This is a genomic window from Antrihabitans stalagmiti, from assembly GCF_016482825.1.
In the GTDB taxonomy this organism is placed as follows: Bacteria; Actinomycetota; Actinomycetes; order Mycobacteriales; family Mycobacteriaceae; genus Antrihabitans; species Antrihabitans stalagmiti.
Map to the genome: position 1 here is coordinate 1 of NZ_JAEMNV010000004.1, position 115,343 is coordinate 115,343.

Annotated in this window: 111 protein-coding genes and 1 pseudogene; 54 read left to right on the forward strand and 58 right to left on the reverse strand. The window is 64.2% G+C overall.

All coding sequences use genetic code 11. From position 1 onward, the window contains the following. Positions 1-164 precede the first annotated feature (164 nt). A complete protein-coding gene (lysX, locus tag JGU71_RS13055; protein ID WP_199705257.1) occupies positions 165-3,461 on the reverse strand; it encodes a bifunctional lysylphosphatidylglycerol synthetase/lysine--tRNA ligase LysX in 3,297 nt (1,098 codons plus the stop codon). A gap of 95 nt (positions 3,462-3,556) precedes the next feature. On the opposite strand from lysX, the gene JGU71_RS13060 reads away from it, so the two are divergent. Further along, positions 3,557-3,799 carry an RNA-binding S4 domain-containing protein gene (locus JGU71_RS13060; protein ID WP_199704608.1) on the forward strand — a complete coding sequence of 81 codons (243 nt, stop codon included), beginning with the start codon at positions 3,557-3,559 and terminating at the stop codon, positions 3,797-3,799. 51 nt (positions 3,800-3,850) lie between these two features. Here JGU71_RS13060 and rraA read toward each other — a convergent pair whose 3' ends face one another. Next, a complete protein-coding gene (gene rraA / locus JGU71_RS13065) occupies positions 3,851-4,324 on the reverse strand; it encodes a ribonuclease E activity regulator RraA (protein ID WP_199704609.1) in 474 nt (157 codons plus the stop codon). 28 nt (positions 4,325-4,352) lie between these two features. Further along, positions 4,353-4,961, reverse strand: a complete 609-nt coding sequence (locus JGU71_RS13070) for a LysE family translocator (protein ID WP_199704610.1) — start codon at positions 4,959-4,961, stop codon at positions 4,353-4,355. Between the two features lie 28 nt (positions 4,962-4,989). On the opposite strand from JGU71_RS13070, the gene pdxR reads away from it, so the two are divergent. The 3 genes from pdxR to JGU71_RS13085 all read left to right on the forward strand — a co-directional run bounded on the left by pdxR (position 4,990) and on the right by JGU71_RS13085 (position 9,123). Beyond that, positions 4,990-6,468: a MocR-like pyridoxine biosynthesis transcription factor PdxR gene (pdxR, locus tag JGU71_RS13075; RefSeq protein WP_199704611.1), complete on the forward strand. Its 1,479-nt coding sequence runs from the start codon at positions 4,990-4,992 to the stop codon at positions 6,466-6,468. A gap of 42 nt (positions 6,469-6,510) precedes the next feature. Next, positions 6,511-8,067 carry a succinic semialdehyde dehydrogenase gene (locus tag JGU71_RS13080; RefSeq protein WP_199704612.1) on the forward strand — a complete coding sequence of 519 codons (1,557 nt, stop codon included), beginning with the start codon at positions 6,511-6,513 and terminating at the stop codon, positions 8,065-8,067. Between the two features lie 360 nt (positions 8,068-8,427). Then, the gene (locus JGU71_RS13085) at positions 8,428-9,123 is read left to right on the forward strand and encodes a DUF8020 domain-containing protein (RefSeq protein ID WP_199704613.1); all 696 of its coding nucleotides are present in this window, start codon (positions 8,428-8,430) and stop codon (positions 9,121-9,123) included. Positions 9,124-9,311: 188 nt separating this feature from the next. Here the strand turns inward: JGU71_RS13085 and JGU71_RS13090 are convergent, their stop codons facing one another. From JGU71_RS13090 to JGU71_RS13110, 5 genes are read right to left on the reverse strand one after another with little or no spacing between them, the layout of a single operon-like run. After that, positions 9,312-10,265, reverse strand: a complete 954-nt coding sequence (locus JGU71_RS13090; RefSeq protein WP_199704614.1) for a CopD family protein — start codon at positions 10,263-10,265, stop codon at positions 9,312-9,314. 2 nt (positions 10,266-10,267) lie between these two features. Beyond that, complete coding sequence (locus JGU71_RS13095; protein WP_199704615.1) at positions 10,268-10,789, reverse strand: copper resistance CopC family protein; 522 nt, start codon at positions 10,787-10,789, stop codon at positions 10,268-10,270. Then, the gene (locus JGU71_RS13100) at positions 10,789-11,439 is read right to left on the reverse strand and encodes a YcnI family copper-binding membrane protein (RefSeq protein WP_199704616.1); all 651 of its coding nucleotides are present in this window, start codon (positions 11,437-11,439) and stop codon (positions 10,789-10,791) included. Before JGU71_RS13100 ends, JGU71_RS13095 begins: the two co-directional genes overlap by 1 nt. 46 nt (positions 11,440-11,485) lie before the next feature. Beyond that, complete coding sequence (locus tag JGU71_RS13105) at positions 11,486-12,010, reverse strand: hypothetical protein (protein ID WP_199704617.1); 525 nt, start codon at positions 12,008-12,010, stop codon at positions 11,486-11,488. A 6-nt stretch (positions 12,011-12,016) separates the two neighbouring features. Continuing rightward, on the reverse strand, positions 12,017-12,658 hold the full coding sequence (locus JGU71_RS13110) for a DUF6474 family protein (protein WP_199704618.1): 642 nt from the start codon (positions 12,656-12,658) through the stop codon (positions 12,017-12,019). Between the two features lie 145 nt (positions 12,659-12,803). Here JGU71_RS13110 and JGU71_RS13115 point away from each other — a divergent pair, with 145 nt between their 5' ends. The 5 genes from JGU71_RS13115 (at position 12,804) to htpG (ending at position 18,005) form a co-directional block, all read left to right on the forward strand. Continuing rightward, positions 12,804-14,438: a TM0106 family RecB-like putative nuclease gene (locus tag JGU71_RS13115; protein ID WP_307829635.1), complete on the forward strand. Its 1,635-nt coding sequence runs from the start codon at positions 12,804-12,806 to the stop codon at positions 14,436-14,438. Positions 14,439-14,490: 52 nt separating this feature from the next. Further along, positions 14,491-14,859, forward strand: a complete 369-nt coding sequence (locus JGU71_RS13120; protein WP_199704619.1) for a hypothetical protein — start codon at positions 14,491-14,493, stop codon at positions 14,857-14,859. Continuing rightward, positions 14,852-15,322: a hypothetical protein gene (locus tag JGU71_RS13125; protein ID WP_199704620.1), complete on the forward strand. Its 471-nt coding sequence runs from the start codon at positions 14,852-14,854 to the stop codon at positions 15,320-15,322. Before JGU71_RS13120 ends, JGU71_RS13125 begins: the two co-directional genes overlap by 8 nt. Further along, complete coding sequence (locus JGU71_RS13130) at positions 15,319-16,002, forward strand: YoaK family protein (RefSeq protein ID WP_199704621.1); 684 nt, start codon at positions 15,319-15,321, stop codon at positions 16,000-16,002. Before JGU71_RS13125 ends, JGU71_RS13130 begins: the two co-directional genes overlap by 4 nt. A gap of 80 nt (positions 16,003-16,082) precedes the next feature. After that, positions 16,083-18,005 (forward strand): molecular chaperone HtpG, encoded by a 1,923-nt coding sequence (htpG, locus tag JGU71_RS13135; protein WP_199704622.1) that lies wholly within the window; start codon positions 16,083-16,085, stop codon positions 18,003-18,005. Positions 18,006-18,056: 51 nt separating this feature from the next. Here the strand turns inward: htpG and JGU71_RS13140 are convergent, their stop codons facing one another. The 7 genes from JGU71_RS13140 to JGU71_RS13170 all read right to left on the reverse strand — a co-directional run bounded on the left by JGU71_RS13140 (position 18,057) and on the right by JGU71_RS13170 (position 26,536). After that, positions 18,057-18,677, reverse strand: coding sequence for a class I SAM-dependent methyltransferase (locus tag JGU71_RS13140; protein ID WP_199704623.1), 621 nt, complete (start codon positions 18,675-18,677; stop codon positions 18,057-18,059). A gap of 82 nt (positions 18,678-18,759) precedes the next feature. Further along, a complete protein-coding gene (locus tag JGU71_RS13145; RefSeq protein WP_307829636.1) occupies positions 18,760-20,376 on the reverse strand; it encodes a GMC oxidoreductase in 1,617 nt (538 codons plus the stop codon). A 68-nt stretch (positions 20,377-20,444) separates the two neighbouring features. Continuing rightward, positions 20,445-21,653, reverse strand: a complete 1,209-nt coding sequence (locus JGU71_RS13150; protein ID WP_199704624.1) for an alkane 1-monooxygenase — start codon at positions 21,651-21,653, stop codon at positions 20,445-20,447. A gap of 245 nt (positions 21,654-21,898) precedes the next feature. Next, positions 21,899-22,666: an SDR family NAD(P)-dependent oxidoreductase gene (locus JGU71_RS13155; RefSeq protein WP_199704625.1), complete on the reverse strand. Its 768-nt coding sequence runs from the start codon at positions 22,664-22,666 to the stop codon at positions 21,899-21,901. 105 nt (positions 22,667-22,771) lie between these two features. After that, positions 22,772-23,143, reverse strand: a complete 372-nt coding sequence (locus tag JGU71_RS13160) for a VOC family protein (protein WP_199704626.1) — start codon at positions 23,141-23,143, stop codon at positions 22,772-22,774. 9 nt (positions 23,144-23,152) lie between these two features. Continuing rightward, positions 23,153-24,661, reverse strand: a complete 1,509-nt coding sequence (locus JGU71_RS13165; protein ID WP_199704627.1) for an adenylate/guanylate cyclase domain-containing protein — start codon at positions 24,659-24,661, stop codon at positions 23,153-23,155. Positions 24,662-24,808: 147 nt separating this feature from the next. Beyond that, complete coding sequence (locus JGU71_RS13170) at positions 24,809-26,536, reverse strand: DUF7800 domain-containing protein (protein WP_199704628.1); 1,728 nt, start codon at positions 26,534-26,536, stop codon at positions 24,809-24,811. Between the two features lie 75 nt (positions 26,537-26,611). On the opposite strand from JGU71_RS13170, the pseudogene JGU71_RS29845 reads away from it, so the two are divergent. Both JGU71_RS29845 and JGU71_RS29850 read left to right on the forward strand, forming a co-directional pair. Beyond that, a pseudogene (locus JGU71_RS29845) lies at positions 26,612-27,214 on the forward strand (sporulation protein); the annotation flags it as partial. Between the two features lie 516 nt (positions 27,215-27,730). Next, positions 27,731-28,291, forward strand: a complete 561-nt coding sequence (locus JGU71_RS29850) for a TerD family protein (RefSeq protein WP_307829677.1) — start codon at positions 27,731-27,733, stop codon at positions 28,289-28,291. 16 nt (positions 28,292-28,307) lie between these two features. Here JGU71_RS29850 and JGU71_RS13180 read toward each other — a convergent pair whose 3' ends face one another. Then, positions 28,308-28,625, reverse strand: a complete 318-nt coding sequence (locus JGU71_RS13180; RefSeq protein ID WP_307829637.1) for a TFIIB-type zinc ribbon-containing protein — start codon at positions 28,623-28,625, stop codon at positions 28,308-28,310. Positions 28,626-28,660: 35 nt separating this feature from the next. Next, entirely contained in the window at positions 28,661-29,617 is a 957-nt protein-coding gene (locus JGU71_RS13185; RefSeq protein ID WP_199704631.1) for a phosphotransferase enzyme family protein, read from the reverse strand. A gap of 88 nt (positions 29,618-29,705) precedes the next feature. Between JGU71_RS13185 and JGU71_RS13190 the strand changes: the two genes are divergently transcribed. After that, positions 29,706-31,388: a patatin-like phospholipase family protein gene (locus tag JGU71_RS13190; RefSeq protein WP_199705262.1), complete on the forward strand. Its 1,683-nt coding sequence runs from the start codon at positions 29,706-29,708 to the stop codon at positions 31,386-31,388. Here JGU71_RS13190 and JGU71_RS13195 read toward each other — a convergent pair. The 3 genes from JGU71_RS13195 to JGU71_RS13205 all read right to left on the reverse strand — a co-directional run bounded on the left by JGU71_RS13195 (position 31,309) and on the right by JGU71_RS13205 (position 33,617). Next, positions 31,309-32,043, reverse strand: coding sequence for a TMEM165/GDT1 family protein (locus JGU71_RS13195; RefSeq protein ID WP_199704632.1), 735 nt, complete (start codon positions 32,041-32,043; stop codon positions 31,309-31,311). The genes JGU71_RS13190 and JGU71_RS13195 overlap by 80 nt on opposite strands. Positions 32,044-32,277: 234 nt before the next feature. Beyond that, positions 32,278-32,805: a peptidase gene (locus JGU71_RS13200; protein WP_199704633.1), complete on the reverse strand. Its 528-nt coding sequence runs from the start codon at positions 32,803-32,805 to the stop codon at positions 32,278-32,280. 188 nt (positions 32,806-32,993) lie between these two features. Beyond that, positions 32,994-33,617 (reverse strand): superoxide dismutase, encoded by a 624-nt coding sequence (locus JGU71_RS13205; protein WP_199704634.1) that lies wholly within the window; start codon positions 33,615-33,617, stop codon positions 32,994-32,996. 189 nt (positions 33,618-33,806) lie between these two features. On the opposite strand from JGU71_RS13205, the gene JGU71_RS13210 reads away from it, so the two are divergent. Then, positions 33,807-35,045: an acyltransferase family protein gene (locus JGU71_RS13210; protein WP_199704635.1), complete on the forward strand. Its 1,239-nt coding sequence runs from the start codon at positions 33,807-33,809 to the stop codon at positions 35,043-35,045. Beyond that, complete coding sequence (msrA, locus tag JGU71_RS13215) at positions 34,942-35,610, forward strand: peptide-methionine (S)-S-oxide reductase MsrA (RefSeq protein WP_199704636.1); 669 nt, start codon at positions 34,942-34,944, stop codon at positions 35,608-35,610. The genes JGU71_RS13210 and msrA overlap by 104 nt, the downstream gene beginning before the upstream one ends. 159 nt (positions 35,611-35,769) lie before the next feature. On the opposite strand, the gene JGU71_RS13220 is transcribed toward msrA, so the two are convergent. Beyond that, positions 35,770-36,372: a hypothetical protein gene (locus JGU71_RS13220; RefSeq protein ID WP_307829639.1), complete on the reverse strand. Its 603-nt coding sequence runs from the start codon at positions 36,370-36,372 to the stop codon at positions 35,770-35,772. A gap of 479 nt (positions 36,373-36,851) precedes the next feature. Between JGU71_RS13220 and JGU71_RS13225 the strand changes: the two genes are divergently transcribed. Genes JGU71_RS13225 through JGU71_RS13235 form a run of 3 tightly spaced genes read left to right on the forward strand, consistent with a single transcriptional unit; the run spans position 36,852 to position 39,026 of the window. Beyond that, entirely contained in the window at positions 36,852-37,196 is a 345-nt protein-coding gene (locus tag JGU71_RS13225) for a rhodanese-like domain-containing protein (RefSeq protein WP_199704637.1), read from the forward strand. A gap of 34 nt (positions 37,197-37,230) precedes the next feature. Continuing rightward, entirely contained in the window at positions 37,231-38,259 is a 1,029-nt protein-coding gene (locus tag JGU71_RS13230; RefSeq protein WP_199704638.1) for a DUF4328 domain-containing protein, read from the forward strand. After that, positions 38,256-39,026, forward strand: a complete 771-nt coding sequence (locus tag JGU71_RS13235) for a glycerophosphodiester phosphodiesterase (protein ID WP_199704639.1) — start codon at positions 38,256-38,258, stop codon at positions 39,024-39,026. The genes JGU71_RS13230 and JGU71_RS13235 overlap by 4 nt, the downstream gene beginning before the upstream one ends. A gap of 12 nt (positions 39,027-39,038) precedes the next feature. Here the strand turns inward: JGU71_RS13235 and JGU71_RS13240 are convergent, their stop codons facing one another. Both JGU71_RS13240 and JGU71_RS13245 read right to left on the reverse strand, forming a co-directional pair. Next, on the reverse strand, positions 39,039-40,130 hold the full coding sequence (locus JGU71_RS13240; protein ID WP_267908406.1) for a DUF5685 family protein: 1,092 nt from the start codon (positions 40,128-40,130) through the stop codon (positions 39,039-39,041). Between the two features lie 111 nt (positions 40,131-40,241). Then, positions 40,242-41,702: a protein kinase domain-containing protein gene (locus JGU71_RS13245; protein ID WP_307829640.1), complete on the reverse strand. Its 1,461-nt coding sequence runs from the start codon at positions 41,700-41,702 to the stop codon at positions 40,242-40,244. Positions 41,703-41,834: 132 nt separating this feature from the next. On the opposite strand from JGU71_RS13245, the gene JGU71_RS13250 reads away from it, so the two are divergent. Beyond that, positions 41,835-44,315, forward strand: a complete 2,481-nt coding sequence (locus JGU71_RS13250; protein ID WP_199704641.1) for an FtsX-like permease family protein — start codon at positions 41,835-41,837, stop codon at positions 44,313-44,315. Positions 44,316-44,318: 3 nt separating this feature from the next. Here the strand turns inward: JGU71_RS13250 and JGU71_RS13255 are convergent, their stop codons facing one another. Then, the gene (locus JGU71_RS13255; RefSeq protein ID WP_199704642.1) at positions 44,319-45,464 is read right to left on the reverse strand and encodes a DUF5685 family protein; all 1,146 of its coding nucleotides are present in this window, start codon (positions 45,462-45,464) and stop codon (positions 44,319-44,321) included. 120 nt (positions 45,465-45,584) lie between these two features. On the opposite strand from JGU71_RS13255, the gene JGU71_RS13260 reads away from it, so the two are divergent. Then, the gene (locus tag JGU71_RS13260; protein WP_199704643.1) at positions 45,585-46,487 is read left to right on the forward strand and encodes a DUF5926 family protein; all 903 of its coding nucleotides are present in this window, start codon (positions 45,585-45,587) and stop codon (positions 46,485-46,487) included. Between the two features lie 10 nt (positions 46,488-46,497). Here JGU71_RS13260 and JGU71_RS13265 read toward each other — a convergent pair whose 3' ends face one another. From JGU71_RS13265 to JGU71_RS13285, 5 genes are all read right to left on the reverse strand, one after another. After that, positions 46,498-47,043, reverse strand: coding sequence for a ferritin (locus JGU71_RS13265; RefSeq protein WP_199704644.1), 546 nt, complete (start codon positions 47,041-47,043; stop codon positions 46,498-46,500). Between the two features lie 97 nt (positions 47,044-47,140). Further along, on the reverse strand, positions 47,141-47,692 hold the full coding sequence (locus tag JGU71_RS13270; RefSeq protein ID WP_199704645.1) for a ferritin: 552 nt from the start codon (positions 47,690-47,692) through the stop codon (positions 47,141-47,143). Between the two features lie 40 nt (positions 47,693-47,732). After that, the gene (locus JGU71_RS13275; protein WP_199704646.1) at positions 47,733-49,130 is read right to left on the reverse strand and encodes an LCP family protein; all 1,398 of its coding nucleotides are present in this window, start codon (positions 49,128-49,130) and stop codon (positions 47,733-47,735) included. Positions 49,131-49,148: 18 nt separating this feature from the next. After that, complete coding sequence (locus JGU71_RS13280) at positions 49,149-49,955, reverse strand: CPBP family intramembrane glutamic endopeptidase (protein ID WP_372433168.1); 807 nt, start codon at positions 49,953-49,955, stop codon at positions 49,149-49,151. Between the two features lie 88 nt (positions 49,956-50,043). Beyond that, positions 50,044-50,811 (reverse strand): DUF2470 domain-containing protein, encoded by a 768-nt coding sequence (locus JGU71_RS13285; RefSeq protein WP_199704647.1) that lies wholly within the window; start codon positions 50,809-50,811, stop codon positions 50,044-50,046. A 77-nt stretch (positions 50,812-50,888) separates the two neighbouring features. On the opposite strand from JGU71_RS13285, the gene JGU71_RS13290 reads away from it, so the two are divergent. Together JGU71_RS13290 and JGU71_RS13295 are read left to right on the forward strand one after the other, a co-directional pair. Beyond that, positions 50,889-51,635, forward strand: coding sequence for a hypothetical protein (locus JGU71_RS13290; RefSeq protein ID WP_199704648.1), 747 nt, complete (start codon positions 50,889-50,891; stop codon positions 51,633-51,635). 95 nt (positions 51,636-51,730) lie between these two features. Beyond that, positions 51,731-52,393: an Rv1157c family protein gene (locus JGU71_RS13295; RefSeq protein WP_199704649.1), complete on the forward strand. Its 663-nt coding sequence runs from the start codon at positions 51,731-51,733 to the stop codon at positions 52,391-52,393. An 83-nt stretch (positions 52,394-52,476) separates the two neighbouring features. Here the strand turns inward: JGU71_RS13295 and JGU71_RS13300 are convergent, their stop codons facing one another. Next, complete coding sequence (locus JGU71_RS13300) at positions 52,477-53,070, reverse strand: TetR/AcrR family transcriptional regulator (RefSeq protein WP_199704650.1); 594 nt, start codon at positions 53,068-53,070, stop codon at positions 52,477-52,479. Positions 53,071-53,173: 103 nt separating this feature from the next. On the opposite strand from JGU71_RS13300, the gene JGU71_RS13305 reads away from it, so the two are divergent. Further along, the gene (locus tag JGU71_RS13305; RefSeq protein WP_199704651.1) at positions 53,174-54,682 is read left to right on the forward strand and encodes a flavin-containing monooxygenase; all 1,509 of its coding nucleotides are present in this window, start codon (positions 53,174-53,176) and stop codon (positions 54,680-54,682) included. Between the two features lie 9 nt (positions 54,683-54,691). Here the strand turns inward: JGU71_RS13305 and JGU71_RS30400 are convergent, their stop codons facing one another. Further along, the gene (locus JGU71_RS30400) at positions 54,692-55,768 is read right to left on the reverse strand and encodes a phosphatidate phosphatase App1 family protein (protein ID WP_199704652.1); all 1,077 of its coding nucleotides are present in this window, start codon (positions 55,766-55,768) and stop codon (positions 54,692-54,694) included. Between the two features lie 133 nt (positions 55,769-55,901). On the opposite strand from JGU71_RS30400, the gene pheA reads away from it, so the two are divergent. Together pheA and JGU71_RS13320 are read left to right on the forward strand one after the other, a co-directional pair. Further along, a complete protein-coding gene (gene pheA, locus JGU71_RS13315; RefSeq protein WP_199704653.1) occupies positions 55,902-56,816 on the forward strand; it encodes a prephenate dehydratase in 915 nt (304 codons plus the stop codon). Then, on the forward strand, positions 56,813-57,493 hold the full coding sequence (locus JGU71_RS13320) for a histidine phosphatase family protein (RefSeq protein WP_199704654.1): 681 nt from the start codon (positions 56,813-56,815) through the stop codon (positions 57,491-57,493). Before pheA ends, JGU71_RS13320 begins: the two co-directional genes overlap by 4 nt. A gap of 7 nt (positions 57,494-57,500) precedes the next feature. Here JGU71_RS13320 and JGU71_RS13325 read toward each other — a convergent pair whose 3' ends face one another. The 7 genes from JGU71_RS13325 to JGU71_RS13355 all read right to left on the reverse strand — a co-directional run bounded on the left by JGU71_RS13325 (position 57,501) and on the right by JGU71_RS13355 (position 62,274). Then, positions 57,501-58,340, reverse strand: coding sequence for an ESX secretion-associated protein EspG (locus JGU71_RS13325; protein WP_199704655.1), 840 nt, complete (start codon positions 58,338-58,340; stop codon positions 57,501-57,503). After that, positions 58,337-59,515: a PPE domain-containing protein gene (locus JGU71_RS13330; protein ID WP_199704656.1), complete on the reverse strand. Its 1,179-nt coding sequence runs from the start codon at positions 59,513-59,515 to the stop codon at positions 58,337-58,339. Before JGU71_RS13330 ends, JGU71_RS13325 begins: the two co-directional genes overlap by 4 nt. A 34-nt stretch (positions 59,516-59,549) precedes the next feature. Continuing rightward, positions 59,550-59,864, reverse strand: a complete 315-nt coding sequence (locus JGU71_RS13335) for a PE family protein (RefSeq protein ID WP_199704657.1) — start codon at positions 59,862-59,864, stop codon at positions 59,550-59,552. A 135-nt stretch (positions 59,865-59,999) separates the two neighbouring features. Beyond that, positions 60,000-60,371, reverse strand: a complete 372-nt coding sequence (locus JGU71_RS13340; protein WP_199704658.1) for a DUF4186 domain-containing protein — start codon at positions 60,369-60,371, stop codon at positions 60,000-60,002. 62 nt (positions 60,372-60,433) lie between these two features. Beyond that, positions 60,434-60,817, reverse strand: a complete 384-nt coding sequence (locus tag JGU71_RS13345) for a VOC family protein (protein WP_199704659.1) — start codon at positions 60,815-60,817, stop codon at positions 60,434-60,436. Positions 60,818-60,889: 72 nt separating this feature from the next. Continuing rightward, on the reverse strand, positions 60,890-61,240 hold the full coding sequence (locus tag JGU71_RS13350; protein WP_199704660.1) for a metallopeptidase family protein: 351 nt from the start codon (positions 61,238-61,240) through the stop codon (positions 60,890-60,892). Between the two features lie 2 nt (positions 61,241-61,242). Next, the gene (locus JGU71_RS13355; RefSeq protein WP_199705270.1) at positions 61,243-62,274 is read right to left on the reverse strand and encodes a septum formation family protein; all 1,032 of its coding nucleotides are present in this window, start codon (positions 62,272-62,274) and stop codon (positions 61,243-61,245) included. A 306-nt stretch (positions 62,275-62,580) separates the two neighbouring features. On the opposite strand from JGU71_RS13355, the gene JGU71_RS13360 reads away from it, so the two are divergent. Together JGU71_RS13360 and serS are read left to right on the forward strand one after the other, a co-directional pair. After that, positions 62,581-62,967 carry an ankyrin repeat domain-containing protein gene (locus JGU71_RS13360; protein WP_199704661.1) on the forward strand — a complete coding sequence of 129 codons (387 nt, stop codon included), beginning with the start codon at positions 62,581-62,583 and terminating at the stop codon, positions 62,965-62,967. Positions 62,968-63,001: 34 nt separating this feature from the next. After that, a complete protein-coding gene (gene serS, locus JGU71_RS13365; protein WP_199704662.1) occupies positions 63,002-64,261 on the forward strand; it encodes a serine--tRNA ligase in 1,260 nt (419 codons plus the stop codon). Positions 64,262-64,283: 22 nt separating this feature from the next. Here the strand turns inward: serS and JGU71_RS13370 are convergent, their stop codons facing one another. After that, on the reverse strand, positions 64,284-65,225 hold the full coding sequence (locus JGU71_RS13370) for an enoyl-CoA hydratase/isomerase family protein (RefSeq protein ID WP_199704663.1): 942 nt from the start codon (positions 65,223-65,225) through the stop codon (positions 64,284-64,286). A 132-nt stretch (positions 65,226-65,357) separates the two neighbouring features. On the opposite strand from JGU71_RS13370, the gene JGU71_RS13375 reads away from it, so the two are divergent. The 6 genes from JGU71_RS13375 (at position 65,358) to JGU71_RS13400 (ending at position 69,983) form a co-directional block, all read left to right on the forward strand. Next, the gene (locus tag JGU71_RS13375) at positions 65,358-65,786 is read left to right on the forward strand and encodes a hypothetical protein (RefSeq protein WP_199704664.1); all 429 of its coding nucleotides are present in this window, start codon (positions 65,358-65,360) and stop codon (positions 65,784-65,786) included. 133 nt (positions 65,787-65,919) lie between these two features. After that, positions 65,920-67,107 carry an MFS transporter gene (locus tag JGU71_RS13380; RefSeq protein WP_233529202.1) on the forward strand — a complete coding sequence of 396 codons (1,188 nt, stop codon included), beginning with the start codon at positions 65,920-65,922 and terminating at the stop codon, positions 67,105-67,107. Then, on the forward strand, positions 67,104-68,009 hold the full coding sequence (locus JGU71_RS13385; protein WP_199704665.1) for a neutral zinc metallopeptidase: 906 nt from the start codon (positions 67,104-67,106) through the stop codon (positions 68,007-68,009). The genes JGU71_RS13380 and JGU71_RS13385 overlap by 4 nt, the downstream gene beginning before the upstream one ends. 93 nt (positions 68,010-68,102) lie before the next feature. After that, positions 68,103-68,510 carry a hypothetical protein gene (locus tag JGU71_RS13390; RefSeq protein ID WP_199704666.1) on the forward strand — a complete coding sequence of 136 codons (408 nt, stop codon included), beginning with the start codon at positions 68,103-68,105 and terminating at the stop codon, positions 68,508-68,510. 52 nt (positions 68,511-68,562) lie between these two features. After that, complete coding sequence (locus JGU71_RS13395) at positions 68,563-69,486, forward strand: DMT family transporter (RefSeq protein ID WP_199704667.1); 924 nt, start codon at positions 68,563-68,565, stop codon at positions 69,484-69,486. A gap of 47 nt (positions 69,487-69,533) precedes the next feature. Then, positions 69,534-69,983, forward strand: a complete 450-nt coding sequence (locus tag JGU71_RS13400) for a YdeI/OmpD-associated family protein (protein ID WP_199704668.1) — start codon at positions 69,534-69,536, stop codon at positions 69,981-69,983. Positions 69,984-69,996: 13 nt separating this feature from the next. Here JGU71_RS13400 and JGU71_RS13405 read toward each other — a convergent pair whose 3' ends face one another. Both JGU71_RS13405 and JGU71_RS13410 read right to left on the reverse strand, forming a co-directional pair. After that, complete coding sequence (locus tag JGU71_RS13405) at positions 69,997-71,532, reverse strand: MBL fold metallo-hydrolase (protein ID WP_199704669.1); 1,536 nt, start codon at positions 71,530-71,532, stop codon at positions 69,997-69,999. A gap of 44 nt (positions 71,533-71,576) precedes the next feature. Beyond that, on the reverse strand, positions 71,577-72,428 hold the full coding sequence (locus JGU71_RS13410; RefSeq protein WP_307829641.1) for a hypothetical protein: 852 nt from the start codon (positions 72,426-72,428) through the stop codon (positions 71,577-71,579). An 87-nt stretch (positions 72,429-72,515) separates the two neighbouring features. On the opposite strand from JGU71_RS13410, the gene JGU71_RS13415 reads away from it, so the two are divergent. Both JGU71_RS13415 and JGU71_RS13420 read left to right on the forward strand, forming a co-directional pair. After that, complete coding sequence (locus JGU71_RS13415) at positions 72,516-73,268, forward strand: lysophospholipid acyltransferase family protein (protein ID WP_199704670.1); 753 nt, start codon at positions 72,516-72,518, stop codon at positions 73,266-73,268. Positions 73,269-73,281: 13 nt separating this feature from the next. Further along, positions 73,282-74,037, forward strand: coding sequence for a lysophospholipid acyltransferase family protein (locus tag JGU71_RS13420; protein ID WP_199704671.1), 756 nt, complete (start codon positions 73,282-73,284; stop codon positions 74,035-74,037). 89 nt (positions 74,038-74,126) lie between these two features. Here the strand turns inward: JGU71_RS13420 and JGU71_RS13425 are convergent, their stop codons facing one another. Together JGU71_RS13425 and JGU71_RS13430 are read right to left on the reverse strand one after the other, a co-directional pair. Then, complete coding sequence (locus JGU71_RS13425) at positions 74,127-74,792, reverse strand: sterol desaturase family protein (protein ID WP_199704672.1); 666 nt, start codon at positions 74,790-74,792, stop codon at positions 74,127-74,129. Continuing rightward, the gene (locus tag JGU71_RS13430; protein ID WP_199704673.1) at positions 74,789-75,511 is read right to left on the reverse strand and encodes a FadR/GntR family transcriptional regulator; all 723 of its coding nucleotides are present in this window, start codon (positions 75,509-75,511) and stop codon (positions 74,789-74,791) included. The genes JGU71_RS13425 and JGU71_RS13430 overlap by 4 nt, the downstream gene beginning before the upstream one ends. A 70-nt stretch (positions 75,512-75,581) precedes the next feature. Between JGU71_RS13430 and JGU71_RS13435 the strand changes: the two genes are divergently transcribed. Then, complete coding sequence (locus JGU71_RS13435; protein WP_199704674.1) at positions 75,582-76,142, forward strand: sugar O-acetyltransferase; 561 nt, start codon at positions 75,582-75,584, stop codon at positions 76,140-76,142. An 8-nt stretch (positions 76,143-76,150) separates the two neighbouring features. Here the strand turns inward: JGU71_RS13435 and JGU71_RS13440 are convergent, their stop codons facing one another. The 8 genes from JGU71_RS13440 to JGU71_RS13475 all read right to left on the reverse strand — a co-directional run bounded on the left by JGU71_RS13440 (position 76,151) and on the right by JGU71_RS13475 (position 85,542). Continuing rightward, a complete protein-coding gene (locus JGU71_RS13440) occupies positions 76,151-76,861 on the reverse strand; it encodes a type 1 glutamine amidotransferase domain-containing protein (protein ID WP_199704675.1) in 711 nt (236 codons plus the stop codon). 92 nt (positions 76,862-76,953) lie between these two features. Further along, positions 76,954-78,624, reverse strand: a complete 1,671-nt coding sequence (locus JGU71_RS13445; protein ID WP_199704676.1) for a DUF885 domain-containing protein — start codon at positions 78,622-78,624, stop codon at positions 76,954-76,956. Between the two features lie 81 nt (positions 78,625-78,705). Further along, positions 78,706-79,359 carry a hypothetical protein gene (locus JGU71_RS13450; protein ID WP_307829642.1) on the reverse strand — a complete coding sequence of 218 codons (654 nt, stop codon included), beginning with the start codon at positions 79,357-79,359 and terminating at the stop codon, positions 78,706-78,708. A gap of 8 nt (positions 79,360-79,367) precedes the next feature. Beyond that, entirely contained in the window at positions 79,368-81,029 is a 1,662-nt protein-coding gene (locus JGU71_RS13455) for an ABC transporter family substrate-binding protein (RefSeq protein ID WP_199704677.1), read from the reverse strand. Positions 81,030-81,110: 81 nt separating this feature from the next. Then, positions 81,111-81,593 carry a DUF4190 domain-containing protein gene (locus JGU71_RS13460; protein ID WP_199704678.1) on the reverse strand — a complete coding sequence of 161 codons (483 nt, stop codon included), beginning with the start codon at positions 81,591-81,593 and terminating at the stop codon, positions 81,111-81,113. 156 nt (positions 81,594-81,749) lie between these two features. Continuing rightward, positions 81,750-83,651 (reverse strand): ABC transporter ATP-binding protein, encoded by a 1,902-nt coding sequence (locus JGU71_RS13465; protein WP_199704679.1) that lies wholly within the window; start codon positions 83,649-83,651, stop codon positions 81,750-81,752. Further along, a complete protein-coding gene (locus JGU71_RS13470; protein WP_199704680.1) occupies positions 83,648-84,568 on the reverse strand; it encodes an ABC transporter permease in 921 nt (306 codons plus the stop codon). The genes JGU71_RS13465 and JGU71_RS13470 overlap by 4 nt, the downstream gene beginning before the upstream one ends. Next, on the reverse strand, positions 84,565-85,542 hold the full coding sequence (locus JGU71_RS13475) for an ABC transporter permease (protein WP_199704681.1): 978 nt from the start codon (positions 85,540-85,542) through the stop codon (positions 84,565-84,567). The genes JGU71_RS13470 and JGU71_RS13475 overlap by 4 nt, the downstream gene beginning before the upstream one ends. A gap of 101 nt (positions 85,543-85,643) precedes the next feature. On the opposite strand from JGU71_RS13475, the gene JGU71_RS13480 reads away from it, so the two are divergent. Continuing rightward, the gene (locus JGU71_RS13480; RefSeq protein WP_199704682.1) at positions 85,644-86,468 is read left to right on the forward strand and encodes an HAD family hydrolase; all 825 of its coding nucleotides are present in this window, start codon (positions 85,644-85,646) and stop codon (positions 86,466-86,468) included. 72 nt (positions 86,469-86,540) lie between these two features. Here JGU71_RS13480 and JGU71_RS13485 read toward each other — a convergent pair whose 3' ends face one another. Then, the gene (locus JGU71_RS13485; protein ID WP_199704683.1) at positions 86,541-88,757 is read right to left on the reverse strand and encodes a fatty acid desaturase; all 2,217 of its coding nucleotides are present in this window, start codon (positions 88,755-88,757) and stop codon (positions 86,541-86,543) included. 72 nt (positions 88,758-88,829) lie between these two features. On the opposite strand from JGU71_RS13485, the gene JGU71_RS13490 reads away from it, so the two are divergent. Beyond that, a complete protein-coding gene (locus JGU71_RS13490; RefSeq protein ID WP_199704684.1) occupies positions 88,830-89,879 on the forward strand; it encodes a helix-turn-helix transcriptional regulator in 1,050 nt (349 codons plus the stop codon). A 62-nt stretch (positions 89,880-89,941) separates the two neighbouring features. Here the strand turns inward: JGU71_RS13490 and idi are convergent, their stop codons facing one another. From idi to JGU71_RS13505, 3 genes are all read right to left on the reverse strand, one after another. Then, positions 89,942-90,514, reverse strand: a complete 573-nt coding sequence (gene idi, locus JGU71_RS13495) for an isopentenyl-diphosphate Delta-isomerase (RefSeq protein WP_199704685.1) — start codon at positions 90,512-90,514, stop codon at positions 89,942-89,944. Positions 90,515-90,543: 29 nt separating this feature from the next. Beyond that, complete coding sequence (locus tag JGU71_RS13500; protein ID WP_199705344.1) at positions 90,544-91,875, reverse strand: protein kinase family protein; 1,332 nt, start codon at positions 91,873-91,875, stop codon at positions 90,544-90,546. Positions 91,876-91,945: 70 nt separating this feature from the next. Beyond that, positions 91,946-94,069, reverse strand: a complete 2,124-nt coding sequence (locus tag JGU71_RS13505; protein WP_199704686.1) for an N-acetylmuramoyl-L-alanine amidase — start codon at positions 94,067-94,069, stop codon at positions 91,946-91,948. A gap of 279 nt (positions 94,070-94,348) precedes the next feature. Between JGU71_RS13505 and JGU71_RS13510 the strand changes: the two genes are divergently transcribed. Continuing rightward, a complete protein-coding gene (locus JGU71_RS13510) occupies positions 94,349-95,680 on the forward strand; it encodes a SpoIID/LytB domain-containing protein (RefSeq protein ID WP_199704687.1) in 1,332 nt (443 codons plus the stop codon). Here JGU71_RS13510 and JGU71_RS29860 read toward each other — a convergent pair. Beyond that, positions 95,669-96,151, reverse strand: coding sequence for a MarR family winged helix-turn-helix transcriptional regulator (locus JGU71_RS29860; protein ID WP_199704688.1), 483 nt, complete (start codon positions 96,149-96,151; stop codon positions 95,669-95,671). The genes JGU71_RS13510 and JGU71_RS29860 overlap by 12 nt on opposite strands. Positions 96,152-96,187: 36 nt before the next feature. Continuing rightward, the gene (locus JGU71_RS13520) at positions 96,188-96,415 is read right to left on the reverse strand and encodes a DUF6480 family protein (protein ID WP_199704689.1); all 228 of its coding nucleotides are present in this window, start codon (positions 96,413-96,415) and stop codon (positions 96,188-96,190) included. A 133-nt stretch (positions 96,416-96,548) separates the two neighbouring features. On the opposite strand from JGU71_RS13520, the gene JGU71_RS13525 reads away from it, so the two are divergent. The 7 genes from JGU71_RS13525 to JGU71_RS13555 all read left to right on the forward strand — a co-directional run bounded on the left by JGU71_RS13525 (position 96,549) and on the right by JGU71_RS13555 (position 102,281). Beyond that, positions 96,549-97,853, forward strand: coding sequence for a glycosyltransferase (locus tag JGU71_RS13525; protein ID WP_199704690.1), 1,305 nt, complete (start codon positions 96,549-96,551; stop codon positions 97,851-97,853). A 97-nt stretch (positions 97,854-97,950) separates the two neighbouring features. After that, positions 97,951-99,162, forward strand: a complete 1,212-nt coding sequence (locus JGU71_RS13530; protein WP_199704691.1) for an FAD-dependent oxidoreductase — start codon at positions 97,951-97,953, stop codon at positions 99,160-99,162. A 70-nt stretch (positions 99,163-99,232) separates the two neighbouring features. Next, positions 99,233-99,778 (forward strand): EXLDI protein, encoded by a 546-nt coding sequence (locus JGU71_RS13535; RefSeq protein WP_199704692.1) that lies wholly within the window; start codon positions 99,233-99,235, stop codon positions 99,776-99,778. A gap of 218 nt (positions 99,779-99,996) precedes the next feature. After that, positions 99,997-100,326 (forward strand): PadR family transcriptional regulator, encoded by a 330-nt coding sequence (locus tag JGU71_RS13540; RefSeq protein WP_307829643.1) that lies wholly within the window; start codon positions 99,997-99,999, stop codon positions 100,324-100,326. Beyond that, a complete protein-coding gene (locus JGU71_RS13545) occupies positions 100,323-100,706 on the forward strand; it encodes a DUF1048 domain-containing protein (protein WP_233529203.1) in 384 nt (127 codons plus the stop codon). The genes JGU71_RS13540 and JGU71_RS13545 overlap by 4 nt, the downstream gene beginning before the upstream one ends. Positions 100,707-100,716: 10 nt before the next feature. After that, entirely contained in the window at positions 100,717-101,523 is an 807-nt protein-coding gene (locus tag JGU71_RS13550) for an ABC transporter ATP-binding protein (RefSeq protein WP_199704693.1), read from the forward strand. Next, positions 101,520-102,281: an ABC transporter permease gene (locus JGU71_RS13555; RefSeq protein WP_199704694.1), complete on the forward strand. Its 762-nt coding sequence runs from the start codon at positions 101,520-101,522 to the stop codon at positions 102,279-102,281. The genes JGU71_RS13550 and JGU71_RS13555 overlap by 4 nt, the downstream gene beginning before the upstream one ends. Positions 102,282-102,337: 56 nt before the next feature. Here JGU71_RS13555 and JGU71_RS13560 read toward each other — a convergent pair whose 3' ends face one another. After that, entirely contained in the window at positions 102,338-104,401 is a 2,064-nt protein-coding gene (locus tag JGU71_RS13560; RefSeq protein WP_199704695.1) for an AMP-binding protein, read from the reverse strand. A 238-nt stretch (positions 104,402-104,639) separates the two neighbouring features. On the opposite strand from JGU71_RS13560, the gene JGU71_RS13565 reads away from it, so the two are divergent. From JGU71_RS13565 to JGU71_RS13605, 9 genes are all read left to right on the forward strand, one after another. Further along, on the forward strand, positions 104,640-105,863 hold the full coding sequence (locus tag JGU71_RS13565; protein WP_199704696.1) for a cytochrome P450: 1,224 nt from the start codon (positions 104,640-104,642) through the stop codon (positions 105,861-105,863). Continuing rightward, complete coding sequence (locus JGU71_RS13570) at positions 105,860-106,423, forward strand: TetR/AcrR family transcriptional regulator (RefSeq protein WP_199704697.1); 564 nt, start codon at positions 105,860-105,862, stop codon at positions 106,421-106,423. The genes JGU71_RS13565 and JGU71_RS13570 overlap by 4 nt, the downstream gene beginning before the upstream one ends. 99 nt (positions 106,424-106,522) lie before the next feature. After that, entirely contained in the window at positions 106,523-107,299 is a 777-nt protein-coding gene (locus tag JGU71_RS13575; RefSeq protein ID WP_199704698.1) for a MerR family transcriptional regulator, read from the forward strand. Positions 107,300-107,394: 95 nt separating this feature from the next. After that, the gene (gene glf / locus JGU71_RS13580) at positions 107,395-108,615 is read left to right on the forward strand and encodes a UDP-galactopyranose mutase (RefSeq protein ID WP_199704699.1); all 1,221 of its coding nucleotides are present in this window, start codon (positions 107,395-107,397) and stop codon (positions 108,613-108,615) included. Then, positions 108,612-110,531 carry a glycosyltransferase gene (locus JGU71_RS13585; protein WP_199704700.1) on the forward strand — a complete coding sequence of 640 codons (1,920 nt, stop codon included), beginning with the start codon at positions 108,612-108,614 and terminating at the stop codon, positions 110,529-110,531. The genes glf and JGU71_RS13585 overlap by 4 nt, the downstream gene beginning before the upstream one ends. Beyond that, positions 110,515-111,057, forward strand: a complete 543-nt coding sequence (locus JGU71_RS13590) for a phosphatase PAP2 family protein (protein WP_199704701.1) — start codon at positions 110,515-110,517, stop codon at positions 111,055-111,057. Before JGU71_RS13585 ends, JGU71_RS13590 begins: the two co-directional genes overlap by 17 nt. After that, positions 111,054-111,980 (forward strand): decaprenyl-phosphate phosphoribosyltransferase, encoded by a 927-nt coding sequence (locus JGU71_RS13595; protein WP_199704702.1) that lies wholly within the window; start codon positions 111,054-111,056, stop codon positions 111,978-111,980. The genes JGU71_RS13590 and JGU71_RS13595 overlap by 4 nt, the downstream gene beginning before the upstream one ends. Then, on the forward strand, positions 111,958-113,964 hold the full coding sequence (locus JGU71_RS13600; protein WP_372433169.1) for an arabinofuranosyltransferase AftB family protein: 2,007 nt from the start codon (positions 111,958-111,960) through the stop codon (positions 113,962-113,964). Before JGU71_RS13595 ends, JGU71_RS13600 begins: the two co-directional genes overlap by 23 nt. Positions 113,965-114,197: 233 nt before the next feature. Continuing rightward, positions 114,198-115,271, forward strand: coding sequence for an alpha/beta hydrolase (locus JGU71_RS13605; protein ID WP_199704703.1), 1,074 nt, complete (start codon positions 114,198-114,200; stop codon positions 115,269-115,271). The last annotated feature ends 72 nt before the right edge of the window (positions 115,272-115,343 follow it).

Consider the following 115,343-nt stretch of genomic DNA (forward strand, 5'->3'; position numbering starts at 1 on the left):
CGGCATCCGATCTGGGCATGGATCGATCCAAGCCCGGTCTCAGGTGCCATCACCTATCTATCCAACAACCTGTCCCACATGTATGTAGACATCAGGTGTCTCATATGTATGTGGACTCAACAGAGGGCCGCACCTCCAAAAAGACTCACGAGCGGCGAAGCCGCCTATCGCGGTTTTGCGAGCGGGAAGGCCAGGGTTTCCCTGATGCTGCCGCCGGTGATCAGCATGACCACACGATCGACGCCCATGCCCAACCCACCGGTAGGTGGCATCGCATGTTCGAGCGCCTGCAGGAAGTCCTCGTCGAGTTCCATCGCTTCTTCGTCACCACCGGCAGCGAGCATCGACTGCTCGGTGAGCCGTTGGCGCTGATCGACCGGATCGGTCAATTCGCTGTAGGCCGTGCCGAGTTCGATGCCCCACGCCACCAGGTCCCACTTGGCCGCGACATTGGGAATCGTCGGATGTGGCCTGGTCAGCGGCGACATCGAGGTGGGGAAGTTGGTGTAGAAGGTCGGGAACTCGGTGTGGTCCTCGACCAGATGCTCGTACATCTCCTGCGCGACGGCACCTGCGTCCCACCCCGTCTGGTACGGAATTTCGTTCTCGTCGCAGAGCCTACGAAGCTCGTCGAGCGGCGTTTCGGGTGTGACCTCGACGCCGAGCTTTTCGGCGACAGCGCCGTGCATCGTCTTGACCGGCCACTCACCCGAGATGTCGACTTCGACGACCCCTCCGTCCGGAGCCGGCCGCAAGATGATCTGTCGACCGTGCGCTGCGACTGCCGCAGCCTGGATCAGCTCGCGGCACAGCACCATCATCCGTTCGTAATCGCTGTGCGCCTCGTAGGCCTCGAGGATCGTGAACTCCGGATTGTGTTTGAAGTCGACGCCTTCGTTGCGGAACACGCGCCCGATCTCGAACACCTTCTCCATCCCCGCGACGCACAGGCGCTTGAGGTACAGCTCCGGCGCGATTCGCAGGTACAGGTCGAGGTTGTAGGCGTTGATGTGCGTTTGGAACGGCGCGGCATTCGCACCACCGTGGACCTGCTGCAGGATGGGCGTCTCGACCTCCATGTAGCCGAGAGCGGCGAACGAATCGCGCAACGACTTGACGACGGCACTACGAGCCACGATCAGTTTGCGGGCATCACGATTGATCGCCATGTCCACATACCGCTGGCGGACCCGAGCTTCGGGGTCGGACAAGCCCTTCCATTTGTCGGGCAGCGGATGCAGGCACTTGCCGGTCATCCGCCACTCGGTTGCAAGCAGCGACAGCTCACCCTTGCGGCTCGTCCCGATCGTTCCGCTCACTTCGATCAGGTCACCGAGGTCGAAGAACGACGCGAACTCCTCGAGCTTCTCGGCGCCGACGGTGTTTCGATCGATGAGCAGCTGTATGTCGTCGGTCCAGTCGCGCAGCACCGCGAAGGTAACGCCGCCGTAGTCGCGGATCCGCAGCAACCGCCCGGCGAGGCGGACCTTCGTCCCTGGCGGTGACGTGCGTGCTTTGGCGACCGTATGGGTCGGCGGGTAAGCGACGGGATAGGCATCGACGCCCGCATCGCTGAGCTTGGCGAGTTTGGCCATCCGGACGCGGACCTGATCGGGTCGGCGGGGTCCGGTCTCGGCGGCAAGCTCGGGGATGTCGGGTGCACTGCCGTCGGAGTGCAGCAGTCCGCTGGTCGCGAGCGCCTGCGGAACCGCTTCGTGAGTTCCGGTGTGTTTCGTTGCCGAGTCCCGACCGAACCGCGGGATGAAGCCTTCGGCGATGGCCGACGCGATGCCGACGCGGGGGAGTTCTCTGTTGTCTTCGAAGCAGAGATAGCGGGGTTCCCACTCGGGCTGGTATTTCACGTTCGAGCGGTACAGGGCTTCCAGCTGCCACCAGCGTGAGAAGAACAGCAGGATGCCGCGCCACAGCCGCAGAATCGGCCCGGCACCGATGCGCCCGCCCTCCTCGAACACCGACCTGAACACGGCGAAGTTCAGCGACACCCTGGTGATGCCGATCTTGTCGGAGTTCAGTGCAAGCTCGGCGACCAGCAACTCCATGACGCCGTTGGGCCCCTGCGGGTCTCGGCGCATCAGGTCGAGCGACACTCCGGACCGACCCCACGGCACCAGCGAAAGCATCGCCCACACGCGGTCGTCGGGGTCGACGCATTCGACGAGCAGGCAGTCACCGTCGAGGCTGTCACCGAGGCGGTCGAGGGCCATCGAGAAGCCGCGCTCGGTTTCGGTGCCGCGCCACGAATCGGCACGCCGAATCACCTCGGCCATCTCGGCCTGCGGAATGTCGCGATGACGTCGCATCCGGACCGACAGGTTCTGCTTCCGCAGTCGGTTGACGGCTTGGCGGACCGGCTTCATCTCGCTGCCGTTGAGGTTGAACTGCCGGGTGTAGAGGATGGCCTCGTCGCCGAGTTGCAGTACCGACAGACCCGCGCGTTTGTAGGCCGTCGCTCCGAGTTCGCTCGCGCCCATCACGGCAGGTGCCCAGCCGTAGTGTTCGGCGAGTTCGAGCCAGGCGTCGATCGCGTGCGGCCAGGCTTCCTTCGGTCCGATCGGGTCGCCGCTGGCGAGGCAGACACCGAGTTCGACGCGGTAGGTGACCGCTGCCTTGCCGCTCGGGGCAAAAATGACCGCCTTGTCGCGGCGGGTGGCGAAGTAGCCGAGTGAATCCTCCACGTCGGACCGGTCCAGCAGGCCGCGGATCGCGGATTCGTCGTTGCCGGTGAGCGCGTTGGTGGAGCGTTGTGAACGGAACAGCGTGATGACCGCAGCAAGCAGCGCAAGGGCGCCGAGAAATCCGAGCAGGACGTTGACGAGGCCGTGTGTGTGTCCGTCGAACTGCTCGTTGTCGACGACGACGAGTGCGGTGACGCGATTCAGCGCCCAGAGCGGCTTCTCCGAGCCCTCGAGTGTTCCGGGGAACAGTTCGACCAGACCCCACCCGAGCAGAGTGCCAACCGTCAGCCCCGCGACGAGAACGCCGAGCGCCTTCCAGGCGGCACCGCGTCGCACCCGGGTGTAGAACTCGGACCTGCCTGCTATCAACAGACCGATCACCGCGACGTGAACGACGATCGCGACCATCGCGTTGACGTCGCGGTCCTGCACGATCTCGTACACGTTGCCGATGGTGAACAACGTGAGGTATCCGACCAGCAGCCACCACGCGATCCGCTTGCGACTGGCGAGCGCACCGGCTAGCAACGCGACGACGAACGCCCACGCGAGGCTGGTGTCGGGTGCGTCGAAGTAATAGGAGTCCACGTATTCGCGTGGTGTCTGCGTCACATGACGTAGGACCGGCGAGATGCTCCAGAAGAAGCACAGCACGGCGAAGATTCCGACGATCAACCCGGCGATGTGCGGAAGTTCGGATAGCTTGCCGTGCTTGCGGATCCGATGAGGAACCGCGGGTGTCGATGCGGGTTGCTCGGCCCCGATCGCGGGATCTTCCACCTTGCTCGTCACTTGCTTCGACCCTTCACGTGTCAATGTTGATCACACGTTAGTCCCGTTGAGCGTTCAAGATAGGTGTCATGCCGAGCCGAGATTTTCAGATAGACGACGTCCCCATCCGCGACGAGGTGATCAGGCTCGGCCAGTTCCTGAAACTGGCCAATCTGATCGACAGCGGTGCCGAGGCGAAGGGTGTGATCGCCGACGGTCTGGTCAGTGTGAACGGCGAGATCGAGGTCCGCCGCGGACGGCAGTTGCACACGGGCGACGTGGTCTCGATCGGTGCTGCGTCGGCGCGAGTCATGGGCCCCCGGCCCTCGTGAGCACTTTCGGAGGGCGGAACCTCCGAAAGGACTCACGAGCGGCGTAGCCGCCTACGCCCGGACAACGACTCCGTCGTCGTCGCTGTAGACGGTCTCGCCAGGGACGAAGGTGACTCCGCCGAACTCGAGCGCTACATCCTTGTGGCCTGCGCCGGTCTGCGTGCTCTTACGCGGATTGGTCCCGAGGGCCTTGATTCCGATGTCGAGGGTGCGAAGGATCGCCGAGTCGCGGACAGCACCGTTGACGATCACTCCGGCCCACCCGTTGTCGACCCCGCGGCCGGCGATGATGTCGCCGACCAGCGCCGTGTGGACGCTCGCGTCGCCGTCGACGACGAGCACTCCGCCGTTGCCCGGTTCGCTGAGGGTCTGCTTGACGAGCAGGTTGTCCTGGAAGCATTTGATCGTGGTGATCGGACCGGAAAACACTGCGCGGGCGCCGAATTGGATGAACTGCGTGTCGCAACTGCGAATGTCGGGACCGATTTCGTCGGCTAGGTCAGCTGTGGCTACTGGCTCGCTCATGGAACCAACCCTAGAACAGCGGTAGCGCTCACACCGTGGTGAAGGCCAATCGAGCCGCGAGGCCGAGGAAGGACACCGCGAAAAGACGCTGTAACGACAGCAGGACATGCGGACGGGACGTGACGTGTTGCCGCAGCGCTGCTGCCGTCAACCCGTAGCCGACGAATATCGCGAGAGTGACAACCATGAATACCGCACCGAACGTAAGCGTTTCGACGAATGCTCCCGAACTCCCCTCGTCGAGGAACTGCGGAAGGAGCGCAAGAAAGAACAACGTGAGTTTCGGGTTGAGAAGGTTGATCAGGATGGCGGTACCGATCGTTCGCAGCGCGGACGTGGGCGGAGCGTCGCCCGCGGCCAATGCGCCGGAGTTTCGCAGCATGGACACGGCCATATAGAGCAGATAGCCGACGCCGGCCCATCGGAGCACCTCGAACGCGACGGCACTCGTCGACACCACCAGCGCTGCTCCGGAAGCGGCAAGCACAAGGTGCGGGACGATGCCGAGGGTGCATCCCACGGCTGCCACGACACTGGCTCGCGCACCACGAGCAACGCCCGCAGCGACGGTGAACAGCGATCCTGTGCCTGGCGTCGCCGTCACCACAATGGCGGTAATCCAGAATTCCATGGTCATGTTTCGAGTTTCGTAGAACCATGGACCAGTGGACAGGGCCAAAGATGCGCGCAACGACAGGTCCATAAAGGGTGGGAGCAGCTTCCTGTCGCTCGATGCAGCCACCCTCGCTGAGCAAGCCGGAGACAAGGCGGGCTGGCTCGCCGAGCGGATCCGCGAAGCGGTGAACACCGGACACCTCGTCGCCGGGGAGCGACTGCCACCGAGTCGGGTACTTGCCACCGAGCTCGGGGTATCCCGCGGGGTCGTCACCGAGTCCTACACCCGCCTTGCCGACGCGGGTCTTGTTGCCGCGCTGGGGCGTGGCGGGACAGTCGTGTGTGGCGGGCCGAGTGCAGCGCGGCCGAATCCGAACAACGCTGCTCGGATTCCGACAGCGACCGTCGATCCCTTCGGATCGACAGCCGACTTCGAAACGCTCAGGGCCGCATCATGTCGCATCGATCTGAGCCCCGGCGTACCGGATGTACGCAGCTTTCCCCGCGCGGCATGGCTGCGTGCCGAACGCACAGTGTTGTCGACGGCGCAGTTGACCGATCTCGCCTACGGGCAGGCGCAGGGAGCGCTACCGCTCCGCACCGCGATCAGTCGCTGGGTGGCACGGACCCGAGGAATCACGTGTCTGCCCGACGACGTGATCGTCGTTGCCGGCGTGGCGCAAGCGTTGAGCCTGCTTGCGCATCAGCGCAAGGCCAACGGTGCCGCCACGGTAGCCGTGGAAGATCCAGGATCGCTCGGCGCGCGCCAACAACTCAACGCGTGGGGAATCCGCACCCCGGCGATCCCCGTCGACGACGACGGACTCGATGTCGATGCACTGCGACAGCACACCGCGAGCACGGTAATGGTCACTCCCGCACACCAATTCCCGACCGGAGTGGTGCTGACCGGACAGCGGCGCGTCGAACTGCTCGAATGGGCCCGCAACGGCAACCTCGTGATCGAAGACGACTACGACGCCGAACATCGCTACGACCGCCGCCCGGTACCCGCCCTCGCTGCCGACGAACCGGAGTCGGTCTACTACATGGGCAGCGTGTCCAAAATCCTCGCTCCCGCGTTGCGAATCGGGTGGGTCATCGCGCCGAGATCGATGACAGCAGCGATTGTCGACCTGAAAAGGGACACCGATCTCGGAAATGCAACCGTGCCGCAACTGAGCCTGGCCCACCTGATGAACTCGGGTGATCTCGAACGGCACCTGAGAACGATGCGGTCGCGACACCGTCGTCGGCGCGACGTCATGATCGGCGCCTTGCGCACGCGAATCCCGCACGCCGTCATCGTCGGTGCGGCGGCTGGGCTGCATCTGACGATCCTGCTACCCGACGACCTCGACGACACCGCGGTGGCGGCACGGTGCCTGCAGGCCGGTGTCAAGATGCACCCACTGTCCTGGCACAGGCAGAGCCCCGGTCCTCCTGGATTGGTACTCGGATATGCAGCATCGACCGAGGCCGACATCGCCGAGGGGATCGACGCTGTCGCGCAATCGATTGCGGAGTAGCTTTGGTGTGAATCGCACAACCACTCACTTTCGAGGTGCCCCATGCCTGCTCCGTCATCGGCGACGTTCGAGCGTCTTCGCAAACTTGCTGCCATCGACGACATGGAGTCGCGGGAAGTCCTTGCGGTCGAAGAAGTGTTCACGGGTAAACCGATCGCGACGATTCCGGTCGGTACCGCGGCCGACGTGACCGCCGCCTTCGCGAAAGCTCGCGCCGCACAGGTCGAATGGGCTCAGGTGCCCGTGAAGGAACGCGCCGCGATCATCGAACGCTTCCGCGACCTCGTGAAGGCCCATCGCGACGAGCTGATGGACATCGCGCAGGCCGAGACCGGCAAGGCGCGGTCGGCCGCGCAAGAAGAAATCGTCGACATGATGCTCAATGCGCGCTACTACGCGCGCAACGCGGCAAAACTGCTGGCGCCCAAGCGGGTTCAGGGGCTGCTGCCCGGTCTCACCAAGACGGTCGTGCACCACCAGCCGAAAGGCGTCGTCGGAGTCATCTCGCCATGGAACTATCCGATGGCGCTGTCGATCTCGGACTCGATTCCTGCTCTGCTCGCAGGCAATGCCGTCGTGGTCAAGCCCGACAGCCAGACGCCGTACTGCACCCTCGTCAACGCCGAACTGCTGTACGAGGCGGGTGTGCCACGTGACGTGTTCGCCGTGGTGCCGGGTCCGGGGTCGGTCGTCGGGACTGCAATCGTCGAGAACTGCGACTACCTGATGTTCACGGGTTCGACCGCGACGGGCAGATTGCTTGCCGAACAGGCAGGCCGTCGGCTGATCGGGTTCTCCGCCGAACTCGGCGGCAAGAATCCGATGATCGTGACCAAGGACGCCAAGCTCGACGAGGTCGCCAAGGCGGCGACGCGCGCGTGCTTCTCCAACGCGGGCCAACTCTGTATCTCCGTCGAGCGGATCTACGTCGATCAGTCGGTCGCCGCCGAGTTCACCACCAAGTTCGGCGCGCAGGTTTCGGCGATGAAGCTTGCAACCGACTACGACTTCTCCGCAGACATGGGCAGTCTGATCTCCGAAGGTCAGGTCAAGGCCGTCTCCGGTCACGTCGACGATGCCCTCGTGAAGGGAGCGAAGGTCGTCGCGGGTGGCAACAAGCGTCCCGACATCGGACCGTTGTTCTACGAGCCGACGGTCCTCGCCGATGTCACGGACGAAATGCTGTGCGCGCGCACGGAGACCTTCGGCCCGTTGGTGTCGATCTACCCTGTCGCAGACGTCGAGGAAGCTATCGCGAAGGCCAACGACACCGAGTACGGATTGAACGCGAGCGTCTGGGCAGGTACCAAAGCCGAAGGCGAAGCGATCGCGGCGCGTCTGCGCAGCGGCACCGTGAACGTCGACGAGGGGTATGCGCCCGCATTCGGGAGCACGGCAGCGCCGATGGGCGGTATGCGTGCCTCCGGCGTCGGTCGGCGCCACGGACCCGAAGGAATTCTCAAGTACTGCGAATCGCAGACGATTGCTACTACGCGTGTGCTCAACCTCGGCACACCGCGTGGCTTCTCGAACAGCTTCTGGCAGAAGGCGTTGACTCCGCTTATCTCGCTCGTACAGCAATTGCCGGGGCGTCGCTGACCAACCGCTTCCCCGGTAAGGCTGCGCTTACCTGAATTGGGTCGGCAACTGCCACGAATTACCTGATCCCGGCCATGAGATCTGCGACACAGCAGACGGCTGGGTTAACACTCCATGTCCGAACATAACTGCAGGTCTGGGGCTTTGTTGCAGTTACATATCGGACATATCTCACTGCGGTCACGCTGCGGCTGTCAGGAAACGTACACATTGCGGCTACCGAATCGTCGCCGAACCGTCGTCAATCGTCCGTTAGATGCATCTGTCGAAGGCCTCAAAACTGATCTGCAGCAATGCCTTTCGTCTTCGGGCGGTCATGCCCGGGGTGCAGGTCACAAAACGATAAGGAACCGCGAGAAGATGAAGATCAGGAAACTTGCCGCTGTGTCGGCTCTGACGATTGCCGCACTCGGCGTCGCCGGCGGTACCTCGTACGCCGCACCTGCCCCGGCCGCACCTGCACCGGCCATCAACTACACCGCGCACGCCGACGGACAGTCGTCGTTCATCACCACCGACGCTGGTTCGCTGGTCACCGAAGACGGCGCGTTCAAGATCAAGGCCGCCGACGGCACCACCGTCGCCGCCATGCCGCTTTCGTTCAGCATCGACGACGTTGCATTCCCGATCGACGCGAGCATCGAGGGCAACACCGCGAAGCTGACGCCGGCGCTCGACATCAACCGCGCCTGGTACCACCCGGTCGCCGGTCTGAACGACGCACCGTGGAAGACCCCGTACGAGCGTGAGCAGGCAGCGTTCAACCGGATGAAGGACCAGATCTCCATCGGTGCCACCATCGGCTCCGCAGGCGGTCTCCTCACCGGCGCGGCAATCGGTTGCGTCCTCGGTGCCGGTGTTGCCGGTGTCGCAACGGCACCGCTTCTCGCACTCCTCGGCGCAGGCCCGCTCGCGGGCTGTGTCGCAGGTGCGGCCCTGCTCGGTGTCGTCGGCGGCGTCGTCGGCGCACTCTTCATCACCCTGCCGGTTGCGATCGCTTCGGCGATCGAGTACTTCACCATCGTGAACTCCCCGTTCACGCCGCCGGCGAAGTAAAACCCGCGCTACCAGCGGAATCAGGGCTCCCCTGACCACGCTCACCGGCGTGAGGGGCACCCTCGCTCCACGCGGTCGCTGACCGAAACGGCCCGTCTCCCTCGCGGAGGCGGGCCGTTTCGGCGCCGCGGTCGTGAGTCTTTTCGGAGGGTGGGCGCGCCGAAAAGACTCACGAGGCGCGGAGCGCCCTACGCCGTTGTCGCGAGCGCTGCAGCGAGTCCGAAGACCACCGCCATCGCGACCACCTCGATGATCGCCCGACGCAGCGACTCGTCCGCCTCCATACGGTGCGCCGCCGCCTGTCGGACCCAGGTTCGACGCCACCACCAACCGAGGCCGACGAGCAGTACGAGCACAACAGTCTTCGCCAGCACCACACGGCCGTACGCGGTATCGAACAGCGGACCGAAGGCCCCGATCCGCACCGCCGCATTGACGACTCCGCTCACGGTGAGCACCACCACGAACCGCCACGCCCACTCCGAATACCGCGGCAGCAATTCCGCCCAGCCACCCCGGGTTCGGACCAGCAACGCCAGCGCCGCGAGCAGTCCGAACCACAGCCCAGCAGCCAGCGCGTGGGTCGCTCCGAGCAAGGCACCGAACGGTTGCAACGACATGTGGCCCGTGATCGGCCGGATCACCAGCGCGAGGGCGCTCAGCACCAACGCCGGATCGGCCGACCAGTTCGCGTTCTGCCGAAATGCGACCGCTGCGTACGCGACCAACCCTGCGGTACACGCGACCGCAGCAATGCCGACCTGACCCGAACTGATGTGCGTCAGGAACGAAAGAAATTGGCTCGCGCCGAGATCGGAGACCCTACTGGATTCGACGTCGGACGCTTCGAAGGCAAGCAGCACGATCTCCGCGACGGTCCATACCCCGGCCGCGATCGCCATCGGCCGCCAAAGATCTTGCTGGGAAACAACTTTGCGCCGACCGCTCGTCTGCAATCGGCCGATCGCGGCCAAACCAAGCACGAGTGCGCCCATACAGTCGGCGATCACCCGAACCATGCTGGACGGCTGTGGCTGGGCAGGCGCGGCCAATTGCCACGCCAGGCTGACCCCGAGCGCGGCGGTGGGTACGGCAAGCAGCAGAGCCCATCTGCTCACACTGCCGGCCGTACCCGCTGCCATCGTCAGCTCTTCGAGCGGGGATTGCGCAGCGCGAATCCCAAACCGAGACCGAACAATACGACGGCAGCACCGAGTAGCAGCCAGAACCAGTTGAAGGTGCCCTCGGTGTCCGGGCTTGCATCCGCCTTCACCCCCGGCGAACCGGTGCCCTCCTTCGTGAGGGTGAAGGTCCGCGTTCCGCTCACCGCGTGGCCGTCGGCGGACGTCACGCGATAGGCGATCGTGTACTCACCGACAGGACCGAGTTCGCCGACGGGAACGCTGACGGTGGGTCCTTCGACGGTCGGTGTGCCCTTCGACCAGAGGTTGCCGTCGGGGCCGACGACCGTCAAAGCGGCGAAGGTGTCCTGCAGCGCTTCGTTGAACGTCACGCTCACCCGTTCGGGTCCGGCGTCGATGGCGGATCTGTCGTCCGGATTGCTTGCCGTGACCACCGAATGTGCGCTTGCAACACCGCTGCCGAGCACCGTCGCACCGAGCAACACGACGATTGCCGTACCGATGAGCGCGAGGAGACGCGTCATCACGACTGCTTGCTCCTGATGACCGCTCCGAGTCCGAGTGCTAGACCGAGAATGCCGACGAGCAGTCCGGCCCCGCCGAGCCAGCGAGCGGTCGTGTCGGATGCCTTATCCGAGGTTGCCGAGGTCTCGGTCGTCGCCGAGCCGTGTTCGTCGGAGCCTTCAGCGGCCAGCATGATCGACGGGGCCGGGTACTCGGGCTCGGTGCCGTCCGCGGGCGTCGGCTGGTTCCAGTTCACGACCTTGCCGTCGCTGTAGGTCTGGACCGCGTCGAAGGACACTTGCTCTTCCTTCGGCAGCGGGCCGACCGACAGGACGAACCGCTGGAACTGGCCGGGTGCGACGCCGACGCCGGGATCGGCGGTCCAGGTGACCGACGTGGCCTGCAGTTCGCTGTCCTTGTCGATGGTCGACGTCCATCCTGGCAGCGGTTCGGTCCGCGCGGACTTGAAGCCGGGGAGGGTGACGCTGACCTTCGTCGTGCTTGCGGTATCGGATTCGGTCGGCACCTTGAACGTGAGGACGGTATAACCGCCCGCAGCGGCACCAGGGGCGTCGACGGTGACGTGCGCGGACGCGATGCCCGCCGTGAGCAGGACTGCGCTACCGGTCGCGGCGAGGGTGACGCAGGCGCGCGTGATCAAGCTTTTCATGGATGAGTACTTTCGCGAGATGTAGAAGAACGGGTCGTCGGGGTGGCTAGAAACTGCACACCGCTGGTGGACCGCGCCGCGAAATCGAATCTCGTAAAAGGTCGTTGAACTGGGGGTATGCCCGCTCTAACCGAATCGGCAGCGGGCCTTGCGTGATGGGCGGCCTGCTCGGTTCGCGCCGCAGCGCAGCGCGCAGCGCATTGGTGACAACGGCAAGCAGACGTTCGGCGACGACGATCAGGAACGCGGACGCGACCGTCGCGACGCAGTGCGCGAGCGCCATCGCGCCGAGCCCGAAGCCGCCGGCATGCGAGTGGTCCGCGGTGACGGAGAGCGCGTAGTGGCCGAGGAGTTGACCACCGGCTAGCAACGCGGCGATCCCCAGCGGTCCTGGTCGGGTGATGGTTGCAGCCGTTGCGCCGAGCGCTCCGCAGGCAATGACGAGCAGAGTCAGCGCGGTGCCGGACGGATATTCGCCACCGGCGCTACCGTGTGCGGCTACCGCAAGGGCGCCGACGAAAGCCCCGACCACACAGCCGCGGACGCGGGCGATGGTGGGGCTGGCAGGCACGAACGATCAGCGTACTCCGAGGCGTGCAAGCAGGTCGGCCTCGATGCCGGACAGCTCGTTCGAGATCGCGAGGTGAGCGGCGCGCCGGCGCGGCGCCGGCATCAGCTCCGCGGCGTGGATCGCCGGTGCGAGGTCGGTCAGGCGCTCGCGTGTTGCCTCGATGAACTTGCCGGTCTCGGCATCTTTTGCGTGCAGCGCGGAAATTTCGGTGAGCGAGGTCTCGGCACTTGCGATGCGGGCGCTCAACTTGGCGCCGTGACCGGTGAACTGGCCGAGTTGCTCGACGCCGACACCGAGTTGCTGTGCACGACGCGCTTCGAGTTGGCCGCGAGCAAACGTCGCCCCGCGGTAGGCAAGCGGTGCGAGGACGGGGGCGAGCACCCGCGCGACACCGAGATACTTCTTGACCGACGCGACGCTGAACGGATCCTTCTCCAGCTTCGCTGCCTGCTTCTCGGCGACCTTCTCCTGCGCCTTGAACGCCGAGACCTGCGCCTTCTCTATCTTCTTCTGCGAACGTTTGTCGGCGCGCAGCCGCTTACGGTCGGTCCTGGCGCCGAGCTTCGCCTCGATCTTGGCTTTGTGCTTGAGCGCTTTGGCTTCTGCCTTTCGGGTGGAACGTCGCTTTCGCTTGGTGAACAACCCCATCGAAAAGGCCTCTCCCTAAGTGGTCGAGCAGTGTGCGACTCACCCTATCGGGTGGGTGTCGGAGCCCGCGAGCACATGGTGCGGTTCCGGCCTGTCGTGCGCCACGTCGACGAAACGAGTCGGTGGGCGCAATTAGGCTGCACATGTGAACAACGGCCGAGACGATCGCACGCGTCCCGTGCTGATCGATGCCCGGACGCTGACCTCATGTCGCCACCACCTGCATTTGGACACCTCACTGCCATTACTGGTCGAGGGGGTACCCGAAGATTCAGCTATCAAGCAGCGACGTGAGGCAGCCGCGCAGCATCGCGAAAACGTCCGCGACACGCTGACGGCGCTCGGCTCGCAATGGTCGGTGATCGGTCCGGATGCGCCGACCGCCGAGCGCGCAAAAGCGACGATGGCAGCGTGCGAGGCGGGTGTCGAGCGGATCTGGGGCGCTGTATTGCCGTCGGAGTTCGACACCGGTCGACGCGGCAAGTCCGAAATTCTGCTTCGCGACGCCGATCGTGGTGGCTATATCCCGGTGATCGTCGTGAACCACAAAGTCACCGACCCCCGCAACGGTGACAGCGAGGGCGGTGCGACGACGACGCCGTTCGACGTCTGGGCTCCACGCGAGGACCCGACCCGAAAGGTCCGTCCGCAACCTCGCGATCTGATGCGACTGGCGCATCTGTATCGGATGCTGCAGCGGCAGGGGCAGGCGAGTCCGGCTGTCGTCGGCGGTGCGATCGGGTTCGGGTTCGACACGATCGTCGTGCACGATCTTGCGCCCGTCCTCGGTGAATACGACCTTCGCTTCGCCGACCGGATCGCCGTTGCCCGCGGCGAATTGCCAACCGTCCCATCGCAGGTACCTGAATGTCGCTCCTGCCCGTGGTGGCAGTCCTGCCACAAATGGCTGACCGAGGCGCGCGATGTCAGCTTGGTGGCGTCGGGCTCGCGAGCCGAGGTGCTGCGCGCAGAAGGTGTACACACGATCGATCAACTAGCGCAGTGGGACGGTCCGCAACCCCAGGATTGGCAGCACGGCACCTTCGCCGACGCCGTCGTCACCGCGCAGGCCTGGCTGGCCGATGTGCCGCTGGTGCGACGCTTCGACGAGGTCGAGGTGCAACGCGCCGACGTCGAGGTCGACATCGACATGGAGAGCTACCAGGAGCATGGCGCCTATCTGTGGGGGACGTTGCTCGACGGCACGTACCGGTCGTTCGTGACGTGGGACCCGCTGCCGACCTCCGACGAAGGGCGCTCGTTCGGCGAGTTCTGGGTCTGGCTCATGGGAGTTCGCGAACAAGCGGCTGCCGACGGCAAAACTTTTGCGGCGTACTGCTACTCGCGCCAAGCGGAGGACAAGTGGCTGCTGGAGTCCGCACGCAGATTCCTCGGCCAGCCCGGGGTTCCGAGTGTGGACGAGGTCCGCGCGTTTATCGACGGTCCACAGTGGGTGGACATCTACCAGGTTGTCAGCGAGCAGTTCATCTGCCCGAACGGCAAGGGGCTCAAGAAGATTGCGCCGGTCGCAGGCTTCAACTGGCGTGATGCCGAAGCAGGTGGTGAGGCCTCGATGGCGTGGTACCGCGAAGCTGTCGGCTACGACGCCGAACCAGATCTGACGCAGCGGCAGCGGCTGCTCGAATACAACGAGGACGATGTCATCGCGACCAAAGTGCTGCGGGAATGGATGTCGGACCGCGCCGTGACCGAGGTCCCGCAGGTTGCGCAGTTGCGGACTCACCTCCAGCCTGAGCGCGAAGTGCTGCCTACTCCGTAAACGGTTCTCGAACCCCCGCCATCACAGCGGGTCTGCGGCTTATCGTTGTGCCGTGCGAATCGCGATTGTGCTCTTCCTCGTCGTCGACCTTGCTGTGCTCGTCGTCGTCGCGATGCAGATCAAACGGCTGCGGCAACACAACGCCGACCTTGCGGCGGCCGTGGCTGCCACGACTGCAAAAGCGGCGCGACCGCTGGCGACCGAGCCTGTGTTTGCGGAGATGAAAGAGCGGCGGATCACCATCGAGATCCTCAATCCGATCGAACTCGCAGCGACGCAAAGTCGCTTCTCCGGCATTGCCGGGGCCGTCGCGCCCGACCTCCTGCGCAAGGTGGTCTACGACCGCGCGGCCGCGATCATGCGAGAGCAATTCGTCGAGCAGGGAGTGAAAGCGGACGTGAAGGTCCAGGTCGGTGCTTGACGTCGCGTTCGTGTTGGCCACCTGCGCCGTGATCGCAGGGACGGCAGCTGTAGTCGTGCAGTGGCAGCGCGCAGAACGCGACGTCGTGACTGTGGCTGCCGCTAATCTCCGTCTCGACGGCGTCGTCGAGGAGAACAAGCGGATGGCCGAGGCAGCTGCAGACGTAGCCGATGCAGTGGAAACAACAACCGCCGCAGTACAACTCGGCACAGGGATAGTGCAGGCGAGTCATCAGGCGATTGCGTCCATACCGTTCGAAATTTTGAATGCAATTCCCGCCACTCGTGACACGAGCAGAATCGTCAGAAGCATTCACGACGAAACCGCAGGCGGGATCTACAAGGCGATCTTCGGAGCCAACCGGGCACTCGGCAATGCTTTCCGCGATTCGGTAACCCCGAAACAGACTCCCGAACACCCGCCGAAACAACTTCCCGGACCAGACGAAGAAACCACACGATGAGCGAACCGACTGAGCGGCCACCGAAGACCTCGACCTCACTGCGCTTCGCGTTGCTTCTGACCGCAGCGAGCGGGTTTCTCGATGCCTATACCTACATCTCCCGTGGCGGTGTGTTCGCGAATGCTCAAACCGGCAACGTCATTCTGCTCGGTGTCGATCTGTCCGAACAGCGATGGCACAGCGCGCTAGCCCATCTGTGGCCGATCCTCGCGTTCATCGTCGGCGTCGCGATCGCAAACTGGCTCAAGAGCGAACGTGCCCTCGACCGCATCGATCATCCGATTCGCTGGGCGATGCTCGGTCAGGTAATCGTGCTGGCAGCGGTCGGTTTCGTGCCCAGCCATGTGCCGAACGCCGTCGTGACCATTCCGATCGCCTTCGTCGCAGCCATCCAGATCGGGCTGTTCCGCATCGTCGGCGATCTAGCGTTCATCGCGATCGCGACGACGGGCAATCTGATGCGTTTCACGGAGTCGGGGTACGCCGTCTTCGTCGAGAAGAAGCGTGAATCACGACGTGCGATGGGCATTTACGCGGCAATCATCACCGCGTTCGCCGGCGGCGCAGCGGTGGGAGCTGTCGCGACGGAACAGCTCGGCGTCACCGCCGCATGGATACCGGCCGCGCTGCTCGCAGCGACACTGGCATTGTTCTATGTGGACGACCGACAGGCCCGCTGAGCGCTGACCTATCATGTCGTCGGAAATTTGGACCCGGTCCGCTACGGCCCGGATCGGTATGAGCTTCGAAGGGAATTCAAGTGACATCGCAAGTCGAGCAATTGGAGTTCCAGGCGGAAACGCGTCAGCTGTTGGATCTGATGATCCATTCCGTCTACTCGGAGAAGGACATCTTCCTGCGGGAACTTGTCTCCAACGCGTCCGATGCCTTGGACAAGTTGCGGCTGGAAGCGTTCCAGAACAAAGAGCTCGATGTCGATACGTCCGACCTGCACATCGACATCGACATCGACAAAGAGGCCCGCACGCTGACAGTGCGCGACAACGGCATCGGGATGTCGCGTGACGAGGTCGTCGATCTGATCGGCACGCTCGCGAAGTCCGGCACCGCGGACCTGCGCCGCAAGCTCGCCGAGGCGAAGGACTCGGCTGCGCCCGAAGAACTTATCGGGCAGTTCGGCATCGGCTTCTACTCGAGCTTCATCGCCGCCGACAAGGTCACGCTGGTGACCCGACGCGCAGGCGAGACCGAGGCGACCCGGTGGGAGTCGGAAGGTGAAGGCACCTACACGATCGAAACTCTGGCCGAGGCTCCGCAGGGAACGTCGGTCACGCTGCATCTGAAGCCGGCCGACACCGAAGATCACCTGTACGACTACACGGCGCCGACCAAGATCAAGCAGATCATCAAGCGCTACTCCGACTTCATCGCGTTCCCGATTCGCATGGAGGTCGAGACGACGGCGCCGGCCGACGACGAATCCGAAGAGGTAACTCGGCAGATCGAGACCGAGACGATCAACTCGATGAAGGCGCTATGGACGCGATCCAAGAGCGACGTGAGCGACGAGGAATACAAGGAGTTCTACAAGCACGTCAGCCATGCCTGGGACGAGCCGCTCGAGATCATCCCGCTCAAGGCCGAGGGCACGTTCGAGTACCAGGCGCTGCTGTTCATCCCGTCGCAGGCGCCGTACGACATGTTCATGCGCGAGGCGAAGCGTGGCGTGCAGCTCTACGTCAAGCGCGTCTTCATCATGGACGACTGCGAAGAACTGATGCCCGAGTACTTGCGCTTCGTGAAGGGTGTCGTCGACGCGCAGGACCTGTCGCTCAACGTTTCTCGCGAAATCCTGCAGCAGGACCGCCAGCTGAAGCTGATCCAGCGACGCCTCGTGAAGAAGATCCTGTCGACGGTCAAGGACATGCAGGCCAACAACGCCGAGAAGTACACGACGTTCTGGTCGCAGTTCGGTCGTGTGCTCAAGGAAGGTCTGCTCTCGGACTTCGACAACCGCGACGCCATCCTCGGCGTCTCGTCGTTCGCGTCGACGAACTCGACCGAGGACCAGACGTCACTCGCCGAATATGTTGCCCGGATGCCCGAAACGCAGGAGCAGATCTACTACGTCACCGGTGAGTCCCGGCAGCTGATCGAAAGCTCGCCGCACATGGAAGCGTTCCGTGCCCGCGGACTCGAGGTGCTGCTGCTGACCGATCCGGTCGACGAGATGTGGGTCGGGTCGGTGCCGGAATTCGACGGCAAGCCGTTCCAGTCGATCGCGAAGGGTGAGGTCGACCTCGACAGCGAGGAAGAGAAGAAGGCCGCCGAGGCCGAGCGGGAAGAGCAGAGCAAGGAGTTCGCCGAGCTCCTGACCTGGATGACCGCGACGCTGTCGGAGACGGTCAAGGAGGTCCGGCTTTCGTCGCGACTCGTCGATTCGCCTGCCTGCATCGTGAGCGACGAGTTCGGGTTCTCGCCGACGCTGGAGAAGATGTATCGCGCGTCGGGTCAGTTCGTGCCGCCGACCAAGCGGATCCTGGAACTCAACCCGACGCACGGCCTGGTCGAGGGTCTGCGGAAGGCGCACGCAGAGCGTCCCGACGACGAGGCACTCGCCGACACCGCCGAGATCGTCTACGGCATGGCGTTGCTCGCCGAGGGTGGCGAACTGACCGATCCGGCGCACTTCACCAAGCTGCTGGCGAAGCGCCTGATTTAGGGCGCTGCGCGCCTCGTGAGTCTTTTTGGAGGGTGGGAGCGCCGAAAAGACTCACGAGCCGGTGCGGCCCACGCCGACCGTCGCGGCGCCGTATGGCTTCGGCGTTCCGTGTTGGTAGAACGAGTCGACCTCGATCAGTTCGAATCCGGCGTCGGTGACCAGTTGTGCGGTATCGCGGGTCAGATGGCAACCCCCGGCCACCCGCTTCTGGATCGGCTCGAGTCGCCGTTGCCAGCGCTGGACCGACGGGTCGGGGGCGATGCCGTGTTCGACGAAATGCAGGGTCCCCCCGGGTTTGAGCACCCGGCGGACCTCGCTCAACGCGGCCATGACGTCGGGGATCGTGCACAGGGTGAACGTCGACAACGCGCTGTCGAACGTGTCGTCGTCGAACGGCAGGGACTGACCGTCCAGCCCGGACCGTTCGATCGGCACCGCTGACGCGGCGACGCGTTTGCCCGCCAACCGCCAACCGATGTCCGCGGGTTCGACGGCGCTGATCTTCTCGACCGCAGCCGGATAAAACGGAACGTTGAGCCCGGACCCGAATCCGATCTCGACGACGTCGCCACGCAAACCGGCGGTGACTCGTTTACGGAGCGGATCGAGCAGGCTCGCCCCGCAGGTCACGTCGATCAATCGAGGCAGGATGCGGTCGTCGTAAATGCCCATGGAAAGAGGATAGGCGGCACGCCGCTCGTGCGTCTTTTGCGACGTCAGGACCACCGAAAAGACTCACGAGCCGCGTAGCGGCCTACCCTCCCGAACGAAGAATCGCCTCGATGTTGCGTTCGGCGAGAGCGGCGATCGTGAGCGACGGATTGGCTGTGGCTGTACTGCCTGGGATCGCGGCACCGTCGAGGACGTAAAGACCCGGCTGACCGTGCACCCGACCCACGTTGTCGGTCGCCTTGCCGAGCACCGCTCCGCCGAGGGGGTGCGCTGTGAAGTTCGCGTTCGCTGCGTAGCCGATCGCGTCGTATTCGACGAGGGACCCACCACGTTCGGCGATCCGATGATTGACCGCCTCCGCCGACGCCCGTGCTGCGTCGTTGCCGTTGGTCGGCCAGTCGACGGTGACCGATCCGTCGGTCGCGTTGTAGCCGAACCTGCCGCGCGTCGGGTCGAGCACGATACCGAGCGAGGCCAGTGCGCCGACATCGATGGGAATGCCTGGTATAAACCAGTTTTCGAGCGTTGTGGGCAGTTGGGAATCGTCGTAGACGCGGCTCGCGCAGGGCGCGCCCTGGCCGTTGCCCGCGATCGAACTCGCACCGCGGGCCAGGACGACGTCACCGTTGGTGCCCCACCCCTCACCGATATGTTCGTTGAGGTTCGGCAGGGTTCCGGTCGCGCGTGCCCGCACAAGCAGTTCGGTGGTGCCGATCGAACCCGCACCGAGGTAGACGCGGTCGGCGGTCAACGTTCGCCGACCGAGTACATCTCCGGTCGGTGCCAGCTTGGTGATCTCGATCGTGAATCGATCGCCGTCCCTGCCGATCGAGTCGACCCGATGGCCCGGGAAAACCGCGGCCTTGCCGGTGTCGCGCGCCTGCTGCAGGTAGTTGCGGTCGAGGTCGAACTTGGCGCCGTTGGAATTGCCGAGGTTGCTGCGGGCCGCGGTTGCCGAGGGTCGGCTCCTGCCCGCGAGTTCGCCGCGGACGATGTCCCAGTCGAAGATCGAATCGACGGGCACCGGTGTGTAGCCGGCCTTCCTCGCTTGCTCGTCCCAAGCCCGCGAATGTGCGAACGGTGCCGACCCGTACAGGTCGGCGGGGATCGGGGAGAGGCGAAGCATGTCGCGGACCCGCGGGAAGTAGCGGCTGGTCAGCTCGTTGTAGTCGACCGAGCCACCGAAAACGGAGTCGAACAAGGCTTTGGGAGGAGCGACCATCGCGCCGGTGAAGATCACCGAACCGCCGCCCACGGCTGCGGCTCGCCAGACGTCGATGCCTGGGTAGGAGGTGCAGTCGAGGACGCCGCCGAAACTGTCGAAGAATACTGGGACCTTGGTGACGCCGGTGAAGCTGGTGCGATGCCAGAATCCGCGGCCATCCGGCAGATCGTCACCGGTGAAGATCTCGCGCCACGGATCATTTGGCCAGCGTGAACCGCGTTCGAGGACGGTCGTCTGCGTGCCTGCCTGAGCGAGTCGCAGTGCGCCGACCGCACCGCCGAACCCGGACCCGATGACGAGGGCCTCACTGTGCTCGGGAGGGTCGGGTAGCGGTGCGAATATCTCCGGGACCCACGACCGAAAAAGTGGGGTCCACGGACCTTCTGCCTGCGCGTGCGCTGCGAACGCAACCCCCGAGCCGACCGCCGCGGTCGACGCGGCTGCGGCCATCAGAAATTGGCGTCTGTTCAGCAAGCTGGTGCCTCCGCGTCCGATCCGTCAACCGGATTCCCACGGGCGGCAATCAGGTTCCACCAGGGAGGTTATACGGGCACGGCCGCGCGAGGGTGCTCGACCGCCGCGTCGACACGATCGTCGTCGCTGTAACCGTGTGCGGTCAGGATGCGCTTGCGCGCCGACGGCAGGATGTTGGTCCGTCGAACGTCGCCGTCGTAGTGCGCGAGAACCAGCGGGTCCATAACCCGTCGCCAGAGCGGAGGAAACAGTGCGAGTACGACCATGGTTGCGTAGCCGGCGGGCAACTGAGGTGCTTCGTCGCTGGTCCGCAGGGTTTGGTAGCGCCGCGTCGGATTGGCGTGATGGTCGCTGTGGCGCTGCAGGTGGAAGAGCAGCACGTTGGTGACGATGCGGTCGCTGTTCCAGCTGTGCTTGGGTGCGCAGTGCTCGTAGCGTCCGTTGCTCTTGCGTTCGCGTAGCAGACCGTAGTGCTCGACGTAGTTGACGGCCTCGAGGAGGCCGAACGCGATCACGGCGTTGATCAGTAGGTACGGCGCAATCTGCCAACCGAAGGCGACGAGGAGCAACGTGAACAGCGCTGCGGTCATCGCCCACGCTTGGATGATGTTGTTTCCAGTGCTGAACCATCGGCGACCCTGGCGACGCAGCCGCTGACCTTCGAGACGGACGGCCGAGCGCATGCCACCGGCGATGGTCCGCGGTAGGAAGTGCCAGAGCGATTCGCCGAAGCGCGAGCTTGCCGGGTCGTGGGGAGTGGCGACGCGGACGTGATGGCCGCGGTTGTGCTCGACGAAGAAGTGTCCGTACGCACTCGGCGCGAGGGCGATCTTGGCAAGCCAACGTTCGTGCTTCTCGACGCGGTGGCCGAGTTCGTGGGCGGCATTGATGCCGATGCCGCTGCCGAGGCCGATGGTGACTGCGAGACCGATCTTGTCGACGACGCCGAGAGCGCTGTCGGACCAGAGGTACCCGGCGATTGCCAGGCTGATGAACTGCACGGGCAGGAAGAGGTAGGTGCACCAGCGATAGAAGCGGTCGCCGGAGAGTTCTTCGAAGGCTTCTTCGGGCGGGTTGACGCCGTCGTCGCCTGCGAAGAAATCGAGGATCGGGATGGCGACGAAGAAAACGATGGGTCCGATCCACCAGAAGATGGGCAGACCGGTGTGCAGGACAAGCTGCGACGGCAGCAGACTGCACGCAGGCGCCAGCGGACCCATGACCCACAGATAGCGCTTGCGGTCACGCCACTGCCGGGCGACCTTGGCCTTGCCCATCGAATTTCCTTCCAAAAACAAACCGAAAGATTGCTTTCAAATATGAAACCAATAGTTAGTTCGTTTTGGGGCGAAAACTGTTAACTGGACAGGTGATCTGTGCTAGATCCCACCTCGGCGTCTGACGGTGGCCAATATCACACCACGATGTTTTCTCCACCGCAGGTCACAGCGCTGGCCGGAGTCGTGAAACACAAAAGGTGCGGGCGACGAATCGCCCGCACCTGTTGTCTGTCGCTGAATCGTTACCTCGGCGCCATCCGAAGAGCGCCGTCCATACGGATCGTCTCGCCGTTGAGGTAGTCGTGCTCGACGATCATCTGCGCAAGCTGCGCGTACTCCGTCGGCTGTGCGAGACGCGACGGGAACGGCACGCCGGCCTCGAGCCCCTTGCGGTATTCGGGAGTGACGCCCGCGAGCATCGGGGTGTCGACGATGCCGGGAGCGATCGTGTTGACGCGGATGCCGAACTGCGCGAGATCGCGCGCGGCAGGGATGGTCATGCCGTGCACGCCACCCTTGGATGCGGAGTACGCGATCTGACCGACCTGGCCCTCGAATGCTGCAACCGATGCGGTGTTGATGACGACACCACGCTGACCCGACTCGTCGACCACGTCGGTCTTCGAGATGGCGTCGGCCGCGAGTCGCATGACGTTGAAGGTTCCGAGCAGGTTGATCGTGATGACCTTGCGGAACAGTTCGAGATCGTGCGGGCCGTGCTTGGAAAGGATGCGACCGGCCCAACCGACACCTGCGCAGTTGACGACGATGCGCAGCGGCACACCGGAGGCAACGATCTGGTCGACAGCGGCCTTGACCTCGTCGCCGTTGCTCACGTCGGCTGCGATGAGGGTGACACCCGCAGGAACGCTGTCGCCTGCACGCTCGATCGAATCCGCAAGGTCGAGGCCGAACACTGTCGCACCGGCGTCGGCAAGGCGCTTGGCAGTTGCCGCGCCGAGACCCGAGGCACCGCCGGTTACCAGCGCTGCGCTTCCCGAAATTTCCACTAGTTCAACCTCTCTTCCGGCGACCGTCCTTGGCCACCACGATTGACAGCACCATAACCTGCACGAGCAGATGCCGATTTGGCGCGGGGCGTTACCGACCGGTAGCTATTCGGGGCGGTGACATACCGCTTCGACGTTGTTGCCGTCGGGATCGCGGACGAAGGCACCGTAGTAGTTCGAGTGGTATTCCGGCCAGACCCGAGGCTCGTGCAGCACTTCGGCGCCCGCCTCGACCGCAGCATCGAAAAATGCAACGACCGTGTCGCGATCCTGCGCCTGGAAAGCGATGTGGGCTTCGCGGAAACCCTCACCGCTGGTCTGCGGACCCAGCCAGAAGTCTGGCATCGGTGGGACGCCGTAGCCGATCACCTCGCCGAAATCCATCAGTCTCACACCGCCGAGCGGGGCGAGCACGCTGTCGTAGAACTCGGCACTCGCGGCGACGTCGCCACATTGAATCGCCAGGTGATCCAGCATGTGCAAACTCTAATCCGGCTCGGCGCTCGGTTCGGCGTAAACGGTTCGCGACGTGCGGCCCCGCAATTTCGTAGACCCTCGGGACGCCCAGTGCGCAGCTTCCTCGGGCGCCGCGGACCAGACGGCCTGACGCGCAGCAAGGATCCGGCTCTTGCGGTCCTTCGCAAGTTCGGTGAGGCGCGCCGCCTCGTTCACCGGGTCGCCGATCACCGTGTACTCGTAGCGGTGCTCCGCACCGATGTTGCCTGCGAACACCGAGCCGTGCGAGACGCCGATCCCGAAGTCGACTGCCGTCAACGCTCGCAGCGCGGTCCGCAGCGCACGTGCCGTCGCGAGTGCGGCACCTGCGGGATCGTCGATCTCCTGGGGTGCGCCGAAGATCGCAAGCGCGGCGTCACCGGTGAACTTGTTGATCAGGCCTTCGTGCTCGTCGACAGCCGTGACGACGATGTGGAAGAAGTCGTTGAGCACGTCCGCGACCTCGGTCGGCGGATGCGTCGCAGCCAACGTCGTCGATCCCGCAAGGTCGATGAACAGGACGGCAACGACCCGAACGTCACCACCGAGCGTCGGTTCCTCTTCCATCGCGCGGCTCGCAACGTGTTGCCCGACGTGTTTGCCGAACAGGTCCTGCAGGCGCTCCCGTTCCGCGACGCTCGCGACCATCTGGTTGAAGCCCATCTGCAGCCGACCGATCTCGGAGGAGTCGTAGACGCTGACGGTGACGTCGGTGTTGCCCTGCTCGACCTCACGCATGGCACGGCCGACCTCGCGGACCGGATCGGAGACGGTCTGTGCCACGAGCTGCAATCCTCGAAGGCCTGCTCCCAGCGACGTCGCGGCGAGTATGAGGATCGGTGCTTCTATCGGCGTATCCGGCGCAATGACCCACTGCGTGTACCTGTCGACGATGATCGCGCAGATCGCGGTCGTCGGAATCGCGGTACACAGCGCCCAGGTTGCGATCAGTCGTTGCATAACCCCCGGGGAGGGTCGCTGCGGCGGCGTCGCCGACATGGCGACAGCGATGATCGGACGCAGGGTCTGCTGGGTGACCAGATAACCGAGGCAGGCGATCGCGGCACCACCGAACACGACGCCGAGTGCGATCAGAGCAAGCGTGCGGAGTCCGGAGTGCAGGTTCAGGAAGAAGATTGCGGCGCCGCCGATGAACCACATGCCGACGTGGACGAGGGTCTGGCGCAGCGGTATGTCGAGTGCGGCATACGCCTGACCCTCGGTCGGCGTCTCGCCCTTCGAATACCAGACGAGGGCAGGAACGACGAAGGTCGTCGTACATACCGCGGCGACGATCAGGCTGCCGGTCAGTACCAACGTTCCGGTGGCGATGTTGCGAACCGTGAACAGGTCCTGCGTGACGGACTCCTTGCCCCGTGACAGCAGCGCGATGATCGCGAGGACTTCGATCGCACCGATGACGTAGGCGCTGAGAATGCCGACCGAATACCGCACACGCAGCAGGAATGCTCTGCGTTTCCAGTCGGCGGGCGGATTCATGTCCTCTGTCTATCACCGACCGACGTCACAACACTGCCCGTCCGAAGAACCGCTCGAAACGGATCTCGGACGCCCACGCTGGGCAAATCCGGGTCAGAGCGAATCAGGCGGGGTGTGCGACGTGTCCGACGTCACGGAAGTAGACCCCTACCTGCGTCGCAGTTTGCGCAAACGGTCGAGTCGGCGTGGTGCGGGAGGTTGTGGAGGACCCGTCAGCGGCAGCGTTGCGGTGCGGCGCAGCAGCTGTTGCCCGTTGTCGACGTAGGCGTGGTCGACCTCGAGCGTGGCCTCCCGGCCGGAGATGACGACGGTCATCACGCCGTTCTCGAACCACGGTCCGTTGTCGATCTCCCAGTCGATGTCGACGTCGGCTACGCCCGCGGATTTGGCCATACGATGGGTCAGCCACCGGACTGCCCTCGTCTTCATTGCGCGGTTGGCGACGCGAATGGACTTCTCCAGCGGATTCCGGAACGGCGACATCGTGAGCTGATGGATGGCAGGTTCCTGCGGATCGACGCCCGGCAGCGTTGCACGCGCTGTGTAGGAGCAGTGAACGTCGCCCGCCAACATGAGGATCGTCGCCGGGGTGTGCTCGGAACGGGAGATCTTGGCCAGCATGTCGACGACGATTCCGAACGATGACCGGAATGCCGCCCAGTGCTCCAGGTCGACGTCACGTCTGATCTTCTCGCCGACTCGTTGGAATCGGCGTCCCCATGCCCCGCCCGCAACAGCTTCGTTCCACCCTTCCAGATGATGAATGCCCTGGGCCATGAGGAAGGGCAGTGTCGTCGCAACAAGTAGATGGTCGAAATTTTGGCCGGGTGCTGGTGTGCTCGCCTTCTCCTCCAGCCAGGCGCGTTCGGCATGGTCGACGATGCCGCGATCCTGCGGATCGAGTCGACGCGAACAGCGCGCATCGACGGCAAGCATCCGAATCCCCAGATGCTCGTTGCCGAAGTCGCGATGAAAACTCCAGCGCGCGCTGTCCGGTTCGGAATCCGATCGCCACGCGAACGCGTCGAGTTCGGCGGATCGCTCGGCGTCGGAGATATCGGATCGGACCATCGCCCACGTGCTGTCGTTTTCGAGTTCGGCGGGCGACAGATTGCCGAGGTGCTGATAGATCCAGTACGACCCGAAAGCGCCCCGCACGCGGTCGGGCCACCACGGCTCGTTGGTGATCCAATCTCGCCACTGCTGCGAGGTGTTCCAGTCGTCACGCAGATCGTGATCGTCGAGCAGCATGCAGGTCGGGACCGTCGAGAACAGCCACCGGATCGGTTCGGGGGTCCAGCTGTCGGCGTAGAGCCAGGTGTATTCCTCGAAGTTGCCGATCTCTTTGCGTACCTCGTCCCAACTCGCCGGCAGATTCTCGTGCGCGACCGTCAGCCTGGCGGCGAGCGCGTCCGACGGCGTGTCCGCGTAGACCTGGTCCCCGCCGAGGAACATTGCGTCCGGCCACTCCTCGTAGGGCGCCGTTGCCATTCGCTCGGCCAACGCCGCCAGAGCGTCGGCGCCGAAGCGCTTCAGGCCATCGTCGTCGAAAGGTGCGCTGCGGCGGCACGATCCGAACGCGAGGCGAAACGTCTCGTCATCACGGAAGGTCCGCATGACGCTCGGCGGAAAGCGTGAATCGGGTTCGGGCCACACCTGATCGGCGTCCAGCCGAACGGTGTAGGGCGTCTGCGAACCGGGTTGCAACCCCTCGATGATCACGAGTGCGAAGTGGTGGCCGTGCACGGTCCACGTGCGGGCTGTGCAACCGAGTACTTCGACCTCGCAGGGTTGGTCGGTTTCGACCCAGACCGTCGCACGAGTGGTGTCCACATAACGAAGGAGTGGCCCGACGACCAGTGCAGCGTTCGACATAGCCAGAGGCTAGTCGAATTGTCCCTTCCGGGTAGGCCGGCCTGGGTAGGGTGGCCTATGGCATTCAGAGGGCTGATGGGTGGCGGCGCCAGCGTCGACACAGTGCTGCACGATCCGCGGGTGTACCCGGGTGGCGTCCTGCAGGGGACGGTGAACGTCGTTGGCGGACATACCGATCGCGACGTCAACTTCATCGAACTCGCATTGACGGCAAGGGTCGAAGTCGAGACCGACGACTCGGAGTACAACGCCAACGTCGAGTTCAACAAACGTCGAATCAGCGGGCCGTTCAGATTGGCGGCAGGCGCACGATTCCCGGTGCCGTTCACACTCGATATTCCGTGGGAAGCGCCGTTCAACGTCGTAGCGGGCACGACGTTCCACGGGGTCCGCGTCGGGGTGCGAACCGAACTCGATATTGCGCGGTCCGTCGACAAGGGCGACGTCGATCAGATTCAAATCCTCGCGTTGCCCGCGCAGGAACGGATCGTGACTGCGTTCGCCGAGATCGGCTTCCGACTCAAAGGATCCGACCTCGAGCGTGGCCGACTGAGTGGCTCGCCGCTGCCGTTCTATCAGGAAGTCGAATTCCACCCGGCGCCGCAGTTTCGAGGTCAGGTCAACGAGCTCGAGGTGAAGTTCGTGACGCGATCCAACAGCATGGACGTCGTCCTCGAAATCGATCGGCGCAGCCTCTTCGGCAGTAGCGACAAGACCAACCGTTTCACTGTCGATTTCGCGACGGTCGATCATCAGGACTGGCCGTCGGTACTCAACGATCACCTCGCTCGGATCATGGGCGGCGGCTCGTTCGGTGGCAGCGTTTCCCGGCACGCGGCTCCGGTCATGAACACCCCGCCTCCCCAGTTCGGCGGTCCGCCGCCTGCGCCTGCCTACGGTGCTCCGCCTGCTCCGCCTTACGGGGCGCCTCCTGCTTATGGCGCACCTCCCGCTCCGGCTTATGGCGCGCCGCCGCCTGCCCCGGCTTACGGTGCTCCGCCCGCCTACGGCACACCGCCACCTGCGCCTGCCTACGGCACCCCGCCACCTGCGCCTGCCTACGGCACCCCGCCACCTGCGCCTGCCTACGGCACCCCGCCGCCTGCCCCGGCGTACAACGCGCCGCCACCACCTGCGCCCGAGTACAACCCGGCCCCGCCCGCTGCACCTGCACGGTCCGGGCAGGGTGGCGGCATCAACCTCAGCAAAGGCGGCAACGTCAACCTCAGCCAGCAGGCCAATGGGTTGACTGCGGTGGCGATCGGCCTGGGCTGGGATGTGAGCTCGTTCGGCGGCGGCATCGACATCGACGCGTCGGCGATCGTGGCAGGCCCCGACGGCAGGGCACTGTCTGACCAGCACTTCGTGTTCTTCAACAACCTGAACAGCCCCGACGGCGCCGTCGTCCATGCAGGAGACAACAGCACCGGAGCCGGGTCGGGCGACGACGAGCAGATTCTCGTCGATCTGGTCAGGTTGGCGGCCAACGCGGACAAGATAGCCTTCGCTGTCTCGATTCACGACGGCCAGGAGAAGGGCCAGAACTTCGGGCAGGTGCGTAACGCGTACATCCGCGTCGTGAATCGGGCAGACAATCGGGAGATCGCACGCTACGACCTGTCAGCGCAGGCCTACAGCGAGACAGCGATGATTTTCGGCGAGCTGTACCGGCACGGTGCGGATTGGAAGTTCCGCGCGGTCGGCCAAGGCTTCGCGGACGGTCTTGCGGGGATCATCCGGAGCTTCGGTCTCTGAGCTGGAGCGTGTCAGGTCAGGATGAAAAGAGCATCTTCCCGAAGCTCTTGTGTTTGTGGTGGCCGTGACTGCTGTAGTGGCCACCGTGTGAGGCGCCCCAGGCCGGTGCCGCGTAAACCGGTTGCGGCGCACCGTATGCGGGCTGCTGTGGGTAGGCGGGCGGTGGCGGTGGTGCCGGGGTGTTCCACTGTTGCTCGGCCCGGTTGAGGCTTTCGAGTTCGCCGTAGTCGAGAAAGACTCCGCGGCACTGGTCGCACTGTTCGATCTGGAGTCCGCTTCGCGTGTAGGTCCGCATGAAGCCGGGACACTTCGGACACTTGAACTGCTGGCTCACGTGTGCCTCCACCATTTATCCGCCCCAGCGGGTGCTCAGGGCACTTCGGAAATCGTACCCATCCGCACGATTCCGCGACATGATTCGATCAGCAGTTCCTCGACCTCGTCGAGCTCCCGATCCTGCGCAGCAGCAGCGAGTACACCGCGCGCTGCTGCCTGCACCGTGATCGCGCGGGCGGGCAGGTCCAGTACCGACCACGGGTCGACGCCGGCGGGAATTGCGGGACCGCCCGCGTGCCGATATGCGTCGAGAAACTCCTGCCAGGTCTCGGGCGCCAGCATCCCGACCGCCGTCCACGCTGCTGGATGCGCGAGATCCCATGCGGCGGGCCCGATTCCAAGGTCATCGACGTCGATCAGCCGCCACGTCTCGTCGACTCGGACGAGTTGGCCGAGGTGCCAATCCCCGTGCACGAGGCAATGCTGCAGTTGGGCGGGCGCGGGTCCGCCGCGTGCGGTCCAGGCGGGGAGGGTCTCGTAGGCGTCGAGAACTGCTCGTGCCTGCGACATCGACACAGCTCGAGAACCGCGCAACCGAGTGACGGCGTCGGCAACGCGGGCGGGTCCGCCCATCGGGGGTACAGGACCGGTCGGCAGCGGCGCGAGGTGCAGGCGGGCGAGGAGTTCGGCACCGTGTTGCCAGGGTGCGCTGTCGGGGTCGTCGGGATCGACGGGTGTGCCGAGCGGCCAGACGGTGACCGGACGGTCGGCGATCGTTGTTGTGAAACCATTGGTACGCAATGGAATCGGTGCCAGTAGGACATCGGCTAGCGCGGGATCGGCTGCAATCGCAAGCTGTACGGTCAGGTCGGCCAGGGAGGTAGTGGCCGAGTGCAGCTTCACCGCACAGCCGCCGACCCCGCCGACCCCGACGACCGTGACGTCTCGGCGGTCCGCAAGGACGACCTGCGGACCCGGCGCAGCCGCCACCGATCGCCCGACCTCGACCAAGGCCGCGACGATGCGTTGGTGGGAAAAGCCTGCGCTCACGTGCCGAGTGTTGCAGAGCGCGGCGCCGACGCGGATTCGGAAATCCGCTTTCGGCCCGCGGCGGGGCCGTGTGGTCGAAACTGAACGTATGGCGCAGGACGGCAGAGCAGCCGGAGTCGACGGCGATGCAGTGACCGGTTCGGGACCCCTACCCGACATCGCGGAGGCACCCGAGGACGTCGGTTTACCGAAGCGGGATCCGGTGCTGGCGTTGCAGCACATGGAGGCTGCGCTCACGCGGGCCGATCTTGTCCATCCGGATGTGTTGACACGCACTGAATTTCGGAGATTGAGGTATCTGATCAGCTTTGCGCGGCTGACGGTGTTCGAGCCGGGCGCAGCCGGTCCCGGTGGCACGCGCGGTCGCGGTGACGTGTCCGTCGCCGACGAGTTGGCCGACTTCCGGACCCGAGTCGTCGACGCACTGCACGACCCACTGCGGACCGAACAGAACCTCGAGGCGCGCCTCGTCGCGGCCAAAGCAGCACTAGTCGATTTTGTGGAGCCGTTGGAGGAACAGCGCAGGCTGCTCGCCGAACGGCATGCGAACGACTTCTCGCTCGACGAACTCGATGCCGAGGTCGGCTACAAGGCGCTGGTGTGCGTACTCGGCGGCGGCGGCGGTGCCGGGTATGTCTATGTGGGCGGGCTGCAGCGGCTCGTCGAGGAGAACGTCGTCCCGAGCTACTTCCTGACTTCCTCGATCGGGTCGGTGGTCGGCAGCGTCGTTGCTCGAACCAACCCGATTCCGATCGACGACTACATCGAATGGGTGAAGACGGTGACGTTGCGCGGCATTCTCGGCCGCGAGATGTTGCAACGACGGCATGGTCTCACCGGTGTCTTCTCGCTGCGCTTCGACGCTTTCGCCGCGGACATGTTCCGCCGCGAGGACGGCGAGCAGATGCGGCTGTCGGACCTCGCGATTCCGTACGAGACGGTTGTCGCGGGCGTGCGCAAACAATCCTTCGACCAGCTGCCGTCGCGGTTCCGGCGCTCGGAGCTCACGGCCATCGGCATGCGGGTGCTGCCCAACATCAAACTCGGCACGGGTACCGCGCTGATCTCACGGCTCTGGCAGGTCAGTGCGTTCATCGACACCCGCGTGGTGAAACCGATCGTGTTCGGCGCCGACGAATTGACCGTCGACGCCAACGTCGTCGACGCAGCGAGTTTCTCGTCGGCGATACCGGGAGTGCTGCACCACGAGAGCGCAGATCCGCGAATGCATCCACTGCTCGACGAACTGATGGACCAGAAGGGGGTCGCTGCGCTGGTCGACGGGGGAGCGGTCAGCAATGTGCCTGCGGAGTTGGCGTGGCTGCGGGTGAAGGACGGCAAGCTCGGCACCAGAAACGCCTGCTACTACGCGTGGGACTGCTTCCATCCGCAGTGGAATCCGAAGCACCTCTGGCTGCAGCCGATCACGCAGGCAGTTCAGGTACAGATGGTCGGCAATGCGCCGTTCGCCGACCGGATCGTCAGGTTCAGTCCGACACTGGCCGCGACGAACCTCGCGCCGGCGGGTCCGGCGATCGATCGTGCGGTCCAGTGGGGTCGGGCAGCGGTGGAGGAATCGCTGCCGATGATCAAGCATCTGCTCGAGCCCGTGTGGTGGGAGGGGGACGGTCCGCCGCGGGTTGGCGTTGCGTCGCCGATCGCGAAGCTGGTGCCGGAGTCGATGAGCTCGATCATCGAGGCTGCGCGCCACGCTGCGGAGTACGTTCCGGCGTGGAAGCAGGTGACTCGGCGAGTGTCGAGTCGTCGCTAGAACTGCCCGACCAGCGGGAACGGTTTGCGAACACGACGACCGCAGCCATACCCGCCAGTGCGCCGGCAGCGGTGAGCGCGGTGTTCGCGCCGAGTACGTCCAGCAGCATCCAGACGCCGAAGAGGACGAACAGCCCGGCTGCTGTGATCCGAATGAAGTTGTCCGGCAGGTGTTTGCCTGCGACCGCACCTACGACGATGGCGAGGGCGTCGGCGGCGACCATGCCGATCGTCGATCCGATCCAGACACCGACCCAGTCGTTGTCCGCGGCGAGTGTCACGGTCGCGAGCATGGTCTTGTCACCGAGTTCGGCGAGCAGAAAGGCCGACATGACGGCGAAGAATGCGGGTGCGGTCGTCGTCTTTGCACGGTCGGCCTCGTCGTCGGTGAGTGAGTCACCGCGCAGCGTCCATGCTCCGAAACCGATGAAGGCGACGCCTGCGATGGCGGCCATCAGGTGAGCCGGAAGTGCTGCGCCGAGGTAATGGCCGACGCCGACCGAAATCAGGTGGACCGCGGTGGTCGCGGCGGTGATGCCGGCAAGGACGACCCACCACTTGTGCCGCAGCGCGAACGTCATCGCCATCAGCTGAGATTTGTCGCCCAACTCGGCAACGAAGATCACGCCGAAGCTCAGGACTATCGCGGAAAACATGGACATACCTCCGGTCACGGTTGCTGACCGAAGGTCTCGCCCACCGGGTGAACCGGTTCACGGAGCCGGGCGCCTCGTCTCGAGTTCGCCAGTATGTCGACTTCGCAATTGGGGGCTACTCCCCTTCGCTGCAGCCAACGATACCCGTACGGGCGTTATCCGGCAACTCGTGTCTCTCGAAAACCCAATGCGCACAATAAGTTTGGGGATCCGACCACGATATTTCGGGTGCCCTTATGCGGCGAGGAGCATGGCCAAAACCGCGGTATCGGGATCGCTGATCGGATCGAGGCCGACCCGGCTGATCATCGAGGTCACGGTGCCGTCGCGCTCGGTCTCCACCCAGGCTGCGCGATGCTCCAACCCGAGGTGCGGCAGACCTGGCAGCAGCAGGCAACCCGAGGCTGCTCCGACGCATTCGGGCAGCGTAGGCCGTGTTTCCGACGGGGGATGCAGCATCAACAACGCGGGCGGTTGGTGCTGAGCGAAGCGGCCGGGGGCAACGGCGAATTCGCCGATCACCGGACCTTCTGCAAGTACGAGGCCGACCGTTCCCGGTTCGGGATCGTCGGGCAGTTCTTCACGTGCGCCGAAGACGGTCGATGTGGAAAGTAGGCCGGGAAGGGTCGCGACACGAACCGCGAGGACCAGAATTTGGGCCCATTCCTTGGTCGTATTGGGCCAGCGGCCCGAGATCACGAAGCCGCGCAGCGTGCCGTCGGCGTGGAAGGGCGCTATCCCGATGTAGTCGTTCCCGTTCATTTCTACCTCCGCGGTGGATCCCGACCTGGGGTCGAACGTTCCGGGGCCACCTTGCCCAGCTACTACGGAGGATGCGGCATAAGCCCGCTGGCACACAAGATAGGCAGAGTGCCAATAGGCGGCTACGCCGCTCGTGAGTCCTTTCGGAGGGCGGACCCTCCGAAAGGACTCACGAGGCGCGAAGCGCCCTACGGGAAAATCAAGCCACCGGTCTGGCTCGTTGCCGCGGCGAAGCGGGCCTGCACATCGGCCCAGTTCACGACGTTCCAGAAAGCCTTGACGTAATCGGCCTTGACGTTCTTGTACTGCAGGTAGAAAGCGTGCTCCCACATGTCGACCTGCAGCAGCGGGATGATGCCGAGCGGGACGTTGGCCTGCTGGTCGTACAGCTGGAAGGTCAGCAACTTCTTGCCGAGCGAGTCGTAGCCGAGCACTGCCCAGCCCGAGCCCTGCAGACCGTTTGCCGCAGCGGTGAACTGTGCGCGGAACTTGTCGAACGAACCGAACTGGTCGTCGATGGCCGCTGCCAGCTCGCCTTCGGGCTTGTCGCCACCGTTGGGGGAGAGGTTCTTCCACCAGATGGAGTGGTTCACGTGGCCGCCGAGGTGGAACGCGAGGTTCTTCTCGTTCAGGAAGATGGCGCCGTGGTCTTCCTTGTCACGCGCATCGGCCAGCTTTTCGAGCGCGGTGTTCACGCCGGCAACGTAGGCCGCGTGGTGCTTCGAGTGATGCAGCTCGTTGATCTGGCCCGAGATATGCGGCTCCAGCGCCGCGTAATCGTAATCGAGGTCCGGCAGTGTGTATTCAGACACGAGTGTCCCTTCCTCCTGGGCGCGCAGCCCATGTTCTGTTCTTCGTTTCTCAGGTATTGCCACCTTTTATCATTCGTACACCCCCGGCAATAGTCGTGATCATCGAGGTGCGAACTCGCACCCGGTCTCACCTGCGGTGGATCGTTTCGATTCGACCCCGGGGTGAACAGGGCCTTAACATAAGGCGTCGTGAACACCGACGGGCGGGACTCAACGGCGCAAGCCGGTGCAGTTGCGGTCCCGCGAGTCCGATTACCGGGCGTCGACGCGCTTCGTGCGATCGCCGTCGCAGCGGTCATTTATTCACACGTCTCCTACTACGTCATCGACGATCTCGGCACCGGCTGGTGGTTGATCGACGGTGTCTACGGGATCTTCATCGGGGGCTTCGGCCTCAATCAGCATTTGTCGTTCGTCGGCGTCGCCTTCTTCATGATGCTCACCGGCCTGCTCATCACGGGCTCGGCGATGCGGCACAGTCCCGGACGGTTTCTGGCGCTGCGGATCGGTCGACTGCTGCCGCTGTTGTGGATTGCGGTCGCGGCCGCGATCGTCCTCGTGCGTCTCGACATCAACACGATGTTCAGCAGGCAGGACGGCATCTCCAACGCCGAAGCCGCGCTGAGTTTCGTCCTCGGCGGGTTCTTCCTCGATCCTGAGGTCGTCGTGCTCGGGGTGACGTGGACCCTGGTCGTCCAGATCGTGTTCTACGTCTACTGCGTCGCTGCGCGTCGCTTGTTGCGGGCTGTGCCGATTGCTGCGTCCATGCTCGGTGCCGCGCTGTGTATCGCGTTGCTGGCCTACAACAAGATCGTCCCGGAAGCGTGGACGGTGCCGATGCTGTCGAAGGTCGCGGCCACGCTGCCTGCCGTCTTCGTCGGCCAGATCATCTATCTGGCATGGACCCGCCAGGCCGGCTGGATGGCCGTCGCCGCGGCCGGGCTCGCGCAGGTCGCCGTCGTGCGGGTCGCAACGGACACCCATTCGTACTGGGGTGGCGATCACTATCTGTGGACGATGTTCGTCATTACGGGCTGCGTGCTGTTTATGGCTCGGCGCGACAGTCGATTCGCGCGTTCGCCGATCGTGCACTGGCTGGGTACACGCAGCTATCCGATCTATCTCGTGCACACGCTCATCCTGTATCGCGTGTTCGACCACGTCGCCGTTCAATTCGGCCCGACCGCTGCGGTTGTCGTGTTCCTCATCATCACCGCGGCCGTTTCCGAAGCGCTCTACCGTTGGGTCGAGGTCCCTACGAACCGATGGTTGACTGCGAAATTGCGCGAGCGTCGCCCCGAAAAGCCGGGCGTAGCATCGGATCATGTCGTGGTTTCAAGAGTTGCTCGGCCGAGTGGGCGCGAAGTCGACCCTGGTGACGGCGGGGGAAGCGTTGCCGGGGCGCTCCGAACCGATCCGGCCACCTGACACCCATTTCGTCAACGGTCGATCGGTGCGCCCGCCGTTCGACGACGGCTTGCAGACCGCGGTCGTTGCCATGGGGTGTTTCTGGGGAGCAGAGAAGGTCTTCTGGCAACTCGACGGTGTCAGCGCGACAGCGGTCGGTTACACGGGCGGCTTCACACCGAATCCGTCCTACGAGGAGGTCTGCTCCGGGCGGACCGGCCACACCGAAGCGGTCCTCGTCGTGTTCGATCCGAAGATTATCGGCTATACGTCCGTCCTTCGGCACTTCTGGGAGAATCACGACCCCACGCAGGGCATGCGGCAGGGGAACGACCATGGCACGCAATACCGTTCGGCGATCTTCACGACGACCCCCGACCAGATCGACGTAGCCAGAGCCACCGCGAAGACATATGCGGAGCGGCTCGGCGCGGCGGGCTATGGCGAGATCACCACCGAAATCGCACCGGCGTCGGAGTTCTACTACGCCGAGCGGTACCACCAGCAGTACCTTGCAAAAAATCCCGGCGGGTACTGCCCTGTGCACGCGACGGGCGTCAGTTGCCCGGTCGGTTCCAACACTTAGGGCGTGCCTCCCAAACCCTATCGGCGCCCCCGGCGCCAGATTGCCGCCCAGCTGCGTTGTCGTCGTCGCCGATCCAACAACGGGATCGGACTCCTTCTCCGCCTTGCTGGATCGACAATCCGATCACCGTGAGCATCCGAGGGGTTTGGGAGACACGCCCTAGAGCGGCGGCGCAACATCGGCCGAGTCGGAACTGGTACGTGGGTCGTTGGCGTCGTGCGCTGCCCACCAGCGCAGACCGCCGTCGATGAATTCCTGCGTATCGACCGTATTGCCGTCTCGGTCTGTGATTTGCAGCGACGTGAACCACACCCGGAGATCGAGTTCGCGTGGCGCCATGCCCTCTTCTTGTGACAGCTCGAGCACGTGCGGCGCGGCATCTTCGGCGAGAGCGGTGTCGAAGCTGAGCAGGTCGCCCCACTGAGTCCAACTGCTCTCGGGCAGGTCGATGAATTCCCAGCCGTGCAGATGGCAGCCGCCGAAGCTGTGCAGCGCCTCGGGAAGCTCGTCGAGCGTGAGCGGCAGCACGAGGGGTTCGGACTGATTCAGGGCTTGAGTTCGCAGTGACGCCGCGATCCGGCTGACACCTGAGCAGGTGACGATCACGGTTCGGTCCTGCGGTGCTGGGCCCGATTCGGGCAGCGTAAGTACGTCGAGAGTCACCTGGAACACGAGGTTCGTCCGGTCGACATCGATTTCTAGGCAGGTTGCTTCGGACAGGGCGGTGTTGAGGCCCTTGCGTTGCACATCGCTCAGATCCACCCGTTCAGGCTATCGGATTGTGTTCTCGAAGGAACCGATCGCCGCCAGCCGGCGTCAAAGGTGATGTAGGGAGAAGCCGAAAAATACATGCGCTCTACGCCCAGTCGCTGCGCCGAGTCGGGTCCTTGGAGGGGGAGGACCCGACTCGGCGCATCGTCGTTTATACGTACGGTCGTATTCGAGATTCGAGGTCGGTCGACTGGGTGTTTGCTGCGAGCAAGCACGAACTGTGGATATCGGACCGCGCATTTGTTCACTTCTGTGGATCAGCCTGTGGAAACTGTGGATAACCCACCTTTGTGCGGTGACCCACATCACAGAACAGAGCAGAATGTGGGGAAGAGCGCGCAAAACAAACCGCTCGTTCGAGTTCGCTGAAAGTTTTCCGTATCAGAGATTAGGGAAGGTTTGCCGAGTGGGGGCAGTACTACCGTCCCTTTGCATGCCCGGGTCGGGCGAGGCGTGACAGTATCGGTGGTGTGACATTCCCTCACGTCGACTCAGTTTCCGTTGCCGACCTGCCCGCGGATTTCTCGGACTCCGTCGTCCTGCTCGACGTCCGCGAGGCCGACGAGTGGGAGCTCGGCCATGCCCCGAGCGCCGTACACATTCCGATGGGTGACGTGCCTGCGCGGTTCGGCGAAATCGATCCCGACGCGCAGCTTTACGTCATTTGCCGACAAGGCGGGCGCTCCGCGCGGGTTGTCGAATATCTTCAACAGGTGGGATACGAATCGGTCAACGTGCGCGGTGGCATGGTCGCATGGCAGAAGGCGGGTCTGCCGCTGGTGAGCGACGGCAGCGCCGAGGCGAAGATCTACTGATGATCCGAACCTGTCGAACGGATGTCCGTCGCCGATGAGTGCTCCGATTCCAGGCAAGGTCATCCAAGTCTGCGCACGCTGCGGTACGCGGTGGCAGGTCCAGCAATCGCCTGCGCAGTGGTGTCCGAGGTGCCGTGGTGTCCTGTCGGCGCCGATGGCTGCGGCCAGTGCGCCCGCGCAGCAGCGTCGCGCCTATCGCTGGGTGGCGCGCCGCCCCGATGCTGGTCGCCCGTCGGCTCCTGCGGCAACTACGATCCCGCGCAACCGTCGCTACGGCTCGACCCCGCAGTGGGGACTGGTGGACCCACCGCCACCACCGCCGAAGATGGACGACGCCGATCTCGCCGGGCTCGGTCGGCACGTGGTCAACATCTTCACGCTCACCGCGATCTTGTTCTTCCTCGCTGCCGTAGCCGAAGTCGGACGCTATGCGATCCTGTTGCGCAATCGCACTCGCCTGATCGACCCGCTGCTGCTCGCCGCATCCGACACGGCTGTGCTCGCGACGTCGATCCTCGCGCTGATGGTCACGACACTCGCGGTGTTCGCCGCGGCGGGGTGGCTGATCGGCGCCCGACGGCGGGCCTTCGAGCGCGACGGTCGGCGTGATCCAAGGCCCGTCGAACAGATCGTGATGGGCTGCATCATCCCTGGCGCGAATCTGATCTTCCCCGGCGTCTTCCTCACCGAAATCACCCGCGACGCACTGCCCCGCACACGACGGCTCGTTGTCGTCTGGTGGTGTGCATGGGCGTTCGGCGCGGTTGTCGCACTCGTTGCGCTCGTGTGGCGGTTCCGCACGTCCCTGCAGGCGGAGGCAGATGGCGTGCTGCTCAACGCTTTCGCCGATCTGGTCGCCGTCGGCGTCGCGATCGTGACGATTCTGGTCATCCGCGAGTTGGACGGTCAGGATGTCCTCGGACGGCGTCGCGCAGTCAAACGCTGGCTCGTTGCAACCGGGCCTGCCACACACGTGATCGCCCCCGTTCGTCCAGCGGTACGCCCCGAACCAATTGGCGGTGCGGGGTCAGACGATGCGCAGCAGGAGGTCATGGCGAAATGAGCCCGGACAATCGTGCGCCGTTCGTCGTCGCACACCGCGGAGCGTCGGCCGCCAAGCAGGAGCACACACTCGCCGCGTACGAACTTGCCCTGCAGGAAGGCGCTGACGGGCTCGAGTGCGACGTTCGGCTGACTCGGGACGGTCATCTCGTGTGTGTGCACGACCGCACGGTCGACAGGACGTCGTCCGGCACCGGCCTGGTCAGTGAGATGACGCTGGAGGAACTGCAGCAACTGGATTTCGGTGGTGACGACGACGCAGCAGCGGTGCTGACGCTCTCCGAATTGATCACCCTGGTGCTGGATTGGCGCAGCAGACCGATCAAGCTTTTCGTCGAGACCAAACACCCCGTGCGCTACGGCGGCCTCGTCGAGAACAAGTTGCTCGCCGAGCTGCAGAGGTTCGGTATCGCGTCGCCGCCGTCGGCTGCCCATTCTCGAGCGGTTGTCATGTCTTTCGCCGCCACAGCGGTATGGCGGATTCGGCGATCAGCGCCGCTGTTGCCGACCGTCCTGCTCGGCGATTCGTCGGTCTACCTCGGTGGTGGCGCAGCGACAACAGTCGGGGCCACCGCGGTCGGTCCGTCGGTGAAGACGTTGCGTGACCACCCCGACCTCGTCGATCGCGCCGCAGCAGCCGGCCGCGCGACCTACTGCTGGACCGTCGACGACGCCGACGACGTGAAACTGTGCCGCGAACTCGGCGTCAGCTGGATAGCGACAAACCATCCAGGACGCACCAAGGCGATGCTCGCCGAACTAGCCTGACCCGCCCTCGACTCAGCAGCAGTCGCAACAATCGCAGCAGTCGCTGCAGTCGGATCGCTTGTTGTTGTTGTTTCCCCGGCACCAGCCGCGTTTGGGGCGGCGGTCCCATGGATCTTCGTAGGGGTCCTTGCAGCAGAGTTGGCCCGTGCAGCACAACCCTGTCCACACGGCGCAGCCCGAGAATGCGCCACGTCGCGGCGGTGGCGGCGGCTGATAGGGCGGTTGGTAGGACGGGCCGTACGGGTCGTAGCTGCCGAAGACGCGATTGACCGACTCGGCTAGTTCGTGGGCGAGAAGTTGGTGCGCCAACCTCGAATCATGGCTGTAATCAACGTCTTTCAAGGCAAGTCGGATGCCGATGACGGCGTCGTCGCAGAGGTTCCGTGCTTGTGTGCGGTCGGTATCGGTGACGGCCAGAGGATTGAAGGCGCCGGTAGCCGTGTCTGTCTGGTGGTCTTCGACGGCGTCGAGGAGGTGGGCGAGGCGGCCGAAGAGTTTGCCTGCTTCGGCGAGTGGTGTGGCGTTGTGGGGTTTGTCGGCGAGGTGTGCGGTGTGGGCGAAGGCGGCGGCGGTGGCTGTTTCGGTGGGTTCGGTGAGGGTGAGCAGTGCGGTGGTGGGTCCGGCGGTGTGTTCGAGGGTGGTTTGGCGGTCGACGGCGTCGAGGAGGATGGTGGGGTCGAAGCCGAGGGTGGTGGTGGTTCCGGTGCCGGCGCGGTCCCAGGTGGTGGCGATGCGTTTGGCGGCTGCGGCGATCGGTTTTCGGGCCATGACGCCGTCTTTGTCGGCGATGTGGTCGCGGACTTTGGCGGAGGCGAGGATGAGGGAGACGCCGGCGGCGAGGTGGGCTCCTTCGCCGGTGGCGACGGTGGCGGTGCGCATGCCGCGGAGTGGGCAGGGTCCGGCGGTGCGGCGGTCGGGTGTGGGGTGGTCGGTTTGGGCTTCGGTGAGGACGGAGATGACGAGTCCGTCGTAGTTGGTTGCGATGCGGGCGAATTGGCCGTGGTCTTTGCGGAGGGCGAGGCAGAGGCCGCAGAGGTGGGCCAGCCATTGGGTTTGCATGTCCTCGCTGAGCCGGTGTCGACACGGCCGCACAATCCCGAACATTGCTTCCCCTAACGAGTAGGCGCCGACCTGATGGGCTGGCTAGGAGAATAATTCAACCGACGTGATTCGGCGCTGCAAACGACCGGTGCCGACGCAAGCTCACCGGAGACGTCAGTCCGACCACTCCCAGGAATCCATGATCGCTTCGTATTCGGCGACGCCGAGATTGAACGCCTCGGGGAGTCCGGTGTAGGTGACGATGTACTCGGTGCTCTTGTGCCGCACGTAAAGTTGGCGTCCCCGAACGTCTTTCGGGACTTGCCCGTCTTTCGCGTAGAGGCTGTAGGTGAAGCGCCGTGCGGGTTCCCCACCGACCGTCGTTGCCTCGACGCCACCGGAATCGATGACGCCCTTGACGTCGTCCTCGATTCCTTTGGCATTGATTTCTGCGGACTCGTCGACAGTTTTGCCACGACTCGACGACGGATTCTTGCTGACGAGGATGTTCGCCTGCCCGTCGGAGGTGAGAAGTTTGAGCAAATCCTCGGGATCCTCGGCACTCCAGCCGTCGGGCAGGCTCACGACGAAACTGCCGTCCGAGGCTTCGGCAGTCGGTCCGGCGGCGGCTTGGCTGGTTGTGGTCGAGCCCCCGGATCCGCTGTCGCCAGACCCGACCTGCACTGCGACGACAACGCCGATCGCGACGACCGCAGCAGCGACCGCAGCTCCGACGCCGATCAACAGACCCCGATTGCTTCCGGACTTCTGGGCGGGTGCGGTGTTGATCGCCAGCGCGCGTGCTGCGTCTTCGGCAAGTTCGTGACAGCTGTTGTAGCGATGCTCAGGTGCCTTCGCAAGCGCACGTGCAATCACCCGGTCGATGGCCGGTGGCAACCCGGGACGGACCTGCGACGGTTGCGGTGGCGGGGCGGTGAGGTGGGCGTGCATTGTCGCCGCCATCGAATTGCGCGGGTACGGATAGCTTCCCGTCAGCATTTGATACAGCGTGCAGCCGAGCGCATAGATGTCGACCCGATGATCGACGTGGCTGCCTTCGAGTTGCTCGGGCGCGGCATAGGCGATCGTCGCGAGGACGTCCCCCGGCATGGTCAGACCTTCGTTCGCGGACGCGATGGCTCGCGCGATCCCGAAGTCGGTGAGCAGCGCGGACTCTCGGCTGTACCGATCGATCGGTGGTGTGACGAGGATGTTGGCTGGCTTCACGTCACGGTGCAGCAGTCCGTGGCTGTGCGCGTAGTCGAGCGCTTTCGCGGCGTCGCTGATGATGTCGACCGTGCGCTGAACGGTAAGTACGTTGGGTCCGGCCTCGATCAGTTCCGCGGCGTCGCGACCTTCGATGTATTGCATCGAGATCCACAGCTGATCGCCTTCGGCGCCACGGTCGTACACCGAGACGATGTTCGGATGCCGCATGGCGGCAGCGATATCCGCTTCACGTTCGAACCTCGCGCGAAATTCGGGGTTGCGAGCATTGCCGCCGCTGAGCAGTTTGACGGCGTCGTTTCGGGGCAGGCGAGGGTGCGCGGCCAGGTACACCGAACCCATTCCGCCCACACCTAGCAGCCGGATGATCCGGTATCCGGCAAAAATCGATCCCGGCGCCAGCGTCACCGCGCGAGAATAACACCGCCCCACTCGCGAATTCGGCTACGTTGCGAGAGTTACTACTGACTGGGGTTCGTACATGCCACCCGTACCGTCCATGCCACCGCTGCCGATCACGGCCGACGAGACGATCTGCCTGTGCTAGCTGCACTGGATCGGCTACGTCTGTTCAACTTTCGTGAATTCGCCGTGCACTGGGGTCGGTCGATAGCGTCCATCGCGGTCATTGCGGTGTCGTCGGCATTGCTCGTCGGTGTTCTCGGTGTGAGCGGTTCGATCGTCGGGTCGGTCGAACGGCTGAGCACCGCTGTCGCAGGCAACGCGGACCTCGAGGTCGCCGGCGTGACCGAGGGTGGCTTCGATCAGAGTGTGCTCGAGCAGGTCGCTGCGGCTCCCGGCGTCGAAGCGGCTGTTCCGTTGCTGCGCATGCAGTTCGGCAGAGGCGATGATCGGTTCACTCTGATCGGCGCCGATGTGTCCGCGACGAAGTTGGACAGCGACCTACGGTCGGCAGTCACGGGGAACGTCGGTTTCGATCCGACCGGCGTCGTCGTCGGTCCGGCTTTCGGTGCCGAGCGCGGCGCAACGGTGACCCTCGGCTCTCAGGATGTCCGGGTATCGGGGGTCGCGTCCGGTGCCGCCGCCGACCGCATCAACGGTGGCCACTTCGTCGTCGCGCCGCTGGGGCTCGCCCAACGTATCGCGGACCGCCCACAGAAACTCGACTCGATCGTCGTGATCGCAGCGCCCGGCGCCGATCTGGATGCGGTCCGCGACGCCGTCACCAGCGCGGTTGCCGGCCGCGCCCTCGTCGCCGACCCGGACTTCCGCTCGGTCCAGGCCGCGAACTCGATTGTGCTGATGAAGTACTCGCTGATCCTGACGGCGTCGATCGCGCTCATCGTCGCCGCGTTCCTTGTCTTCAACGCCATGAACATGACGGTGGTTCGCCGCCGCCCGATCATCTCGACACAGCGCGCGCTCGGCGGTAAGCGGTCCGGCATCGTCGCCGACCTGCTCGTCGAGGCGACGTTGGTCGGGCTGCTCGGCGCGCTGATCGGGGTCCCGCTCGGGTTGCTGATGGGCAAGTTGGCGATCGGTTCGCTGCCGCCGGTTGTGTTGCAGTCCTTCGATGCTCGGGTCGACTACATACCGCCGACCTACGGGATCGGCGTCGCTGTCGGGGCGTGTGTCCTGGCCAGTGTCGTCGCGTCGATTGCAGCGGCGCGGCAGGTCTATCGGGTCGAGCCGATCGAGGCGCTCGCCCCGGTTCCAGCATCGACCATGGAACGAACGCGAATGTCCGTTCAGGTTGTGGTCGCAGCGATCTCGGCTGTGCTGGTCGGCGTCGCACTTGTCGTTGCGCTGCGTGTCGACAGCCGAATCGCGTTGGCAGCAGTTGTGCTGTTCTTCCTCGGCACGTTCGGATTCTGTTTCGTCGCAACCCGTCCCATCGTCGCTGCGACGTCGAAGGCGGCAGCTCTCTTCGGTGCGCCCGGACGGCTCAGCGCGGAATCGATCGAGCGGGCACCACGGCGGGTGTGGGCGACGGTGATGACGGGCGCGACCGTCGTCGCGATGGTTGTCTCGGTGACAGGATCGAACGACGACCTGATCGAGTCCGGCACACAGTGGTTCGCGACCGTCGCGGACACCGATCTGTTCGTCAGTTCCACACCACCGGAATCGACGCCGACGGGCGTGATCCTGCCGATGGACCTCGAAGCCACGGTTGCCGCTGTGCCGGGCGTAGCGAGAGTTGTTCCTGCACAAGCGACTTACGCTGCGGTCGGTGACGATCGGATTATCGTGCAAGGCCTCGCTCCCGGTGCGAACGACCTGCTCGACCAGTCGGCGTCACAGGCGACAAAAGAGGCGGTCGTTGCAGGCAAGGGTGTCGTTGTCTCGCGCGATATCGGGCGGTCGATGAATCTCCACGTCGGCGACATGCTCGAACTACAGACGTCTGCGGGCGTGAAGCAGATCGAAGTGCTCGAACTCGTCGACTACCTGTCCCTGCTCGGCGGCGCGATCGGCATCGGTCTGCCGCTGTTGCGTGAGTGGTTCGATCGCCCGGGGTCGACGTGGCTCGAAGTGGACTTCCTGCCGGGCTCCGATGCGGCAGCAGTGCGTGCCGCGGTACGAGCAGCGATTCCCGACGACGTATACGCCTACAGCGGCACCGAGTTTCTCGACGCGGGAACGCAATCCCTCACCCAGGGAGCAGCTTTGAGTCAGGCGCTGACCTGGATCATCGCCCTCGTCGGAGCGATCGCTCTGTTGAACACACTGATGCTCTCGGTGCTCGAGCGGCGTCGTGAGCTCGGTGTGTTGCGAGCGATGGGGTCGAGTCGGCGGTTCACGTCGCTGACGATCCTTGCCGAGGCGGGCGCGATCGGCATCGTCGGTGGGTTGCTCGGGTTGTTGCTCGGCTCGGTCACCCACTTCGTTGCGTCGACGGCGTTCACGGCGATCGCGACGATCGACGTCGAATACCGTTTCAGCCCTGCGCAAGTGGTGTTCGCACTCGCCGCGCTAGCCGTGAGCATGCTCGGATCGATCCCACCCGCACTGCACGCCGGACGGTTGAACATCATCGAAGCCGTTGCGGCAGAATAGAAGTCAGCAGTCGCAGCTGCAACAATCGCCACAGTCGCAGCAGCAACCGTCGCAATCGCAGCAATCGGCGCACCCGGAGCAGCAGTCACAGCCGACGCACCAACCCTGTTTCGGTTCGCCCGTCCATGGGCTGTGATACGGATCGGCACAACAGATCTGGCACGTGCAGAACAGTCCGCTCCACACCGCGCAACCCTGGATCAGCCCACGCCTCGGACGCTGCGGCGGTGGCGGTTGGTCCCACGGCAGGTTCGGCACCTGGGGGTTGAACTGCAGGTCGGAGTTGTGGTTGTGGCTGTCGCCGAAGACGCGGTGGACCGATTCGCGGACTTCGTGGGCGAGGAGTTGGTGGGCAAGCTGTGAATCCTGGAGGTCCACGTCCTTCAGCGCCAGGCGAATTCCGCGGACCGCGTCGTTGCAGAGTCGCCGGGCCTCGTGGCGTGTGGTGCCGGTGACGGTCAACGGGTTGAAGGCGTTGGCCGCTGCGTCCGATTGCTGGTCTTCGACGGCGTCGAGGAGGTGGGCGAGGCGGCCGAAGAGTTTGCCTGCTTCGGCGAGTGGTGTGGCGTTGTGGGGTTTGTCGGCGAGGTGTGCGGTGTGGGCGAAGGCGGCGGCGGTGGCTGTTTCGGTGGGTTCGGTGAGGGTGAGCAGTGCGGTGGTGGGTCCGGCGGTGTGTTCGAGGGTGGTTTGGCGGTCGACGGCGTCGAGGAGGATGGTGGGGTCGAAGCCGAGGGTGGTGGTGGTTCCGGTGCCGGCGCGGTCCCAGGTGGTGGCGATGCGTTTGGCGGCTGCGGCGATCGGTTTTCGGGCCATGACGCCGTCTTTGTCGGCGATGTGGTCGCGGACTTTGGCGGAGGCGAGGATGAGGGAGACGCCGGCGGCGAGGTGGGCTCCTTCGCCGGTGGCGACGGTGGCGGTGCGCATGCCGCGGAGTGGGCAGGGTCCGGCGGTGCGGCGGTCGGGTGTGGGGTGGTCGGTTTGGGCTTCGGTGAGGACGGAGATGACGAGTCCGTCGTAGTTGGTGGCGATGCGGGCGAATTGGCCGTGGTCTTTGCGGAGGGCGAGGCAGAGGCCGCAGAGGTGGGCCAGCCATTGGGTTTGCATGTCCTCGCTGAGCCGGTGTCGACACGGCCGCACAATCCCGAACATTCTTCCACCCTTTGCGCTGAAGAAACAGGTGCTCACTACTTAGCAGACGGCATGCAATTCTGCTGTCTGTACGCGCACACTCGGTCCGCGTGCCGGGTGAGCGGTGTAGGTTTTGGCGTCGTGGCAAAGAAGAGCAAGAGGAACAGTCCGAAGCCGGGTAGCAATCGCGCGGAGAAGATCGCCGAGCGCAAGGCCGCGCTCGAGCAGGCGTCGACCGCGATCACGAGACCGTTCGAAGGTCTGGAGGCCGAATGCGACCTCGTTGCCCTTCGCGAGTTCGTGCCGTCGGCGACGGCGCCGCTACCGGTGACCAGCGGTGAGTCCATCGTTGTTGCGACGGTTCTGCCGGGTGCGGTAGCTGCCCTTACCCGCGAGGAGAACGGTGCGCGAATCGGGTACGTCGGCGTACAGGTTCAGGTGCAGTCCGGCGACCCAGCCGCCGACCTCGGCGCTGCGATCGCATGGGCATCGGCGGCCAATGCGGGCGAATCGCTCGCTGCTGCCGGACCCGACGAGACGTCACCTCGACTCGCAGACGTCATCGATGCGACTGCGGCACTGGACATTACGGTCCACAGCGATTTCAACTGGTGGATCCCGGAAGGTGTCGAACCGGCAGCCGACGTCGCTGCAACGGTCACCCAGGCCAATGCCGCGATCATGCCGTCGGCACGGCTCGATGGAGTTTCTGCCGCGTGGTGGGTCGACGCCGGAGACAAAGCGCATCTGCGGTGGGTTCGGCCCGAAGACGAGGACGAGTTGATGCTCGCGCTCGCACGCGTTCACGCCGCGGGCAATCTCAATCTCGGCGAAGGCTCACGATTCGCCGGATCGTTCCGCACCCACGGCCTGCTCGTTCCGGTCTTCGATCTCGACCCCGAACGTCATCCGAGTGAATGGAACAGCGCCACCGCGCAACTGGGTGAACGCCTCGCCGACGCCCTCGCCGTCGAAGGTCCGCTGACCTCCGACGAGCGACGGGCGCGCGACGGTCTGCGTGGCCGTCAGGTCACGCTGCGGTGAGTTACACCAGTTAGATCGCGCCGCCCGCAGCGGTGGGTGCACCGGAGGTTTCGGCGGGTGCGCCCATCTCGCGGGCGACGAACTCCTCGAGATCGAACAGGTTCGCTCCTGCTCGGTCGGCGATCGTGAGCAGCGTCGTCACGGTGGCAACCTCTTCGATCTGCTCCTTCAGGAACCACTGCATGAACTGCTCGCCGAGGTACTCGCCCTCGTCGCGGGCGGTGCTCGCCAGCTGGATGATCTGTTCGGTGACCGTCTTTTCCTGCGCGAGGGCCAGTGCAATCGGCTCGCGCGCGTCGGCGAATTCCGACTTGGCGGCATCGACACCGCTGAGCTCGACACTCATATCGCGGTCGAGGAAATACTGAATGATCATCATCGCGTGGTTACGCTCTTCGACGGCCTGGGCGTAGAAGTGTTTGGCCAACTGCGGCAGATCCGCATTGTCGAACCAGACAGCCGTTGCGATGTACTGATGTTCGGCGTTGTATTCGTGTCGAATCTGGTCGTGGAGTAGGGAATGGAACTTGCTTCTCTGAGTCTGCAACGAAGTCATGACAACCAACATATCCGCTGGTCAGGGCACCTGTCATGCAAGTCCATCCTTATTTAGGGCAGTGTTCCCTAATTAAGGCGCGCCTATTACGTAGGCGTTATACGCCGCCTCCGGCAACGCGAGGAGCGCTCGGATCCCGCCCCGCAGCACCCCCGAAATCGCGAGCAACGAAGTCTTCGACGTCGAACAAATTGCCATCGGCGCGGTCGACTACCGCAAGGAGAGTCGTCATACTCGCGACTTCCTCGACCTGTTCTTTGAGAAACCACTGAATGAATTGTTCGCCGAGATAGTCACCGGACGAGCGAGCTGTCTGCGCGAGCTGGGTGATCTTCGTCGTCACGTCCCGTTCCTGATTCAGCGCGAACTCGACGGCGCCGCGGACCGAGGTGACCGTGGAGGTGATCGGGTCGAGTCCGCCGACGCGAACCGGAACATCGCGGTCGAGCAGGTACTGCACCATCATCAGCGCGTGCGAGCGCTCTTCGGCGGCCTGCGCGTAGAACCGGCGAGCCAGCTGCGGAAGCTTGTTCGAGTCGAAATACACGGCAATGACGATGTATTGCTGCGACGCGGTGAACTCGTGCCGGATCTGCTCGCGGAGGAGTTCGTGGAAAGCGCTGTCGCTGTTGACATTCGAATTCGACATAGGCATTGAGGTTACAAGGCCGCAGAGCTGGATTGGGACGCTACGGTCCCGTCGTGATCAGCTCGGGCGGAATCGGCTCGTCGTTGGCAAGCGCGCCGAAGAACTGAGCCGCGCGGGCATCGTCCCAGAGCAGCACGTTGCCGGACCCGTCGACGTCTTCGAAGCCTGAGATCGGCACTGTTGTCGTGATCATTTCCCCGCGCAGCGCCCAGCCGAGCCGCGCGAGGTCGGTCATGCCGTCGCCGCGGTCGACCTTCAGCGATTCGACGGCGCCCTTGGCGAACGGCAGCAGCTTGAACGGGTTGAGCACGGTGGTCGGGCTCGTCGACTTCTTCAACAGTGCTGACATAAATTGGCGCTGCCGATTGATCCGGTCGAGGTCGGCGAGTGGGGTCGCGCGACTGCGAACAACCCCCAGCGCCTCGGCGCCGTTCAATTTCTGGCACCCACCGGGCAGGTTGATGCCTGCCAAGGGATCGTCGATCGGCTGGTCGAGACACATATCGACGCCGCCGAGCGAGTCGACCAAGCCGGCGAAACCGTCGAAGCCGATCTGCGCGTAGTGGTCGATGTGTACGCCCGTCGCACCTTCGATGGTTTGCACAAGCAGAGCGGGTCCGCCGATCGCGAAGGATGCGTTGACCTTGTCGGTCCCGTTGTCGGGGATCGCGAGATAGGAGTCGCGGGGGATGCTCACCATGACCGCCGGACCCGACTTGGGCAGGTGGATCAGGATGATCGTGTCGGTCCGCTCGGGCCCGGTGTCACCGCCGGTTGCGAGCGCTTGCTCCTCCTCGGGCGTCAGTCCGGTTCGGCTGTCGGAGCCGACGAGCAACCAGTTGGTGCCGGGTGTGTCGGCGACGCGGCCCGGATAGTCGACGAGCGCGTCGACCTTCTCCAGCGGCAGCGTGACGATGTAGACCGCGATGCCGATCAGAACCAGCAACAGAATCAACGGCAGCAGCAGGATCCGTCGGACCCAACGCCATGGACTGCGTCGTGTGCGAGCCCTCGGCGGGCGCGGCGGTGGACCGGTCGGGCCGGTACTGCGTCGAGATGGCGGTGGGGGTGGCGGCGACGCGGCATAGCGGGGTGGGCGTTCGGTGAAGCGCTCGGGCTGCTGCGTCGGGGCGTAGCGGACGCCGTCGTTGCGTTCGGGCGGTCGGTAGCCGGGTGGTGGACCGGCCGGGGGGCGCGGGGGCTGGGCCTGGCGTGGCGGCGGCTGCTGCGGAGGCCGGTAGTTCGGCTGCTGCGGCGCTTGCGACCAAGCCTGTGGCGTCGGTGGACGCACACTCGGGCGGCGCACGAACTCCGTCTCCTCGGGTTCCGGGCGTCGGGGTGGTGGTGGCTGCCGTGGCGGCGGACCCTGCCGTGGGGGCGGCGATCTACGCGGCGGCGGTTGCCTGCCGGGTTCGTCGGAGAAGAAATCGCCGTTCACGAGGGACGACTTTACGCATCAAGGAAGCCAAGAGAGATGTCCGTGCAGCAGCGTGTAGCCGATGTAGGCCACGACGTCGATGGTTGCGTGCGCTATCAGCAGTGGCCACAGCCGATTCGTCCTTTGCCAGAAGCGGCCGAAGACCAGGCCCATCACGACGTTTCCGATGCCGCCGCCGAGGCCTTGATACAGGTGATAGCTCCCGCGCAACAACGACGATGCGGCCAGACTCGCATTCTCCGACCAGCCGAGGCGTCGGAGGCGGGTGATCAGATAGCCGACCACGAGCACTTCCTCGGCGACAGCGTTGGCGATGGCCGCGAGGACGAGCACAGGTAGCCGCCACCAATGGTCCTGCAGTCCGCTCGCAACGATGGCGACGTTCAGGCCGAGCGCGTGCGCGACGAGATACAGCGCGAGGCCGGGCAGGCCGATCAGCGCTGCGAGTCCAAGACCTGGGACGACGTCGCCGCGCAATACGGGTTTGGCCAACCCGACCAGCCGAGGACCTACGCCGCTCCGCCACAGCAGATACAACCCGAGCGCCGCCCAACCACACAGCCGGAGCACCCGCAGCAGTTGGTAGAGCAGGTCGATGAACGAGATCGACGACGCCGTCTGGTTGAGAGCGACGGATTGGTCCCCGATACCGCCCGCCGCGAGTGCGGATTCGAGCAGCGAGATCGCCGCGCTGAGCCCGCTGAGACCGAACGTGACGACCAGAACGACCACGATCTCGATGCGGATGCCGATGCGTTCGTGCGAATCGGGCCCGGGTCGGTCGGATTCGGGTGGCTGCGAGCGCAGCCAGTCGGTGATCGGCACTCCGCGATTGTGCCTCAGGGCGCTCCGCGCCTCGTGCGTCTTTTCGGCGCGCCCGCCCTCCGAAAAGACTCACGAGCGGCGTAGCCGCCTACCGGGTTCGCAGACCGTTCAGAAAGGGGCAGCCGACGAGGACCCGGACCGCTTTGCTCAGTCCGGCCATGTCCTCGACCGGCTCGGCGAAGGGCAGTCGCACGTCGCGATCGCCGTCGAAAGCTTCGACGCGAAGGCTGATGCCGTAGCGATCGATGGCGAGCGGGCGCACTCTGCCTCGCCGCAGCGAAGGCGGCAGCCGGCGAGCGAGCTGGGAGATCAGGTCGGCGTGGTCTTCGTCTAGATGCTGAAGCCATGCGGTCTCCAGTTCCCAGAAGGGGTCTGGCTCGGCGAGACGCAGTTCGTCTACGTCGACCGGTTCGGCCCCCGTTGCATCGGCGACAACGGCGGAATCGAGGCGCAGCCAGAGCAGCGACGTGCCGTGACCGACATCGAGCAGGGCTTCGTGTGGATGCTCAGCGGCGACCTCGGCAGCGAGAACACGCTCCACGTGCGGGGGCACCGGGCGCACTGTGCCGCGCAGCCAGACCAAGGACCGGACCGGCTCACGCAACGGAAGCGGCGCGTGATCTGCGAGTTCGAGTACCGCGGGCAGCCCACCCTGTCCGGCCTGCCAGGCGAGGGCGGTCGTTCGGGAGTCGGTCGCGATGGCGACGATCACATCGCCGCACGAGCGCAGATGGTGCAACGTCGTCGGGATCGGATCGCTGGCAGGGATCGCAAGCATCGAATCCTGCGAGCGGGCAACGGCGCTGCGGATGCGCTCCGCGGTCGTGGGTCCCTGCTGGGTTGTCGCTCGCGTCATGGATCGCCTCTCCGCGTCGTGTGTCGACCTTTTGTCTACCAAGTAAGGTTTGGCTAAGTCAGGTAAACCTAAGCTAAGTGACGGCGGCAGGATTCGCAAGTGGAACGCTCGAATACGGTGGACGGGTGCCGGTACCGCTGACCTTGGGAATTCCGAAGCCGCGCGACAACCGCGCGCTCACCGCGGGACTGTTGCAGCAGCGCTGCGACGACGCCGACGTGTTTCGTGACCGGGTGGTCGGTGGGCTCGTCGGACTCCCCGTTCTGACCGCAGCCGTGTACGACGTGGTGCGGTCCGACGTCGACGGTGTTGCGGTGATTCTCGACCCGGAGCGCCCCGCGCCCGATCCGAATACGTTCGCGCACGATTTCCCAGGCGTCACCCACGTTGAGGTCGACTGCCGCGCGGAACAGGTGGCGGATGCGTTGCAGGTGCGCCTACCGACTCGGATCGTCGTGTTCGTCGAGGACGTCACCGCCGAGATCGTTCGCGAGATAGTCGCCGCCGGGCACAGCGCCGGCATCGATCTGGCTGCCGCGCCCGACCGAATCGCCGACTTCCTCGCCGTCGTTGCTCACGCCGATGTGGGGTTCTTCGTGCGCGCCGCAGGAGGTCGCGATGCACTGTCGATCCTCGCCGCAACGGTTGCCGCGTTGAGTGGCGCGGACGTGCGGTCGGCGCTGGCTGAGCCGAACGTCGACGGATTGCTCGCCCTGCATCCCGACGCCGCAGCAGCGGTCCGCGACATCTTGCTCGGCATCGAAGTCGACGACATTCGAGAGGCGTTGGCGTACTTCGATGTTCGTGGTCTGCGTGCGCCGTGACCTCCTGTCGCATGTAACAGCGGGTGGCATCGAGTCGACGTAGGTGTCAGTGCACGGGCGGTCGCGCTCACGTGTGCACCTAGGGGAGGGTTGTCATGCGTTCACGAATCGTCGCCGTCGCGGCATGTGCTGCGGCAATTGCAGGATCGGTCGGAACCGCGCACGCGGAACCGGTTTCGCCCGACGTTAGTGCGGTACACGCCGCGCTCAACTCGGCAGCGATGCCGATCAGTACCAAGACCGCGCAGTCGATCGTGCTCGCGCTCGCGCGGACGACCAGCGGCACACCGCGTTACAACTATTTCCCGCGGTCGGTCCACCTCGTCGAGGGTGTCGCGCAGCCGTTTTTGTATGACACGGTCGCCGCAGATTGCCTGCCGAGCGGATTCGGCGACCAGAACGACTCGGTCGGGATCGCCCAAGCCATCGCCGGACCCGCGGTCGACGACAACCTCCCGGTCCCGGTGATTCCGGCAGGCACGGTCAACGTGTTCTTCAACGCGATGAACACGGCGATGTCGTCACCGTTGCAGGGCGACAACCTCGAAGTCGCGTGGCTCAATCTGTCGACCGGCGCATCGGGTCGGGCTCCGATGTTCCAGGAACGCCCGAACGACTACGTGGTCACCCTGTCGAACACCATCGCAACCGGAAGGGGCACAGTCGTTTTCGCGGTATTCGGCAGCGTGCTGGACAGCACCAGCAACGGTCTGCCGCCGTGTGACTACGCGCCGGTCGTTGGAGTCGTGCGCGCCTGAGCAATGGGCCTACGCCCACATTATTCGGCCCAAAACGCGGGATCCCGCCGATTTGGACGAATCTTGGGTGCTCAGGCCCATCGCTACCGCGCGCCGGTTGCGGCGTGCAGCGCTGGCAGGATCCAGCGCCGCGCGATATCGCGAATCTCGTCGGCGTCGTCGAGGTTGTGGACCGACGGCTCGCTCAGGATCAACGACTGCGCCAGGCGAACGCTCAACTCGGCGACCGATTGGAGCGCCAAGCCGGGCTCGCTTGCGGGATCGGCCAACTGTCGAGCGATCCACTGCCGAGCGATGTCGAGCAGCGGGCTGCCGAACATCATGTGCGGCAAAATTGCGGCGGGTTCGGTCCGCAACATTCGCTGCAATAGACCGTGCTGCCGCATGGCACGAACACCGACTGCGAACGTCTCGACCAGGCGGTCGTCGAGGTCGGCGTATTGGCTGCCGACCGCTTCGAGATGCGCGAGAAATCGTTGCTGCTCCCGACTCACCACGGCGGCGACCAGCGCGTCCTTGCTGCGGTAGTGCGAATACAAGGTGATTCGGGCGAGACCGGCAGCACCGGCGATGTCGTCCATCGTCAACTTCCGGACGCCGTGATTTTCCGCCGCCCGGAGAGCACCGTCGAGGATGCGCGAAGCAGTGCTTTCGTGCGTCTCGTCGGCAATCGTCACGTCCTGCAGCGTAGTCGGATCGCCGGCCCGCATATACAGAAGTATCAAATCTGTATATCGTGTCGGATAGCTGTAACTCCGATTCACCGACGAAAGGCCCGCAATGCCGCGGAACAGTTCGCAAGCGCCCGTGCTCGACCACGAAGTAGCGATCGTCGGAGGCGGGTTCTCCGGAATCGGTGTGGCGATTGCATTGGATCGCGCCGGGATCGACGACTTCCTGATCATCGAAGACGGCGACGGCGTCGGCGGGGCTTGGCACTGGAACACCTACCCGGGTGTCGCCGTGGACATTCCGTCGTTCAGCTACCAGTTCTCCTACCGCCAGCGCAGCGACTGGTCCCGCGTCTACGCGCCTGGCTCGGAGCTGAAGAACTACGCGGAGGAATGCGTCGACGACTTCGATCTACGTGGACGGCTACGTCTGAACACGCGGGTGACCGAGGCGCATTTCGACGAGACGAACAACTTTTGGCGCCTCGTCCTCGCTGACGGTTCCGAGCTTCGCGTCCGGCACATCGTCGGTGCGACCGGAGTGCTGACCCAGCCCAAACCGCCGCAGATCGAGGGCGTCGAAAGCTTCGCGGGCACAACGGTTCACACCGCGCGCTGGGATCACGACGTCGACCTGAAGGGCAAGCGGGTGGCCGTGATCGGCACGGGTGCGTCGGCCGTGCAGTTGATCCCGTCGATCGCGGAAGAGGTCGAACATCTGACGGTCTTCCAGCGCACACCGATCTGGTGCATGCCGAAGCTCGATGCGCCGATCATCGCGCCGTTGCGTGCTGGCCTGCGCTGGCTGCCAGGTGCCAAGGCGGGACTGCGCGCCTTGAGTCAGACCTACGTCGAAGCAACCTTCCCGCTCGCCGCACATTTCGCCTCGGTGCTTCCAGTCGCTGCCGTCGGCGCGCGCTTGGCCCGTGGGTTCCTGAAACAGCAGGTCGACGATCCGGTAGTGCGCGAAAAGCTCACTCCGAAATACGGTCTCGGCTGCAAACGCCCGAGCTTCTCGAACGAATACCTCGCAACGTTCAACCGCTCGGACGTCTATCTGGAGACGACGCCCATCGCCGAGATCACGCCTACCGGCATCACGACCTCCGACGGCGTCGAGCATCCCATCGACGTTCTCGTGCTCGCGACGGGCTTCAAGGTCTTCGAGAGCGGAAACATGCCGCCCTTCATCGTGCGTGGCCGCGACGGCCTCGACCTCAGTGAGTGGTGGGAGAAGAACCGTTACCAGGCGTACGAAGGTGCGAGCGTGCCCGGCTTCCCGAACTTCTTCACGGTCCTCGGACCCTACGGCTACAACGGTTCGTCGTACTTCACGCTGATCGAGAACCAGGCCCGGCACATCGTGCGGTGCCTGACCCGGGCCCGCAAGGAGCAGGCGACCCGTGTCGAGGTCACCCCGGCAGCTCACGACAAGTACTTCGCGGAGATGCTGGGCCGCCGTCCGCGACAGATCTTCTTCCAGGGCACGTGCGACGGTTCGAACAGCTACTACTTCGACGCGCACGGTGACGTTCCGCTACGACCGTCGCCGACCCTCGAAGTGGCATGGCGCAGTGCTCATTTCGATCTCGACGACTACAGTTTCGCTCGCGTGTAGCCGAGTTGCTCACGGCGTCTCGGGCAACTCCGACACGTCGGTGAACACCACCCACAGGTCGTCGGGCACACCTTTGAATGCGTAGCGATAGCGCGGCGCTGTCTGCGGTTCGTTCGTCACGTTGCGGATGTAGATGCGTGCGATCCGCCCGGGTGCTTCCCGCGCTATCGAGCCGTACACCTCCGGATCCTTCTCGCCGGAATCACCGACCAGCACGAGACGCCGACGCGGGTAGACGGCCATCAGAGCGCGGATGAACGGCGGTTTGGTCGCCATCGGGTCGGCCTTCAGCGACGCGAGGGTCTTGCGGACACGCTTGGGGCGTACGCGTTTGAGGTCGTAGGTTCCGATCGGAAATCCGGCGCTGTCCAGAAATTCGACAAGCGGTGCCGACAGTTGCCACGGCGAACTCGACACGAAATGCAGGTGACCGCCCGTCTTCGCGAGCCACGAGCTGTAGCGCTCGGCCATGCCGGGCACACCTTCGAACTGCATGGCGAAAGTGCGGCGCAGCATCAATTTTCGGTTGTGTACTTCGGTGATCTTGATGGTGTCGTCGATGTCGCTGACGATCGTCAGACCTTCGGGTTCGACCAGGAACAAGCGGGTCTGGAACATCCTGCGGTCACCGGGCGGCAGAATCGCAACGACGTCGAGCACCCCGTCTTTCGCGTGCGCTTCGGCGGTCGCCGTAGTGAGGCGAAAACGTCCGCCGAAATGGCCGTCCTCGGTAGACCTGCCCAATGTGCAGACGTGTCCGGCGACCATAACCGTCACGGCTTTGCCGCCCTCGTTGTCGACGAGGAACGCCATGATGCGGGTCCGGGCGATTGCCGCAGCGACCGGATCCTGCAGTTTCAATCGTCGGAACAGCGCGTCGATGCTGAGGCGTCGGAGCCTGCTGTCCTCTTCGGCTTCGAAGATGCAGCCGCGCAGCTCGAACTCCCACCAGCGATTGTCGGCCGATCTGGCGGCGTAGGTGGGGAACAACGTGACCGTCTCGTTCGGTTTGATCGGCGACGACGCGCGGGCGCGATCGAGCACGGCGCTGCCGAGGACTGCAGGCGAGATCGGTTGCTCCGGCACTGGTCCCTCCTCGGTGCGACGACGGTTTCATCTTCCTCGCCAGTTTGCCGTCGCGATGACAAAAGTTGAACGCCTTCCCAACGCATCCCCTGCATGCGGTTGGTCGTGGGTCCGATTGCGTAACCTCGAAGGCGTGCAGCGAATCGCCTACTTCGGACCGTCCGGGACCTTCACCGAGATGGCGCTCGCCCAAATGGAGGCGACCGGCATCTTCGGAGGTGACGTCGAACGAATCGCCGCACCGAGCCAGCCCGCCGCTTTGGAGTTCGTCCGCGAAGGTAAGGCCGACGGCGCCGTCGTACCTATCGAGAGTTCGGTCGAGGGATCGATCTCGGCGACGATGGACGCCCTCGCTGTCGGTTCGCGATTGCAGATCGTGGCCGAAACCGAGCTGGACGTGAGTTTCTCGATTCTCGCGCGACCCGGAACCACACTCGAGCAGGTCACATCGATTCGTGCGTATCCCGTTGCTACGGCACAGGTTCGGTTGTGGCTGGAACGGAACGTGCCGAACGCAGAGGTGCAGGTCGCCTCGTCGAATGCCGGTGCGGCCGAAGATGTTTCGAAGGGAATCGGCGATGCCGCCGTGTCGACGGCGTTGGCGGGCAAGCGTTTACAGCTCGCAACGCTCGCCGACGGTGTTGCCGACCACGACGGCGCCCGCACGCGGTTCGTGTACGTGACACCGCCCCGTCGTGCGCCTGCCGCGACCGGAGCCGACCGCACCGCCGTCGTTTTTCAACTGTCCAACGAGCCGGGCTCTTTGATGCGTGCCTTCGCGGAATTCGCCACTCGCGGGGTCGATCTCATCCGAATCGAATCGCGCCCGACACGCACCGGCATGGGCACCTACCGATTCTTCCTCGACTGCGTCGGGCACGTCGACGACCCCGCTGTCGGGGAGACGCTCAAAGCTCTGCACCGCACAGGACCGGTTCGATTCCTCGGATCGTGGGCCGCCGCGGTTCCGAGCGGCACTGCGCCGCCGTCGGACGAGGACGCCGCGGCATGGCTCGCCGATCTTCGCGAAGGGACGGCCGACCTATGACAGGCAGGCTCATTCTCGTCCGGCACGGTGAGACCGAGGGCAACGTCGCCAAGCGACTCGACACCCGACTGCCCGGCGCGCCGCTGACCGAACTCGGCGTGACGCAAGCGGAGGCGGTGGGTCGGCGGTTGGCCGAACGCGCCCCGGCAGCTCTGGTGTCGTCGCGGGCGTTGCGGGCGCAGCAGACAGCGAGCCGTATCGAGGCCGCATGTATCGAAGCTGGCGCGGCCGTGATGGTCGAGGTGCTGGACGGCTTGCACGAGGTGCAGGCCGGCGATCTGGAGAACCGGTCCGACACGGCGTCGCACGAGACGTTCAAAGCCGTTTTCCACGCCTGGCATTCGGGTGATTCGACTGCCCGACCACCCGGTGGCGAATCGGCTGACGAAGTGCTTGCCCGCTACCTACCGGTCGTCGGTGAGTTGCGCAGCAAGTACCTCGACGACGGACAGTCGGGCGACGTGGTCGTCGTCAGTCACGGCGCGGCAGTTCGGCTTGTCGGACGCCATCTTTCGAATGTTCCCGGCCTGTTCGCCGCAAACAATCATCTCGACAACACCGAGACCGTCGAGTTGCTACCGACCGCCGACGGTGGCTGGGAGTGCGTGCGGTGGGGACGGTTCGACCCGCCTTTTGCCGACGACGTCAGTCCGGTTGCCGACGATCCGATGGGCTGACTTCGAATCAGGCGGGCTGCGGCGCGAATTCCGCACGGTCCGGTAGCGACGCAACAAGGGTGCTGACGGCTTGGCGCAGTCTTGCATTCGTACCCGGACTCAGCGCCGACCACTTGGTGCCGTCCTGCGCTCGGCTCGCTGTTGCGAGGAAGCGGCCACCGCGGGTGTCGAAGACTGCGAGGTGTCCGTCAGCGGTGTCTCGCGAACCGTCGGAGTAGACGACGCCGACGATCTCGGCGTGTGCGAAACAGTGGACCATCGCCGTTGCGATCGTGTTCGAATCGCGAGAAGGTATGCCGATCGCCGACAACTTCCGCGTAGTCACGGCGGCGTCGCGGGTGTCGTCGAAGATTTCGCCCAACTGCTGAGTCGGGGCGTTGAGGCCGCCGAAGTCCAAGGCCTGGGCAGGTCCGAGAGCGGTCGCGATGATCCCTGCGATGTCGTTGCCGACCGCTGACGTACCGACGTCGTCGAGAATCAGCGCGTCCGGTCCGCGTAGGGCGAGCACGGACGTCGATTCACCCTTCGCGATGGCGAGCCGAGAGATCGTGTCGCCCACGAACAACCGCAGGGCGAGGACCCAATGTGGGCGGGCCAACGCGCGGAGCCGGTCGGCGAGACCTTCCTCGACCTCGCCGTCGACGAGTGCGCCTCGCGCCCTCAGTGATTCGTCGGCACGCTCGAAGGCGGCGTCGCGTGCGGGCTTCGTGTCGAACCGTGGACCCCAGTCGAGCACGACAGGTAGTTCGTCGATTCCGAGCAGGTCGAGCAGCAGGTCCAGCTCGTCGACCGAGAGGGTTGCTCGCCCCAACGTCGTTGCCGTGGAGGAGGTTCCGAGATCGATCACCGCGCGTGCTCCGATTCGGCGCCGATGACCGATGGGATCACTGTTCGGCCGTCTGCGAAGTGCTCGAAGTTCTTGAGGTAGTCGGGCGAGGAGTGCTCGTCGTCGTCATCGGACGCATCGGCACCGCGGTGACCGAGCATCGGGCCCCCGGACGAGGCCGCGCGGGTCGCGGCGGAGTCGGCCGTGCCGATCGGGCCGAGGCCGGGCTGCGGGGGCGGCGTCGCTCCAGGCGCGGCTGGTGCCGGCGAGCCGTTTGCGATCGGGCTCGAGTGCTGACCCCAGCCTTCGGGAAGTGAAATGCCCGTCGCTCCCGGCATTCCGCTCGGATACGACACAGCCCGGACCGACGACCCTGGGTTCGAATCGCCACGACCGCCGAGCGGTCCGGACATCGGTGAGCCCATAAACGGCGTCGACGTACCCGGCGCGGTCATGGCCGATGCGACGTTGCTGCCGACATTGCTTGCGACCGACACTGCAGTCGACGCGGTCGAACCCGCGATCTGTCCGGCCTGGGCGGCAGCACTCTGCACTGCGGGGTTCTGCAGGAACGCGCCCGCTGCAAGTGCGGCTGCCTGCACGGGGTTGGTCGAACCCTGTTGAGCGGCATCGGCATTGCCTGCCTCGGAAAGACCGTTGGCGATCGGTGGAGGCGGGACGAATTCGGTCGGCGTGACGACGACGGTCGTCGTTGCGGCTTCGTAGGCTTCCATGACGAGCGCGGCACGCAGATCCATTGCGCGGTCGGCAGCTTCGGCCACTTCGGCGGTGCCGTTCAGCACGCCACCTGTCGTGTACGCGACAGCCTTGGCCGTCTGAACTGCAACGATCTCGGGCAGGCTCGGCATGACAACGCGTGCGGTCGTCGATGCGATCGCGTTTGCTCCGGCCTTGGTCGATGCCACGATTGCAGTCGCAGCGGCTTGGTCGGCCCAGATTTTGAAGCCACCCAGCCGGGCCAAGGCGCCGACGGACGTGATGCCTTGCCACCCGACGGCCAGCTCGGCAAGCACCCTGGTGACGGTGAACGATGCGTCGCCGTATGCGGCGGCGATCGCCGACCATGCGGGCGCGGCCGTCGACAGCGGAATGGGCCCGGCGCCGGCCCACAGCGTGGTCGAGTTGACGGTTGCGGTGCGCGGCAGCCAGAAGACGCCGGTGATACCAAAAGTCACGATCGATTCCCCATCTCGATAACTACGTGAATTCTCAAACGACTGTGGCGGCGATGGTCGCCGCGTTGGCCAGATCCTCGGCGATGTACGACGCGACCTGCGTACGCAGCGTGTTGGCCGCGAAATGAAGCTCGGCAATCGCGGCGGCAAGTGCGGTGTCGTGTGTTGCGGCAGCCCGATTGAAATACGTCGATGCGAGCACCGACACCTCTTCGCTACCGGCAGGCACTACGTGGGTCAGTGGTGCCGCCGTCGCCGCGGTGACTTCGAGCCGACCTGCGAGTGCGTCGAGTTCGGCTGCTGCTGCCAGCACGATCTCGGGGATGACGACTACTTCCGGACCGGTCATCGTCTCGGACTCCTTCGCTAACGGTCACCGTTGGGCCGGAGTCCGCCTGTGTGCGAATCACCGAGAAATGCCCCCTCGATGACTAGGACGCGACGCGATCGCGATCGGTTCCATCGGTGTCGAAGAAAATCTGCGTCAGGTCGGAGGTAGCTTCGGCGTGTACTGACCCACGATCCATCGGCAGATCGCCTCCACGACGTAGCTGCGTTCCGCGTCCGCGAGTGCACGACCGGCAGGGATGTCTTGCCAGCGCGCAAGGCAGGTCCGACAGCATGTCGCGGTCGCGTGCTGGGCGACGAATACGGGATGTCCGCGGTAGGGCGTCTGGCGGCCATCGTTGCGTGGCTCGGCCGGGGCAAGCCTGGCTGCGATCAAGTCCTCGGCATGTTTGCGGACAGTGGCGATGCCGCGCAGATCGACCACAGCGCGGTCCCGCCCGCGAAGCCGGAACTTCGCGCGGAAATGATGCTGCCCGATGCGTTGCAGCCTGGCGTCCAACTCGTCCATTACCGCAGTCTCGCAACTGATCACGACATCTTCAGCCGCGTATTGCAACAGCCGACCGTGATTCAAGCGGTTCCGGCAACGCCGATCAGAGTCCCCTCGGGATCGGTGAAGTGTCCGACAACTAGTCCGCGCGGAGATGTTGCGGGTCCCATCACCCGCTTACCGCCGAGTGCTTCTGCCTGCTGCAGAGCGGCCTCGACGTTTGATACTCCGACGTAGAAGATGGCGTGGCTCTCGTATTCGGCGCCACCCCCGATACCTCCGCGAATGCCGGAGCCGTCCGGTGTGGTGATCAAGTCGACGAATCCGTAGCTGTCCGGTTCCGAGACTTCCTGCGCCACCGGCGATGGCACGTCGAACTCCCAGCCGAAGAGCTCGCCGAAGTACTTGCGAAGCCGCGCTGGGTCTTTACCTACTACCTCGAAATGCACGACAGGATGCGACATCGGCTACCTCCTGGATCGACCATGTGCGGACCCGATTCACGCTAGCCGCCGATACCGACACAGCTTCGCAGCTCAGCCCCAACCCAGCTCGTGGAGCCGGTCTTCCTCGATGCCGAAGTAGTGCGCAATTTCGTGGATGACGGTCACAGCGACCTCGTGCACGACCTCGTCTTCGTCGGCGCAGATTTCCAGGATGCTGTCGCGGTAGATCGTGACCGTGTCCGGCAGCGAGCCGCCGTAGTAGCTGTCTCGTTCGGTGAGGGCGATGCCGTGGTAGAGCCCGAGCAGGCCGGGCTCGTCCTCGTTGCGTGAGTCGACGAGGATCACGACGTTGTCGATCGCCTTCGCCAACTCCGGCGGGATGAGGTCGAGCGCTTCTCCGACCAGCTCCTCGAAGCGGTCGTCGGACATTACAACCGACATGGTCAGCGCGGTGCGGGTGCTGCGCCCGGGATCGGCGCGGGTGCGGCGCCGGGCAACGGCGTCGGCAGCGCACGTCCCTCGGGGACGGCGGGCGGCGGAACCGGCGGCTGACCGTCGATCAGAATATCGCCCTTCGCCGTTCCGACGATCGGCGCGAAACCCTCTGCGCCCGACCCCTTGCCGACCATGCAGTTCACGCGGTGGCTGCCTGCGAGCCAGCTCATCGGCTCGACGCTCGGGAAGAACATCGTCAGGGTCTTGTTGCGCAGCGTGTCAGGGGAGCCGAGGTATTCGTCGGTGATCTTGGCGCAGGTATCGGTCAGGTACTTGTCCTGATCGTCCGACGACGGCGGACCGCCGGGGAACTGAGTGGTGAGATCCACGATGCCGGACACCTCGAAGGCATGTGGTTGCGAGCAATCGACGGGATCGGTCGGCAGATTGCGGTCGATTCCGACGCAGGTGCCGGTTTCCCAGATCTTCGACTGGTCCTGTCCGGTCACAGTCCCGGTGATCGGCATCAGTGCACCGTTCGTCTTCGCGAACTTGATGCCGCAGCGCAGCGTGCGCTGACCAGCGTTCCAGCCTGCTTCGCTCGGGAAGATCAGTCCGACGTCGAACTTGCCCTGCGGGTCGAACTTGGCGCCGAGATAGGCGTCGACGGCGGGTACACAGTGTTCGTCTTGTAGCTCGGTGAACCGCAGAACGCCGGGGAAGGCCGAACCGGGCCCGAATTCGCGACCCGGGTAGAGGCTGAGGTCGAGTTCCGATGCAACTTCGAATTGGTGCGGTTCGCTGCAGTCGATCTTGCCGATGTCCTCGGTGCTGGTCGTCCACGTGAGGCAGTCGCCCTGCACCGCAGTTCCGAACGCTTCGCCTTCGACCGCGGAGAGTTTGGGATCTTCGCCCGGTTGGTGCGTCTCGAGTTCAGTCGGCTTCTTGAAACCACCCGCAATCGCTATCGTTCCGACAGCCGCAACGACTGCGCCGACGGCGACGGCAGCAAGAACGCGCCGCGTCGTGCTCGCCGACATGTGCCGCTTGGCTGGGCTGGGAGCGGCCGGATCGGCTCCTTCGACAGCGACAGATTCGGGTGCAGTCCCATCGGGACCGATTCCATCGTCGACTTTCGACAGGTTGACGGTCTCGGCCGTCGAATCCCCAGCAGCATCGGGAGTGGTTCCCTCGGCAGCCGCGGGTCGATTCGGGATGAGCTTCGAGCGCAGTCTGCTCAGTGCAGCTTTCGCATTCGAAGTCTTGTCGGCGGGTGCATTTTCTTCGGACATCAGGCTCCATCATGCCCGGTCGCCGTTGCGGCGCACAGCGTAGTTTGACTTCCTATGAGCGAAGACGTCCATGATCTTGCCAATCGGCTGTTCACGATGGCACGCAGCGGCGACGCGGCGACACTGGCCGAGTACTTGGATTCCGGTGTCCCAGTGAACATGTCGAATCAGAGTGGCGACACGTTGGTGATGTTGGCCAGCTATCACGGCCACCTCGACGTTGTGCGCCTGCTCGTCGATCGTGGCGCCGACGTCAATCAGGCCAATGACAAGGGGCAGACGCCGTTGGCCGGAGTGGTGTTCAAGATGCACGACGACGTCCTCGACGCCTTGCTCGCAGCCGGCGCGGACCCGACCGGCGGCAGCCCGACCGCAGTCGAAACCGCGGAGATGTTCGGCCGTGAGGACCTTGTCGACAGGTTCAAGCGCAAACCCGAATGACCAGCAGTTAGCGGCCAAAGTAGGGTTTGCAGGCGTGATCGACCTGAGATTTCTGCGCGATAACCCAGAGGTAGTCCGTGCGTCGCAGCGAGCACGGGGTGAAGATCCGGCCCTGGTGGACGCCTTGCTCGAAGCTGACGCCTCCCGACGCGCTGCGGTTGCCGCTGCCGACAATCTGCGCGCCGAGCAGAAGGCACGCGGCAAGCTGGTCGGCAAGGCGAGTCCGGAGGATCGGCCGGCTCTGCTCGCTGGTGCGCAGGAGCTGTCGGCGAAGGTCAAGGAGGCCGAGGCTGCTCAGCAGCAGGCCGATGCAGCTCTGGACGCCGCGCACCGTGCGATCTCGAACGTCGTGCAAGAGGGTGCGCCGGCGGGCGGCGAGGCCGACTTCGTCGTTCTCGAGACGGTCGGCGACGTACCGACCTTCGATTTCGAACCCAAGGACCACCTCGAGCTCAGCGAGTCGCTCAATCTGATCGACATGGAACGTGGCGCCAAGGTGTCCGGCGCGCGGTTCTACTTCCTGACCGGGTACGGCGCGATGTTGCAGCTCGGATTGCTGCAGCTCGCCGCGCAGCGAGCGACCGCCAACGGTTTCACGATGATGATTCCGCCGGTGCTGGTGCGACCGGAGATCATGGCCGGAACGGGCTTCCTCGGCGCGCACGCTGCCGAGGTCTATCACCTGCAGGACGACGACCTCTACCTCGTCGGAACGTCGGAAGTGCCGCTGGCTGGTTACCACTCCGGCGAGATCCTCGACCTCGCCGAGAAGCCGAAGCGCTACGCGGGCTGGTCGTCGTGCTTCCGTCGCGAGGCGGGCAGCTACGGCAAGGACACCCGCGGCATCATTCGGGTGCATCAGTTCGACAAGGTCGAGATGTTCACCTATTGCAAGCCCGAGGACGCCGACGCGGAACACCAGCGTCTGCTCGGATGGGAGCGCGACATGCTCGCGGCGATCGAGGTGCCGTACCGGGTGATCGACGTCGCCGCCGGTGATCTGGGATCGTCGGCGGCTCGCAAGTTCGACTGCGAGGCGTGGGTGCCTACCCAGCAGACCTACCGAGAGCTGACGTCGACGTCGAATTGCACGACGTTCCAGTCCCGTCGCCTCGGCGTCCGTTACCGCGACGAGAACGGAAAGCCGCAGGTCGCGGCGACGTTGAACGGCACCCTTGCCACCACACGCTGGATCGTCGCGATTCTGGAGAACCACCAGCAGGCCGATGGTTCGGTTCGCGTTCCTGCGGCGTTGGTGCCGTTCGTCGGAACGGACGTCCTGACAGCGCCCTGACGGGTCACCGCCCTGACGCTGCTCAGGCGTTGAAGTCGTACGCCGTCCCGTCGAGCCACTGCCCGAGCGATTCGATGCTGAGGTCCTCGCCTGCGGCTTCGAGCGCGTCGATGTGGTCGATGTAGGCGCGCATCGCCGTGCGCGCCGATTTCGACGAGACGGTCGAGAGGAAGGCCGAGCGTTCGGCGTGCAGCCCCTTCGCGAGCGAAGCGTCGCCGTTGACCGTCCGCTTGATCGCGGCGACGGCATCGTTGGACCGACGGGAGAGGCGATGAGCGGTGATGTTGGTGAACTCGACGAGATCGCCGGGTGCAACGACGTGATTGACGTAGCCGATGTCGAGGGCTTCCATCGGGCTCAGGGGCCTGCCTTCGAGCAGTAGCTCGAGCGCGCGTCCGTGTCCGATCGCCCGCGGCAGGCGTTGCGTTCCGCCGCCGCCGGGGATGATTCCGATGAGCACTTCTGGCTGACCGATCTGGAACGGGCCCTGGGCCATGATCCGGATATCGCAGGCGAGGGCGAGTTCGGAGCCACCGCCGAGCGCGCGACCGTTGATGGACGCGATCAGCACCTTGTCGATGCGCTGCATCAAGGCGCAGGTCTCGTGGAAATGCAGGAGGTCGGAAACAGCCGCGGCCGCAGTTTTGCTGAGCGCGTTTCTGGCGCCGGGGATCTGCTCGATGACACCCTGCAGCCTCAATGTTCCGCTGGCGACAGCATGCGGTACCCCTTGGTCCATCGGGACGTCGGGCGCGACGGCAAGTTCGCGAACGTCGAAGTGCGAGATGAAGATTCCGTCGAGATCGCTCGCGAGGACCACGGTGCCGATGCTGCGATCGCCGTTGATCTCGAGCAGAAGTTCGTGCAGTTCCTTCATGATCTCGCCGGTGAGAAAGTTGTACGGCGGGTTGCTGATCGTCGCCGTGAGGACCCTGCCGTCGCGCTCGGTGCGAATCTTGGACACGCTGCTCCTCGAGTAGGGCCATTTCGTACTGATCGGTAAGTCTATGGCGCTCCGCGCCTCGTGAGTCTTTTCGGCGGTTCCGCCCTCCGAAAGGACTCACAAGCCGCGGAGCGGCCTTATATCGTTTTGAGCATGTTGCGGGCACTTGTTTCTGCGGTCATTTCCGTCGTCACCGTCATCGTCATCGGATGCGCAGCGGTCCTCCTTGCTCAACCTGCCGCGGCTGCACCCGATACCGGTTCGTCGGGTTCGGGCTCGGCAGGTCCGGGTCCCGAGACACCCGTGCCGGACGACGGCTATCGATTCACCCTCACGATCGATTCCCGCGAGACAGCGTTCGAACTCGAGAATCCGCGAAACCACCTGGTCACCGTGCTGCCCGGCTTCGTTCCGGGTACCTACCGAATCGACACGACGACGGTCGAGCAGGACAACGACTTTCGTCTGGCGAACAGGCTGGATCGGGCAATCGACGTAAAAGTCACGCGTAGGGGAGCTCTGCTGGAGAGCATCCGGGCCGAAGCCGATGCCGTCTGGTACTGGAAGGTGCCGCCGAACTAATGCCTTGACGGCTCGGTCGGTTCGTTGCCAGAGTGGACGCATGCGATTCTTCAGCGGCGACACTTGACCCAGTTCCAATAGCTCGCTTGCCGTTCGCGCGATCGCGTATTCCGGTGTCGGTGAACTGATCCCGTTGTACGCGCTCTACGCGCTGCTCTTCGCCGACCATGGTCTGGACACAGCGGAGATCTCGTCGCTGCTGTTCATCTGGTCGGTCACCGCGTTCGTTTTCGAGGTGCCGTCGGGTGCTTGGGCGGACACGGTCTCCCGTCGCGGACTGCTCGTACTTGGCGCGCTGGTAACCGCGTCGGGCTTCGCAGTCTGGACCGTCTTTCCCTCGTATGCGGGCTTTGCGCTCGGCTTCGTGCTGTGGGGTATCGGCGGCTCACTGCAGTCGGGAACTTTCCAGGCGCTGCTGTACGACGAGTTGGCCGCACGCTCGGCGACACGGGAGTATCCGCGCATCATCGGGTTCGCGAACTCCGCGGCCGAAACGGGGGCCCTGCTGGGAATCCTTGCTGCAGCACCGCTGTTCGCTTGGGGTGGCTACGGGTTGGTCGGCGCGTCGAGCGTCGCCGTCGCTTTGTGCGCCGCACTTTTGGCCGCCTCGTTGCCAAGTGCGCCGAAGGCAGCATCCGTTGCCGCCGTCGCCGAAATCGACGACGACGAAGACGAACCGGATGTCGCCACCGACGCCCCGAGCAGCACCTACCTCACCATGCTGCGCAGTGGTGTCACGGAAGCGCTGCGGCACAAAACCGTTCGCCGCGGCGTGCTGCTGTCGTCGTTGCTGTTCGGGTTCACGGCAATCGACGAGTACTTCGGCCTGCTTGCCGAAGACAATGGCGCCGCAACAGGTTTCATTCCGATATTGATCGGCCTGACCGTCGCGGGTTCGCTCGTCGGCTCCGCGCTGGCCGGTCGAACGGCGTCGATGAAGGCGTCGACGATGGCTCGCGGTGTCGTCGTTGCCGGCATCGCGCTGGCAGGTGGTGCCCTGATCGGCGGACCCGGGATCCTCGGCGTAATCGGGTTCGCCGCAATCGGAGTCGGCTACGGCATCATCACCAACGCGACCATCGTCAGCGAAGCCCGCTTGCAGGACGCGATCGAGGGACCCGCCCGCGCGACTGTGACGTCGGCATCGAGTTTGATGGCAGAGGTGGTCAGTCTGGCGATCTTCGCCGCCGTCGCGCTCGGGTCGGTGTGGCTGTCGACGCCGGTATTGGTCGCACTGCTCGGGATACCGGTGGTCCTCGCGGCCGCCCTTGTGCCGAAGTGGCTACCGCGCCAGTCACATGGCCCTACAGTGACCGGGTGATCGAACGGCATCGACGCGGCCCGCTGGTGATCGCGTCGGTTGCCGTTGTGGCGGGACTCGTTCTGGCCGGATTGTTGCTTCTCGCGCGGATGGTCGGCGATTCCGAAGGGGGGTCGCAGTACGTGATGTCCGGCGCGGCGTCGAGTACGACGAAACCCGTTGCCAGCACGGTTGCACCGAGTTCGTCGGCCGCGGCCACGTCACTACGCCCGAATTCGGTCGTCGGAATAGGCAACAATTCGCTCACCTCGGCCGTGTCACTGCGCAAGCAGGCATGTGTACTACCTCCGTGGGCCGAGGACGATGCCACCGTCCGCACGTTCCTCGACGTAGCGATGGGCTGCCTCAATTCCACCTGGCAACCAGTTCTCGCGCGGCTGTCGATCCCGTTCACCGCTCCCGAGTTGAAGGTGTCGGCGACAGTCGCGTCGTTGGGCTGCGGTCGCCCGCCCGAGGAGAACAGCTTCTACTGCGACGGAACGATCTATCTGGCGCCGTCGAGCTATCAGGGCACAAATGCGGGTAGGAATGCGATTCCGACAGCGGCGATCAGCATGCTCGCCCACGAATACGGTCATCACCTGCAGCAATTGAGCGGCACGTTGGGCGCAGCGACCGAGATGATCACGCTGTTGGGCAGGGAGACGCCCGACGGACTCGAGGTGTCACGACGGACCGAACTGCAGGCGCAGTGCCTGTCGGGGATCTTCGTTGGAACCAACTTCGACATCGCAAGCATTCAGGTAGCTCAGCGCGACAACTACACCCGTGGCGATGCGCCGGGCAGGCCTGCCGACCACGGTTCGCCGAGGAACTTCGGTGAGTGGTTCACGAAGGGTGCGGGTCGGACGTCGCTGGATTCGTGCAACACCTGGTCGGCCGCGTCGGCAACCGTTCGCTGACTTTTGCCGATTCGCCAAGATTCCGTGCGGCAGAACAGTAGCGTCGGCAACGATCGGCTGTTCGGTACATGTTGACAATGGAGGGGTCCAGTCTTGAAACGCCTGATTATTGCTGCCGTTAGTTGCGCCGCGCTGTTACTCGTCGGTGCTTGTGGATCCGATGACGGTGATCCGAAACCGTCCGATACGTCCAGCACTACCAAATCGGCAACGACGACAACAAGCGCGACCAGTACGAGTGCGACGACGCCGGCGGTTGTACCGCCGCCAGCAGCGCCCGTCGAACCAGGTAACCCGAGGCCTGCACCGCTGAATCCTGCTCCGGCGCCGCTCAATCCGGCTCCTGCGCCGTTGACGCCTGCGCCTGCACCGCTGACACCGGCGCCCGCGCCTCTGACGCCGGCACCTACGACGACACTCGCACCGGTCGTACCGACGACAACGGCCCCCGCTGTGATCACAACGACGCCGGCGGTGCCCGAGGACCCCGAGGGCGGCTAACCCCTCGTCGGCCCTGTCGGGCGAGTCCACTACGGATGGCACTATTGGCCAAGTGAATTCGCAACGCTTCGGTGTTGTCGTCGCGATTCTGGTCGGTGTATCGATCGCCGGTCAGTCGCGTCTCAACGGCGCCCTCGGAGCGCGTTTGGACGATGGCGTCGCAGCCGCGGTGATCAGCTTCGGCAGTGGGTTCGTGCTGTTGTGCATCGGTTTGGCTTTCAGCAAACGGATGCAGAACCGGCTGGCCGAGGTGCGCACTGCGGTGCGGACGAAAACCCTTGCGCCATGGCAGTGCATCGGCGGCGTGTGCGGTGCTTTTTACGTTGCGTGCCAAGGTATTACGATCTCGACGATCGGTGTCGCCGTATTCACCGTCGCCGTTGTCGGTGGCCAGTTGCTGAGCAGTCTGTTGGTCGACCGCGCGGGACTCGGTCCTGCCGAATCGAGTCCGCTCACCGGCAATCGTGTGCTCGGTGCCGCGCTGGCCTTGATTGCTGTCGCCGTCGCAAGTTCAGGTCGGATCGACGCCGACGCAAGCGCGTTGCTGTTCGCTGTCCTGCCTGCGATCGCGGGTATCGGTCTCGCCTGGCAGCAGGCAGTGAACGGTCGCGTCGCCGCTGTCGGCGGTCCGATGGTTGCGACGTGGATCAATTTCGCAACGGGCACGACAGCGCTGGTGATCGTCGCGGCGATCGGGCTGACGGTCCGGGGCTGGCCGTCGACGCCGCCGACGGACTGGTGGCTCTATGTCGGCGGAACGCTCGGCATCGCGCACATCGCTGCCGCGGCGGTGCTGGTGCGAACGCTCGGCGTGCTGCTGCTCGGCCTCAGCGTCATCGCCGGTCAACTTCTCGGCGCCTTGCTACTCGACGCGATCGTCCCTGCGAGTGGTGCGACCCTGACCGTGACGGTGGTGGTCGGCGGGGTGCTGACGCTCGTCGCCGTGTGGATTGCGGCAGGCAGAAGCAAAACGTAGGCCCGAGTCGTCACGGCCCGGCCTTCCATTGGACTACTCTGCTGTCGGTGGAGGAGTTCGAGGCGCAGATCAAGTCGACAGAGTCCGGCGGCGGCGGAGCCTACGTGGCAGTTCCGGCGGCCGTGGTCGATGCACTCGGTGGAGGCGGACGAATTCCGGTCGAAGCGACGTTCGACGGCATTCCGTACAAAGGTTCGGTCGTCGACATGGGTGCCGGCCCGTGCCTCGGCATTCTCAAGTCGATACGCAACGAACTCAGCAAACATCCAGGCGATTCGGTGCTCGTCACCGTCGAGCGGGACAACGCCGAACGGACGGTCGACGTCCCCGACGATCTCGCAGCAGCGCTCGCCGAAGCTGGTGTGCGGGAGGCGTTCGACAAGCTTGCCTTCTCGCTTCGCCGCGAGCACGTGACCGCGATAACCGACGCCAAACGGCCGGAGACACGGTCACGCCGCGTCGCGAACACCGTGCACGCGGTGCTCAACCGGGCCTGACCGATCCGCCTGACTACGCTTCGAGCTTCCGCGAACGCAGTTCGTGGCCCTTCGACGTCAAACACCGGCCGCTCGGCAGATCCCACTGCCAGCCGTGCAGATTGCAGGTCAGCTTTTCGCCTTCGATGACGCCGAACTTGGATAGGTCCGCTTTCAAGTGCGGGCACCGCCGCTGGATTTCCCAACCTGCAAGCTCGGTGGACGCAGAGTCGTCGTGAGACTCCGCAAACCAACCGTCTGCGTAGGCCATGCGCTCGTCTGTGAGGCATTTGAAGAAGGTGTAGAGGAATTCGTTGTAGCCACCGATGCGCCAGGCGGTGAAACGCGTCGACAGGAAGATGCTGTTGACCCAGTCGGGCTCGTTGTCGCGCAGGACCGTGCGGACGAGTTCGGGCGCGATGCGGAAACCGAACCGATACTTGCCGTCGTTCTCACCGGGTGCCCGGACGGTACGCGCCGGGAAGTCGAGGACAACCGTCTCGTCACCCAGCACGAGTCCGACGGGATAGCCGATGCCGTCGCAGATCTGATCGGTCAGGGCCATCAGAGGCTCGAACAGGTCCCGCAGCGGTCCGAGTAGCGGCTCACCCTCGGCCGAAGCCCACGACGCCTTCTCGGCCGCGAGGACCGGCGCCATCCGCTGAGCCATCTCTTCGATGTAGTCCGCTTTGTTGTCGAAGATCGCCATCGGGTCCTCGACCGGATGCGTCAGCGTCAGGTCGGCGCCGTGCAGGTCCGCGGTCGAGCCGGGAATCATCAAGACACCCTTGTCGTTGCCGTGGATCCGCATCTGCTCGAGAAACACGATCTGATCAGGGAAGATGTTGCCTTCGTCCGCCTGATCGTCGTTGAGGTACCGCAACTCCGGATCGAGGAACACCGGCGGGCCTGCAGACGGGACGACCCATGTCGCATCGACCTGCTCGATGTAGCTGCGACAGCGATCCATACCGCGCTGGCGCTTCTGCTTGCCGAAGTTCGCCTTGGTGCGCTTGGGAATGTCGTAGACCATCGGGTACCAGATCGCGCCCGAGTACTGCAGCAGGTGGATGTCGATCTTCCCGAACTGATCGTGCAGCACATCCATGTCGACCGGCCGCGCGTCGTTCATGTTGAAACACGTCGTCTCGCCGTCGGACACGACGAGACCGGAATCACCGATCGGTCCGTCGGCGGGTGCGCGCAGGGCGATGATCATCACGTCGAGCCCGTCGACGTGATGCTTCACCGAATCTTCGGTCTCGAAGAACTTCGTGAAGCCGAGCGCTTCGAGTTCGCGCTTGAGGTCCGGCACCGGGTAATCGGGCAGCAGAACCGTTGCGTCCTTGTTGACGTGCTTCGTCAGGGTCGCCGGGTCGAAGTGGTCTTTGTGCAGGTGGGAGACGTAGAGGTAGTCACAGTTGCCGAGGGCGTCCCAGTCGAGCTGGGAGTTGTCCGGGAAGGGGAACCACGACGCGAAGTACGCGGGATTGACCCACGGATCGCACAGAATCGACCCCGCCTTGGTCTGAATGTGGAACCCGGCGTGTCCGACGCTCGTGACCTGCACTTGTATGCCTCCTGGTGACCGACTGCAGCTATCCAGAGTAGGGCCTACGGGCTGACGTCGCCGATGCAGTAGCCGTTCGCGCCGACATCGAGGGTGAAAATTTCGGTTGTGGTGACGCCGGCCGCGTTGGTCACCGGCACCGAAACCCGCACATAGGAGTTGCCGAGTTGCTCGGAGGTGATCTCACTGTCCTGGAACGCCGTGATGCCGGTGAGGCGCCCCGGGTTGTTTGCCAGCGGGGGAGCGGTCGCGTTGCCGGTGCCGTCCGGGTCCCAGGTCTGTAGTGCGCCATCGCAGACGAGTCGATAGTCACCCTCGACGTCGGCCGGGTTGACGGGCTTTCCGATGAAACGCGACAGGTAGCGCCGAACGGTGTGCCGTGCTTCGCGAGGATCGAGGTCGGCGGAACTGCCGGTCGGGCGTACCGACGGGCAGGCATAGCCGGACGCGATCTCGCTTCGCTTCACGCTGACCGTCCGTTGCGGACCCGTCCAGGTGACTGCGAACTGGCCATCTACGCCGGGCTGTGCGATGGCAGCGAGGATGGCGTCGGTGTCGGTGTACATCTCTGCGACGCCCTGAGGCGAGATCGTCCAGCACTTCTTCGTCAGCAGGTCGATGTCGCCGTCGACGAGGTCGGTCGCCCATGGTCGCAGCGCTTCGGCTGCTTGCGGATTGGTCGGGACTTCGCCGACAGGGACCGTCGCGACAGTGGTAGCCGAGGTCGGCGTCCCGGTTGTCGGGGCCGTCGAGGCCGCGGCGGATGGTCGCGCAGTCGACGCTGTGGACGGACTCGACGCGGTGTCCACGCCACTACGGCTGTCGCAGCCACTCACCAGCAGGATTGCCGACACTCCCATCGCACAGGTGAATACCGCTGTCCGCTGTCGGTTCACGAATCGAACCTTTCGTCGTCGTTTCGCCGCGCGTGTGCGTTCGATCGGTGTGTGTGATCGGTTGGTCACCGACTACGCTAGCCGACTGTGGAACCCCTCTATCAGACCATCGTCGGTATCGCGCGCGCCGTCTTCGCGCTGGAGGGCCTGAAGTTCACGGTCCACGGTGCAGAGAATGTCCCGGCTACCGGTGGTGCCGTCGTCGCGGTCAATCACACCGGCTACCTCGATTTCACCTATGCGGGCCTGCCGGCGCGGACGCCGAAACGTTTGATCCGCTTCATGGCGAAAAAGGAGGTCTTCGACAACAAGATCTCCGGACCGATCATGCGCAACCTCAAGCACATCGAGGTCGACCGCACTGCTGGCGCTGAGTCGTACCGGCAAGCTGTCGACGCGTTGCGCCGCGGCGAACTGGTCGGCGTCTATCCGGAAGCGACGATCAGCCGAAGCTTCGAGATCAAGGAATTCAAGTCCGGTGCAGCGCGTATGGCGATCGAGGCGAATGTGCCGATCGTCCCGATCGTGATTTGGGGCGCACAGCGTGTCTGGACGAAGGGTCACCCTAAACGGTTGGGCCGCACCAACACTCCTATCTCGATCGCGGTCGGCGAGCCGATCCAGCCGTACGAACCGGCTGCTGATCTGACGGCAGAACTGCGGTCCACGATGCAGGGACTGCTACTCGAACTGCAGAAGGACTACGACCATCCAGCAGGCGCATATTGGGTGCCCGCTCGGCTCGGCGGAAGTGCGCCGACACTTGAAGAAGCCACCGCACTCGACAATGCAGAAGCAGAAGCGAGGATGGCGGCCCGACGCGCGAAGTCTGCCGAGTAGGCCGGGCTAGTCGATGGCCCGCGAGTTGGTCTACGACGCGCTGAACATCGTGGGGCGGTCGATGCTGAAGCTGCAGGGTGTGCGGCTGCGCATCAACGGTCAGGACAACATTCCTGCCGTCGGTGGTGCCGTGCTCGCCGTCAATCACACGGCCTATCTCGATTTCATCGAGATCGGGCTCGTCGGCCGCAACCGTGGCCGCAACGTCCGCTACATGATGAAGGCTGAGCTGCAGAACAATCGCTTCGTCGCATTTTTGATGAAGCACTGCAAGGCAATTCCGGTCGATCGAGCTGCGGGTGCCGAAGCCTACGAGCATGCCGTGACGGCATTGCGCGACGGCGAACTGGTCGTCGTCTATCCGGAGGCGACCATCAGTCGCAGCTTCGAACTGAAGGACTTCAAATCCGGCGCGGCGCGGATGGCCCTGGAAGCGGACAAGCCGATTGTTCCGATCGCGATCTGGGGTGCGCACCGGATCTGGACCAAAGGGTTCCCCAAAAAGCTTGGCCGACACAACTTTCCGATTCATATCGAGATCGGTGAGCCGATAGCGCCGCGCGAAGAGATCGACGCACTGACCGGAGAGTTGCGTGCGGCGATGAAAGACTTGCTCGACAAGGCTCAGGCTGGCTACCCAGCGCCGGCGGGGGAGCCGTGGGTGCCCGCGCGTCTCGGAGGTGGGGCTCCCGATCTCGATGCGGCCGCCGAATTGGAAGAGGCGGAGCTTGCCGAACGACGCGCAAAGGCTGAGCGGCGGGATAAGTGAACTGCGCAACGCCTAGCCGCACTTCGCAACGCCCCCAACAGTTTCGAGGCGTTGCGAAGTGCGAACCAGCGTTGCGTAGTCGACCCGAACTACCGCGCGGCGTGCAGGTTCTTGGCCGTCGGCGAGGTCTGCACATCTTCGGAGTGCGGGAAGGTTCCGAGCACACGATCGGCTGTACCTGAGGTCGTGACCGTGAACCAGTAGTGCTCGTTCTTGTAGTGATGCAACCGATGGTCACGCCAGATCGCCTTGTAGACGCGGGATTTCGGCTTGTAGTCGCTGTGGATGAGGTAGTGGCTCCACTCGTAGACGATGCCGAGCATCGCGATGAACACAAGGTAGGTCAGCCCGAGTCCGAGGCGCGGGAAGGCGAGCAACGCGATCGCGAGCGTCGCAGGCAGCACCCAGAGCAACGCCTGCCACGGGATGAAGATGAGCGGTACATCGCGCGGATCGGTGTGGTGTTCACGGTGTTTGCGGGCTAGCAGCGGATCGATCGTCAGCCCGGCGACCTTACGGGGACGCCAATGCAGGATCAGCACGTGGATGATCCACTCGAAAAACGGGAACAGTGCCAGCATCACGACCGGAACGATCGCGTCGGTGATCTGCCAGTCGCCGACGATGATGCGCGCGACTATCGCCACTGCGAGGGTGGCCGAGATCATCCATGGCGATGGGTGTTTCCAAAATTCGCGTCCCGCGTCAGCAAGCGTGAAGTTCTTGCGAATGCGGCGGGGTGTCGAAGTGCTCATCGTTGAACCTCCAGGGTTTTCAGTACCGAAATCAGGGCTGTTGTAGCGGGTTCGAGCAGGGCGTATGCGGCTTTGGATGCAGCCTCGGGGTCGCTGGCGACGATTGCTGCGGCGATTTCGCGGTAGGCATCCGGATTGCCGACCTCGGCTGTCATGACGGCAGCCAAAGCTGGCAGGGCGGGTTCGTAGGCCGCGCGCAGCGTGTTGTACATCAGGCGGAAGGCGATGGAATCGGCACCGTCGACGACGTGATCCCAGAAGGTCAGTGCGTGGCGCTGCTTCTCGATCGGGTCGTCGTTTGCGACGAGTTCGGCGATCGCGTCGTCCAGAAGAACGGCGAGCTCGGGTCCGCTGCGTTCTGCCGCAAGCTCGGCAATCTTCGGTCCGTTGTGGAGCCGCGTCTCGAGGATGCTGCGAGCGACGGAGACATCGAGTTCGCCTGCGCGCAGCAGCAATCGGGGGAGCAGGTCGAGGCCTGCGGTCTTGCGATAGTCGCGCACGGTCGTCGAATCGCCCTGTCGGACTTCGACGAGCCCGGCGGCAGCGACGCGTTTGAGCGCTTCGCGGACCGCGGGTCGGGATACCCCGAGCACCTCGGCAAGCCTGCGTTCGCTCGGCAACGATTCGCCAGGGCTGAGTTCGCCACTGATGACGTCCGCGAGGATCTGTTCGAAAACGTCCTCGGGTACGGATCGGCGTTCGACGGGTTGCAGGGCCATGGATCTAGAGTGACTGGTCATAGGCCAGACGTCAAGTGGTCAGACCAGTTGGGTTTGTAAGCTGGTTGCCATGGGGGAGCAGCGAGACCGAATGGTGAGCGGGAAGCTGTACCAAGACAGTGATGACGAGTTGGTCGCCGAGCGCAAGCAGTGCCAACGCCTGCTGGACAGGTTCAATGCGACGTCGGCAGACGACGACGCCCTGCGATCGGAACTGCTGACCGAGCTGCTCGGCTCGTTCGGAACCGGCTCGTGGATCATGCCGCGATTCCAGTGCGACTACGGGTCGCTGATCAGCATCGGGACCAACAGCTTCCTCAACTACGACACGATTCTGCTGGATTGCGCACCGATCTCGATCGGCGACGATGTGTCGATCGGTCCGCGTGTGCAGTTGCTGACTGCGCTGCATCCCGTCGACGATCACGAAGCCCGGCGCCAGCGTTGGGAATCCGCAGCGCCCATTTCGATCGGGAACAACGTGTGGTTGGGCGGCGGAGTGATCGTCTGCCCAGGCGTGAGGATCGGCGACAACGCCGTCGTCGGCGCAGGCAGCGTCGTCACCCGCGACGTGCCGAGCCGAGTGCTCGCCGTGGGCAACCCGTGTCGAGTGCTTCGAGAGTTGCCCTAGCGGTTCAGCTACTCCTCGCGGGCCGAGATTTCCTGCAATGCTTTGACGACCGCTTCGGCCGTGCCCCGTGCACTGCCCGGATTCTGGCCCGTGACCAGCAGACCGTCCGATACGACGTGCGGCTCGAACGGTTCGTCCGCCTTGCTGTACTTGCCGCCCAGCGCTGAGAGTTCCTCTTCCAAATTGAACGGGACAACGTCGGCTCGCTGCGCACCTTCCTCTTCGGCCCACGAGAACCCGGTGACGTTCTTGCCGTCGAGCAGGCTGTCGCCCGCGCTGAGCGAGACATTCAAGAGGCCGGCCGGACCGTGGCACACCGCAGAAACGACCTTCTCGGCCTTGTAGAACTTCGCGGTCAGCGCGCCCAGGTCGTCGCTGCGGAAGTCCCACATGACGCCGTGCCCGCCGGTGAAGTAGATCGCGTCGTAGTCGTCCGGATCCAGATCGGTGGCTTTACGAGTGTCGACGAGCAGATCCATGAACTCCCGATCCCGGTACCGCTTGTCGGTGCCGAGGTCGCTGAGCACGTCGTGCGCGAGGCTCTCTGGATCGATCGGAACGAATCCGCCTGCCGGGCTTGCGATGTCGACCTTGTAGCCGTTCTCTACGACGTAGTCGTAGAAGTGCGTCAGCTCTCCGAGCCACAGTCCGGTCCGGTAGCCGACCTTTTCGTACTCGCCGACGTTGGTCACGATGATCAGGATCTTGTTTGTCGCCATACCCACGGCCTACCCGTTCGAGCTCCCGTCGAACCGGCCGGGGCGCTCCGCGCCTCGTGAGTCTTTTCGGCGGGCCCGACCACCGAAAAGACTCACGAGCGGCGAAGCCGCCCGACCCGATCAGCGAGAACCGGCAGGCTGACCGTCGCTGCCCCGAGAACGGCGTCGTGAAAAACCTTGATGTCGAACTGATCGCCAAGCCGAGCCTCTGCTTCCGCACGTAGCCGAAGGATCTCCCGCTGCCCGACCTTGTAGGCGAGCGCTTGTCCCGGCATCCCGATGTAGCGGTCGATCTCGGTGACGATCTCGTCGTAGCCGACCGGCGCGTGTTCGACCATGAAGTCGATCGCCTGCTGGCGGCTCCATCCCATCGCATGCAGACCGGTGTCGACGACGAGTCGGCACGCCCGCCACGAGTCGCTCGCGAGCATGCCGAGGCGATCGAGGTCGTTGCGGTACAGACCCATTTCCTCGGCGAGCCGTTCCGTGTACAGCGCCCACCCTTCGACGTAGGCGGTGTGCCCCCACGACAGTCGACGGAAGGCAGGCAGGTCGTCTCGCTCGGCGGCGATGGCGAGCTGCAGATGGTGTCCGGGGATCGCTTCGTGGAACGCGATCGACGCCGTCTCTGCGCGGCCTTTGGTGGTGGGTTCACCCACGTTGACGTGATATTCGCCGGGACGGCTGCCGTCGGGAGCGGGCGGGGTGTAGTAGGCGGCAGGGGCATCGGCAGCCAGGTAGTCGGGGATCGGCCGCAACACGCATGGCGCCTTCGGGACAATGCCGAACCAGTCGCCCATCGCTGCCTGCGCGGCTTCGAGGCAACTCGTCGCGTTGGCGAGAATTTCGTCGCGGTCGCGATACCGGAGGTCTTCGTCGTCGAGCAGATGTCGGAAGATCTCGGCGAGGTCGTCGGTGCCGAATTGCCGCTTACCCAGTTCGCGATACTGCGCGGGCAGGACGTCGAAGACCTCACGGCGACCGATCTCGTGCAGGTCCTCCGCGGTCAGGTCGAGCCCGGTGTGTAGCGCTATTAGTGCTCGATACATGCCAGGACCGTCGGCCAACCACTGCAGGCCGGCCTGCTCGTCCGGCCTGGCCGCGGGCAGTAGCCGCTCGGCAAGGACGGCGCGGTAGCGAACGAATGCCGGCCGCAGGTGCTGCTCGACAGCAACCTTCAGGTCCGCACGCCATTCAGGTTCGCCGTCCCAGTCGGCCGGTCCGCTTATGTTGACGAACGGGTCGTCGTCGATGGGTGAGGCGAGGTAGCCGTCGATCTGATTCAGCGAACGGTCGACGTTGATCCGCGCGGGTGTCCGGCCTGCGGCAAGGCCGGCGACAAAGCGTTCGCCCGCCTGATCGAGCATGCCGCCGAGCCGCTCGACGCGAGTCACCGCGAGCGCGGCGTGGGCGGGTTCGGCCGCCTGCAACTGTCCCGCGGTGATCAACAGATCGGCGTGCACGCCCTGCATCTGATCGGAGCGCAGTTCGATCAGTCGTTCGTCGATCGCGATGATGTTGTCGCGAAGTTCGCCGAGCAGCAGGCTGCGGGTGACCAGATCGGTCTCGTCCAGTTCGGTCGGATCGATCGCCGCGACGGCAGTGATGAGCTTCGACCAGGTCTCGCGTTGCTCGGCGTCGCCTTCGACGGAAAGGTCGTCGACCTGATCGTCGTAGCGGTGATCGCCGATGAACGTCGCGAACAGCGGACGGAACTTCAGCAAGGCTTCCCAGTACTCGTCGGCCAATGAGCGCAGTGTCATTTACCCATCATGGCGCTCCGCGCCTCGTGAGTCCTTTCGGAGGTCGGGCGCGCCGAAAAGACGCACGAGCGGCGGAGCCGCCTAGCTCGGATCCGAGCCGCGAATTGCGCTGGCCCAGATGGCAACTGCCGCGCCGACGCAGGTTGCGCCCACGAAGGCCGGTATCCCGCCACCGACGAGGTAAACCCAGAACAAGCCTACGAACGGACCGACGACAGCGGACTGGGCGTCGAGGAGCAGCCGTCGAAGTGGGCGGGCGGCAACCGCTCCGCGCTCAGCTGCGTCGGCGTCCGGCGCGAGTGGATTGTCGATCAGGCGACCCGGCGGCTCGGCCGAAAGCGCGCGGCCGCTCACCATAAAGACGTGTCCGTTCCAGCCGATCGTCGTGGTGCTGACCTCGGCTGTCACCGGCGACGGCAAAGTCACTAGTGCGGGATCGAAAAAGACCGGCAGCCAGGTCTTTCCGTCGATTTCCAGCCACGAGCGCGAGGTCAGGCGATGCTGCTGGCGGACCCGCCGTACCGATGCCGCAGTTCCAAGGGGCACCCGCCGAGCCGATCGATACCAGACTCGCAACGTCCAGCCCGCAACCCCGACCACGACGATGGCGAGCGCGCTCACCTGATCGAGGGCGTTGTCGGCAGGCAGCGCGGCGATACAAGCTATCGCAAACGCGATACAGACATCGATGGTCAGAGCCGAGATCACTAATGGATACCGCAGTGCGGCAGGCACATGGATCTTTATTTGACGAATCCGATCTTCGTGTAGTCGATCGACGCGAGTCCGAAGGCACCGTAGTTCGCGAGCGTGTCGCGGACGGCGACGTTGCCCGACGACTGGTAGAACGGCATCGAGAAACCCTCTGCAAAGACGAGTTTGTCGATCTCGTTCGCCATCTCCATCGCCTTCTGCGGATCGAGTTCGGAGATCGTCTTGTCGATCAGATCGTTGATCTCCTTGGACCCGATGCGTCCCTTGTTTCCCTTCATATCGTTCGGGTCGAAATAGTAGATCTGCTGTAGTGCACCCAGCGGAAGCGCACTGGCTGACCAAGAGAACTGTGCGACGTCGAAGTTGCCAGGATCGATGACGTCGGTGAACAGCCCCTGTGCTGGCTGCGGGTCGATGATCAGCTTGACGCCGATCGCGGCGAGATTCTGCTGCATGATCTGAGCGATCTGCACCCACGTGTCCTGCTGCAGCATCACGTCGCGGATCTCGAGCTTCTTGCCGTCCTTCTCACGAACATCGCCGACGAGTTTCCAGCCGAGGTCGTCGAGCTGTTTCGCGGCTTCGGTCGGGTCGTAGGCGATGATTCCGGCGTTGTCCTGGTAGCCGACCTGGCCGTTCATAAAAATGTGATTGTTGAGCGGCTTCGGCTCTTCGACGATCCCAGTCTGAAGTGCTGTTGCGATGCCCTGGCGGTCGATGCCCTTCATCAGCGCGACACGGAGTTTCGGATCAGCGACGATCGAGCCCGGCGCACCGTTGAACGTCAGATGTGAGTAGCGCAGCGCCGGAGATCGTCGCACCGCGATACCAGGTGCGTTGCGAACCGTTTTGATGTCGTCACGGGACAGGGTGTCGACGACGTCGAGTTCGTTGTTCTGCAACGCCTGGACCCATGCTGAAATGTCCAAAGCGCTGTAGGTGATGGTGTCGAGCTTCGGCTTGTCGCCCCACCAGTTCGGATTGCGGCCGAGCACAACTCGCTTCTGTCCGACGTCGAGCGACTGAATCTGGAACGGTCCGGCCGTGATCGGCAGATTGTCGCGAACGCTGTTGTTGAAACTGTCCGGCGTCGCCATCACTTCTTTGGGGTAGAGGATGCCGTACTGGCCTTTCCACTCCGCGTAGTGCTGGTTAAACGTGACGATGGCCTGCCGATCGTCGACGCCACGTTCGACCTTCTCGACTCGATCGAAACCGACGCTCGCGGTGATGAGGAACCCCGGGTCACGACCACTCAATGCGTTGAACTGTGCCGCTAAGTCGGTCCAGTCGATCGGACGACCATTGGTCCAGGTCGCCTTCGGGTTGATCGTGTACGTGACCTGCTGCGGTTCGGTGCTGGTGAGTTCGATGCTCGTGAAGTAGTCCGGATCGACCGTCAGCTCGCCCTTGTCGTCGATCCGGTACGACTGCGGCAGCATCGGAGCGACGACCTCCGAAACCTCGCCGTCGGAGTCGATGTTCCACGTGTTGAACGTCGAGGGATAGGCCGTGTTCGCCAGGCGCAGATTGCCGCCGTCGCGAAGTTCGTCCGGACCCTTCGGATTGATGTCGCTCGACGCGCCGACGGCGTTCGACCCGGCCTGACCGAGGTCGTCGTCGCCGCCACTGCAACCGGATAGAACAAGCCCGAATACGACGAGCGGAACAGCGACTTTGTACAACCTCATGAACTGCGCCTTTCGACCAGGAGCACCGTGTTGGGAGCACCCTAGTCGAAGGGCTCCGGCGGTGAGCGGTCGTTGGACGTGTCAGTAGGTGTTGGTCGTCGACCTGTCGATACCCCAGATCGTTGCGAGCAGACCGATGTAGAAGACCCAGATGATGATCCAGCCGACGGTGACGATGTAGCTCAGGATCAGGCCTGCCAAGGCCATACCTTCGCCCTGCTCACCGGTTCGTTTGATCTGGCTCTGTGCGATGTGGCCGAAGATGATCCCGAGGATCGAGGTGAGCCCGCACAGAGCGATGCCGACGAGACCGGAGACGAGTGACGCGATGGCCATGCCGTTGGTCTTCTGCGCGGGATAGCCGTACGCCGGTGCTGGTTGTCCGTACATCGGCTGCTGCTGACCGTAAGGCGCGCCGTAGGGCGCGGGGCTTTGGCCGTATTGCGCCGCATAGGGATCCGGCGTCGCGTACGGATCGACAGGCTTGTAGGGATCGGTCGGCTGACCATAGGGGTTGTACGGATCGCTCGGCTGACCGTACGGGTCGTAGGGCGGTTGTGACATGAGGGTCCCCCCAGGATTGTGGCAACGAGATGGCAAGTATGGCAGTTGGAGGAAAGTCCCGCCGCTCTGGTTTCGGTCGTCATGCAAGCTGGGCTTGAGCGCACATTATTCGTTGATATTGACGGAATCCCGCGAGTTCGACCGAATAATGTAGGCCTAGGCCCATTCCGCCGATCGTGATGGAAACCCGCTCGCCGGCACGTCCGCGGGTGGCCGCGGGGTATGCGGCATCGGTATCGCTTCGAGCAGCGCACGTGTGTACGGATGCGTCGGATTGGTGAACACTGTTCGCGCACTGGCCGCTTCGACGATCTTGCCGCGGTACATCACCGCGACGTCGTGCGCGAGATTTCGCACGACCGACAGATCGTGCGAGACGAACAGGTACGACATCCCTCTGGTGTCCTGCAGTTCGCGCAGCAGGTTGAGCACCCCGGCCTGAATCGAAACGTCGAGCGACGAGACCGGTTCGTCGAGAACGAGCAACTCCGGATCCAGCGCCAAAGCCCTTGCGATGCTGATCCTTTGCTTCTGACCGCCGGAGAAATCACCGGGGTAGCGGTCGGCGTGCTCGGTCCGCAGGCCGACAAGTTGCAACAGTTCCGGAACGCGGCTGCGGACCTCCGCTCGGCTTCGCCCCGCCAACCGAAGGGGTTCGGCCAGTACGTCGAAGATCGGCAAGCGCGGGTCGAGTGACGCGGTCGGATCCTGGAAGACGATCTGCATCCGCCCTCGGATGTCGCGACGCTGCGCCTTGGTCAGCGTCGCGACGTCGTGCCCGAGTACCTGAATCGAACCTGACTCTGGGGCAACGAGATTCAGAATCTGCGTCAACGCCGTCGACTTGCCGGACCCGGATTCGCCGACCAACGCCAGCGTGCGACCCGCTTCGAGCGTGAAGCTGATGCCATCGACAGCCCGGATCTCACCCCGCTTGCGGCGGAAGACGATGCCACTGCTGATGGGATAGGTCTTGACCAGGTCGGTCACTTGGAGAACGACGGGGGTCTTCGGGGCGACGTCGTTCTCAGGCGGGTCCGGGTGTTGCTGCTGCTTCAGATATGCGGCGAACAGCTCGTTGTGGTTGGTCTCTGCAGTTCGAATACATGCCGCAAGATGGGTCGGCGCGATCGGCTCGAGATCTGGTTCGGCTGCGCGGCAGTCGTCGAGTGCAAGCGGGCACCGCGGCGCGAAGGAGCATCCGGGCGGCAGCGCGTGCATCGCGGGTGGGGCGCCGAGGATAGGGATGAGCGGAGCCCGCAGCGGACCGTCCATCCGCGGTATCGAACCGAGCAGACCGACCGTGTACGGCATTCGAGGTGCTGCGAAAAGTTCGTCGACGGGCGCTGTTTCGACGACCCGACCGGCGTACATGACGACGACGCGGTCGGCCAACGTCGCAGCGATACCCATGTCGTGGGTGATCATCACGACACCGGCGCCGGTGATGTCGCGCGCTTTGCGGAGCAGGTTCAGGATCTGCGCTTGGACGGTGACGTCGAGCGCGGTAGTCGGTTCGTCGCAGATGATCAGAGCCGGGTCGTTCGCGATCGCGATGGCGATGACCACGCGTTGACGCATGCCACCCGAGAATTCGTGCGGGAAAGCCTTGGCACGGTCGCGGGCATCAGGGATGCCGACGAGTTCGAGCAACTCGATGGCGCGTTCCCGCGCGGCGGCCTTACCTTCGACGTTGCCGTGAGCGAGCAGCGCCTCCGCGATCTGATCGCCGACCCGATGGACCGGCGTCAACGCCGACAGCGGATCTTGAAAGACCATGCTGATCGACGATCCACGCAGCTTGGACAGTTCTTTGTCGCCGAGTCCGAGCAGTTCGCGTCCACGCAGCTTGATCGAACCGGTCACGCGCGCATGCTCGGGCAGCAGACCCATCACCGCGAGCGATGCGACCGACTTGCCGGACCCGGACTCGCCGACGATCGCGACGACCTCGCCGTCCCCGACCGTGTAATCGATCCCGCGAACAGCGTCGATGCGGCCCTCTTCGCTCGGGAAGCTCACTCGGAGGTCGGTGATCTCGAGCAGCGGCGCGCTCACGACTTACCCTTCCGCTTCTTGCGGGCGCCTTTGGCATTCGGGTCGAAGGCGTCGCGGAGTCCGTCGCCGACGAGGTTCGCCGACAGCACGGTCAGCACGAGCAGACCACCGGCGAACATAAACAACCACGGATACGTCGACGCCGACGCGGTACCCATATCGATCAGCGAGCCGAGCGAGACGTCGGGACGCTGGACGCCGAAACCGAGATAGCTCAGACCTGTTTCCGCGAGAACCGCACTGCCGACGGCGAGTGTCGCATCGATGATCAGGATGGACGCGATGTTCGGAATGATATGGCTGACAACGATTTTGTGTGTCGGGGCGCCCATGTAGCGGGCGGCTTGGACGAATTCGCGGTCGCGCAGGCTCAGTGTCATACCGCGCACGATGCGTGCGGTGATCATCCAGCCGAACACCGACAGCAACACGATCAGCAGGAGCACCGACTGGCTCGACTTCACGCGCGGGGTGAAGATCGCGATGATGATCAAGCTCGGGACGACCAGCAGCAGATCGACGACCCACATCAGCGCGCGGTCGGTCCAGCCGCCGAGATAGCCGGCGAAGGCACCGACGAGCGCGGCGATCGTGGTCGAGAAGAACGCGACGCAGAATGCGATGATCAGCGACTTCTGCAGTCCGCGCAGGGTCTGAGCGAGAACGTCCTGCCCGATCTGCGTCGTCCCGAAAGGGTGCTCCAGGCTCGGCGGTTGCAGCAGCGCCGTGTAGTCGAGTTCCTGGTAGTCGTATTGCAGAAAAGGTGGCAGCGCGAAGGCAGCGACGAACAGCAAAAGCAGGATCGTCGCGCCTGCGACTGCGGGTTTGTTGCGCAGGAAGCGGCGGAAGATCAACGACCGCCGACCCGACGACAAGCCGATCGTCTCAACCTTGGTGGCCAACTCGATTCCGGTCATCCGACTCGCACCCTCGGGTCGAGTGCGGCGTAGACGATGTCGGACAACATGCCCGAAAGCAGCACGATCAGACCGGTGAACGATGTGACAGCGGCGACGATGTTCGTGTCCTGACTGTCGATACCCAGCTTGATCCACTCGCCGACGCCGTGCCAGCCGAAGATGTTCTCGATGAACACCGCCCCGGTAACCAGACCGCCGAACCCGTAGGCGAAGAAGGTCGCCATCGGAATCAATGCCGTCCGCAGTCCGTGCTTGAACAACGCTTTGCGTCTGGTCAGCCCTTTGGCTCGTGCCGTTCGGATGAAGTCGCTGCCGAGGACATCAAGCATGGCGTTGCGCTGGTAGCGGCTGTAGGCGGCGATACCGCCGAGGGAAAGGGCGATGGTCGGTAGGACGAGATGTTGAGCGCGGTCGACGAGTTCGGCCCGCATCCCCTCGACGGCAGTGGCTGAGGTCTGGCCGGTGAATTCGAAGATCTGCTCACCCGTTGCCGCGTTGACTTCGATCGCGCCGAACTTCAGCAGCGTGGCGAGCAGGAAGACAGGTGTGCTGAGCAGCAACAACGAGACCGCTGTTGTGAAGTAGTCACTGAATTTGTATTGCCTGATCGCACCGGCGGCACCGACCACAACACCGACGACCGCACCGATGATCGAGCCGAGAATCAGCAACTGCAGGCTGATGCCGATTCGCCTGCCCAGCTCGTCACTGACCGGTTGACCGCCGAGGGTCTTGCCGAAGTCGCCCGTCACCGCGTCGCCGAGCCATTCGACGTAACGCTGCGGGATTGGATCGTTGAGTCGAAGTTCGTCGGCCTTCGCGTCGATCACCGATTGCGGCGGCCGCGGGTTGGCCTCTTCGAAACGATCGAGCGGGCGGAACGTCAGCGATGCCAGGCTGAACGTCAGAAACGACGCCAACAGCAGCAGCACCGCGTAGTTGAGTGCCCGCCTCGCCAGGAAGCCGCCCATCTTCACCTTTCACCGAACGACCCCGAGAGCGAATGCTACGACACGGTCCCGATGCATCCCCTGCCACCACGGCGAGTCGGCACTCAGGCAGTATTGATCCGATGCAGCCCGATCCGAAACCGCGTCTCGTCGCGAGCGATGTCGACGGCACGCTGATGGACAACGACGAGTCGATCAGCGCGCGAACCAAGGCTGTCGTAGCAGCGGTCGTCGCAGATGGTGTTCCGTTCGTCCTCGCGACCGGACGTCCGCCGCGCTGGATCTCACCGGTCGTCGACGGTCTCGGCTACGCACCGCTCGCTGTGTGTGGCAACGGCGCGGTGCTCTACGACGCCAACACCGACCGCATTCTGAGCGCACGGGTGCTCGATGTGGAAACGCTGGATTGGGTTGCCGCACTTGCCCTGACGGTGCTACCTGGCGCTGGGCTGGCCGCCGAGCGGGTCGGCAAGTCCGCGCACGACGCGACGACGCCGCAGTTCGTCAGCTCGCCCGGCTACGAACATGCCTGGCTCAATCCGGACAACACCGAAACGTCGTCGGCGGACGTATTGAGTTCGCCTGCAATCAAACTCCTGATCCGGCTGCCGTCCGCAACGAGCGAGTCGATGCGCGCTGCGCTTGCTCCGTTGGTCGGCGATCGCGCCGACATCACCTACTCCACCAACAACGGCCTGATCGAGGTCTCTGCCCACGGCGTCACGAAGGCCTCCGGGTTGGAGCTTGTTGCCGAGCATTTCCGCCTCGACGCCTCGCACATGATCGCTTTCGGTGACATGCCCAACGATGTGCCGATGCTGACGATGGTCGGCCATGGCGTAGCGATGAAGAATGCGCACCCCGATGCCCTCGCCGCCGCCAACGAAGTGACGGCCAGCAACCACGACGACGGGGTTGCACAGGTACTCGAGCGCTGGTGGGGCTGAGCTAGACGCCGATGAATCTTGTGTGCTTCCACTCGGATTCCGGGAGTAAAGCCACAGGATTTGGACGTTGGGTCAGAGGTCGAGTTCGATATCCGAGCACGGCAAGCTGTTGCAGACCGTGATTCGTGCCAACTGGTCACCGTCAGCTTCGAATTGCGTTGTGCCGCTGAGCTTTGGTGTCACGCAAGCGCGACAGAGCCCGCGCTCGCATCCGGTCGGTACTCGAATTCCGGCGCTCGCAGCTGCTTCCAATAGAGTTGTGGCGCTGCCGATTTCGACCGAACTCCGACTACGTCGGAAGTGCACAGTGTAGCGACGGCCATCGTCTACGGGGCGTTCCAGTACAGGTGCGGTGAACGACTCAGTGTGGAAACGCTCGTCGGGCAGGCCTAGACCGCTCAATGCGGACTGTGCGAGTTCGATCATGGCAGGCGGCGCGCACACGAAGGTCTCGCGCTCGGCAACGTCGCCGACATGACGCTTGATCATAAGCTCGGAGAGCCGATCGTGAATGATGTGGCTGCGACGAGACGGTCGGTCGGTGAAGAACAACACCCTGATGCCTGACCGATGCGCGAGATCTCGCAGCTCGCGATCGAAGATGATCGACCGATCGTCGCGGTTGAAGTAGAGCAGCACCGCGTCCGAACCCGCCGACTCACGAGCGATCCGGCGTAGCTGGGCAATGATCGGTGTGATGCCGACGCCACCGGCGATGAACAACGACTTGCGAGGTGTGGACCGCATCGCGAGCCCGCCGGACGTCGTCGGTACACCGACGAGAGTCACGTACTTGCCGACCCGCAGCTCGTCGTTGAGTCGGTTCGAGACGCGGCCGTCGACAACACGCTTGATGCAGATCTCCATCGTGTTCGACGACTCGCTGTCGTGAACCAGGCTGTACTGACGCACTAGTACCTCGCCGCCGATTTCCATCCGGACCGACACGAACGCACCGGCTTCCCATTGGACATCGTCCCAGCCATGAGGCTTCTGCAGCCGGACCGAACGCGCCTGGCCTTTCGCCACCGACTTCGAAGACAGGACCTTCACCGGCACGTTGTAGAACCGCGGCTTGCCCAGGTACGGCGCCTCCGGCAACGTCTTGTAGGCCGCCCCGAACGCGAGCCGGCGGACCAGTGAAAATGGCTGCGCCAGCAATCGCAACGGCCGGCCGTACTCCCGCTCGCCCAACGGGATCGACAAGCCCGCCAGTGTCTTCACGATGAGCGGCAGGGTGTCGAGCAGCGGTGTCTCGTGGTACGGAAGACCGTGCCGCGCAGCGATTTCCCTCACAGCCGGAGCGATTTCGCGTTGCTTCGAAGGCGGGAGGTCCGGGAAGAGGTGATGCTCGATGTGAGTGTCGAGACCGCCGTAGAAGATCCGGAAGTCGGGGCGGTTGTCGAACGGCACCTCTTCGAGCAGGACGCGTTCGAGGTAGTTGTCCACCTCCGGGCTACGGAGAAAGTTTCGGGTCGCCCGAAACTGGCGTTCGTAGTACTGATCCGGCGTCTCGTCCGGTCCGGGATCTGCGAAGACTTCCAGCTCACCCGCGTGGTGTTCGATGAGGACGAGGAAGAGCACCGACGAGTACCCGCCGACGCCGCCGAGGTAGTTGGCGACAAGGGCAGGCAGAAAGTTCGCACCGGTCGTCAAAGGTTCGCGTAGGTACCGCTGCACCGCATCACGCGTTGCGATTTCGGCGGGCGAGCGCAGCGTGTAGCCACTGAGGAACGGTTTGCCTGCGACGAGCCGTGCCACGTTCGCAAGGAAGAACGGGGCGGCCTGCGGAGCCGCAGCCAACAGTCCGCCGATGATCGCGGCCTGCGCCACGTGATGGCCGAACCAATCCTGGCCCGCCATGCCGCGCGCGACGCTGTAGCCGAGGTCGTGATCCTTGCCGATGACGTTGGTGTTCGGGTGGTGCCCTTCGTGATGCATGACCTTCCAGTGGTCAACGTCGACGTTGAAGTCCCATCGGTACCGGTCCGAGTGGTACTCGCCGCCGTTGGGCAGGTCGTCGTAGCTGCCGTGGATGATGTTGTGCCCGAGTTCGGAGAACTGCATCACCCTGTACAGCGTTTCGAGCACGGCGGCGCGGACAACGGAACGAGGGCTGCCGTCGTGTAGCAACTCGACGCGCCTGGCGTTGATCGCCTGCCCGTATGCGGTGACGTTGCGGATGTGGTCGAGGTCGTCGTCGCCGACCTGGGCTTTGGTCGTGCGATACAAGTTTTGCAGTTCCTCGGCGAGGCCGGTGTCGGCGCTGACAGCGATGGCGGTCGTCATGTTTTACAGATTAGGCAGATTTGTCCAACAGCTGAATGTTCACACAGGACAGCTATTTGGTATTTTCGGACAATGGTTGTTGCTCCGGTCTGGGCCGTGCCGCGCGGCACCGAGGGCGTGCGAATCATGGTGCAGGGTGGCATTGCACACGGCATGACAGCGGCCGATTGCCTTACGGGTACCGGACTGACCGATAGCGACCTCGACGACGAAGGCACAGAAATCTGGGCCCATCAGGAATTCGCGGTGATCCGCAATATCGTTCGCCGACTCGGCGACCGCCCAGGCGTCGGCATCGAGGTCGGCATGCATTCGACGATCGGTCGATCAGGCGTGATCGGATTTATGCTGCTGGCCGGACCGACATTGCGGGAGGCGGTCGAGCGGGCGATCCCCTTTCTCGCACTCTCGCCGACTCACCTGCGGTTTTCGATCGGCAGCGACTCCGAAGACGCTTACGTGCTGGCAGACGACAGCGAATTGCCTGCCGATATCAGGCCGTTCGTCGTCGAGCGTGACGTCGCTGGGCTTGCCGCCGCTTTGCGCGGTGTGCAGATCGACTTCACGCCGTTGCGGGTGGAAACGACGCTCGACCCGGAGCGCGCCGCATTGCTCGGACAGGTGTTGAGGATCTCCGCTGACTGTGTGGTTTCGGGCCAGCGGCGCAATCGGCTCGTCTTGCCGCGATCGATGCTGGATCTTCGGTTGCCACAGGCGGATGAGAACACTGCACGCGCGTTCGAGCGGCAGTGTCACGAGCTCCTCGCACGACGTCTGGGTCGCGTCGGCGTCGCCGGTCAGGTCCGCAGCCGGCTGCTCCACAATCCGGGGGAGCTGCCGTCGATGCCCGCCATTGCGGACGAGCTGCACATCGACGCCCGGACCCTGCGTCGCCGCTTGGCTGCCGAGGGCACCTCCTTTCGTGCGCTGCTGGACGAGGTGCGGCGACAGCGTGCCATCGAGATGCTGGCCACGGAAGCGGGCGTCGAGGAGATCGCCAGCCAACTCGGCTACGCCGAGACAGCGAACTTCACCCACGCCTTCAAGCGCTGGGAAGGAATGGCGCCCAGCTACTTTCGCAAGGTCGGCCGAGCGGACGCAGATTCGGGTTTGCCTCGGTAGCGGACCCACGAATCTTGTGTGCTTCCACTCGGATTCCGGGAGCTAACGCACAGGATTCTGGCTCAGGCCCGCCAACCTTCGAATTGCTCGACGATCGCAGGGCGTGCGGCCTCCAGAACCGTCGAGAACCAGCTCGAAAAATCCGTCTCGGCACGGCGCGCTGCCAACTCCCCCGCGTCGACGAAGGCCGTCGAATCGACCTCGTCGACGTTCGGCTTCAGCTCGTCGGCAACCAAGCCGACGAACAGATGGTTGTACTCGTGCTCGACGAGTTCGGAAATCGGATCGACGTGGCGGTATGTCACCGTCCCTGCCGAGACCAAGGTTGTCGGCGCTACACCGAGCTCTTCGACGACGCGTCTCGTTGCGGCGAGAAACGGCGGCTCATCGGGATACGGGTGACCGCAGCAGGTATTCGACCAGATCCCCGGCGAGTGATACTTCGATAAAGCTCTGCGCTGCAACAACATCCGACCGTCTCTGTCGAACAGAAACACCGAGAACGCGCGATGCAGCCGACCGGGAGCGCGATGCGCCGACAACTTCTCGGCCAGCCCGATGGTCGTGCCGTCGGGGTCGACGAGCTCGAGCAATATCTCTGGCGACTCGTTGTCAGGAATCGTTTCGGCGGACATAACGCTCGATTATTCCTGGTGTTCGGTGCTTACCGCGCAGGAAGGCACGGTCCGTTGGGTGGCGGTTGGTGGCTGTAGCCCGGGTAGCAGGGCAAAGGTCCGGACGGGGCGGGTGCCGGTGCCGGCGCAGGGCCTTGTGGTGCCGGTGCGACGCCACCGACCGGCAGGCACGGACCGTCGGGTGCCGGCTGATGGGTGTAGCCCGGGTAGCACGGGAGTATTTCGGGCGCACCCGGCGCGGGCGCGGGAGGTGGCGGTGGTGGCGGCGCTGGAGCGGGCGCCGGAGCCGGAGCGGGTGCTGGCGCGGGGGCAGGAGCAGGCGCAGGCGCAGGCGCAGGAGGCGGTGCAACCGTCGCTTCGACTACCGGAGGCGCGGGAACGGTTGTCGGTGCTGGCGCAGATGTTGTGGTCGATCGAGCCGGCAACGCACTCGACGACGGCAGAATCTGAGTTGTGTCCGTCGTATCTTCGATCGGATCATCGGACGTGCCGCCCGCGAAGGCGAAGACCAACCAGGCGAACAGCGCGATGACCAGCAGGGCTGCGCCGGCGATCAGAGCTTTGCGTTTCGTCTCAGGATCGATGCCGCCACCCGATCGTGCAGTCGTTGTCGGCGAGGCTGCGAGCGGAGCCGCGGCGGCGGGGCGCTGCTCGGTGGTGAGTGCATGCTGCAGAATCTGTCCGACGGTGCCGGCGGTGGTGACGCTGCCGTCCATTGCCCGCAGCGCGATCGTGGACATTTCCTGCGGAACTTCGGGCCGAAGTGTGTGCGGAGCTTGCGCGTCGACGACACGTTCCGGCCAGATCCCGGTCAGCAGTAGATAGAGCACCGCGCCGAGCCCGACGATGTCGGATCCGGAGTCGTTTCTGCTGGTGGTGGCGGGAAAAGCGAGTACGGCCGCGCCCTTGGGATCGATGCGGATGCGGCTGGAGTAGTCGAGCGCGACCGCCAAACCGTCCCGATGAGCATGTTCGGCAACTTCGGCGAGCGGCTTGGTCGCTTTGGCCGCTGCGTCGGGCGCGAGTCCGTCTGCTCCGATGTCGTCCAGCGACGTGCCTGCAGTCCAATCGGCGACGACGATCGTCTGGTCACCGTCGTCGTGAATGTCGCGAATTCGGGCTATTGCAGGTGAATCGATCCGGTTGAGGCGCATGGTGCGGCCGCGGATGGATTCGAAAGAATCCACCGCGCCCGCTACCAGGGTGAGCGCCACATCCAGTTTCTTGGTGGTGTCGTGTGCGCGCCAGAACTGCAGTCCGTCGCCGACGCCGTGCGCTTCGAGCAGTCGATAGCGCTCGCCGATCGTTACGCCCGGTTCGAGCGGCTCGGGCAGCCGTGCCTCGGGTTGCTGATCGTCCATTCGGACATTGTCCAGGACAGCGGCGCACTATTACGAATCGACATTACCTACGACACACCCCCACCACGCCCTAGCCGACCGGCTCGGGCGCAGGCACGATCGCCTCGGGGGCGGGTGCAGGCGCAGGTAGGGGAGCTGCAGCGTCACTCGGGTTGTTGTATTCCTCCGTGTAGGCGTCGTTGTAGGTCTTGAGAATCGCGGTGACGAAGCCCGTTGCCTGATTGAAGATCAGGGCGCCCTTTTCGAACTCGGTCTTGTAGCCCTCGGGAATGGGAATCTCGTCGGTCAGCGGCAGACCGAGTGCGCCGGAGTCCAGACCCATCTCGATGAATTCCTGCAGGATCTTGCCGACGACCGTGACCAGCTGTCCGCTCGGCGCGCTGTAGATGTAGCCGTTGGTGAACTTCGCGTACTGACGGCCGTCCTTGGCGGGCAGAATTCCGGACAGTGCGGGTCCGAGCTGACCGAGCGGTCCGCCGAGCGCCGCCCAGCGTTGTGCGATCGGATGGGTGTCGGTCAGTCGAACGAGCTGCTCGGCGAGTGCAGGCAGGCCGCCGTTCTCCGCTGCGGACGGCGGTGTCGGTCGCGCCGGGGCGGGGGAAGAGTCGGCATCGGTGCCGGCATCGGGGAGCTGATCTGCGTCGGGAGCACTTGCCTGAACGTCCGAGCCGGACGAATTGACAGTGCGCTCCGCGATGTCACGGATCTTGTCCATGTCGTTGTATGCGGCCTCACCAGGGCATTCGGTGTTGCCGACGTCGCGGTGCGCGAAGATCACCGGCAGTTCTACCTCTTCACCCTCGGCGTACGGGGTGAATTCGGTGCCTTCGGAGTACATCGTCGTTGTGCCCTGCGGGTCTAGGCCGCCCTGGACCTTCAAGCGCCAGCCGATGAACTTGCCGGTCGACTCGAGTGTCGCCTTCGACGGTTCGACCTCGTCGTAGTTGCCCATCATCGCGACGCCGACGGTGTTCTCGTTGAACCCACCCGCGTGTGCGCCCTGAACCGGCTTGTCGAGCCCACCTGCGCGGCCTTCGAAGATCTGGCCGTACTTGTCGACGAGTGCGTTGTAGCCGATGTCGCACCAATCGAGGGTTTGCGCGTGGTACGCGTAGATCGCTCGCACGATCTCGGCGGACTCCTTCTTGGTGTAGTCGTTGCTGCCTGCGGTGTGGTGCACGGTGGCACCACCGATGAAGTCGTCGTATGTGGGTTCCCCGCAGCGAATGGATTCGTCTGCGCCCCACTTCGCGCGGGTGATCACCTTCGGTCCACCACTGGACAGCGGTTCGGCGATGTCCTCTAGTGCGTCGTCGGTCGGTGCGGAGCCTGGATCGATCAGTACGACCGACAGATCCTCCCCTGGTGCCGGGTCTTCACGCATCGGCTTGGAGAAGGATGCGGGCACGTAGCCGAGCGGGGCTGGAGCCTGATCGCTCGCGGGAGCAGGTCCACTCGGTGCCGGTGCGGCGGGAACGGGCGCTGCTGGATCGGGCGCGGCAGGAACGGGCGCCGGCGCATTCTTGCGCGTCACCAAAACCTGTGCTGCCGTTGTATTTCCGACGTAGATCGGCTCGGTTCCGGTCTTCGCGCCGGCGGGTGTGCCGTCGTTGCGGCGGGTATCGATCTGCTCGGTCGACAGCCACTGACCCCATTCGCCGTTGGGCTGCTTCACCCGAACTCGGGCATCTGCGGACGTCAGGTCTTTCGCGGTCAGCGCGATCATGCTGAACGGCGTTTCCCGCGACACTTCTTTGACCGTCGTGCCGAGGCGGTCGACGATGTCGGGCGGTAGCTGATCGGGTGCGATGGGCGTGCCCGGGTCGGTCGGTAGCGCACCGCCTGTGATGCCGTCCAGATTCGGCAGTGGAATTTCGGACGGAATCGGCAGACCCTCTGGGATCGGCAAGCCTTCGGGAACCGGAATTCTCGCCGGAATCGGCAGGTTCTTCAGATCGCTCAGGCGCAGGTCGGGGAGGTTCAGGCCGGTGAGCTCTTTGAGCGGCACGACGATGTCGGGCAGTGACGCCAGGACCATCTCGGCGATGTCGGTGGGTACCGACGTCATGTTGGTCGACTGGACGTTGTCGTCACGTGAGCTGTCGGTGAGCGTCGAGGCCACGAACGGGCTGGCAACGGCAAGCGCTGCCACTGCGGCAAGGACGATCGAATTCTTCGGTCGGCGGTGCGGCAAGAGAATCTCCCTGATAGTTGTTGCGGCCGTGGTGCATCCCGTGCGGCGTTCGTGTAGCCATGCAGTCCTCGGCAGCAGGGTCCGATTGTTCGGACCCGGTGCGTCCAACGCGTGCAACCGCTCGGGTGTGTCTGAAACTTGTGATGCGGATGTTACTTATGGGGCTTATGTTGCTAATTAGCGCCGCAGTTGCCACACTAGCCACAATTACCCCAACTCTCAACCTCCAGTAGAGAGTTAAAGATGTGTCGAGCGAGGCAACGCGAGGAGCACCCCGAAATGCGCAACATCCGAGCCGGACGATGGTTGGTCAAAGGGCCAGGTGGGGCGTCTCCAGGGCGTAAGAAGAGCTTCACCGCAGGCCGACCTCTGCGCAGCGGCTGGCGACCCGCGACCGGTGGCTGGGCCGCCGCCGCAATGGTTCCCGCACTGATTTTTGCTGCGGCAGGGACACATTGGCTGACGTCGAGCGTCGACGTCACGCCGACCGGCGATCCCGAACCGATCGCCGAACGCGGCTCGGGCCACGGCCGTGGACTCGGTCAGTACGGTGCCCTCGACTACGCCAAAAAGGGGTGGAGCGCGGAACAGATTGTCGCGCACTACTATCCGGACGCGACGATCGGAACTCTGCCGACGACGCAGATCACCGTTCGCCTGCAGGGCCGTGACGACAAAACCCTCGACGTGTATTCCGACTCCGGGCTCAGCGTTGCAGGCAGACAAGCAGCGCCCGGCGAAGCCGTGCACCTCACCCCGACCGCGTCGGGTGCGGACGTGACCATCACCGCGGGCTGCACGGGCAACGTCGTCTGGGAGGGCGAGACAGACAATCCTTGGGTCGACCCGATCGATCCGGGACCCGGTCGTCCTGCCGCCGAACATCTCACGTTGTGCGACGGCGATACGGCGTATCGCGGTTCGCTCGGCGTCGCGCTCGACGGTGCCGCATTCCGCACTGTCAACTACGTCGACATCGAGGACTACCTGCTTGCCGTCGTCCCCGTCGAGATGCAACCCAACTGGGCCGACCAGGGTGGTGCGGAAGCGCTTCGCGCACAAGCGATTGCCGCGCGGTCCTACGCCGCTGCCGAGAAGCGCACCGACTACGCGCAGACCTGCGACACCACCGATTGCCAGGTGTACGGCGGTTCGGGCACCGAAGACGAGCGGACGACGACGGCGGTCGAATCCACCAGCGGCGTCGTACTGATGAAGGGCGGCGCCGTCCTACGCGCCGAGTACTCGGCATCGAGCGACGCTGACGGTGAAGGTGAGGACGCACTTGCGTCGGCTCCGCCTGCTTCGGTCCCCGGCGCGAAGCCGGTCCCGACCGCACCGGACGCCGTTGCTCCCGGAACGTCCACAGCGCCCATGCTCGGTGAGACCGAAGTTGTCGGACCGTTGTCACCGATCGACGAGAAGTACCGCGAGCTGGGCGGTTTGGAAAGTTCGCTCGGCGCGCCGGTCGGTCCTGAGTTTCTGTTGCCCGAAGGTGCCGGAAAGTTCCGGATCTATGCCAACGGCGTCATCGTGTGGACCGAGGTCCTCGGCGCGCGTGCGATGGACGCCAGCTTCCTCACCGACAACCTGGACGCACTAACCGAGTAGACGCGTCGCTTCGGTCTGGAGTTCGGCTGCGTCGGTGAGGTATTTCGCGATCACCTGCAGGTGTTCGTCGGAGTAGTCGTCGAGCTGTCCGCGGAGCAGGCGGACGAGGTCGTCGAAAAGCGGCAGATTGTCGATCTCGTACTGCGGATTGAATTCGACCAGAATCTTGCGTCCATCGTCCGGATGTGGGACGCGCCGAGCTGCGCCGATGGCTTCGAGTCTGCCGATCAGTCCGGTGATCGACGCTGGAGCGAGGCCGGATCGTTCGGCGAGTTGGCCGGCCGTCATGGGTCCGTATCTGACGATGAGGTCGAGCGCTTTGGCATCGGAAGGATGGCTGAGACCTTGCAGCTGCGCCAGGCGTGAGTGATACATAACGGCTGCGGTGCTGAGGACGCGCCCACCCAGCAATACAGCGCCTACCAGGGCTTCTCGTTCGCTGGGAGGATTATCGCCTGGCTCGGTCGGCACCGATCGACTTTACCGCCTCGGTGCGGTGCCGAAATGTCAGAACAGGGCGAAGACGCGCGCGGCCAGGAAAACTGCAAAGGCGAGCGTGAAGAAAGCGACCAAGACCAGCGCGATGATCGGACCCGTTCGGCTCGGCATCGGTTGCGGATGAGAGAGGCCGGAGGTCTGGCCCGCATCGGGTGGAGTGTCGCCGGGTGTGACCCCGCCGCCTGCTTCGAGGCCGGGAGAGTCGTCGGGTGTCGGGCCTGAATCTGGGCTTGCCATGTATGCGGTTGCCCGCCGCTGGTCGAACGCAACCGGAAAACGCAGCCCGGTGTGCCGCGCGGCGGGGGCCCGGGCCGCTCAGCCGTAGCGTAGGGCACCCTTAAAGCGACGGGCTAACGAAGAAAGAGGACATGTGGCGCACTACCTGCTGGCTGCCAGCCCACTGCCCGGCCATGTGCTTCCGATGCTGCATATAGCGGCTGACCTGCGCCGTCGTGGACACGAGGTAGAACTGCTGACCAGCGTCGACTACGACGCTGCGATCACGGCGTCCGGCGCACGAGCAATAGCGCTCCCCGATGCGGCAATACCCCATCCGCCGGAGCTGAAGCTACCGCGGTGGATGCCACGACTGATGCGTGGTTGGCTCACAGGCCGTGCGGACCTGCGTGCGGTGTTCATCGCGCCGCTGGAGCAGCAGCATCAAGCGTTGCGAACCGCGATGGACACAAAGCCGGTCGACGCGATCCTTGTCGATGTCGCGTTCGTCGGCGTGCTCCCACTGCTGCTCAGTGACGAACCCCGGCCGCCCGTGCTGGTCTGCGGAGTCGCGCCGCTCGCGTTGTCCAGCGTCGACACACCACCGTTCGGTGTCGGCTGGCAGCCCATGCCCAACGTGAACTACGACGTGATGACGCGAGTGGTGCACCGCGTGATGTTCGCCGCGATCCGGCGCGAGCTCGACCGAACCCTGCATACGACAGGGCGAGGCAGGTCGCCGGTCTTCATCACCGACTGGCCAGTTTTGGCAGATCGGGTGCTGCAGCTGACGGTGCCGGAGTTCGAGTATCCACGCCGCGATATGCCGGAGACAGTGCTGTTCACCGGTCCCGTTCTGCCGGACCCGCCTCCTGCACAACCTGTTCCGGACTGGTGGAGCGATTTGGACGGACCGGCGGCAGTGATCTTGGTGACGCAGGGGACGTGGGACAACAACGACCTCGACCAGCTGATCGGACCGACGATCGAGGCGTTGGCCGACCAAGACTGCCTCGTTGTCGCGACGACAGGTCGGCCGACAACCCGCGGGCCTCGGCTGACGGCAGCGAATGCCCGCGTCGTCGACTACGTCCCCTACGGACAGTTGCTACCTCGCGTCGACGTCATGATCACCAACGGTGGTTATGGCGGTGTGCACTACGCGCTCGCGCACGGAGTGCCGCTGATCGTTGCGGGCGACACCGCCGACAAACCGGAAATCGCTGCCAGGATCGCCTACATTGGCGCAGGCATCGACATGGGAACGGGTAGGCCGACGCCGCGTGCGATCGCGGCAGCTGTGCGTCGTGTGCTCGACACCCCCGACTACCGGGTCGCTGCTCAGCGTATGCAACGCCGGATCGCCACCTTCGACTCGCTCGACACGATCCACGGAGTTCTGCGGGACGTCTGTCACAACGGAGGAATGGGCCTGAGCACCCAAGATTCGCTCGACTAGTCAGTTTTCCGCCGAATGCTCGAGATAGTGGGCGAGGAAGCCCACTCGGCGTAGTATTTCGTTAGGCCGAACGAAATAACTGCGACGGGAGAAAACGATGACGAAAGCGCTGATAGTCGGCGGTGGGGTAGCTGGACCGGTTGCGGCGATGGCGCTGCAACGAGCGGGAATCGACTCGACCGTGTACGAGCGTTATCCGCGCGCGGCAACGGACATCGGAGCTTTCCTCACCTTCGCCGTCAACGGCATGGACGCGTTGCGGGCGATCGACGCGAACACGGTTGTCACCGGCCTCGGCTTTCCGACGCCGACGCTCGTATTCCGCAGTGGCACAGGCAAGGTGCTCGGCGCGATACCGCTCGGTGGCTCACTTGCCGACGGCACCGTGACCCACACGATCAAACGAGCGGAGTTGTACGGCGCGCTGCAGGACGAAGCGACGCGTCGAGGGGTTGCAGTCGAGTACGGCCGCACGTTCGTCAGTGCCGAACCGCTGCCGGGCGGCCGCGTACGTGCTCTGTTCGCGGACGGGTCGATGGCCGACGGCGACCTCCTGATCGGTGCGGACGGCATCCGGTCCGCGGTCAGGCAGGTCATCGACCCCGGCGCGCCGAAGCCGCGCTCGCTGCCGGTGCTCAATGTCGGTGGCTATGTGCCGAGCGGACAGGTTTCGGTTCCGGTCGAACCCGGAACCTTCGAGATGATGTTCGGCAAACGGTGCTTCTTCGCGTACACGCTGAACGGCAACGGCGAGATCTGGTGGTTCGCCAATCCGCCTCGGCGCCAGCAACCCACCGCAGAAGAAGTCGACGCCATCACCGACGCGCAGTGGCGTTCCGAACTGCGCGACCTGCTGTCGGTGGACAACAGCCCTGCGACGGCGATCATCGAAGCGACACCCGGTGAGATCCGGGCCTGGCCGACCTTGGACCTACCGGAAGTGCCTGTGTGGCATCGAGATTCGATGATCGTCATCGGAGACGCCGCGCACGCGACGTCTCCCGCGTCCGGACAGGGCGCGTCGATGGCAATCGAAGACGCCGTGATCCTGGCCAAATGCCTTCGCGATCAACCGGATACAGCCACCGCATGCAGCGTCTACGAAACTCTGCGCCGGACCCGGGTCCAGCGCATCGTTGCTGCCGGCGCGAAGTCGAGCAACAGCAAGGCCGTCGGTCCGGTCGGTCGGGTGATCCGCGACGCAATGCTTCCTATGTTCCTGCGGAAGATGGCGAAGGGCGGCGACAAGTCCGCGGCGGTTATGTTCGATCACCACATCGATTGGGACGCAGCAATTTCCGTCCGCTGAGCATGGCTTTCGACCCGAACTCTTGCGTCTACGTATATGGATACGTATAGTCGGAATCGGGAGGTCGTGTATGCCAAACAAAACAATCTATGTGTCGGACGAGGATCAACCGCTGTTCGCACGCGCGCAGGAGTTGGTCGGCGGAAACCTGTCCGGAGCGATCGTCGCGGCACTGCGGCGGTTCATCGAGATCGAGGAAGGGCGCATCGCCGGCTTCGACGAAGTTGTCCTGCGTGTCGGCCCGGATGGTGCTCGCAGACAACGCTTTTCGGGCCGACTACTCGCCGACTGGAGTCGTGACAGCGACGACGGCCACGTGCACGATCGGTATCGGATCTATCAGGGCAGATCGGGAAAGTTCGTTGCCCATCTCCAGCGCTCGGATTGGTCCGAATGGACCGAATGGCGCAAGGGCACCACGGGGAACTGGCTCAAGGATCTGACCGGCATCCACAGTCTGCGAAGCATGCTTGGGGTCGGGAGTCTGGACTGGGGTGCGTACACCCTCGATGTGGTCGATTCGCTCGACGAACTGCAAACTCTCGTTCCCGCGAAGCTGTACCGGATCGTCGTCGATGCAGTAGAGAACCCGCATATCGAGGATCTCGACGTCTGAGGCCTACCGGCCGGCAGAGACCAGGTTTCCGCATCTGAACGAACCGAACACGGCGGTTGGTCGCCGTGGCGGTAACACATGCTTATATGCGCATTAATTGATGAGATCAACAAACCCGATGGTGGACAAGTCGCCGAAATAGGGACTTGCGCAACCCTCTACTCAGTGTCACTATCTACCAGTAGTCATTAACACTGAGTAGTACGAGGAGGTGTTCGGTGGGCAAACAGATGACAGAACTGCTCAAGGGCACGTTGGAGGGCATCGTCCTCGCGATCCTGTCCGTCCGCGCTGCGTACGGGTACGAGATCACGACGTGGCTACGGGAGCAGGGCTTCTCCGATATCGCGGAGGGCACGATCTACGCCCTGCTCGTCCGGATCGAAAAGCGCGGCCTAGTCGACGTGGAGAAGATCCCGTCGGAAAAGGGTCCGCCGCGCAAGGTGTATTCCCTCAACGCTGCGGGACAGGACTATCTCGACGAGTTCTGGAGGACGTGGAGCTTCCTCTCGGAACGACTTCAGCAGCTCCACGACGGAGGTAGATGACCATGTCCGACTCGAAGCCGATCTCGAAACTCGCCTCGAAGGTGCTCGGCGATTTCGGCGAAAAACGGCGGTGGCGCCAGTACAAGGTGCGGGTGAAGCAGCTGCCCGAGAACTATCGCGAGGCGGTCCAAGCCTTCGAGCGGTACCTGATGGTCTTGGGACCGGGCGGCGGCGTGGCGATCTTCGACGATCTCATCGATCTGTTCGAACAGAGTGCAGCGGCCGGAACACCGATCCGTGAGGTCGTCGGCGATGACCCTGTCGAATTCATCGACGAATTCGCCCAGAACTACCAAGAGGATTCGTGGAAAAACCGCGAACGCGACCGGCTGACCGACGCGATCGAGCGTGCAGCCGGCGACACCGGAACCGAAAGGTAGGCCGCCCGACATGACGACACGACAACTAGCCCCGGCGATCCGGGTGCAAGGACTGGAGAAGTCCTACAGGGACCTGCACGTGCTCAAAGGCGTCAACTTCGATGTGGCAGGTGGGAGCATCTTCGCCTTGCTCGGATCCAACGGTGCCGGCAAGACGACGGTCGTGAAGATCCTGTCGACCCTGCTCACCGCCGATGCCGGGACGGCGGCCGTCGACGGCTTCGATGTCGCGACGCAACCGGAGCGAGTCCGCCAATCCATCAGCCTCACCGGACAATTCGCGGCAGTCGACGAAATCCTCAGTGGACGTGAGAATCTCGTGTTGATCGCGCACCTGCGGCGCGTGGCGAACCCGCACGCCGTCGCCGACGACCTCTTGGCACGTTTTTCCCTGACCGACGCGGGCGCGCGAAAGGTGTCGACATATTCGGGCGGCATGCGTCGTCGGCTCGACATCGCAATGAGCCTCATCGGGAATCCACCGGTCATCTTCCTCGACGAGCCGACGACGGGGCTCGACCCGCAGGCTCGCGTCGAGGTGTGGCAGACCATCAGGGCACTCGCCGACGCAGGCACCACGGTGCTGCTCACCACGCAGTATCTTGAAGAGGCCGAACAACTCGCCGACCGGATCGCGATCCTGCACGAGGGTCGGATCATCGTCGACGGCACCCTCGCCGAACTCGAGCAACTCCTCCCGCCCGCCGAAGTCGAATACGTCGAAAAGCGTCCCACCTTGGAGGACGTCTTCTTCGCGATCGTCGGCAACCCGAATGCAGCCGCGCAGTCGGCGCGAACAGGACAGGAACGGCCATGACCACCCACACCCTCGGTGACACCCGCTACCTGTTAGGGCGCTCGCTACGGCACATCACGCGCAGCATGGACACCATCATCACGACCGCGATCACTCCGATCGCAATGCTGTTGCTGTTCGTCTACGTCTTCGGTGGCGCGATCGACACCGGAACAGATTCGTATGTGACCTACCTGCTGCCCGGCATATTGCTCATCACGATCGCCTCGGGCATCTCCTACACCGCCTACCGGCTGTTCCTGGACATGAAGAACGGCATCGTCGAGCGGTTCCAGTCGATGCCTATCGCCCGCTCGGCGATCCTGTGGGCGCACGTGCTGACGTCGCTGGTCGCCAACCTGATCTCGATCGTTGTCGTCGTGCTCGTCGCCCTCGCCATGGGGTTCCGCTCCTCCGCAGGAGTGCCTGCCTGGCTTGCCGTCGCAGGCATTCTGCTGCTCTTCACCCTGGCGCTGACCTGGCTTGCCGTCATCCCCGGTCTCACAGCATCGACCCCGGACGGGGCGGGTGCGTTCTCCTACCCGCTGGTGTTCCTACCGTTCATCAGCTCGGCATTCGTGCCGACCGACTCCATGCCAGGCCCTGTGCGGGCATTCGCCGAGCACCAACCGGTGACGTCCATCGTCAACGCCATCCGCGACCTGCTCGCGCAGCAACCGGTCGGCACGAGCATCTGGATCGCACTCGCCTGGTGCGTTGGCATCCTGATCGTCGCGTACTTCTTCGCGATGCGGATCTACCGCCGCAAGATCGCCTAGCGCGCTGATCTCGATCCCGAAGCCGGGTCGCCCTCGAGGCGGCCCGACTTCGCGTTCTAGGACGAGGGTGCGACCAACATCCGCTTGAGGATCTTGCCCGTCGCGGTTCGAGGCAGCGAGCTGAGAAAAGTGACGTCGCGCGGCACGGAAAACCGACTCAACCGGTGATGAATATAGGAGCGGACCATGTCCTGGTCGAGGCGCGCACCGTCACGAGGTACGACGAAAGCAACGAGGCGCTGACCGTACTCGGCATCGGGCACGCCGACCACCGCCACCTCGCTGACCTGCGGCAGGTAGGACAGCGCCTCCTCGACGGGTCGAGGGAAGACGTTCTCACCACCGGAGATGATCATTTCGTCGTCGCGACCGGAGACGAAAAGCCGACCATCCGCGTCGACGTAGCCGAGGTCGCCGGTGTCCATCAGGGTTCCGTCGACGGTCGGTGGTGCGGAGTTCGTGTACCCGTCGAACAGCATGTCGTTGCCGACGAAAATCTTGCCGACGGCGCCGCGTGGCAAGTGGTTCCCGTGCTCGTCGACGATGTCGATTCGCGTACCGAGCGGCGGCCGCCCGGCGGTCGTCGGCGCAACCCGAAGATCGGCGGGATCGGCGATCGTTCCCCACGACACCTCGGTCGAGCCGTAGAAGTTGTAGAGAATGTCGCCGAACGTGTCCATAAATGCTGTGACCATCGAACCCGACATCGACGATCCACTGCTCGCGACGATGCGCAGGCTCGACGTGTCGTAGCGCGAGCGCACGTCGGCGGGCAGATCCAGGATTCGCTGCAACATCACCGGGACCGCGATCAGCGACGTGCAGCGATTCACCGAAATGGCCCGCAGGCAGCTTTCGGCGTCGAACTTGTCCTGCAGCACCACCGTCGATCGGATCGGGGTGCTGATCTGCAGCGCCGCGAAACCCCAGCTGTGGAACAGCGGCGCCGCGATCATCATGGTTTCGTTCATCTGCAACGGCATCCGGCTCAACATCGCGGCGACGGTGCCGAAGCCTTTCGGTGCGGGTCGCCGTGCGCTTTTCGGGCTGCCGTTGGTGCCTGACGTCAACACGATGAGTCGACCCGGTTCGCTTGGGCGAGCGAAGGTTCGGGGTTCCATCGCGACGAGCTCGTCGAAGGTGAGGCGGCCGGACGGTGTCGATCGAGGCGACGTACTCACCCTCGGCAGCTGGGGTCGAAGGTAGGCGATGACGGGTTCGAATTCCTCGTCGACGAACATCACCGCCGGGTTGTGACGATCGATCAGTTCTTCGATTTGCCGCGCGCCCAAACCGGTGTTGAACAGGACGAGGTCGACGCCGAGCTTCCCGCACGCCACCATTGCTTCGACCATCGCCGAGTGGTTGCGCGCGAGTATCGCGACGGTCGATCCGGGTGTGACGCCGATCGTCGGCAGCGTGCCCGCCAGGCGGGAAGTACGTTCGTGCAGCTCGGCGAAGGTGCGTGAGCCGCGTTCGTCGATGATCGCCACGTGCTTGGGATCGCGCGCGGCAGCCGCAGCGAACCCGCCCGCGAGATTGAAGCCCCACTTGGCCAGCGAGTTGAGCTGGCGGATGCCCTTGTCCGGGCGAGCTGCCCGCACCACACCGGTTTTGACCATCGTTTTGGCGATGCTCAACTGCAGCGAGCGGTAGTCGCCCGAGTTGGAAACCAGTGATGTCGATCTGCCTGCGAGGTAGTCCCCGACGCGGGCGATCCCGTCCCTCGTCCAATTGGTCAGATCGGAATTGTCGTAGGTGACGACCTTCGGATGGATCGCGCCTGGTTTGAAGAAGGTCGCGATGATTCGAGTGCGATTCGCGTCGGCCTCGAAAAGCCGGACGGATACAAAACTTCCGGTGTCGAGACTTTCGATCGTGAATTCCTCGCCGCGGCGTCCGACGACGATGTGCAGTCGGTGGTCGCGAGCCTTCGCATCCGGCGGGCCGATCGTCAGCGAGAAGACCGCCGGCCGACCCGACTCGGATTCGAGCAGCTGTTCACTTGCGCCGATGCCACGAAAAAAACGCGAATACCATTCCGGCGCGACGAGGAAATCCCACACCGCTTGGCGTGGGTGCTCGATAAGTAGATCGACGTCGATCACATCGGACAGCACTGCGTTTCCCGTCGGTTCCGGCCTCCACCGCCTTGGTCTGTTCCGTATTTGTACTGACACGCCGACCTGCGGTCAAGCTCGAAATCGTTACCTACGACGGGCGTGCCGCGAATTGTGCGTGCCGCGAATTGTGCATATTTCTAAGCCGTCGAGAAGAAAGCGATTCATAAAGGATGCACGGTCGGCGCCTACGGATCGACGCCTTGACACTTGGCCGCATCTGTCTCATAGTCGACACATGACGGCGATTTCGTCCAATCGTGCAGTGTTCCTGCCCAGGTCAGGCGAGTCCTGGCGTGATCCGTGGCCGATGTATGCCGCGCTTCGTGATACCGATCCCGTCCACCATGTGGTGCCCGACGAAGAACCCGATGACGACTACTACGTCCTTTCGCGGCACGCGGATGTCTATGCGGCAGCACGCGATACAACGACGTTCTCCTCCGCGAAGGGCCTCACGACAACCTACGGCGAGCTGGAAAAAATTGGCCTGCAAGATAATCCGCCGCTGGTGATGCTGGATCCACCGGACCACACGGCATTTCGGCGGTTGGTGTCGAAGGGGTTCACCCCGCGCCACGTCACCAGCGTCGAACCCGTGGTCAGGGAATTCGTCGTCGAACGCATCGAAGAACTGCGGTCGGCGGGCGAAGGCGATGTGGTCCGCGAGCTGTTCAAGCCGCTGCCGAGCATGGTCGTCGCCCACTATCTCGGTGTGCCGGAAAGCGATCGCGATCGGTTCGACGGCTGGACCGAAGCTATCGTTGCCGCCAATGCGCTCGGCGATCCGCTGCAGGCAGCGACTGCGGTGACCGAGCTGATGGGCTACTTCGCGCAGCTGATCGAACTCCGCCGTCGCGAGCCCGCCGACGACACGATCTCGCACCTGGTCGCCTCAGGGATGGGCGTCGACGGCGACATCGCGGGAATGCTGTCGATACTCGGGTTTGCGTTCACGATGGTAACCGGCGGCAACGACACCACAACCGGTTTGCTCGGCGGCGCAGTGCAGTTGCTGACCATCGACCTCGACCAACGTCGCCGTCTGATCGACGATCCCGCGACCATCCCCGATGCCGTCGAAGAATTGTTACGGCTCACCGCACCTGTCCAGGGTCTGGCCCGGACCACGACCCGAGACGTCGACATCGACGGCTGCATCATTCCCGCGGGCCGAAAGACGTTGCTGCTCTATGGTTCTGCCAACCGTGATCCGCGTGAGTACGGACCCGATGCGGAGCGTCTGGATGTCGGGCGCAAACCATCGAAGATCATGACCTTCAGCCACGGTGCACATCACTGCCTCGGCGCCGCGGCGGCCAGGTTGCAGGCACGTGTCGCCCTCGAAGAACTGCTCGCGCGCTGCCCCGACTTCACGGTCGACATCGATCGCGTCGTCTACGCCGACGGCAACTACGTGCGCAGGCCGGTCAGCGTGCCGTTCCAGGTGAGTGGCGTATGAGCGACTGGCTCGGCACCGAACGCAACGACGTCGCGTCCGACCGCATCCTCGACGCGGCAGCCAAACTGTTCGTCGAGCGTGGTGTCGCGGCGTCGTCGATGGCTGACATCGCGCGGGCGTCGGGATGCTCGCGGGCGACGCTGTATCGCTATTTCGACAGCCGCCGGACGCTGCAGGTTGCCTTCATGCAGCGCGAGACCCGGCGCATCGCCGGACGGATCGCACGCGAATTCAGCCTCGGCGGCGACCCGGGGGAGCAGATGGTGTCGGCGATCCTGGCCGCCGTGGAAGAGGTTCGGGCCGACCCGACCCTGATTGCGTGGTTCAGCACCGGTGATTCCGGCGTCGCGAACGAACTGGCGCACTCGTCGGAAATGCTGGAGGTCCTTGCCGGCGCGATACTCGGCGAGGTCGGCTTGGCGGGGGAACGGGCGGCCAAGCTGGGTCGCTGGCTGCTTCGCGTCGTGCTGTCTCTCTTGACGGTTCCCGGCGCGAACGCCGACGACGAACGCGAGTTGCTCACCCTCTTCGTCGCGCCGCTCGTGCGCGACATCGTCTGACCGAACTCCGCTCGAAAAGATTTCTCGAAAACACCCTTGACCTTGACGTAGCGTCAACTTGCAAGCTTGTTCCATCGACGAAATCGAAACGGAGGAGGAATGGGCGAGAAGATCGCGACGCTGCAACCGACGGAATGGTCCATCCAGGACCTCGCCAAGGCGGCAGGCACGACGAGTCGGACTCTGCGGCACTACGGGCAGGTCGGGCTGTTGGAACCGTCGCGGATCGGTAGCAACGGCTATCGGTACTACAACCAGGACTCACTTGTTCGGTTGCAACGAATCCTGTTGTTGCGTGACCTCGGCCTCGGATTGGAGGCCATCGGCGAGGTTCTCCGTGGCAAACAGGACACAGCAGCCGCACTACGGACCCACTTGAGCCTGCTCGAACAGGAGCAGGACCGGATCCGCCGTCAGATTCAGTCGGTACACACAACACTGCGAAAAACGGAAGGAGGTGAACAACTTATGGCACAGGAAGTTTTCGACGGGTTCGATCACACCCAGTACAAGGACGAAGTGATCGAGCGCTGGGGCAAGGAAGCCTACGAGAGCGGCGACAAGTGGTGGAACTCGATGAGCGACTCCGAGAAGAAGGGGTTTCAACAGCGCCAGGTCGACATCGCCAGTGCTTTCGCGAAGGCGCACGAGGCCGGTATCGCAGCTGACAGCGACCAGGTGCAGGCGATCACGCAGCGTCTCTACGACTGGGTCGGTATCGGTTGGCAAGGCAAGGCTGTCGAGGCCGAAGCTTTCGCCGGACTCGGCCAGATGTACGTCGATGATCCTCGCTTCACGGCGACCTTCGACGTCCATGGTGAGGGCACCGCGGCATTCATCCGCGATGCGATGCGGGTCTTCGCAGATCGCATGTAGGCGGCACGCCGCTCGTGAGTCTTTTCGGAGGGCAGGCCCTCCGGAAAGACTCACGAGGCGCGGCGCGCCCTCGGCGTCCGATACGCTCAGTTCCCGTGACCGCTGCTACGCCCGAAGGCCCGCCCCCCGGCAAATACGACCTGATCATCGTCGGCTCCGGATTCTTCGGACTGACCATCGCCGAGCGCGCGGCCACCCAGTTGGGCAAGCGCGTCCTTGTGTTGGACAGGCGCTACCACCTCGGCGGCAACGCCTATTCCGAGGCCGAACCACAAACCGGCATCGAGGTGCACAAGTACGGTGCGCACCTCTTCCACACGTCGAACAAGCGGGTGTGGGACTACGTCACGCAGTTCACCGAATTCACCGGCTACCAGCACCGCGTCTACGCGATGCACAAGGGCCAGTCCTACCAGTTCCCCATGGGCCTCGGCCTGATCTCGCAGTTCTTCGGCCGCTACTACTCGCCTGAGGAAGCACGCACGCTGATCGCCGAACAGGCTGCCGAATTCGACACCAAGGACGCGGCGAACCTGGAAGAAAAGGCGATCTCGCTCATCGGTCGCCCGCTCTACGAGGCGTTCATCCGGGACTACACGGCCAAGCAGTGGCAGACCGACCCGAAGGAACTGCCGGCAGGCAACATCACGCGACTGCCGGTGCGCTACAACTTCGACAACCGCTACTTCAACGACACCTACGAGGGTCTGCCCGTCGACGGCTACACCAAGTGGCTCGAAAACATGGCCGCCGACGAGAAGATCGAGGTTCGCCTCGACACCGACTTCTTCGACGTTCGCGACCAGTTGATCGCCGAAAGCCCGGATGCACCGATCGTTTACACCGGACCGCTCGACCGCTACTTCGACTTCAGCGAGGGCGAACTCGGGTGGCGGACCCTCGACTTCGAAACCGAGGTGTTGACCGATTGCGGGGACTTTCAAGGCACCCCGGTGATGAACTACAACGACGCGGACGCGCGCTACACGCGTATTCACGAGTTCCGCCACTTCCATCCCGAACGTGAATACCCGAAGGACAAGACGGTCATCATGCGGGAGTACTCCCGCTTCGCCGAGAGTGGCGACGAGCCGTACTACCCGATCAACACCGCTGAGGACCGCGCGAAGGTGAACGCCTACCGCGCACTTGCCAAGCAGGAGATGGCAACTCGCAAGGTGCTGTTCGGCGGTCGCCTCGGTACCTATCAATACCTCGACATGCACATGGCGATCGCCAGCGCGCTTTCGATGTTCGAGAACACACTGCGCCCGCATTTCGAAACCGGCGAGGCGCTGCACGGAGAAGACGTATGAGCCCGAAGCACGAGTTGATCGCGACGGTCGATTCGCCGTTGTTCGAAGCTGGAACCGACTCCAAAGGCAAGTCGCTCCTGCAGCGGATCCTGCTGCCGCGACCCGGTGAGCCACTCGACGTGCGGACCCTCTACTTGGAGGAGGCGACGACGAATGCCCGTCGCGCACATGCCACTTCGCGGACCTCGCTGACCATCGGTCTCGAATCGGAAGTGTCGTTCTGCACGTACTTCAACGCGTTCCCCGCGAGCTACTGGCGGCGCTACAGCGTCCTGAAGTCGGTGGTTCTTCGCATCGAGCTGACCGGCCACTGCCGGGTCGACGTCTACCGCTCCAAGGCCGACTCGTCACGAATTCATGTGCAGGGCAACGAAAGTGTCGGCGGACTGCTCGAATTCGAGATCGAGCTCGCGCCGTTCGAAGACGGTGGCTGGATCTGGTTCGACATCACCTCCGACACAGAGGTGCAGCTGTTGTCTGCAGGCTGGTTCGCCCCGATCGATGCGCCTGGCGAGGCGAGCATCGCGGTCGGCATCCCGACCTTCAACCGCCCGACCGACTGCGTCAAAGCCCTTGTGGCGCTTGGCTCCGATCCGGCGGTACTCGACAAGATCAAGGCCGTGATAATCCCCGATCAGGGCACCCGCAAGGCCCGCGACGAACCCGGTTTCGCCGAAGCAGCTGCGGCACTTGGCGATCGGCTCGCCGTGCACGACCAGCCGAACCTCGGCGGGTCCGGCGGCTACAGCCGCATCATGTACGAGGCGCTGAAGACGACCGACTGCCAGTTCATTCTCTTTATGGACGACGACATCGAGATCGAACCCGACTCGATTCTGCGGGCGTTGGCGTTGTCCCGGTTCGCGAAGAAGCCGACGCTGGTCGGCGGCCAGATGCTCAACCTGCAGGAGCGGTCGCATCTGCACTCGATGGGCGAGGCCGTCAACCGTGGCATCTTCATGTGGACCTCTGCACCGAACGTCGAATACGACCACGACTTCGCGAAGTACCCGCTGAGCGACCGCGACAATTCGAAACTGCTGCACCGTCGCATCGACGTCGACTTCAACGGTTGGTGGATGTGCATGATCCCGCGCGTCGTCGCCGAGGAACTGGGTCAGCCGCTGCCGTTGTTCATCAAGTGGGACGACGTCGAATACGGCCTGCGTGCGCGGGCAGCCGGCTACCCGACCGTCACGATGCCCGGCGCCGCGATCTGGCACATGGCATGGAGTGACAAGGACGACGCGATCGACTGGCAGGCGTACTTCCACCTGCGCAACCGACTCGTCGTCGCGTCGCTGCACATGCCGGGCAACGGCCGCGGCCTCGTCGTCAACACCGTCAAGGCCACACTCAAGCACCTGCTCTGCCTCGAATACTCGACGGTCGCCATCCAGAACCTCGCGATCGCCGACTTCATGGCCGGCCCCGACCGCCTGTTCGACCTGTTGCCCACGGCGCTCGGAACGGTCCACGACCTGCGCAAACAGTTCCCGGACGCCGTCGTCGTGCCGTCGTCGACGGACCTGCCGCTGGCATCGGGAGCCGGCGTCGGCGCTGTCGGAGAACCGGGCAACGCCGTAGCGAAGGTCGCGCGCCTCGGCAAGGGGATCGCGCACAACCTCAAGCCCGCCGACCCCGAACATCACGATCGCCCACAACTCAACGTGCCGACGCTCGACGCGCGCTGGTATCTGCTTTCCCAGGTCGACGGCGTCACCGTCACAACAGCGGACGGCCGTGGCGTCGTATTCCGCAAACGCAGTCCGCGCAAGGCTCTCGAGCTGTTCAAGGAAGCGATGCGGCTGCGCAAGGAATTGGCCAAACGCTTCCCCGAACTCAAAGCCGAATACCAGGCAGCGCACCCCGAACTGACGAGCAGGAAGCGGTGGGCAGATGTCTTCGGAATTTGACATCCAACCGGTCCCGCGCGAGGTCGCGGTCCTGCAGGCCGTGCAATCCGGCATCGGTGGCAACCCGTCGGTCATCGCGGCTGCCCGCGGCATGTCGCATTTCGGCGAGCACGCACTCGGCTGGGTCGGGCTTGCCGCGATCGGCTGGGTCGCCGACAAACCTCGCCGCCGCCAGTGGGCAGGCGTCGCCGTCGGAGCGGTCGGTGCACACGCTGCGTCGATCGTCATCAAAAGGGTTGTCCGCAGACCGCGCCCGAACCATCCCAGCGTCGCCGTGAACGTCTCGACGCCGAGCAAGTTGAGCTTTCCGTCATCGCACGCCACGTCCACCACCGCGGCTGCTGTGCTGATGGGTCGCCTCACCGGGCTACCCTTGCCAGCGTTGCTGGTTCCGCCGATGTTGCTGTCGCGGGTGGTGCTCGGCGTGCACTATCCGACCGATGTGCTCGCAGGCTCCGCACTGGGCGCGGCGTCGGCTGCGGCAGTTCTCGCTGCCGACAAGAAGTTTGGAGACAGACCCCGATGAGCGAAGAGCCCACAGGCCACGATCTCGAAGAAGGCGTGACCAAGGGCCCGCCGAAGACGCTGGCAGGCGGCATCGTCAAAGCCGTCCGCCCGCGCCAGTGGGTCAAGAACGTCCTGGTGCTCGCCGCACCGCTCGCAGCGGGCTCGGCGACCCAACTCGACGTGCTCGGCCCCGTCGCCATCGCGTTCGTCGCGTTCTGCATGGCGGCGTCGGGCATCTACCTCGTCAACGACGCGCTCGACGTCGAGGCCGACCGCGCACACCCGACCAAACGTTTCCGCCCGATCGCCGCAGGTGTGCTTCCGGTCAATCTGGCGTATGCGATGTCGGCCGTACTGCTGGTCGGGTCGATCGGACTGTCGTTCGTCGCGAACTGGCATCTCGCCGTCGTGATGGCCGTCTACATCGTCGTCCAGCTGGCGTACTGCCTCGGCCTCAAGCATCAGCACGTCATCGACATCTGCATCGTGTCCTCGGGGTTCCTGCTACGCGCCATCGCAGGTGGCGCTGCCGCGGACATCCCACTTTCCCAGTGGTTCCTGCTGATCATGGCGTTCGGCTCGCTGTTCATGGCTGCGGGCAAGCGTTACGCCGAAATTCAGATCGCGATCAACACGGGCGCCAAGATCAGGAAGTCGCTCGAGTCCTACACGCCGACCTACCTGCGTTTCGTGTGGACGCTCGCGGCGACCGCTGTCGTCGTGTTCTACGGTCTGTGGGCCTTCGAGCAGGACCGTCTGATGGACACCAACTGGTTCGCAATTTCGATGGTTCCGTTTACCATCGCTATTTTGCGTTACGCGGTCGACGTCGATGGGGGCGAGGCCGGCGAACCCGAGGAGATCGCACTGGGCGACCGCGTCCTGCAGCTCCTCGCGATTGCTTGGATCGGAGTGGTTGGTGTCGCTGTCTACCTCGTCTGACGACGTGTCGGAAGCAGGCACGACGCGTAGGCACAGTCGCCGCGCGGACCGTCGCACAGTCGGCGATACGGCAGCAGCCGACAACGGGTCGGTCGGCGCGAAGGCCAGACGCAGCACACTGACCCGCGGAGTCTTCTACGCAGGCATCGTTGTCACAGGCCTTATCTTCCTGACCGGCGCTTGGCAGCGCCGCTGGATCGCCGACGACGGATTGATCGTGCTGCGTACGGTCCGCAATCTGCTCGCAGGAAACGGACCCGTCTTCAACGCGGGCGAGCGAGTCGAGACCAACACGAGTGCCGCGTGGACCTACATCGTCTACGCCTTCAGCTGGCTGTCCGATGCGAGGCTCGAGTACGTCGTCCTGACGATCTCGCTGACGCTGTCGGTGGCTGCGATCGTGCTTGCGATGCTCGGCGCGGGTCGGCTGTGGGGTCGCTCGGGAATCGGTTCGGGTTCTGCACTTCTGCTCCCCGCGGGCGCACTCGTCTACATCGCGGTGCCGCCCGCTCGTGACTACGCATCCTCGGGGCTGGAAAGCTGCCTCGTCATCTTCTGGCTTGCGCTGCTGTGGGTGCTGCTGCTGCGCTGGGCAACCGCAGATCGGCCGAGCCTGACGTCGATTCTCGTCGTGTCGTTCGTGGCCGGGCTCGGTCCGCTGGTTCGGCCCGAGATGGTGCTCGTGTCCGTCCTGGTGCTTGCGCTGGTGTTCCTCGCGCCACAGCGGAAGTGGACCGTCCGCGCCGCCATGGTCGCTGTCGCAGGCATTCTGCCGGTTGGCTACCAGATCTGGCGGATGGGCTACTACGCGCTGCCCTATCCGAACACTGCCGTCGCGAAGGACGCCGCAGGGGCCAAGTGGGGCCAGGGCTTCGCCTACCTCTGGAACCTCGCGGGTCCGTATGTGTTGTGGCTGCCGTTGGCGATCCTGCTCGTCGGCGCGATCGTGCTTGCCAGGCTGACTACTGCGAAAGCTGCAACGCAGCCCAAGGCCAAGGATCGCTCCCCTCGCGCTGTGTGGACGCGAGTGCAGGCCGAGCTGCGGTCACCGAGGTTCGTGGTCGGCCTGTTCCTGTTCAGCGGGTTGCTCCTCACCGTGTACGCGTTGCGCGTCGGTGGCGACTTCATGCACGGCCGCATGCTGCTGCCGCAGCTGTTCATCTTCCTGCTCCCCGTCGCCGTCGTTCCGGTACCCGTGCCGACCGCATTTCGGGCGTCCGCGGACACGAGGTCCGGCAATATGGCGATCTTCGGGGTCGCCGTCGTCGTCTGGCTGTCGACGGTCGTCTGGGCGAGCCTGGTTGCCTTCACGGGCGGATCCGCGGCCGGCACCACGATCGGCAAGTCCGGAATTGTCGACGAGCGGGCGTTCTACGCCCTCAATACCGGCCATGAACATCCGATCCGGGCTTCGGACTACCTCGACTACCCGCGAATGCGCGCGATGATCAGGACGATCGACGACAACCCCAACGGCGGTCTGCTGATCAATACCCCGTCGTTTATGTACTGGGATCTGGTGCCACCACCCGAACCGATTCCGCCGGGCGGTGCCGGCCACACCGTGTACTTCCTGAACCTGGGCATGACGAGCATGAACGTCGGCCTTGACGTCCGTGTGCTCGACCAGATGGGGCTTGCCTATCCGTTGGCTGCGCATACCGATCGACTCGAGGACGGCCGAATCGGGCACGACAAGAACCTGTATGCCGACTGGGTGATCGCCGACCTTGCGATGGTCGACATGCATCCGTGGATGCCTGCCTACTTCGACGAGGAGTGGGTCGACGAGGCTCAGGTCGCCGTCATGTGTCCGGAGACCCAGGCGCTGATCACGTCGTACCGATCGGAGCTGACCTTCGACCGCTGGAAGCAGAATTTCAAGCGTGCACTCGAGTTCGCGGACTACCGGATCGACAGGGTGCCGAAATACGAGATCCAACGGTGCCATCTGACCCCACCGGTTGCTACGAATGGAAACTGATGGAACTGTCATCACGGGATTTATCTCCGAGGCGCAGCGGTTCGGTATCGTTCGCGGTACTTTGAGTCTCGGTTCGATAACGCATGATGTCTTTTCGACGATGTACCTAAAAGATGTTGCCAGACGCAACATCAGTCACTCTGGCACCGGGGGCCACACGGGCTGATGTGAATCTCCCGGCACGAAGAACTTCGCGACCTCAGTTGGTCGCGTGAATTGAAAGGGCGAAGTAGATGCGAGTATTCGCACACCGCACCAGGGAGCCCGGCGCCCGCCGGACTTCTCGATCATGGTTGAGGCGGTCCGCCGCGGCACTGTCGCTGGCCCTCCTGTCACCGCTCGCCGTGGCCGTGGTCGGTACGACCGCCCCAACTGCGCAAGCTGCGTTCAATCCGTCGGGCATCGACTTCTGGGTCGACTCCTCGATGGGACCGATCAAGTCGCGGATTTTCCGCGCCAACGACGGCAACACCAACCGCGTGGTGTACGCCCTCGACGGCCTGCGCGCGCGTGACGACCTCAACGGCTGGGAGATCGACACCAACGTCGTCGTCGAGCTGCAGAAGTGGAACATCAACGTCGTCATGCCCGTCGGCGGCCAGAACAGCTTCTACTCCGACTGGATTGCACCGAGCAACTTCTTCGGTATCGGCACCGGATCGTCGTCCGGCTCCGCAACCGGATCCTCGGGAGCAGTCGGCCAGCGCAACACCTACATGTGGGAAACCTTCCTCACGCAGAACCTCCGCTTCGCTCTGCGCGACCGGCTCGGCTTCAATCCGAACCGTAACGGCGTCTTCGGTCTCTCCATGGGTGGCAGTGCGGCCCTGACGTTGGCTGCCTACCACCCGGACCAGTTCTCGTACGCAGGATCGTTCTCCGGCTACCTGAACGTGTCTGCCCCCGGCATGAAGGAAGCGATGCGCCTCGCGTTCCTCACCCAGAACGGGTTCAACATCGACGCGATGTGGGGTCCGCCGTGGGATCCGCGGTGGTTGCGTAACGACCCGTTCGTGTTCGCACCGCGCCTCAAGGCTCAGAACACGCGCCTCTACATTGCGGCAGGCAGCGGCATTCCCGGCGTCTACGATCAGCCGCGGTCGTTCGTCGATCTGTACAACACCGCCAACGGCATGGGCTTGGAAGCAATCTCCCTGGCCAACACCAAGGCGTTCCAGCTCCGTATGGCATCCCTCGGCTACGGAAACGTCGTCTACGACTTCCCGCCGGTTGGTACCCACAGCTGGCCGTGGTGGGCGGACAACGTCTACCGCATGATTCCGGACCTCAGCAACTACATCGGCTGATACCGACCCGGTAAGCGATTACGAAACCGGCCCTGCCACTCGGCAGGGCCGGTTTCGTTGTGTCCGGCCACC

Bases quoted from the DNA above. Each gene is read 5' to 3' on its own strand.
- JGU71_RS13060 (WP_199704608.1), top strand. From the start codon at position 3,557: ATGCCGAGCCGAGATTTTCAGATAGACGACGTCCCCATCCGCGACGAG.
- rraA (WP_199704609.1), bottom strand. From the start codon at position 4,324: ATGAGCGAGCCAGTAGCCACAGCTGACCTAGCCGACGAAATCGGTCCC.
- JGU71_RS13070 (WP_199704610.1), bottom strand. From the start codon at position 4,961: ATGACCATGGAATTCTGGATTACCGCCATTGTGGTGACGGCGACGCCA.
- JGU71_RS13080 (WP_199704612.1), top strand. From the start codon at position 6,511: ATGCCTGCTCCGTCATCGGCGACGTTCGAGCGTCTTCGCAAACTTGCT.
- JGU71_RS13085 (WP_199704613.1), top strand. From the start codon at position 8,428: ATGAAGATCAGGAAACTTGCCGCTGTGTCGGCTCTGACGATTGCCGCA.
- JGU71_RS13090 (WP_199704614.1), bottom strand. From the start codon at position 10,265: ATGGCAGCGGGTACGGCCGGCAGTGTGAGCAGATGGGCTCTGCTGCTT.
- JGU71_RS13095 (WP_199704615.1), bottom strand. From the start codon at position 10,789: ATGACGCGTCTCCTCGCGCTCATCGGTACGGCAATCGTCGTGTTGCTC.
- JGU71_RS13100 (WP_199704616.1), bottom strand. From the start codon at position 11,439: ATGAAAAGCTTGATCACGCGCGCCTGCGTCACCCTCGCCGCGACCGGT.
- JGU71_RS13110 (WP_199704618.1), bottom strand. From the start codon at position 12,658: ATGGGGTTGTTCACCAAGCGAAAGCGACGTTCCACCCGAAAGGCAGAA.
- JGU71_RS13130 (WP_199704621.1), top strand. From the start codon at position 15,319: ATGAGCGAACCGACTGAGCGGCCACCGAAGACCTCGACCTCACTGCGC.
- JGU71_RS13140 (WP_199704623.1), bottom strand. From the start codon at position 18,677: ATGGGCATTTACGACGACCGCATCCTGCCTCGATTGATCGACGTGACC.
- JGU71_RS13150 (WP_199704624.1), bottom strand. From the start codon at position 21,653: ATGGGCAAGGCCAAGGTCGCCCGGCAGTGGCGTGACCGCAAGCGCTAT.
- JGU71_RS13160 (WP_199704626.1), bottom strand. From the start codon at position 23,143: ATGCTGGATCACCTGGCGATTCAATGTGGCGACGTCGCCGCGAGTGCC.
- JGU71_RS13165 (WP_199704627.1), bottom strand. From the start codon at position 24,661: ATGAATCCGCCCGCCGACTGGAAACGCAGAGCATTCCTGCTGCGTGTG.
- JGU71_RS13170 (WP_199704628.1), bottom strand. From the start codon at position 26,536: ATGTCGAACGCTGCACTGGTCGTCGGGCCACTCCTTCGTTATGTGGAC.
- JGU71_RS13190 (WP_199705262.1), top strand. From the start codon at position 29,706: ATGGCGCAGGACGGCAGAGCAGCCGGAGTCGACGGCGATGCAGTGACC.
- JGU71_RS13195 (WP_199704632.1), bottom strand. From the start codon at position 32,043: ATGTTTTCCGCGATAGTCCTGAGCTTCGGCGTGATCTTCGTTGCCGAG.
- JGU71_RS13200 (WP_199704633.1), bottom strand. From the start codon at position 32,805: ATGAACGGGAACGACTACATCGGGATAGCGCCCTTCCACGCCGACGGC.
- msrA (WP_199704636.1), top strand. From the start codon at position 34,942: ATGTCGTGGTTTCAAGAGTTGCTCGGCCGAGTGGGCGCGAAGTCGACC.
- JGU71_RS13230 (WP_199704638.1), top strand. From the start codon at position 37,231: ATGAGTGCTCCGATTCCAGGCAAGGTCATCCAAGTCTGCGCACGCTGC.
- JGU71_RS13235 (WP_199704639.1), top strand. From the start codon at position 38,256: ATGAGCCCGGACAATCGTGCGCCGTTCGTCGTCGCACACCGCGGAGCG.
- JGU71_RS13240 (WP_267908406.1), bottom strand. From the start codon at position 40,130: ATGTTCGGGATTGTGCGGCCGTGTCGACACCGGCTCAGCGAGGACATG.
- JGU71_RS13255 (WP_199704642.1), bottom strand. From the start codon at position 45,464: ATGTTCGGGATTGTGCGGCCGTGTCGACACCGGCTCAGCGAGGACATG.
- JGU71_RS13265 (WP_199704644.1), bottom strand. From the start codon at position 47,043: ATGACTTCGTTGCAGACTCAGAGAAGCAAGTTCCATTCCCTACTCCAC.
- JGU71_RS13270 (WP_199704645.1), bottom strand. From the start codon at position 47,692: ATGTCGAATTCGAATGTCAACAGCGACAGCGCTTTCCACGAACTCCTC.
- JGU71_RS13285 (WP_199704647.1), bottom strand. From the start codon at position 50,811: ATGACGCGAGCGACAACCCAGCAGGGACCCACGACCGCGGAGCGCATC.
- JGU71_RS13295 (WP_199704649.1), top strand. From the start codon at position 51,731: ATGCGTTCACGAATCGTCGCCGTCGCGGCATGTGCTGCGGCAATTGCA.
- JGU71_RS13305 (WP_199704651.1), top strand. From the start codon at position 53,174: ATGCCGCGGAACAGTTCGCAAGCGCCCGTGCTCGACCACGAAGTAGCG.
- JGU71_RS13320 (WP_199704654.1), top strand. From the start codon at position 56,813: ATGACAGGCAGGCTCATTCTCGTCCGGCACGGTGAGACCGAGGGCAAC.
- JGU71_RS13335 (WP_199704657.1), bottom strand. From the start codon at position 59,864: ATGACCGGTCCGGAAGTAGTCGTCATCCCCGAGATCGTGCTGGCAGCA.
- JGU71_RS13340 (WP_199704658.1), bottom strand. From the start codon at position 60,371: ATGGACGAGTTGGACGCCAGGCTGCAACGCATCGGGCAGCATCATTTC.
- JGU71_RS13345 (WP_199704659.1), bottom strand. From the start codon at position 60,817: ATGTCGCATCCTGTCGTGCATTTCGAGGTAGTAGGTAAAGACCCAGCG.
- JGU71_RS13350 (WP_199704660.1), bottom strand. From the start codon at position 61,240: ATGTCGGTTGTAATGTCCGACGACCGCTTCGAGGAGCTGGTCGGAGAA.
- JGU71_RS13355 (WP_199705270.1), bottom strand. From the start codon at position 62,274: ATGTCGGCGAGCACGACGCGGCGCGTTCTTGCTGCCGTCGCCGTCGGC.
- JGU71_RS13360 (WP_199704661.1), top strand. From the start codon at position 62,581: ATGAGCGAAGACGTCCATGATCTTGCCAATCGGCTGTTCACGATGGCA.
- JGU71_RS13375 (WP_199704664.1), top strand. From the start codon at position 65,358: ATGTTGCGGGCACTTGTTTCTGCGGTCATTTCCGTCGTCACCGTCATC.
- JGU71_RS13420 (WP_199704671.1), top strand. From the start codon at position 73,282: ATGGCCCGCGAGTTGGTCTACGACGCGCTGAACATCGTGGGGCGGTCG.
- JGU71_RS13425 (WP_199704672.1), bottom strand. From the start codon at position 74,792: ATGAGCACTTCGACACCCCGCCGCATTCGCAAGAACTTCACGCTTGCT.
- JGU71_RS13430 (WP_199704673.1), bottom strand. From the start codon at position 75,511: ATGGCCCTGCAACCCGTCGAACGCCGATCCGTACCCGAGGACGTTTTC.
- JGU71_RS13435 (WP_199704674.1), top strand. From the start codon at position 75,582: ATGGGGGAGCAGCGAGACCGAATGGTGAGCGGGAAGCTGTACCAAGAC.
- JGU71_RS13440 (WP_199704675.1), bottom strand. From the start codon at position 76,861: ATGGCGACAAACAAGATCCTGATCATCGTGACCAACGTCGGCGAGTAC.
- JGU71_RS13445 (WP_199704676.1), bottom strand. From the start codon at position 78,624: ATGACACTGCGCTCATTGGCCGACGAGTACTGGGAAGCCTTGCTGAAG.
- JGU71_RS13455 (WP_199704677.1), bottom strand. From the start codon at position 81,029: ATGAGGTTGTACAAAGTCGCTGTTCCGCTCGTCGTATTCGGGCTTGTT.
- JGU71_RS13460 (WP_199704678.1), bottom strand. From the start codon at position 81,593: ATGTCACAACCGCCCTACGACCCGTACGGTCAGCCGAGCGATCCGTAC.
- JGU71_RS13470 (WP_199704680.1), bottom strand. From the start codon at position 84,568: ATGACCGGAATCGAGTTGGCCACCAAGGTTGAGACGATCGGCTTGTCG.
- JGU71_RS13475 (WP_199704681.1), bottom strand. From the start codon at position 85,542: ATGGGCGGCTTCCTGGCGAGGCGGGCACTCAACTACGCGGTGCTGCTG.
- JGU71_RS13480 (WP_199704682.1), top strand. From the start codon at position 85,644: ATGCAGCCCGATCCGAAACCGCGTCTCGTCGCGAGCGATGTCGACGGC.
- JGU71_RS13485 (WP_199704683.1), bottom strand. From the start codon at position 88,757: ATGACGACCGCCATCGCTGTCAGCGCCGACACCGGCCTCGCCGAGGAA.
- JGU71_RS13490 (WP_199704684.1), top strand. From the start codon at position 88,830: ATGGTTGTTGCTCCGGTCTGGGCCGTGCCGCGCGGCACCGAGGGCGTG.
- idi (WP_199704685.1), bottom strand. From the start codon at position 90,514: ATGTCCGCCGAAACGATTCCTGACAACGAGTCGCCAGAGATATTGCTC.
- JGU71_RS13500 (WP_199705344.1), bottom strand. From the start codon at position 91,875: ATGGACGATCAGCAACCCGAGGCACGGCTGCCCGAGCCGCTCGAACCG.
- JGU71_RS13510 (WP_199704687.1), top strand. From the start codon at position 94,349: ATGCGCAACATCCGAGCCGGACGATGGTTGGTCAAAGGGCCAGGTGGG.
- JGU71_RS13520 (WP_199704689.1), bottom strand. From the start codon at position 96,415: ATGGCAAGCCCAGATTCAGGCCCGACACCCGACGACTCTCCCGGCCTC.
- JGU71_RS13530 (WP_199704691.1), top strand. From the start codon at position 97,951: ATGACGAAAGCGCTGATAGTCGGCGGTGGGGTAGCTGGACCGGTTGCG.
- JGU71_RS13535 (WP_199704692.1), top strand. From the start codon at position 99,233: ATGCCAAACAAAACAATCTATGTGTCGGACGAGGATCAACCGCTGTTC.
- JGU71_RS13545 (WP_233529203.1), top strand. From the start codon at position 100,323: ATGACCATGTCCGACTCGAAGCCGATCTCGAAACTCGCCTCGAAGGTG.
- JGU71_RS13550 (WP_199704693.1), top strand. From the start codon at position 100,717: ATGACGACACGACAACTAGCCCCGGCGATCCGGGTGCAAGGACTGGAG.
- JGU71_RS13555 (WP_199704694.1), top strand. From the start codon at position 101,520: ATGACCACCCACACCCTCGGTGACACCCGCTACCTGTTAGGGCGCTCG.
- JGU71_RS13565 (WP_199704696.1), top strand. From the start codon at position 104,640: ATGACGGCGATTTCGTCCAATCGTGCAGTGTTCCTGCCCAGGTCAGGC.
- JGU71_RS13570 (WP_199704697.1), top strand. From the start codon at position 105,860: ATGAGCGACTGGCTCGGCACCGAACGCAACGACGTCGCGTCCGACCGC.
- JGU71_RS13575 (WP_199704698.1), top strand. From the start codon at position 106,523: ATGGGCGAGAAGATCGCGACGCTGCAACCGACGGAATGGTCCATCCAG.
- JGU71_RS13585 (WP_199704700.1), top strand. From the start codon at position 108,612: ATGAGCCCGAAGCACGAGTTGATCGCGACGGTCGATTCGCCGTTGTTC.
- JGU71_RS13590 (WP_199704701.1), top strand. From the start codon at position 110,515: ATGTCTTCGGAATTTGACATCCAACCGGTCCCGCGCGAGGTCGCGGTC.
- JGU71_RS13595 (WP_199704702.1), top strand. From the start codon at position 111,054: ATGAGCGAAGAGCCCACAGGCCACGATCTCGAAGAAGGCGTGACCAAG.
- JGU71_RS13605 (WP_199704703.1), top strand. From the start codon at position 114,198: ATGCGAGTATTCGCACACCGCACCAGGGAGCCCGGCGCCCGCCGGACT.